We start from the raw sequence: 115,343 nt of genomic DNA, 5'->3' as shown, positions 1-115,343 counted from the left end.
CACGACGGGCTTTTTCTGCCTGGGCGGTTTTGGTCATATCGTCAGTCTGTTGATTGCTCACTTTGTCTTTTTCCGCAGCGTCACGCTTTGCTTTATCACTGGCATCGCGTTTCGCTTTTTCTGCGGCCTCACGTTCAGCTTTTAATACTGCCTCACGCTTGGCTGTTTCTTCTGCCTCACGATGGGCCTGCTCTTCCGCTTCACGCTGCGCCTGCTCTTCCGCTGCAAGGCGCTCGGCCTCTTGCGGATCACGTTTTACAAAGGTGCGTGTCTTGCGGACTTCGATTTGTACCGATTTACTTTTTCCACCGGTACCAGGAACATTTAACGTGCTACGCGTTTTGCGCTGCAGCGTCAGTTTGTCAGGCGTTGAACCGTGTTCACGGTTCAGGTGCGCTAACAAGGTTTGTTTTTCTTGCGCAGTCACTGAGTCATCAGCCGCCTTTGGGATCCCTGCATCAGCAAATTGCTGTACCAGGCGGTCCACAGGGGTTTGAATCTCAGCAGCCAGCGATTTTACAGTTACATCAGTCATGCTGTTCCTTCCTGCTACAGTTTATTACGCTTCGTCGCCGAACCAGCAAATATTACGTGCGGCCATGATGAGTTCGCCGGCTTTCTCGTCGGTTAAACCTTCGATATCAGCCAGGTCATCAACGCCTTGCTCAGCGAGATCTTCCAGCGTACAAACACCACGGGCAGCCAGCTTGAACGCAATCGCACGATCAAGACCTTCCAGATTCAGCAGGTCATCAGCCGGCTTGTTATCGCCAAGGCTTTCTTCCTGAGCCAGCGCCAGGGTGGTCAGTGCGTTTTTAGCGCGTTCACGCAGGGCTTCAACGGTTGCTTCATCCAGACCGTCAATTTCCAGCAGTTCTTTCATTGGCACATAGGCCAGTTCTTCAAGCGAAGAGAAACCTTCTTCGACCAGAACAGTGGCGAAATCTTCGTCAATGTCCAGGTACTTAGTAAAGTTATCGATCGCTGCATGGGCTTCAGCCTGATGCTTCGCCTGCAGGTCATCAACCGTCATGACGTTCAGATCCCAACCGCTCAGTTGAGAAGCCAGACGTACGTTCTGACCGTTACGACCGATAGCCTGTGCCAGATTACCCGCTTCAACGGCGATATCCATTGTGTGCTTATCTTCGTCCACGACGATAGAAGACACATCAGCCGGAGCCATCGCGTTGATCACGAACTGCGCCGGGTTATCGTCCCACAGAACGATATCGATGCGTTCGCCGCCCAGCTCAGTAGAAACGGCCTGGACACGTGCGCCACGCATACCAACGCAAGCACCAACAGGGTCGATACGCTTGTCGTTAGTTTTTACCGCGATCTTAGCGCGAGAACCCGGATCGCGGGCCGCTGCTTTGATCTCGATAACTTCTTCACCGATTTCTGGCACCTCAATGCGGAACAGTTCGATCAGCATCTCTGGCTTAGAGCGAGTGACGAACAGTTGCGCACCGCGCGCTTCTGGACGCACTGCGTACAGAACACCGCGGATACGGTCGCCAGGGCGGAAGTTTTCACGCGGCAGCATATCTTCACGCAGGATAACGGCTTCAGCATTGCTGCCCAAATCCAGCGCGATGTTGTCGCGGTTAACTTTCTTCACCACACCGGTGATGATTTCACCTTCGTGTTCGCGGAACTGATCAACCACCATCGCGCGCTCAGCTTCACGTACTTTCTGTACGATAACCTGCTTAGCGGTTTGGGTAGTGATACGGTCGAAGGTGACAGATTCGATCTGATCTTCTACATATTCGCCAACGTTGAAGCTTTCGTCTTCATAACGAGCCGCTTCAAGCGTGATTTCTTTAGTCGGTTGGGTCACTTCTTCAACAATCACCCAACGGCGGAAGGTATCGAAGTCACCACTTTTACGATCGATTTCTACGCGAACATCGATCTCTTGTTCGTATTTTTTCTTGGTTGCTGTCGCCAGTGCACTTTCCAGCGCTTCGAAAATCTTCTCACGCGGCAGTGATTTCTCATTTGAGACGGCTTCAACAACAGCCAAAATTTCTTTGTTCATCGCGGGCTTTTCACCTCAATCCAGACTGTTAAAAGTGGGGAACCAGGTTCGCCTTCTGGATATTACTCAGCGCGAACACTTCATCTTTGCCTTCGACTGTTACCGTGATCATCTCACCATCAACGGCCTTAATAATGCCCTGCCATTTACGGCGGTTTTGCACAGCCATTCGCAGGACAACAGTCACTTCTTCACCGAGATACTTCGTGTAATGCTCAGCGGTGAACATTGGACGATGGAGACCAGGCGAGGAAACTTCCAGGTTATAGGCAACAGTAATAGGATCTTCAACGTCAAGAACCGCACTGACCTGGTGGCTGACATCAGCACAATCATCAACATTGATGCCATCTTCACTATCAATATAGATGCGCAGCGTGGATGTGCGGCTGCGAATAAATTCGATGCCGACCAGTTCGTAGCCCAGTGCTTCCACCGGTGCCGTAATCATCTCTGTTAATTTTTGCTCTAATGTGGACAAGCCCACCCCCAAGACATAAAAAAAGGGCCTAAAGCCCAGTTATTCTGTAGTCAGATAACAAAAAACCCCGATAAATCGGGGCTTTAGATAACTGAACCCTATAGCCGCAACTGCGGCCTGGAGCACTTTCTGAAAGAATTTTTTCAAATCCAGCTACGAAAGCTCTGAGCCTTCACAGTATATTTGAAAAAGAACTTTATAGGAAAGTGGTTGCGGGGGCCGGATTTGAACCGACGACCTTCGGGTTATGAGCCCGACGAGCTACCAGGCTGCTCCACCCCGCGCCTGAAACGTGGCAAATTTTACTCGTTTTGGGTAAAAAATGCAAATAATGCTGGGATTTGGTACCGAGGACGGGACGTAAAATCTGCAAGCATTATATTGGTTAGTGCATTCGGCTGTCAACCCTGGTTTCCATGCGCTACGCTGAATAGCGTTAAATGTTTGTGTGTGTTTGTCGTCTCACTCCGCAACGGGCAGCAGCAAAGGAATTTTTACAAAATATGCACGAATCCCTTCCGGTCATCGACAAAAGATGATTAAATGAAAACTCACTTATTTTGCATAACCATGCAATAAGAGCGAAAGCGGTCTCTTATCAGTCAATCAAGCAGGGTTTTATTTTATGACGACGATTCTCAAGCATCTTCCGGTAGGACAACGTATTGGCATCGCTTTTTCTGGCGGCCTGGATACCAGCGCTGCACTGCTGTGGATGCGCCAAAAGGGAGCGGTTCCTTATGCATATACTGCGAACCTGGGCCAACCGGATGAGGAAGATTATGATGCGATTCCTCGCCGTGCCATGGAATATGGCGCAGAGAACGCACGTCTGATTGACTGCCGTAAGCAGCTGGTTGCTGAAGGCATCGCGGCAATTCAGTGTGGTGCTTTCCATAACACCACCGGCGGTCTGACTTATTTCAACACCACGCCACTGGGGCGCGCGGTGACCGGTACGATGCTGGTTGCGGCAATGAAAGACGATGGCGTGAACATCTGGGGCGATGGCAGCACCTATAAAGGCAATGATATCGAGCGTTTCTACCGTTACGGTCTGCTGACTAATGCCGAACTGCAGATTTACAAACCGTGGCTGGACACCGATTTTATCGACGAACTGGGTGGCCGCCATGAAATGTCCGAGTTCATGATTGCCTGCGGTTTCGACTACAAGATGTCAGTTGAAAAAGCCTACTCCACCGACTCCAACATGCTGGGTGCAACCCACGAAGCGAAAGATCTGGAGTTCCTGAACTCCAGCGTGAAGATCGTGAACCCGATCATGGGCGTGAAGTTCTGGGATGAAAACGTCAAAATCCAGGCAGAAGAAGTGACGGTACGCTTTGAGCGCGGTCACCCTGTCGCCCTGAACGGCAAAAAATTCGCTGACGATGTGGAACTGATGCTCGAAGCCAATCGCATTGGTGGCCGTCATGGCTTAGGCATGAGCGATCAGATTGAAAACCGCATCATTGAAGCGAAAAGCCGTGGCATTTATGAAGCGCCGGGAATGGCTCTGCTGCATATCGCTTATGAGCGCCTGCTGACCGGTATCCACAACGAAGATACCATCGAGCAGTATCATTCACATGGTCGTCAGTTGGGTAAACTGCTGTATCAGGGACGTTGGTTTGATCCGCAGGCATTGATGTTGCGTGATGCGCTGCAACGCTGGGTGGCGAGCGCGATCACCGGCGAAGTGACGCTGGAACTGCGCCGTGGTAACGACTATTCCATCCTCAACACCGTCTCAGACAACCTGACCTATAAAGCAGAGCGTCTGACTATGGAGAAAGGTGACTCTGTATTCTCTCCTGACGATCGTATCGGTCAGTTAACCATGCGTAATCTGGATATTACCGATACTCGTGAGAAGCTGTTCAACTACATCGAAACTGGCCTGCTCTCTGCCTCTTCCGGCAATGGCCTGCCACAGGTTGAAAACCTGGAACACAGCGATAAGAAGTAATCGTTCAGAAGAAATGCAAAAGGCGCCTGATGGCGCCTTTTTTGTTGTCTGTTGCAGTTTGCAGTCATCGTAGGCCCGGTGGCGCTGCGCTTACCGGGCCTACTAAAACACTAAAAGCAAAAGATACAGACGAAAAAAAAGACGTCTTTCGACGTCTTTCTTCTGGAATATTGGTACCGAGGATGGGACTCGAACCCACAAGCCCGTTAGGGCACTACCACCTCAAGGTAGCGTGTCTACCAATTCCACCACCTCGGTACTGAAATACTTAGTGCGGGATATCGCTGGTCGGCTTAGCCGGTTCAGCTGGCTGAGTCTGCTCAGTTTTAGACGGAGCACTCAGATTGTCCCACTCGCTTCCTTTGCTGGTCTTGTTGCTGTTGATATTACCAAGCGCCAGACTGATGATGAAGAACAGCGTAGCCAGAATCGCAGTTGTACGGGTCATGAAGTTCGCAGAACCACTTGAGCCAAACAGCGTACCGGAAGCGCCTGCTCCGAAGGAGGCTCCCATATCAGCGCCTTTACCTTGCTGCAGCATAATCAGCGCTACGAGAGCGATGGCTACAATAAGGAAAACAACTAAAAGAGCTTCGTACATAATCAACCTGTTCCTTGCGGATTTGCCGCATACCAATGCTTCGACCAATTTAGCGGGATTTGTGTTTCCCACTGAAGCGGGTGTGAATACTAACCAAAGCGAATGGCCTTCGCAAGGGCAATTTCAGCGCATTGTATCAACTGCGGAAAAAAACAGCAAAAGCGCTTTCATCGAACAAAATAGAGGCGGCAAGCGCCGCCTTTTTAAACACTTACTGCGAAAAGTTATGCAGATTTTACCGCATCAGCAATTCGGTGAGCGAACTCAGTGACCTGTGTCTCGTCTTCACCTTCGACCATCACGCGGATTAAAGGCTCAGTACCCGATTTTCGCAACAGAACACGGCCGCGATTGCCCAATGCCGCTTCCACTTCCGCCATCACCGCCTTCACGTTTTCTGTTTCCAGCGGATCGCCACTTCCTGCGGTAAAGCGCACATTGACCAGAATCTGCGGGAACATTTTCATGCCACTGCACAGGTCGTGCAGGCTCATATGGTTACGCACCATCGCAGCAACAACCTGAAGGCTGGCCACAATACCGTCACCGGTGGTGGTTTTGTCGAGCAGGATCACATGACCGGAATTTTCAGCGCCAATGCGCCAGCCTTTTTCCTGCAGTTTTTCCAGCACATAGCGGTCGCCGACTTTCGCACGGGCAAACGGAATACCCAACTGTTTCAGCGCGAGCTCCAGTCCCATATTACTCATCAGTGTGCCCACTGCACCGCCGCGAAGCTGCCCCTGGCGCAGTCCTTCACGAGCAATGATATAGAGGATCTGATCGCCATCGACCTTATTGCCTTCATGATCGACCATGATGACGCGGTCGCCATCGCCGTCATACGCAATACCCAGATCGGCTTTTTCTGCAAGCACGCGGGCCTGCAGCGCACGAACGTCGGTTGCACCGACCTCTTCATTAATGTTCAGGCCATCAGGTTCGCAGCCGATCGTAATGACTTTGGCACCCAGTTCGCGGAATACATTCGGTGCGATATGGTAGGTCGCGCCATTGGCACAATCGACCACAATTTTCAGATGGCTCAGACTCAGCTCGTTCGGGAACGTGCCTTTACAGAATTCAATATAACGGCCTGCAGCATCGACAATACGGCTGGCTTTACCTAACTCGGATGAGTCAACGCAGGTCAGCTCTTTTTCCATTTCCGCTTCGATGGCTTCTTCGACTTCGTCCGGCAGTTTGGTGCCATCGATAGAGAAGAATTTGATGCCATTATCGTAGAACGGGTTGTGGGAAGCAGAGATAACAATACCGGCTTCAGCGCGGAAAGTACGCGTAAGGTACGCGACAGCAGGCGTTGGCATTGGACCCGTAAACGAAGCAGAAAGCCCGGCGGCTGAGAGCCCCGCTTCTAACGCGGACTCCAGCATGTAGCCAGAAATACGGGTGTCTTTACCGATGATAATTTTACGTGAACCGTGACGCGCCAGCACTTTGCCTGCAGCCCAACCCAGCTTGAGCACAAATTCAGGCGTAATAGGCGCATCACCCACGCGTCCACGGATACCATCGGTGCCAAAATATTTACGATTACTCATAGCGTTTGTTTTCCTTCGCTGACAATGTGGCTTCGACCACACGCATAGCTTCTACAGTCTCTTTGACGTCATGGACGCGAATAATGTGAGCCCCTTGCATGGCCGCGATCACCGCACAGGCAAGACTGCCGCTTAGACGTTCGTTCGGGCCCACATTCAACAACTGACCGACCATCGTTTTACGCGACATCCCGACCAGCAGAGGCAGGCCAAAATGGTGGAACTCCGATAAGCGCGCAAGCAGCTCATAGTTATGGGAGAGATTTTTACCGAAACCGAATCCTGGGTCGAGCAGCAATTTCTCTTTTGCGATACCGGCACGCTCACAGCGCGCGATTTGCTCAATAAAGTAGCGATTTACGTCCGCGTAAACATCAGAATACTTTGGTGCTTCCTGCATTGTCTTTGGCTGGCCCTGCATGTGCATCAGGCAAACCGGCAAACCCGTTTCTGCGGCAGCTTCCAGCGCGCCCGGCTCAGACAGCGAACGGATATCATTGATAATGTGAGCGCCCACTCTCGCTGACTCACGAATGACTTCCGGTTTAGACGTGTCGACTGAAATCCAGACTTCAAAACGTTGAGCGATAGCCTCGACCACGGGGATTACGCGCGACAACTCTTCATCCACACTCACATCAGCCGCACCGGGGCGCGTCGATTCGCCGCCGATATCAACAATCGTTGCACCTGCATTGATCATCAGATTGGCATGCTTCACCGCTTCAATCAGTGTGTTATGCGTGCCGCCATCAGAGAAGGAGTCAGGGGTAACGTTCAGGATGCCCATCACATGAGGATGTGAGAGATCGAGAGTCGTGTCCTGGGCGAAAAGTTTCATGGCTTACTCCCTGGTATTTTGAGTTATGCAGATATGAAAAACCCCGGAGCAAGCTCCAGGGTTTCAGGTAAAGATAAACACATCTTCAGCGGTGACTTATTTGTCGCCGAGCTGTTCTGACATGGTATTGCCCGGATTTGGCGTACGCGGTTCATCGACCGGACGCGGTGCACGCGGGGTGCCATTGCTGTCAGAGTTGCTGCTGCCGCCGTTGTTGTCTTCCCAGCCAGCTGGCGGGCGAACATCACGACGAGCCATCAGATCATCAATCTGCGGTGCATCGATGGTTTCATACTTCATCAATGCATCTTTCATGGTGTGCAGAATGTCCAGGTTTTCATTCAGGAGCTGACGTGCACGAGCGTAGTTACGTTCAATCAGCAGCTTCACTTCCTGGTCGATGATACGCGCAGTTTCATCGGACATGTGTTTCGCTTTCGCCACAGAGCGGCCCAGGAACACTTCACCTTCCTCTTCCGCGTACAGCAGCGGACCGAGTTTTTCAGAGAAGCCCCATTGGGTCACCATGTTACGCGCCAGGTTTGTCGCAACTTTAATGTCGTTGGACGCACCGGTAGAAACATGTTCTGCACCGTAGATAATTTCTTCAGCCAGACGGCCGCCGTACAGCGTTGAAATCTGACTTTCCAGCTTCTGACGGCTGGCGCTAATCGCATCGCCTTCTGGCAGGAAGAACGTCACACCCAATGCGCGACCGCGTGGAATAATGGTCACTTTATGCACCGGATCGTGCTCTGGCACAAGACGACCAATAATCGCGTGGCCTGCTTCGTGGTATGCCGTGGACTCTTTTTGCGCTTCCGTCATCACCATGGAGCGACGTTCCGCACCCATCATGATTTTGTCTTTCGCTTTTTCGAATTCCACCATCGATACAACGCGTTTGTTTCCACGAGCGGCAAACAGCGCTGCTTCGTTTACCAGGTTTGCAAGGTCTGCACCGGAGAAGCCTGGAGTACCACGGGCGATGATAGCGGCATCAATGTCCGGAGACAGCGGCACGCGACGCATGTGGACTTTCAGAATCTGTTCACGACCGCGAACATCCGGCAGACCAACCACAACCTGGCGGTCGAAACGGCCTGGACGCAGCAATGCCGGGTCAAGTACGTCAGGACGGTTAGTCGCAGCAATAACGATGATACCTTCGTTACCTTCAAAGCCATCCATCTCAACCAGCATCTGGTTCAGAGTCTGTTCGCGTTCATCGTGACCACCGCCCAGACCCGCGCCACGCTGGCGGCCTACGGCATCGATTTCATCGATGAAGATAATGCACGGCGCTGCCTTCTTAGCCTGCTCGAACATGTCACGCACACGAGATGCACCAACACCCACGAACATTTCAACGAAGTCAGAACCTGAAATGGTAAAGAACGGGACTTTCGCTTCACCCGCGATGGCTTTCGCCAGCAGGGTTTTACCGGTACCCGGAGGACCAACCATCAGAACGCCTTTCGGGATCTTACCGCCCAGTTTCTGGAAACGGCTCGGCTCACGCAGGTATTCAACCAGTTCGGCCACTTCTTCTTTCGCTTCGTCACAACCTGCGACGTCGGCAAAAGTGGTTTTGATCTGATCTTCCGTCAGCATACGCGCCTTGCTCTTACCGAACGACATGGCACCTTTGCCACCGCCGCCCTGCATTTGACGCATGAAGAAGATCCAGACACCGATAAGCAGCAGCATCGGGAACCAGGAAATGAAGATTGAAGCCAGCAGGCTCGGCTCTTCAGGCGGCTCACCTACCACCTTGACGTTTTTGGTCAGAAGGTTGTCAAGCAGCTTAGGATCGTTCACCGGGATGTAAGTCGTGTAACGGTTACTATCTTTCTTGGTAACGTTGATCTCACGTCCGTTGATACGCGCTTCGCGAACCTGGTCCTGATTGACCTCTTGCAGGAAGGTAGAATAATCCACCTTGCGGCCATTCGACTCGCTGGGCCCAAAGCTCTGGAACACTGACATCAGCACAACGGCAATGACCAGCCAGAGTATTAGGTTTTTCGCCATGTCACTCAAGGGATTAACCTCATATTACAACTGTGTTAAAAACAGCGTCAGGAGACTCTCTATCCAGTGTCTTTCGAACGTTCGTCCGAAGTCAGCCGGTTATCATTTCCGCCCGGTCGCTACAATATACACTTCACGTGAACGAGCACGGGAAGAGTCCGGCTTACGAACTTTCACCTTCGCAAACAGGGAGCGAATTTCCTTAAGATACTCCTCGAAACCTTCGCCCTGGAACACCTTCACTACAAAACTACCACCAGGCGCTAGAACATCACGACACATTTCTAACGCAAGTTCAACCAGATACATGGAACGGGGAATATCCACCGCCGGTGTTCCGCACATATTTGGCGCCATATCGGACATGACAACCTGAACTTTACTATCACCTACACGTTCGAGTAATGCTTTCAGAACTAATTCATCACGAAAATCGCCCTGAAGGAAGTCAACACCGACAATCGGATCCATAGGTAAAAGATCGAGTGCGATGATTCGCCCCTGTCCGCCAATTTGCGTAACAGCATACTGGGACCATCCGCCAGGTGCAGCACCGAGGTCAACTATCGTCATTCCCGGTTTAAAGAGTTTGTCACTTTGCTGTATTTCATCAAGTTTAAACCAGGCACGGGAACGTAACCCCTTTTTCTGTGCCTGAAGAACATATTTATCGCTAAAGTGTTCCTGGAGCCAGCGGCTGGAGCTGGCAGAACGCTTTTTACCTGTCATTTAACTTTCCGTCCTGGTTCATCGTAACCTGCCTTCGACGTAAATTTCTACGCAGCTATTTGGCGATATAAGGGAGATGGCGGTAGAATGAACCGTTTTCAATCCCAACGTAAGCAAAAATATACGATGAATCTGAGTACTAAACAAAAACAGCACCTTAAAGGTCTGGCACATCCACTCAAGCCTGTAGTCATGCTTGGCAATAATGGTTTGACCGAAGGGGTGCTTGCCGAGATCGAACAAGCGCTGGAGCACCACGAGCTGATTAAGGTGAAAATTGCCTCTGAAGACAGAGACACTAAAACCCTGATCGTGGAAGCTATCGTGCGCAATACTGGTGCCTGTAACGTACAGGTTATCGGTAAAACGCTGGTGCTCTATCGTCCGTCTAAAGAGCGTAAAATCTCGCTGCCACGCTAAGAATATCCCGAATCGAACACTTTTTCAGTGTAAAACGAGGGATTTCCTTTAGCAGGTGAGCAAAATGCCATGCTCTGAGAGTTGATAAAAGGCCGCTATGCGGCCTTTTTCCTTTCTTTACAATGTATCAACAACTGCGTGCAGATGCGAATTACAGATACTCAACCTTAAGAATTTCGTATTCCACTTCGCCACCTGGCGTGCGGATAACAACCACATCATCCTGCTCTTTGCCAATCAGGCCACGTGCAATCGGTGAGTTAACGGAGATGAGGTTCTGTTTAAAGTCAGCCTCATCATCGCCCACAATACGGTATGCCTGCTCTTCGTCATTATCGAGGTTAAGCACCTTCACGGTGGAACCAAAGATCACGCGACCATTGTTCGGGATTTTAGTGATATCGATAACCTGCGCGTTAGACAGTTTCGCTTCGATATCTTTAATACGGCCTTCGCAGAAGCCTTGCTGTTCGCGCGCGGCGTGATACTCCGCATTCTCTTTCAGGTCACCGTGTTCGCGTGCATCCGCGATAGCAGCGATGATTTCAGGACGGCGAACAGATTTCAGAAAATCCAGTTCTTCGCGCAGTTTTTCAGCACCACGTAAGGTCATCGGAATAGCTTGCATTTGTTATACCTCTTAAACATTCCTGTTGGGAGCGACGTACTCACTCCGACTTCCGGCCTCGCAGGCGTCAAAGCCTGTCACAGGTCGGGAGCAAAAGAAAACTGACCCGGAAGCAAAGTTCCAGGTCAGCAGCAATTTTTCAATTTGATGCGCATTTTACCGCGAAGTTCACTATGGGTCATCGTTTACTTTACAGGGCGTTGCACCGTAGTATGACGGTTTGTTTACGGGTTGTTAGCGCGGGATTATGCGATTTTCCAGATTTATCATCGGATTGACTACCAGTGTGGCGTTCACTGTCCAGGCAGCGAATGTTGATGAGTATATTAATCAACTCCCAGCTGGCGCTAACCTTGCGCTAATGGTGCAAAAAGTGGGTGCCCAGGCGCCGGAGATTGATTATCACAGCCAGCAAATGGCGCTCCCCGCCAGTACTCAGAAAGTGATTACTGCTCTGGCCGCGTTGCTGCAGCTGGGGCCAGATTTTCGTTTCACCACAACGCTTGAGAGCAAAGGTAGCGTGGATGGCGGCGTCCTGAAAGGTGATTTGATCGCCCGTTTTGGCGGCGATCCGACGTTTAAGCGCCAGGATATCCGCAATATGGTCGCGGTATTGAAAAAGTCAGGCGTGCAAAAAATCGACGGTAACGTGCTGATCGATACCTCCATTTTTGCCAGTCACGATAAAGCGCCAGGCTGGCCGTGGAATGACATGACTCAGTGCTTTAGCGCCCCACCCGCCGCCGCTATCGTTGATCGCAACTGCTTCTCTGTCTCGCTTTATAGCGCGCCTAAAGCCAATGATTTGGCGTTTATCCGCGTGGCGTCCTACTATCCGGTCACGATGTTCAGCCAGGTTCGCACCCTGGCGAAAGGCTCGCCTGATGCACAATATTGCGAGCTGGATGTGGTTCCCGGCGATCTCAACCGCTTCACGCTGACCGGATGCCTCACACAGCGTACCGACCCGCTGCCGCTGGCCTTTGCCATCCAGGATGGTGCAAGCTACGCAGGTGCCATCCTGAAAGATGAGTTGAAACAAGCAGGTATCACCTATTCCGGCACGTTGCTGCGCCAAACGCTGGCGAATGAACCGGGAACGGTGATTGCCAGTAAACAGTCTGCGCCGCTGCACGATCTGCTTAAGATTATGCTGAAAAAGTCCGACAACATGATTGCCGACACCGTATTCCGAATGATTGGTCACGCCCGCTTCGGCGTTCCTGGAACCTGGCGCGCAGGCTCTGATGCCGTCCGCCAGATCCTGCGCCAGCAGGCTGGGATCGATCTTGGTAACACTATTGCTGTCGATGGTTCCGGCCTTTCGCGCCATAATTTGATCTCACCTGCAACAATGATGCAGGTTCTTCAGTACATTGCGCAGCATGACACTGAGCTAAACTTCATCTCAATGCTCCCGCTTGCGGGTTACGATGGCTCTCTACAATACCGCGCAGGCCTTCACGCCGCTGGCGTAGACGGCAAAGTTTCTGCCAAAACCGGTTCACTGCAGGGCGTTTACAACCTTGCCGGTTTCATCACGACGGCGAGCGGCCAACGCATGGCGTTTGTGCAATATCTTTCTGGCTATGCCGTCGAACCGAGCGACCAGCGTAATCGCCGTATCCCTCTGGTGCGTTTCGAAAGCAGGCTTTACAAGGACATTTACCAGAATAACTAGCGATGAAATTACTCATTGTCGAAGACGACCTGTTATTACAGGAAGGGCTGGCGCTAGCGCTGGCTAACGAAGGATACGCGCTAGATTGTGCTGCAACTGCGGCAGAGGCTGACTCGCTGATTCAAAGTGGCGAGTACAGTCTGGTGATCCTTGATTTAGGACTGCCCGATAAAGATGGCGCTACGTTGCTGAATCAGTGGCGTCGCCGTGGTGTTGAAAATCCAGTACTGATTCTCACCGCACGAGATGCGCTGGAAGACAGAATCAATGGCCTGGATTCCGGCGCAGACGACTATCTGGTGAAACCCTTTGCTCTGGCGGAATTACAGGCTCGCGTTCGCGCGCTGATTCGTCGCTATCAGGGCCACAGTGACAACCTGGTTACCGATGGCGATCTCACGCTGAATTTACAAACTCAGCAAGTGATCCGCGATTCTCAGCCTGTGGAAGTCACCCCGAAAGAGTTTGCCCTGCTGACTCGCCTGATAATGCGTACCGGACAAACAGTCCACCGCGAAACACTCCAGCAGGATATCTATTCCTGGCAGGACGATCCCGGCTCCAACACCCTTGAAGTGCATATCCACAATTTGCGGCGCAAACTTGGCAAAGACCGCATCAAAACCGTTCGCGGCGTCGGTTATCGTCTGGAGACTCAAAAATGAACAGTATGCGTCGGCGATTAATGGTTTTGCTGGCGGTCATTCTGTTATTTTTCCAGTTGATTAGCGTTATCTGGCTGTGGCATGAAAGTCGCGAGCAAATCGGCTTTCTGGTTAGCGAGACGTTATCCGCGAAAGCGCGTAACCAGCACGTTGAGAAAGAGATCCGCGAAGCCATCGCTTCGCTGCTGGTGCCCTCGCTTGTGATGGTCGGTTTCACCCTGCTCTTCTCTTTCTGGGCTATCACCTGGATAACGCGCCCGCTCAACAAACTTCGCGACAGCCTTGCCAATCGCTCGGCGGATAATCTCACGCCTCTGCCTGTGTATTCCGATATGGAAGAGATCGGCGCGGTCACGACCTCGCTTAACCAGCTACTGGCCCGTCTGGACCATACCATCCAGCAGGAGCGCTTATTCACCGCTGATGCGGCCCACGAGCTGCGAACGCCGCTGGCGGGTATTCGGCTTCATCTGGAATTAATGGCGCAGTCAGGTTCGTCACAGGCCACCACGTTGATTAATCGTATCGATCAGTTGATGCATACGGTCGAACAATTGCTGATGTTGGCGCGCGCGGGACAAGCGCTGGCCAGCGGTCATTATGATACCGTGACCTGGACTGAGCATATTATTGCCCCGCTGACTCTGGAGCATGAGGCGAAAGATCACCGCATTATCTGGCCCGAACAAAGCCCGTTGACGGTCCAGGGCGATGCGGTATTACTGCGTTTGATGCTGCGTAATTTACTGGAAAATGCAGCGCGCTACAGTCCTGCAGGTACCACCATCGAAGTGAAGCTCACCGAACATGATGGGGGAACCGAAGTCAGCGTAATCGATCAAGGCCCTGGCATTGACGAAGCACATCGGCATTCGATTACCGAGCCGTTCCGCCGTCTCGATCAACGTTATGGCGGCAGCGGGCTGGGGCTGAGCATCGTTCAGCGAATTGTGCAGCTGCATCGTGGCACTTTGACGCTGGATAATGCGCCTGAAGGCGGGTTAATCGCCAGCTGCTGGCTGCCCTCAACATTAAGTTAAAAAGTGAGTTAAAAAAAAGCCCCCTTTCGGGGGCTTCTTAGCGGATTAGTGCTTGTAGATGAATTCGACACCTTCTTCGTCGTCTTCGTCCCAGTCATCATCCCAGTCTTCGTCGTCTTCGACTTCAACTTCTTGTTCTTCAAGCTGCTGACGATGATAGTCATCCCACATAAACTCAACTTTCTCAGGCTGCTTGGCTTCTTCTGCCTGAGTGATTGGGTTTTCGATGATGAAGGTCATCACGTCCCAGCAAAGATCTTTCACGCCCATCTGGCTTGCTGCGGAGATCAGATAGAACTTATCTTCCCAGCCCATCGCTTCAGCAATGGCTTTCGCTTTGGCTTCAGCTTCCGCTTTATCCATCAGGTCGATCTTGTTAAAGACCAGCCAGCGTGGTTTTTCAGCCAGCTTGTCGCTGTATTTTTCCAGCTCACCGATGATGATCCGCGCATTCTCAACCGGGTCAGAACCGTCGATTGGATCGATATCGATGAGGTGCAACAGCACGCGGCAACGTTCAAGGTGTTTCAGGAAGCGAATACCCAGACCCGCACCTTCAGCAGCACCCGCGATCAGACCCGGAATGTCTGCGACCACAAAACTCTTTTCGTTATCCATACGGACAACACCCAGGCTTGGCACCAGGGTCGTGAACGGATAATCCGCCACTTTCGGTTTAGCCGCAGAAACCGCACGAATGAAGGTCGATTTACCGGCGTTTGGCATGCCCAGCATACCCACATCCGCCAGCAGCATCAGTTCAAGCTGCAGGTCGCGCTTATCACCCGGTGTACCCATCGTTTTCTGACGCGGAGTACGGTTAACGGAAGATTTGAAACGGCTGTTACCCAGACCGTGCCAACCCCCTTTCGCCACCATCAGACGCTGACCGTGTTTGGTCATGTCACCCAGGGTTTCGCCTGTACCCTGATCGATAACGCGCGTACCGACCGGTACTTTGATCGACACGTCTTTACCGCGTTTACCAGTACAGTCACGACTCTGACCATTCTGACCACGCTCGGCGCGGAAAGATTTTTCAAAACGGTAGTCGATCAGCGTGTTGAGGTTTTCATCCGCCTCTAACCACACGTCACCACCATCGCCGCCGTCGCCGCCATCAGGGCCGCCACGAGGAATGTATTTTTCACGGCGGAAGCTTACGCAACCATTACCGCCATCACCTGCAACAACCAGGATCGTTGCTTCATCAACAAACTTCATCTTACTCTCCGTAAATCATTCGCCTGAGCGGGGGACAACTACAACCGCTTCACTTTTGCGCCAACGTCCCCAAAGACGATGACCAATGGCGGAATACATCGCGCCCGCAACCACGACAAACGCACCGAGATAACCCAACAGGTTTAACATCGGTTTGACGAAGAAATCGGGCCAGGCCATTGATAACAAATCTGAAAATAACAGCGTAAACAGCGGCGTGAGCGTAATCAACGCGCTCACTTGTGCTGCCTGCCAACGCGCCATCGCTTCGGCCAGCGCGCCATAACCGACCAGCGTGTTCAGTCCACAAAAAATGAGGCACGCCAGTTGCCAGTCGCTTAGCTGGGAAATGACTCCCGGTTTCGCTAAAGGCAGTAGTGCTATCGTACACAAAGTGTACAGCAAAAAGAGGATCTGCTGTGAGGCAAGTCTGCGCAATAACACCTTTTGCGCGACGCCATAACTCACCCAGACCGTTGCTGCCCCGACACCAAAGATCACACCCCAGGTGTAATCCGTCAGTCGGGTAAATATCTCAAACAGGCTGGTGTTGAAAAACATCACCAGACCGCACAGCAACATAATTGCCCCGATGACCTGAGTGCCCCGCATCTTCTCTTTGAGGATAAAGACGCTGGCCACCATCATACCGACCGGCGAAAGCTGGCCAATCACCTGAGACGCTGTAGGGCTTAAATATTGCAGAGAAGAGCTGAACAGGATGAAGTTCCCGAACAGACCCCCTGTCGCGATAGCTAACAGCACCAGCCAGCGCGGCTTACGGAAAATCCGCAGAGGTGGCAGCCGACCTTTTATCGCCAGAATCGCGCCGAGGCCAATACTGGCCATCAGGAAGCGATAAAATACCACCGTAGGCGGCTCCATCACTTCGAGGACCTGCTTCATGGCGATTGGCAACGCTCCCCAGCACACCGCTGTAGTGAGTGCCAGAATAATGCCGATGCCAGCCTGCTGTTTCATGCCCATTTTCCCTGCAGAAAATTTTTGCAGCCTTTCAATGTAAAAAGCCCCGCAACACGTTGCGGGGCTTTAATCCGTTACCGGACCACGAAAAACTTACTCAGCAACGATGCTGATGTATTTACGGTTGTTCGGGCCTTTAACTTCAAATTTCACTTTACCGTCTGCTTTAGCAAACAGAGTGTGGTCACGACCGCAACCTACGTTGTTGCCAGCGTGGAATTTGGTACCACGTTGACGAACGATGATGCTACCCGCCAGAACAGATTCGCCACCGAAACGCTTAACGCCAAGACGTTTAGCTTCTGAGTCGCGACCGTTACGAGTTGAGCCGCCAGCCTTTTTATGTGCCATTTAAATCTCTCCTCAGGTCTTAGGCGCTGATGCCAGTAATTTTCACATCAGTGAACCACTGACGGTGGCCCTGCTGCTTACGGTAGTGTTTACGACGACGAAACTTAACGATTTTAACTTTCTCGCCACGACCATGAGCAACAACTTCAGCTTTGATAACGCCGCCATCAACGAAAGGAACGCCGATTTTGACTTCTTCACCGTTTGCGATCATCAGAACTTCAGCGAACTCAACAGCTTCGCCAGTTGCGATGTCCAGCTTTTCCAGGCGAATGGTCTGACCTTCGCTTACTCGGTGTTGTTTACCACCACTTTGGAAAACCGCGTACATATAGAACTCCGCTTCCGCGCACATCCTCGTGTGATTCAGAGTGCGCTATAAATATTCACAATAGGGCGCGAATATTACGCAAAACGCGAGCCTTTGACAAGTGCTACCATCAATACATGAAGAAAAAAAACACAACGCGTACGCTAACGTTTATCTGAGCCGTTTTTTCAGTACAATCAACAATACTATTGATAAACCGAAACCTTCGTTAGCCCAGTAGTCATGCGCTAAACAGAATAAGAAGCCCGGCTTTTGCGATGAATTTAGAAAAAATCAACGAGTTAACCGCGCAAGATATGGCGGGTGTGAATGCAGCAATCCTGGAGCAACTCAACTCTGATGTTCAACTCATCAATCAGTTGGGTTATTACATCGTCAGTGGCGGCGGTAAACGTATCCGCCCAATGATTGCCATCCTGGCCGCGAGGGCCGTTGGCTATCAAGGTAATGCTCACGTCAATATTGCGGCCCTGATTGAGTTTATCCACACCGCGACGCTGCTTCATGATGACGTGGTGGATGAATCCGACATGCGTCGCGGTAAAGCCACCGCGAATGCCGCCTTTGGCAACGCAGCCAGCGTTCTGGTGGGCGATTTTATCTATACCCGCGCTTTCCAGATGATGACTCGTCTCGGCTCGCTGAAAGTGCTGGAAGTGATGTCAGAGGCCGTCAACGTTATCGCTGAAGGTGAAGTCCTGCAGCTGATGAACGTCAATGACCCGGACATCACCGAAGAAAACTACATGCGCGTGATTTACAGCAAAACTGCGCGTCTGTTTGAAGCCGCTGCTCAGTGCTCCGGCATTCTGGCAGGCTGCTCTGAGGAGCAAGAGCGTGGACTGCAGGACTATGGTCGCTATCTGGGCACCGCGTTCCAGCTGATTGATGATTTGCTTGATTACAGTGCGGATGGCGAAACCCTCGGTAAAAACGTCGGTGATGACCTGAATGAAGGCAAACCGACTCTGCCGCTGTTGCACGCCATGCGCAACGGAACGCCGGATCAAGCGAAGCTCATCCGCGAGGCTATCGAACAAGGAAACGGCCGACACCTTCTGGAACCTGTACTGGAAACAATGGCAATCTGTGGATCGCTTGAATGGACGCGCCAGCGTGCAGAAGAAGAAGCGGATAAAGCCATCGCCGCCATCCAGGTGATACCAGACAGCCCGTGGCGTGATGCACTTATTGGGCTCGCTCACATTGCTGTTCAGCGCGATCGTTAACCCCCTCTTTGCTCCCCGTTAAATTAGCGGGGAGCTTCCAATAAGCTCCAGTAAAGCATCTATTCACGTTAAATAATCAGCTTACAGGCCGCATGAATAAAGCCCTGTCATAATCTGAATATTGATTTCTGTTATGCGAACTTTTTAGAACCGTTGTTCGAAGAAGGTATAATAGCCACCGTCAGTCCAGCCAAAATGACGTGGACGCATTTGAATCAGGGAACAGCTTATGGATAGGAAGTTTATTGACTGGCATTCTGCCGACATTATTGCCGCCCTGCGGAAAAGAGGGACCTCTCTGGCAGCAGAATCACGGCGTAGTGGGTTAAGTTCTTCAACGCTTGCGAACGCGTTAACCCGCCCGTGGCCAAAAGGAGAATTGATTATTGCCACTGCGCTTGAAACGCAGCCTTGGGTGATCTGGCCATCACGTTACCATGATCCTATTACGCACGAATTTATCGACAGAACACGCATGATGCGCAAGAAAGCAGAGGAAAAAGAGCGCCAGATCTGACGCTTTTGCACAGGCAGGAACAGCAAACCCCCGACCATGCTGGCAGGGGGTTGCAGGAACGATTACTCGCCCTTCACACGCTCGATGTTTGCACCCAGCGCACGCAGTTTATCTTCAATACGCTCATAGCCACGATCGATGTGATAGATACGATCCACAGTCGTTGTGCCTTCCGCAATACAACCCGCCAGCACCAGACTCGCCGATGCGCGCAGATCTGTTGCCATCACCTGCGCACCAGACAGTGTTTCCACGCCGTGGCAAATGACCGTGTTGCTTTCGATTTCTGCATGCGCGCCCATACGGATAAGCTCCGGTACGTGCATAAAGCGGTTTTCGAAAATAGTTTCAGTGATGAAACCAGTGCCTTCCGCCACCAGGTTCAGCAGCGTAAATTGTGCCTGCATATCCGTCGGGAAAGCCGGGTGCGGTGCAGTACGCACGTTAACCGCTTTCGGACGTTTGCCGTGCATATCAAGGCTGATCCAGTCTTCACCGACTTCGATATCAGCACCGGCATCACGCAGTTTTGCCAGAACCGCATCCAGCGTGTCCGGCTGTGCATTACGGCAAACGATTTTTCCGCCAGAAATAGCCGCTGCGACCAGGAAGGTACCCGTTTCGATACGGTCTGGCAGAACGCGGTACACGCCGCCACCTAGGCGCTCAACGCCTTCGATGGTGATACGATCGGTACCCTGACCGGTAATCTTCGCACCCAGCGCTACGAGGAAATTCGCGGTATCGACGATTTCAGGCTCGCGCGCAGCGTTTTCGATAACCGTGGTGCCTTCCGCCAGCGTTGCTGCTGACATGATGGTGACGGTCGCGCCTACGCTCACTTTGTCCATCACAATGTGCGCACCTTTCAGGCGGCCATTGACGGAGGCTTTCACGTAACCTTCTTCCAGCTTGATATCCGCGCCCAGTTTTTCCAGGCCGAAGATGTGCAGATCAACCGGACGCGCACCGATGGCGCAGCCACCAGGCAGAGAAACCTGCCCCTGACCAAAACGTGCCACCAGCGGGCCAAGCGCCCAGATGGATGCACGCATGGTTTTCACCAGATCATACGGTGCGGAGAAGTTGTTAACGTTACTGGCGTCGATCCATACTGAACCGTTACGTTCCACTTTGGTGCCCAGTTGAGTGAGCAACTTCATGGTGGTATCGATATCTTTCAGTTTCGGTACGTTCTGAATTTCTACCGGCTCTTCCGCAAGCAATGCAGCGAAGAGGATCGGCAGCGCGGCGTTTTTGGCGCCGGAAATTGTGACTTCGCCCTGGAGACGCGTCGGCCCCTGTACACGAAATTTGTCCATCAATATGCTCTCTTATGAATTCAACCGTGCTGCGGGCTCAATACCCTCAGCTCAAAAACCGTTTAACTTGCGATCGCGTTCCCACTCTTGCGGGGTATAGGCTTTGATCGACAGAGCATGGATGCGGTTATCCGCAATGTATTCCATCAGCGGCGCGTAGACAGCCTGCTGTTTCTTCACACGGCTCATGCCGTCGAATATCTCACCCACAGCAATAACCTGAAAGTGACTGCCATCGCCAGTGACGTGGACTTCCTTAAGGGAGAGTGCGTTCATCAGCACTGTCTGGATTTCATGATTTTCCATGGGTTCTAAATCATCGGGTAGTGAAACAAGCCCAACATCTTAGTGCAAAGTGGCGCAGGCTTAAACAGGCAAAAAGCCCCGACGATGAAACAGTCGAGGCTTTCAGAAGTAACGCACTGAAAATATTAGCGAGGTAAAACGTCTTCGGGCAGATTGTACAGCTGCGCAAGCGTGACAACGTTTTCGCTAGCACCAGAAAGCGAGACCGCCCTTCCGTGCTTTTTACCTTCAGCGACCAGATGGACCAGCAGCGCAACACCTGCCGTATCCACTCGCGTGACGCCACTTAAATCAATCAGCGCAACGCCCTGCATGGCTTCATGACGGGCATCCCACAGCGGAATCAGCAGGTCCTGGTCGAGCTCACCCGACAACATCAGTTTGTCGCCTTCGCGCGACCAGCTAAAGGGCTGCGTCATTACTTTTTCTCATCCAGAGAAATTTTCTGGCTGGAGATTGATTTCAACTGCGCGGTCAGGCCATCAATGCCTTTGGTACGCAGCAGATCGCTCCACTCGTTCTGCTTGGTGGTGATCATGCTCACCCCTTCAGCGATCATGTCATACGCCTGCCAGTTGCCCGTTTGGGTGTTTTTACGCCACTGGAAATCCAGGCGAACCGGCGGACGGCCATTCGGATCGATAATCGTCACACGGATTGGCACGATAGTCGCGTCGCCCAACGGCTGTTCCGGGGCAATCTGATACGTCTGACCGTGGTACATCGCCAGCGCCTGGCCGTAAGCTTGTTTCAGGTATTCACGGAATGCAGCAAAGTAAGCGTCACGCTGTGCAGGAGTTGCATCTTTGTAGTAACGGCCCAGCACCAGTGCACCGGCGTATTTCACCTGCACATACGGCAGCAGTTCCTGATCAACCACTTCACGCAGATAATCCGGGTTTGCACGGATTTTAGGCTGTTCGTTTTTCAGGCGATCGAAGGTTTTTTGCGCCGCTTCGTCCATCTGTTTGTAGGGGTTGCTCAGATCCGCTGCGGTCGCTGCGGTCAATGGGGCAATCACCAGCATGGCAACCATTAACAGTCGTTTAATCATGAATTACTTCTCCTGAGATGAATTCGTCGTGCCAGGGGTCGGCGCGACGTCAGTTGGGCCTTCAGTCTGTGCAGGGGCATCGTCGGACTTTTTGTCATCGCCTTTACCGCTGTAAAGGAACTGACCAATCATATCTTCCAGCACCATGGCCGATTTCGTATCCTGAATCACGCCGCCATCTTTAAGGATAGACGTTCCCAGCTCCGGATCTTCAAAGCCGACATTCAGCGCCAGGTACTGCTCGCCCAGCAGACCAGAAGTACGGATAGACAGAGAACTGGTATCCGGGATGTGGTTGTAGCGCTCTTCGATGTCCATTTCGACGCGCGGTAGATAGGTTTTGTCATCCAGCGTGATGTCTGAGACGCGGCCAATCACCACACCGCCAATACGCACCGGGGAACGTGCCTTCAGACCCCCGATATTATCGAAAGTCGCATAGAGACGATAAGTGGGTTCAGTCCGAATGGAGGTGATATCCGCCGCTCTGAGACAGATAAACAGCGCAGCCAGCAGTGCCAGCAACAGAAACACACCTACCCAAATTTCACTTTTTCTTGTTTGCATGAACTCAATTCCCAAACATCAGTGCGGTGAGCACAAAATCCAGGCCAAGTACGGCCAGCGACGAATGAACCACAGTGCGCGTGGTGGCGCGACTGATGCCCTCAGAAGTTGGTATCGCGTCATAACCATTGAACAACGCAATCCAGGTCACAGTCACGGCAAACGCCACGCTCTTAATCAGGCAGTTCACCAGGTCCATACGCAGATCGACAGCGTCCTGCATCGCGGACCAGAAGAAACCAGCATCAATACCTTTCCACTGGACGCCAACCAATGAACCGCCCCAAATGCCGACGGCCACAAACAGGATGGTCAGCAGCGGCAGAGAGATAACCCCGGCCCAGAAGCGCGGAGCAATCACGCGACGCAGCGGGTCGACCGCCATCATCTCCATGCTGGAGAGCTGTTCCGTTGCGCGCATCAGACCGATTTCAGCCGTTAACGCAGAACCCGCTCGACCGGCGAAAAGCAGCGCCGCTACAACCGGGCCAAGTTCGCGCAGCAGCGAAAGCGCCACCAGCATACCGAGACTGGTTTCCGCACTGTAAGTCGTCAGAACCAGATAGCCCTGCAGCCCAAGAACCATGCCGATAAACAGACCCGACACGATGATAATCAGCATCGATAACACGCCGACATTATAGAGTTGACGTATCAGCAGCGGAGAATGCTTACGGAATTCCGGCTTACCCATCAGCGCATTGAATAACATCAACCCGGCACGCCCGAACGTCCTGATGGTTTTTATGCCACGGTGTCCAAGGGCGGCCAACGCATTTAACAGCATCAGCGCTTAACTCCCTATTCCCAGTAAATCATGATGATAGTCGCCCGCCGGATAGCGGAACGGTACGGGACCATCGGCAATCCCATCAAGGAACTGACGAACGCGCGGATCGCTGTTGTTTTGCAACGCCTGAGCGCCACCGTGGGCGACGATTTTTTTATCCGCCACAATGTAAGCGTAATCCGCGATACTCAGCACCTCGGGCACATCGTGCGAAACCACGATGCATGTGACACCCAGCGCGCTGTTCAGTTCTGAAATCAGCTTCACCAGCACGCCCATAGTAATAGGGTCCTGACCAACGAAGGGCTCGTCGAACATGATTAAGTCCGGTTCCAGAGCAATTGCGCGCGCCAGCGCAGCGCGACGCGCCATCCCGCCTGAAAGCTCCGAAGGCATGAGTTTTGCTGCCCCACGCAGGCCCACCGCCTCAAGCTTCATCATCACCGTCGTTTTCAGCAGTTCAGGAGGCAAACGGGTATGTTCACGCAGCGGGTAAGCGACATTATCAAAGACATTCATGTCGGTGAATAACGCGCCCGACTGAAACAGCATGCTCATCCGCTTACGGACGGTATACAGGCGTGAGCGAGACATCGCCGGGACATTTTCACCGTCGAAGAGAATCTCGCCATGATCCGGTGGGATCTGTCCACCGATCAAACGCAGCAGCGTGGTTTTACCGATACCAGAGGGGCCCATGATCGCCGTGATCTTGCCCCGTGGCACCGTCAGCGTGATGTCTTCAAATATCAATCGATTGCCGCGCGAGAAGCTAACGTCACGGACATCGACTAAATTCGCCATCGTTTGGCTCATTTAAAGTTCCTTTCTTTCCCGTTAAGGTTAAGCATGGCGCTTAATTCAGCCTTAAACCCGACATTTTTACAGAATATTATCCGCGCAGGTTAGCGAAAGCTGGCATTTGTTTTACTTTTCCGGCGCATAAAGTCAAAATTAGGAATTCGTTACGTCTACAGACTGCATGCGGCGCCAGAGATTCATTCTCAGTGGACCGGCGAGTATACCTGAATAAAGGATTTTTGATGCTTTTAGCAACGGCACTGTTAATAATTGGTTTACTGTTGGTGGTCTACAGTGCTGACCGTTTGGTTTTTGCCGCATCCATCCTTTGCCGACTCTTTGGTATACCGCCTTTGATTATCGGGATGACGGTGGTGAGCGTGGGAACATCGCTCCCGGAAATTATCGTCTCCGCTTCCGCCTCGCTTCACGGTCAGATCGATCTCGCCATCGGAACGGCAATCGGCTCTAATATCGTTAACATTTTATTGATTCTTGGCCTCGCTGCGTTGCTGCATCCATTTCGCGTGGATTCTGATGTTCTGCGCCGCGAATTGCCGCTAATGTTAATTGTCAGCCTGCTGGCAGGGTATGTGCTTTATGATGGGCAACTCACCTTTGACGACGGCATTTTACTGCTGGCGCTGGCGATCATCTGGCTGCTGTATATCGTTAAAATCGCCCGACTGGCGGAAAAACAAGGTGATGACAGCCTGACACGTGAACAAGTCGCTGAACTTCCGCGTGAAGGCACTCTGCCCGTTGCCCTGCTGTGGCTGGGTGTTGCACTTATTATTATGCCGATGTCCACCCGCATGGTCGTCGATAACGCCACGGTGCTGGCCAACTATTTCGCAATCAGCGAACTGACCATTGGCCTGACCGTGATTGCGATCGGCACCAGCTTGCCAGAACTGGCCACAGCGATAGCGGGCGCACGCAAAGGCGAAGGTGATATTGCGATTGGCAATATCATTGGCTCGAATATCTTCAACATCGCGATCGTAATGGGTTTACCCGCGCTGATTGCGCCAGGGGCCTTTAATCCGCTGGCTTTCTCCCGCGATTACGGAGTGATGCTGTTAGTCAGCGTGATTTTCGCCCTGCTCTGCTGGCGGCGGAAACAACAGATAGGCAAAGGGGCTGGCGCCTTGTTGACGGGTGGTTTTATCGTATGGATGGCGATGCTGTACTGGCTGTCGCCTCTTCTCTCTGGGTAAACGGAAACGCATTATGTCGCAAATAGAATTGCAGCCGGGTTTTGACTTTCAGAAAGCAGGCAAAGAAGTTCTGGAGATTGAACGTGAAGGTCTGGCGCAGTTAGATCAATATATTAATCAGGACTTTACTCATGCATGCGAGAAAATATTCTCCTGTTCGGGCAAAGTCGTGGTGATGGGGATGGGCAAATCGGGTCACATTGGCCGCAAAATGGCCGCGACCTTTGCCAGTACCGGAACATCCTCTTTCTTCGTGCATCCAGGTGAAGCGGCGCACGGCGATCTCGGAATGGTTACGCCGCAGGATGTGGTTATTGCGCTGTCCAACTCCGGCGAATCCAACGAAATACTGGCGCTGATCCCCGTGCTGAAACGTCTGCACGTTCCGCTCATTTGCATGACCAGCCGCCCAGAAAGCAGCATGGCGCGCGCGGCGGATGTTCACCTGTGCGTAAAAGTGCCGAAAGAAGCCTGCCCGCTTGGCCTGGCACCGACCTCCAGTACCACCGCGGCGCTGGTGATGGGTGATGCGCTCGCCGTAGCCCTGCTCGAAGCGCGTGGATTCACCCCAGAAGATTTCGCCCTTTCCCACCCAGGCGGCGCGCTGGGACGTAAACTTCTGTTGCGGGTGAACGATATTATGCACACTGGCGCAGAGATCCCTCACGTCAGCAAAGACGCCTCGCTGCGTGATGCCTTACTGGAGATCACGCGTAAAAACCTCGGTATGACGGTCATCTGTGACGACCTGATGAAGATCGAAGGGATCTTCACCGACGGTGATTTACGTCGTGTGTTTGATATGGGCGTTGACGTGCGCACTTTAGGCATCGCCGACGTCATGACACCCGGCGGGATCCGGGTGCGTCCCGGAACGCTGGCGGTTGAAGTTCTAAACCTGATGCAGTCTCGTCATATTACCTCAACCATGGTTGCCGATGGCGACCAACTGCTGGGTGTGGTACATATGCATGATCTTCTGCGCGCAGGCGTAGTGTAATGAAGGATAAAACAATGAGTAATGCGGGTGCATCCCTTGCAACCTGTTATGGCCCAGTCAGTACGCAAATGATGGCGCAGGCAGAAAAAATCCGCCTGCTGATTCTGGATGTTGATGGCGTACTGTCCGATGGCTTAATTTTTATGGGCAATAATGGCGAAGAGCTGAAAGCCTTTAATGTACGCGACGGCTACGGAATTCGCTGTGCGATCACATCCGGTATCGAAGTTGCTATCATCACCGGGCGTAAGGCTAAACTGGTAGAAGATCGCTGCGAAACATTGGGCATCACCCATTTGTATCAAGGCCAATCCGACAAAATGGTAGCGTTCAGGGATTTACTGGCGAAGCTTGCCATCGCACCTGAGAACGTAGCCTATGTTGGGGACGATCTGATCGACTGGCCAGTCATGGCCGAAGTCGGTTTGAGTATCGCCGTTGCCGACGCCCATCCTCTTTTGATCCCGCGCGCTGACTATGTCACCCGGATCAATGGCGGTCGCGGCGCCGTTCGTGAAGTATGCGATTTATTGTTGCTGGCGCAGGGCAAGCTTGATGAGGCCAAAGGGCAATCGATATGAGTAAAACCAGACGTTGGGTTATCATTCTGCTTTCACTGGCCGTGCTGGTCCTGATTGGCGTGAATATCGCTGACCGGGACGATACGCCCGATGAAGTCGTTAATACCAACGACCCAACCTACAAAAGCGATCACAGCGATACGGTAGTTTATAGCCCGGAAGGTGCCCTGAACTACCGTCTGATTGCGCAGCATGTAGAATATTTTTCCGATGACGGTATCTCGTGGTTCACCCAACCGGTGATGACCACATTTGATACCAACAAAATTCCGACGTGGTCGATTAAATCTGACCGGGCAAAATTGACGAATGACCGTATGCTTTATCTGTATGGTCATGTTGAAGTCAATGCTCTGACGCCAGACTCTCAACTGCGCAAAATTACTACGGATAACGCCCAGATAAACCTGGTCACCCAGGATGTCACGTCGCAGGATCTGGTGACGTTATACGGCACAACATTTAATTCCAGCGGTTTAAGAATGCGCGGGAACTTACGCAGCAAAAACGCCGAGCTGATTGAAAAGGTTAGAACCTCCTATGAAATTCAAAACAAACAAACTCAGCCTTAAATTTATCATTGCCAGCGCGCTGCTGGCCGCCAGTCTCCCCGCGCTTGCTGTGACGGGCGACACTGAGCAGCCGATTCATATCGAATCTGACACGCAGTCGCTTGATATGCAGGGTAACGTCGTCACCTTCACTGGCAACGTCGTCATGACCCAAGGCACGATCAAAATCAATGCCGATAAAGTGGTTGTCACCCGTCCGGGCGGCGAGCAGGGCAAAGAGATTATTGATGGCTACGGCAATCCGGCAACGTTCTATCAAATGCAGGATAACGGCAAGCCAGTGAAAGGCCATGCGTCTCATATGCACTATGAGCTGGCGAAAGATCTCGTTATCCTGACCGGGAATGCCTATCTGGAACAGCTGGATAGCAATATCACCGGCGATAAGATCACGTATCTGGTGAAAGAGCAGAAAATGCAGGCATTCAGCGACAAAGGTAAGCGCGTCACCACCGTTCTGGTTCCGTCTCAGCTGCAAGACAAGAACAAAGACCAGGCCCCGGCACAGAAAAAGAGTAACTAATTCGTTATGGCAACTTTAACTGCAAAGAACCTCGCCAAAGCCTATAAAGGCCGCCGCGTCGTGGAAGATGTCAGTCTGACCGTGAACTCCGGCGAAATCGTTGGCCTGTTGGGTCCAAACGGTGCGGGTAAAACCACCACCTTTTATATGGTGGTCGGGATTGTCCCGCGCGATGCTGGCAACATTATCATTGATGATGAAGACATCAGTCTTCTGCCACTGCATGCGCGTGCCCGTCGCGGTATTGGCTATTTGCCGCAGGAAGCGTCGATTTTCCGCCGCCTGAGCGTATTCGACAACCTGATGGCGGTTCTGCAAATCCGTGACGATTTGACCTCCGAGCAGCGTCAGGATCGTGCAAATGAGCTGATGGAAGAGTTTCACATCGAACATTTACGCGACAGCCTGGGCCAGGCCCTTTCCGGTGGTGAACGCCGCCGCGTCGAAATAGCCCGTGCCCTGGCAGCAAATCCGAAATTTATCCTGCTGGATGAACCTTTTGCGGGCGTCGATCCAATCTCCGTTATCGACATCAAGCGTATTATCGAGCATTTGCGCGACAGCGGCCTCGGTGTGCTCATCACTGACCACAACGTACGTGAAACGCTGGCGGTTTGTGAACGTGCTTATATCGTCAGCCAGGGCCATTTAATCGCCCACGGCACTCCGTTAGAAATCCTCGAAGACGAGCATGTGAAGCGCGTGTACCTTGGGGAAGACTTCAGACTCTGATAGGGTAGAGGTTAAGTCACGCCAAAGCGGGGAAAAACGCTCTGAACATGAAGCAAGGTTTGCAATTAAGGCTCAGCCAGCAACTGGCGATGACGCCACAGCTACAACAGGCGATCCGTCTGTTGCAGTTGTCCACGTTAGAACTTCAGCAGGAACTCCAGCAAGCGCTGGATAGCAATCCTCTGCTGGAGCAAACCGATCTTCATGACGAGGTAGATACCCAGGAAAAGCAGGACACCGAATCCCTTGATACGGCAGATGCTCTCGAACAAAAAGAGATGCCGGACGAGTTACCGTTAGACGCCAGCTGGGATGAAATCTACACCGCCGGAACCCCTTCTGGCACACGTGCTGATTACCAGGATGACGAGCTTCCGGTTTATCAGGGCGAAACCACCCAGTCGTTACAGGATTACCTGATGTGGCAGGTGGAGCTCACGCCTTTCACCGAAACCGATCGCGCGATTGCCACCTCCATTGTGGATGCCGTGGATGATACGGGCTATTTGACCGTCTCTCTGGAAGACATTCTTGAGAGCGTCGGCAACGGCGATATCGATCTTGATGAGATCGAAGCGGTTCTGAAACGCATCCAGCGTTTTGACCCGGTCGGCGTGGCGGCAAAGGATCTGCGTGATTGCCTGTTGATCCAACTTTCGCAATTTGCAAAAGAAACACCGTGGATTGATGAGGCCCGACTGATCATCAGCGAACATTTAGATCTGCTGGCGAATCATGATTTCCGATCCCTGATGCGTGTCACGCGCCTCAAAGAGGACGTGTTGAAAGAGGCGGTGAATCTGATTCAGTCGCTTGACCCGCGCCCCGGACAATCTATCCAGACCAGCGAACCTGAATACGTGATTCCTGACGTTCTGGTCAGAAAGCACAACGAACGCTGGACGGTAGAACTGAACTCCGACAGCATTCCTCGCCTGCAAATTAATCAGCAGTACGCCTCCATGTGCACCAGCGTGCGCAACGACTCCGACAATCAATATATTCGTAGCAATCTTCAGGAAGCGCGATGGCTGATCAAAAGCCTTGAGAGCCGAAATGATACGTTGCTACGTGTCAGTCGCTGTATTGTGGAACAGCAGCAGGCGTTTTTTGAAAAGGGCGAAGAATTTATGAAACCGATGGTGCTGGCGGATATCGCTCAGGCCGTCGAGATGCACGAATCGACCATTTCGCGCGTGACCACGCAGAAGTATCTGCACAGCCCGCGCGGCATTTTTGAGCTTAAGTATTTCTTCTCCAGCCATGTGAGTACCGAAGGCGGCGGCGAAGCCTCGTCAACGGCTATTCGAGCACTGGTGAAGAAGTTGATCGCAGCGGAAAACCCCGCGAAGCCACTGAGTGACAGTAAGTTAACCACCATGCTGTCCGACCAGGGTATTATGGTGGCACGTCGAACTGTTGCGAAGTATCGAGAGTCTTTATCCATTCCGCCGTCTAACCAGCGTAAACAACTGGTTTGACCCAACTGATAAGGAAGACACTATGCAGCTCAACATCACAGGACACAACGTCGAGATCACTGAAGCCTTACGCGATTTTGTGAATACGAAATTCGCCAAGCTTGAACAGTATTTCGAGAGGATCAATCAGGTCTACATTGTGTTGAAAGTGGAGAAAGTGACTCATATCTCGGATGCAACCCTGCATATAAACGGGGGTGAAATCCATGCCAGTGCGGAAGGGCAAGACATGTATGCGGCTATCGACGGCTTGATTGACAAGTTGGCACGACAGCTTAATAAACATAAAGATAAACTGAAACAACACTAATTGTCCGGGCAGTTAACGGGTGCAGGGCGGCCTGTTGTGAAACACAACAGGCCATTTGTACAGTTAGCGCTTAGGTGAAATTATGATGAACAACGATTCCTCGCTTCAATTGAGTAGTGTCCTTAACCAGGAATGTACCCGCAGTGGCGTTCACTGTCAGAGCAAAAAACGGGCTCTGGAAATTATCAGTGAACTGGCTGCAAAACAGTTAAGCCTGCCGCCTCAGGTGGTGTTCGAAGCTATTCTGACCCGTGAAAAAATGGGCAGTACCGGCATCGGCAATGGCATTGCCATTCCGCATGGCAAACTGGAAGAAGACACATTGCGCGCCGTGGGCGTCTTTGTGCAGCTCGAAACGCCAATCGCCTTTGATGCGATTGATAACCAGCCGGTTGATTTGCTGTTCGCGTTACTGGTGCCCGCTGACCAGACCAAAACCCATCTGCATACGCTTTCGCTGGTGGCTAAACGTCTGGCAGATAAAACCATTTGCCGCCGTCTGCGCGCAGCCCAAAGTGATGAAGAGTTGTACCAAATTATCACCGAAGCGGAAGGCAATCAGGATGATGCGTAACCAGGCGATGGCCTTCACATCTGCAGTCGTGAGGAGAAACGGAACATGGTGCTGATGATCGTCAGCGGTCGTTCTGGCTCGGGTAAATCCGTGGCCCTGCGAGCGCTCGAAGATATGGGATTTTACTGCGTCGATAACCTCCCGGTGGTACTGCTGCCCGACCTGGCGCGAACGCTCGCGGACCGGCAGATTTCTGCCGCCGTCAGTATCGACGTGCGCAATATGCCGGAATCCCCGGAAATTTTCGAGCAGGCGATGAACAGCCTGCCGGAGAACTTCACGCCTCAGCTGCTGTTCCTGGACGCTGACCGTAACACGCTGATTCGTCGCTACAGCGACACCCGTCGTTTGCACCCGCTGTCCAGCAAGAATCTGTCGCTTGAAAGCGCCATCGACGAAGAGAGCGACCTGCTGGAACCGCTGCGTTCCCGCGCGGATCTGATTGTCGATACCTCCGAGATGTCGGTGCATGAGCTGGCGGAAATGCTGCGTACCCGCCTGTTGGGCAAACGCGAGCGTGAGCTGACGATGGTGTTCGAATCCTTCGGCTTCAAACACGGTATTCCGATCGATGCAGATTATGTGTTCGACGTACGCTTTCTGCCGAACCCGCACTGGGACCCAAAACTGCGTCCGATGACCGGTCTGGACAAGCCAGTGGCCGCGTTCCTCGACCGACACACAGAAGTTCACAATTTTATTTACCAGACGCGAAGCTACCTTGAGCTATGGTTACCTATGCTGGAAACCAACAACCGCAGCTACCTGACCGTGGCGATTGGTTGTACCGGCGGTAAACATCGTTCGGTGTATATTGCCGAGCAGCTGGCTGATTATTTCCGCTCACGCGGTAAAAACGTTCAGTCTCGCCATCGCACGCTGGAAAAACGTAAAACATGACCGTAAAACATACTGTTGAAATCACCAATAAGCTGGGCATGCACGCCCGCCCGGCGATGAAGTTGTTTGAACTGATGCAGGGATTTGACGCTGAAGTGCTGCTGCGTAACGATGAAGGCACCGAGGCCGAAGCCAATAGCGTGATTGCGCTGCTGATGCTGGATTCGGCAAAAGGACGTCAGATTGAAGTAGAAGCGACCGGCCCGCAGGAAGTGGAAGCGCTGGCAGCGGTGGTCGCGCTGTTCAACGCCGGATTTGATGAGGACTGAGTCCTCATCTAATACAATTTATTCCCCGTCATAAACGCTTCCCCGCCTAGCTGGCGCATCTGGCGCATAATCCACGCCTGACGGCTGTGGACATACCCTGACGGGGCATTCGCTTTAAAGCGAATTGGATTGGGTAGAACGGCCGCCAGAAGTGCAGCCTCGGAGATCGTCAGGCGACTGGCGGGTTTGTGGAAATAGCGCTGTGCTGCCGCCTCGACGCCAAACACGCCATCACCAAACTCGGCGATATTCAGGTACACCGTCAGGATGCGTTTTTTACTCCACACCGTTTCCATGCCCAACGTCAGGCCAGCTTCCAGCCCTTTTCGCACCCAGCTTCGTCCATCCCACAAAAACAGGTTTTTCGCCGTTTGCTGAGAGAGCGTCGACGCGCCGCGCACGCGGTTTTCGTTGCGCTCATTATGCGCCAGCGCTTTTTCAATCGAAGAGATATCAAAACCCCAGTGGTCCGGGAATTTCTGATCTTCTGCCGCAATCACCGCCAACCCCATCCACGGGGAAATCTCGTCCATACTCACCCAGTCAGAGTGCGCCACATAGCTGAAATCGCCCGTCAGCCACGCGCCGAGCTGCCGCTCTACCATTACCGCAGAAAACGGCACCGGCAGAATACTGAATAGCGCGATACCGCCGCCCCAAAAGACGGCCAGAACCAGCACTGCGCGCAGCAAAATGCGTTTCACCCAGCCGACAAGCGACCTTTTTTTACTCACCGGGAAAGCACCAGTACACGTTCAACCAGCTTCTCAATACCGATTGCCGCTTCCGCGATGTTTTGCGCCAGCATATACGCTGGAGTGGTGACGATTTTATTGTCCTCGTCGACAACGATGTCTTCCACCGGGCAAGGCACGTGCTCACCGCCCATCTCTTCGATCAACTCAGCCGTATCGATATCGGTGCCGATAGTGAGGCGCAGCGGGAAATCAAAAATTTTAGGCAACATCGCGGGGGCGATGCACATGAAACCCAGCGGCTTCCCCGCAGCGTGCATCATCTGGGCCAAATTTTTCAGCCCGTCATCGACCCGACATTCGCTGCCCTGGCTCGCAAAATTGCTCAAATTTTTTGCCGCGCCAAAACCACCAGGCACGATCAGGGCATCCAGTTCATCGGCGTTGGCCAGTGACAGAGGCTGGATATTGCCGCGAGCGATACGCGCCGCTTCAATCAGAACATTACGCGTTTCGGACATCGGCTCACCGGTGAGATGATTGATGACATCCAGCTGATTTTTATCTGGCGCAAAACAGACAGCTTCTGCGCCCTGCTTCGCCAGCGCGAGCAGCGTCAGAACTGATTCGTGAATTTCTGCGCCGTCATAAACGCCGCATCCGCTCAGTACTACACCCACCTTTTTCATTTTGCCGCCCTTCTCTTCAACTGTTTGAAGCATATTAATAATTCTGATTAAAACGCTATGCTTCACACATTTCACTGATTCCCGTAACAAATCATTTAAGATTTGCTATCTTATCTGCGTGCGGCCTAAATTTTCAGGCAGCGTCCATGCGAAAACAACACAAAAAATCCGGCGCGGCCACGATTTCCCTGGTGTTGGCGCAGTATTTCGCGCACCCCGGTCTAACCGGGGTCATTTTTTTGTACTTTCCACCCACGCTTTCAGCACATTCACGTCGTTTTGCCACTCTTGTTTCATCTCCTCAACCCACTCACCCACGTTATCCCACCATGCGGGTAAATCCGGAGACTGGATCTGCTGGCCCAACTGCTGCAAATGGCGCAATCCTATCGATCCAGCAGCACCTTTGATTTTATGACCTTCTTCGACAATGCCTTTCTGGTCGCGAGCCGTCAGATTGGATTCCAGCACGCTTAAATAACCCGGCATCATTTTCTCAAACACCGCCAGGCCATCGGTAATCAGCTTTGGACCCACCAGTTCGATGTACTGCTCAAGCATGGCGATATCCAGAAGCGATTGTGCTTTTTCACTCTCTACAGGCGTCATCATGTTTTCCTCTTCATCACAGGTGTCCCAGAATTTCTTGATCATGGCGGTCAGGGCGGGCACTGCCAGCGGCTTGCTGAGCACATCGTCCATGCCGGCATCGAGGTACTCTTTTTTGTCCTTCAGCACGTTGGCAGTCAGTGCCACCAGCGGCGGCAGCTCATCGCGAGCGTAACGACGCGTCAGTTCGCGCGAAATATCCAGCCCGGTCATATCTGGGAGCTGAATATCCAGCAGCACGAGGTCATATTCGCCAGGCGTGAACATCTCCAGCGCGGCGGTACCGGTCATCGCCACATCCACGCTGTTGCCCAGTTTTTCCAGCACGGAACGCGCGACAATCACGTTCAGCTCAATATCTTCGACCAGCAGGACGTGCAATGCAGGTAACGGCAAATCGTCATTTTCGAAGGTGTCTTCAACTTCTTCAGCAACCGCCGGAGCGTGGACCGTCAGCGTAAAGAGAGAGCCTTTGCCCTGTTGACTGGATACGGTGATATCCCCGCCCATGCTTTTCGCCAGACGGCGCGATACTGCCAGGCCGATCCCGGTTCCCGTCGCCGGTTTACCGCCATTGCTGTCTTTCACCTGGTAATACATGGCGAAGATTTTGTCCTGCTCTTCCTGCGGAATACCGATGCCGGAATCTTCGACTTCAAAGTGCAGCATATCCCCTTCGTCAAAGCGAATGCGCACCACCACTTCCCCTTTCTGAGTGAACTTGACGGCGTTGCTGATGAGATTCCACAGGATCTGACGCAGACGCGTCCCGTCCGTCACCACCTTATGCGGCAACGGCAGCGAAGGCTCCAGTACAAACCTCAGCCCTTTTTGCTGCGCCTGGAGCCCGGAAAGGTTCTCCAGATCGGCGAGGAACCCGGTAAAGTCTACAGGCTGGTTATCCAACTGGACTTTACGACGCTCCATCTTATCCATATCGATAATATCGTTGAAAATATTCCCCAGCGTCACCGCAGAAACATGGATGGTCTTGAGATACTTTTCCTGCTCGCTGGTCAGCTCAGTATCGAGAAGAATACGGCTCAGGCCAACGATGCCGTTCAGCGGTGTACGCAGCTCATGGCTGATCGTGGAGATAAAGGTGGTCTTGTCGCGGCTGGCGCGCTCAAGTGCATCCTGATAGCGCTTACGCTCGGTAATATCGCGGCCAAAGCCCATCAGCCCGTGGCGCTTGCCCACGCGATCGTAATACGGCACTTTGCGGATTTCGAAGCAGGCTTTACGCCCGTCGGGATAATCCAGCCACTGTTCGTAAGTCAGCGAGACGTTGTGACGGAACACCTTTTCGTCGGTTTCGATAACTTTGGCCGCCGCTTCCTCAGAATAGACATCCTGCGGTTTGAGGTGAACCAGCTGTTTTTCACTTTTCCCTGTTAGCAGCTCCATCGCCCGATTGCAGCCGGAAAACTCTTTATCTTCATTGCGATAGAAAACCAGATCCGGTGAAGCGTCGAGGAAAGAACGCAGGAAAGAGGATTGTTGTTCAAGCTGGATTTGCGTGACTTCACGCTCTTTCATCTCCACCTTCAGCTGTTCAAGCGTTGCCTGACGTTCAGCCTCTGCTTTTTCACGATCCGAGATTTCCTGATTCAGTTGCGCAATATTGTCTTTGAGCTGGACGTTAAGCTTCAGGTCACGCTCGCGCATCTCTTCCAGTTTTTGAACCAGCCGTGATAGACGCTGGCGCGACTCTTCCAGCTGTTCCACCACCACCGATAGGAAGTAGACCGCCCACGGGGTGATCAGCAGACCAAAGAAGATCGAGCGGATAACGTCGATACTTTCGACCTGGCCGTGCAGCACCATAGTGACAGCCATCTGCACGACAATCGCCAGTACCACCAGCGCCAGAGCTAACAGCAGTGAGAAACGTACCAGGCCGAGCTTCATCATCAGGTCGACGTAGTACTGCGCAAGCATACGAATTTGCTTCATAGGGGATCCCTTCACGACTTCATCGCTCAATAATACTCAAATTCGGGGCAAGGCGTTGAAGGTTGTGTGAAAAAGTGCGGAGTGAATCAGGAGAGAGCCTCACTCCCGGCGATGCGGGAGTGAGGAAACTGTACGATCAGGAGCGTCTGAGAAGCAGCCAGAGGCTTATCAGGAAGAACGAGGCACTCGGTAACAGCGCGCCAATCAGCGGAGGAATACCGTATACCAGGGTCAGTGGGCCGAAGATCTGGTCCAGCACGTAGAAGACAAAACCAAAGCTGATACCCGTGACCACGCGCACACCCATCGGCACGCTACGCAATGGCCCAAAGATAAACGACAGCGCCATCAGCATCATTACTGCAACTGACATCGGCTGGAAGATTTTGCTCCACATGTTGAGCTGATAACGCCCGGCATCCTGGCCGCTCGACTTCAGATACTTCACATATTGATGCAAACCGCTGATCGACAGCGCATCCGGGTCCAGCGCCACCACACCTAACTTATCTGGCGTCAGATTGGTCTTCCAGGTGCCTGAAACGGTTTGTGAACCGGTGATTTGCTTAGGGTCCTGCAGATTGGATTCATCCACCTGCGACAGACGCCACAGCTTCTTCGCCGGATCGAATTTCGCCGTCGTGGCATAACGCACTGACTGCAAACGACGCTGTTCGTTAAAGGCGTAAATGCTCACGCCGCCCAGTTCGTCATCGCCCTTCACCCGTTCGATATAAACGAAGTTGTTACCGTCTTTTGCCCACAGCCCTTGCTGCGTAGAGAGTAAAGAGCCGCCGTACATGGCTTGCGCACGATAATTACGCGCCATTTGTTCGCCCTGCGGTGCCACCCACTCGCCAATGGCCATAGTCAACAAGACCAATGGGATTGCGGTTTTCATCACCGACATCGCAACCTGCATACGGGTGAAACCAGAAGCCTGCATCACCACCAGCTCGCTGCGCTGGGCCAGCATGCCCAGCCCCAGCAATGCACCTAACAGCGCAGCCATCGGGAAGAAAATCTGCACATCTTTCGGTACGCTCAGAATGGTGTACATCCCGGCGCCCAGTGCGTCATAACTCCCCTGCCCGGCCTTTTTCAGCTGGTCGACAAACTTGATAATGCCGGAGAGCGACACCAGCATGAACAGCGTCATCATGATAGTGGTAAAAATGGTTTTACCGATATAGCGGTCTAGAACGCGAAACGCCTGCATTACACCGCTCCTTTACGCGTGAAGCTGGCACGCACGCGACGCATCGCCACGCTGTCCCACATGTTTAATGCCACTGCCAGCAACAGGTACAGGCCGTTGACCACCCACGTCCAAATCATCGGATCGAGTTTACCTTTGCCGCCATTAGACTTAATTGACGTTTGCAGCAGGAAGAACACCAGATACAGCAACATAGCCGGGAGCATTGACAGTACACGGCCCTGTCGCGGGTTGACCACGCTCAGCGGCACGACCATCAGTGCCATCATAAACACCGTGAATACTAGCGTCAGGCGCCAGTGCAGCTCTGCTCTAGCGCGGTTGGTATCGGTATTCATCAGGGTCCGCATGTCCATCTGCTCGGTATCCGTCGGATCGAGCGCCACGTTCTGATGGCCAATAATTGCCTGATAGTTCTGGAAATCGGTAATACGGAAGTCACGAAGCAGCGCAGTGCCTTCAAAGCGGGTGCCTTTGTTCAGCGTCACCACCTGAGAACCGTCTTTACGCTGCGAGAGCTGACCGGAATCCGCCACTACAACGGATGGGCGAGCATTGCCTTTGGTGCGGATTTGCGCCAGGAAAACATCGTTGAAGGTGCTACCGTTAACGCTTTCAATAAAGAGTACCGAACTGCCATCAGTGGCTTGCTGGAACTGGCCTTGCGCTAACGCCGCCATGCCAGGATTCGCTTTGGCTTCTGCCAGCACTTCATCCTGATGCCGGGATGACCACGGCCCGGCCCACATCACGTTCACCGCCGCAACGATACCCGTGAATAACGCCAACACCATCGCGGCCTTCACCAGCACGGCTTTACTCAAGCCGCAAGCGTGCATGACCGTGATTTCACTTTCAGTATAGAGTCTCCCCAGCGTCATGAGCAGGCCGAGGAAAAGGCTAAGCGGCAGAATAAGCTGCGCCATTTCAGGCACGCCTAATCCGAGCAGAGAAAGCACCAGATTTGTTGGGATTTCGCCGTCTACCGCCGCGCCAAGGATCCTGACTAACTTCTGACAGAAAAAGATCAGAAGTAAGATGAAAAGGATCGCCAGCTGGCTTTTGAGCGTCTCCCGCACCAGATATCTTATGATTATCACTTTAAATACGCCCGTAAAAACCCGTCTCTTTGCTGGAAAATTGCTTGTTTCATGGCTTAAACGTCATTTATTCTCTTGAGTCGTCGAAAACATCGCTAAGATTAAAAAACTCGGCGGTGTCGCGCTTCAGGATAATTTTTGACGTGTCGAAACCGTAGTAACGTAAGATTAACACGAAGTCACCACAACAGCGGACATGAGTTACGAAAGGTTTCAATTCTATCCGTAGCAGCCGTCGTTGTCTTTAAGATTCAGGAGCGTAGTGCATGGAGTTCAGTGTAAAAAGCGGTAGCCCGGAGAAACAGCGGAGTGCCTGTATCGTTGTGGGCGTCTTTGAACCACGCCGACTCTCCCCGATCGCCGAACAACTCGATAAAATCAGTGACGGCTATATCAGCGCCCTGCTGCGCCGTGGCGAACTGGAAGGCAAACCTGGGCAGACGCTGTTGCTGCACCATGTTCCCAACGTGCTGTCCGAGCGCATTCTGCTGATTGGTTGCGGCAAAGAGCGCGAGCTTGATGAGCGCCAGTACAAGCAGGTCATTCAGAAAACCATCAATACCCTGAATGATACAGGTTCAATGGAAGCCGTCTGCTTCCTGACCGAACTGCACGTCAAAGGTCGCAACACTTACTGGAAAGTACGTCAGGCCGTTGAGACCGCGAAAGAGAGCCTCTACAGTTTTGATCAGTTGAAGACCAACAAAAGCGAACCGCGTCGTCCGCTGCGTAAGATGGTCTTTAACGTCCCGACTCGTCGCGAGCTAACCAGCGGTGAACGCGCCATTCAGCACGGTCTGGCGATTGCCGCCGGTATCAAGGCCGCGAAAGACCTCGGCAACATGCCGCCAAACATCTGCAACGCCGGTTATCTGGCTTCGCAGGCGCGTCAGCTGGCAGATACCTATAGTAAAAACGTCGTCACCCGCGTCATCGGCGAACAGCAGATGAAAGAGCTGGGGATGCACTCATATCTCGCCGTCGGTAATGGTTCGCAAAATGAATCGCTGATGTCGGTCATTGAGTACAAAGGCAATCCGTCCGAAGACGCGCGCCCTATCGTGCTGGTCGGCAAAGGGCTGACCTTTGACTCCGGTGGTATCTCCATCAAGCCTGCCGAAGGCATGGATGAGATGAAGTACGACATGTGCGGCGCGGCAGCGGTTTACGGCGTAATGCGGATGGTCGCAGAACTTCAGTTGCCAATTAACGTTATTGGCGTGCTGGCGGGCTGCGAAAACATGCCAGGCGGTCGCGCATATCGCCCAGGTGATGTGTTGACCACGATGTCCGGCCAGACTGTTGAAGTGCTGAACACTGACGCCGAAGGCCGTCTGGTGCTGTGCGACGTACTGACTTACGTTGAGCGCTTTGACCCTGAAGCGGTGATCGACGTGGCAACGCTGACCGGTGCCTGTGTGATCGCCCTCGGCCATCACATCACCGGCCTGCTGTCGAACCACAATCCGCTGGCCCATGAGCTTATCGGCGCGTCCGAGCAAGCGGGTGACCGTGCGTGGCGTCTGCCGCTGGGCGATGAGTATCAGGAACAGCTGGAGTCCAACTTTGCGGATATGGCCAACATCGGCGGTCGTCCTGGCGGGGCGATTACCGCAGGCTGCTTCCTGGCGCGCTTTACTCGCAAGTACAACTGGGCGCACCTGGATATCGCGGGCACCGCATGGCGCTCCGGCAAAGCCAAAGGCGCAACCGGTCGTCCGGTCGCTCTGCTGTCACAGTTCCTGCTCAACCGCGCCGGTTTTAACGGCGAAGAGTGATGTTAAATGCCGGGTGGCGGCTTCGCTACCCGGCATACAATATGGCTCGTAACCGTAGGCCCGGTAAGCGCAGCGCCACCGGGCAACCCGTTTAAAGTCACCCAAAGAAGCCCCATATATGAAGAATGCAACGTTCTACCTTCTGGACAACGACAACACCATCGATGGCTTAAGCGCCGTCGAGCAGCTGGTGTGTGAAATTGCCGCAGAACGTTGGCGCAGCGGTAAACGCGTTCTGATCGCCTGCGAAGATGAAGCGCAGGCGATTCGACTCGATGAAGCCCTGTGGGCAAGGCCGCCCGAAAGTTTTGTTCCGCATAATTTGTCGGGAGAAGGTCCGCGCGGCGGCGCACCGGTGGAAATCGCCTGGCCGCAAAAGCGTAACAGCAGCGCGCGCGATATTCTGATCAGCCTGCGTATCGGCTTTGCAGATTTTGCCACCGCTTTCACAGAAGTGGTAGACTTTGTCCCTCACGAAGATTCTCTGAAACAACTGGCGCGCGAACGCTACAAAGCGTACCGCCTGGCTGGTTTTAACCTGAATACGGCAACCTGGAAATAATGGAAAAGACATACAACCCACGAGATATCGAACAGCCGCTTTACGAGCACTGGGAAGAGCAGGGCTATTTCAAGCCTAATGGCGATGAAAGCAAAGAGTCCTTCTGCATCATGATCCCGCCGCCGAACGTCACCGGCAGTTTGCATATGGGTCATGCTTTCCAGCAAACCATCATGGATACCATGATCCGTTACCAGCGCATGCAGGGCAAAAATACCCTGTGGCAGGCTGGTACTGACCACGCGGGTATTGCTACCCAGATGGTGGTGGAACGTAAGATTGCCGCTGAAGAAGGTAAAACCCGCCACGACTACGGTCGCGAGGCGTTCATCGACAAAATCTGGCAGTGGAAAGCGGAATCTGGCGGCACCATTACCCGTCAGATGCGCCGTCTCGGCAACTCCGTGGACTGGGAGCGTGAGCGCTTCACCATGGATGAAGGCCTGTCCAACGCCGTGAAAGAAGTCTTCGTCCGTCTGTACAAAGAGGACCTGATTTACCGTGGCAAACGCCTGGTGAACTGGGACCCGAAACTGCGCACCGCGATCTCTGACCTGGAAGTTGAAAACCGCGAGTCTAAAGGCTCCATGTGGCACATCCGCTATCCACTGGCCGATGGCGCAAAAACCGCAGACGGTAAAGATTACCTGGTGGTTGCAACCACCCGTCCGGAAACCCTGCTGGGCGATACCGGCGTGGCCGTAAACCCGGAAGATCCACGCTATAAAGATTTGATCGGCAAGTTCGTGGTTCTGCCACTGGTGAATCGCCGCATTCCAATTCTGGGCGACGAACACGCTGACATGGAAAAAGGCACCGGCTGCGTGAAAATCACCCCGGCGCACGATTTCAACGACTACGAAGTGGGCCGTCGTCACGCCCTGCCAATGATCAACATTCTGACCTTTGACGGTGATATCCGTGAAAGCGCGGAAGTGTACGATACCAAAGGCGAAGAGTCTGACGTTTACTCGTCTGACATCCCGGCTGAATTCCAGAAGCTGGAACGTTTTGCCGCGCGTAAAGCGGTGGTTGCTGCCATCGACGCGCTCGGCCTGCTGGAAGAGATCAAACCTCACGATCTGACCGTGCCTTACGGCGACCGTGGCGGCGTGGTAATCGAACCAATGCTGACCGATCAGTGGTACGTCCGCGCTGACGTGCTGGCGAAACCGGCGGTTGAAGCGGTTGAAAACGGTGATATCCAGTTCGTACCGAAGCAATACGAAAACATGTACTTCTCCTGGATGCGTGATATTCAGGACTGGTGTATCTCTCGTCAGCTGTGGTGGGGTCACCGTATCCCGGCGTGGTATGACAACGACGGCAACGTATTCGTTGGCCGCACCGAAGAAGAAGTCCGTCTGGAAAACAACCTGGGTGCCGACGTGGCCCTGCGCCAGGACGACGACGTTCTGGACACCTGGTTCTCCTCCGCCCTGTGGACGTTCTCCACCCTCGGCTGGCCGGAAAACACCGACGCGCTGCGCCAGTTCCACCCGACCAGCGTAATGGTCTCTGGCTTTGACATCATCTTCTTCTGGATCGCCCGCATGATCATGATGACCATGCACTTCATCAAAGATGAAGACGGTAAGCCGCAGATTCCGTTCAAGACCATCTACATGACCGGTCTGATTCGTGATGATGAAGGTCAGAAGATGTCCAAATCCAAGGGTAACGTTATCGATCCGCTGGATATGGTTGACGGGATTTCACTGGCAGACCTGCTGGAGAAACGTACCGGGAACATGATGCAGCCGCAGCTGGCAGAGAAAATCGCCAAGCGCACCGAGAAGCAATTCCCGGACGGCATCGAGCCACACGGCACCGACGCCCTGCGTTTCACCCTGGCGGCGCTGGCCTCTACCGGTCGCGACATCAACTGGGATATGAAACGTCTGGAAGGTTATCGCAACTTCTGTAACAAGCTGTGGAACGCCAGCCGCTTCGTGCTGATGAACACTGAAGATCAGGATTGCGGCTTCAACGGCGGCGAAATGACCCTGTCTCTGGCGGATCGCTGGATCCTGGCGGAATTCAACCAGACCATCAAAGCGTACCGTGAAGCGCTGGATACTTATCGCTTTGATATCGCGGCAGGTATTCTGTACGAATTCACCTGGAACCAGTTCTGCGACTGGTATCTGGAGCTGACCAAGCCGGTCATGAACGGCGGTAACGAAGCGGAACTGCGCGGCACGCGTAACACGCTGATTACCGTTCTGGAAGGTTTGCTGCGCCTCGCGCACCCAATCATCCCGTTCATCACCGAAACCATCTGGCAGCGTGTGAAGGTTATCAAAGGCATTACTGCCGATACCATTATGCTGCAGCCATTCCCGGAATTCGATGCAGCGCAGGTTGATGAAGCAGCAGCATCCGATACCGAATGGCTGAAACAGGCGATTGTGGCAATCCGTAACATTCGTGCCGAGATGAACCTCTCTCCAGGCAAACCGCTGGAACTGCTGCTGCGCGGTTGCAGCGAAGCGGCGGTGCGTCGCGTGACCGAGAACAGTAGCTTCCTGCAGAACATGGCACGTCTGGAAAGCATCACCGTGCTGCCAGCCGATGACAAAGGTCCGGTCTCCGTGACCAAAATCATCGAAGGCGCCGAGCTGCTGATCCCAATGGCAGGGCTTATCGACAAAGAAACCGAACTGGCTCGTCTGGCAAAAGAAGTCGCCAAAGTCGAACTGGAAATCGGGAAAATCGAGAGCAAACTGTCTAACGAAGGTTTCGTTGCCCGTGCTCCTGAAGCGGTTATCGCCAAAGAGCGTGAACGTCTGGTGGCCTTCGCCGATGCGAAAGCGAAGCTGATTGAGCAGCAGGCGGTTATCGCTGCGCTGTAATTAAACGATCTGACTGAAAAGCCGGGGAATTTCTCCGGCTTTTTTATCGGGTCTTATAAAATAACCCTGGGCGACCATTCGGCTTAATATACCAATAATTATCACAACCATTAAAATGAAATTCTACCCATCTACCTTTGTCAAAATTTACGGAGAGAAGAGAATTTTTCTCAAGGCAATTCTCATTTGAGTCATCCACTTTAGCAAAGCAGGCTAAATCGCCATCACCTGATTTATCACCGTCAATAAACCCGCCACCAATATCCCAAAAAGTAATATAATAAGAAGTGGAAGCAGGGATGTTATATTTTTTCTTTAGTTCATCTTTATGATCAAGATACCAGTGAATTCGACCCCATTCGGTTAGGGGCATGTGGTCAACGATAATATCGTAGTATATCTTATCACTGAAACCACGCTCGCTCCCTCTAAAGAGTCCTTGGCTAAATCGAGGATCATAATCTAAATAGCCTCCGGCTCGAATAATCTTCACAGGGCGCAGATTCCAGAGAAAATAGCCACTTATCAGAATAATTAAAATACCATAAAAGATCTTATCTTTTTTACATCTCATTGTTAAATTCCACCACCAATATTAATATGGGCACTAAAATTAGTAAGGAATGGTTTGTATGCAAATTTGTTATGTTGCTGCAGAAAAAACCAAATCCGGAAGAAACGAAAGTTTTTATAGAGAGAATCTGTAATATCTTCCACCCCAAGACCAAAATGATCTTGGGCTCTAAAATAAAGCAAACAACTCCAAGACATAGCAAAACGGTGAAAATATACTAATGATATTTCCTGCGCATATACATCATGCACACTAATCCCCAGACCATTATATTTATCTTCAAATCTAATGAATTTAGGGAGGGTCGTATGTTTAATTGTTTTCATTAGAGCTGTAAAAAATTCAAACTCCAGACATGCTTGTTGCTTAGAGATTAACTGAGTATTTATTGTTTCTATTATTGTGTTTAAAACATCATTCGTACCAATACCCTCAACAATTTCCTTATAGGCACAATCAAGTTGCTCACTATGCCACGGCGTCCCATTTCCAAAACGAAAATGTTCAATAAGTTCGCTAATAAGATTAGCATATTTTCCATGTGCAAATTGAGTTGATAACTCCTTCATCTCATTAAAAAGAATAGCAGCACATCTTTGACGACTTATAGGTCTACCTGATGATGTATTTGTCGGGAAATTCATCCCGAGAGGCCGAAAAGAAGTTAACGAGTCAAACTCTAATAACCTGAATGGATCAACTTTCGCGGAAATATCTCGCAAACCCATTCTGAAAAAATCATTATCACTCAGGTCACCATACTGCATATCACTGATGTAATAATTTTCAAATCGATGAAAGGTTGAAAAAATGACTTTCGGAAACTGCGTTGATAAAAACATATCTAAATTCATGATTCATCATCCTAATGAATAAAAACACATCAATTTATTGACACTATTAATTTCACTTTAAACATCACCACAAATTAAACCGTAACTTAGCAAACAATAATAACCAAATATACAAGCACCTCAGTTTTTGAGCAGAAAGCTCCAGATATGAATTATCCTCGCTTGCACTCCCCTTTCTGCGGTGCTATTAACTGCAGTTGTGTGTCAATTTTTGTCATGAGTAATGCTATGAGCGTGATTACCCCCGTCGCTGCGGCTATGCGCCGGATTACAGTGCAAGACAACGCCGATATCGCTGCGGTTATCCGTGAAGTGTCTGCTGAGTACGGTCTTACGGCCGATAAGGGCTATACCGTTGCCGATCCTAACCTCGACGAGTTGTTTAAACTCTACAGCCAGCCGGGCCATGCCTACTGGGTGATTGAACAAAACGGCCAGGTCGTTGGCGGAGGCGGCATTGCCCCATTGAGCTGCAGTGAGCCGGATATCTGCGAGCTGCAAAAGATGTACTTCCTGCCGACAGTGCGCGGACAAGGCCTGGCGAAAAAGCTGGCACTTCTGGCGCTCGATCATGCCCGCTCACAGGGCTTCAAACGCTGCTACCTCGAAACCACTGCCTTCCTCAAAGAAGCTATCGGCTTGTATGAACATTTGGGCTTTGAACATATCGATGCACCACTGGGCTGCACCGGACACGTCGATTGCGAAGTCAGGATGCTGAAAACTCTGTAAATCCCATTCCTGCCCTCTTCTGTTAAGCGGCTGCAAACTGAATGCTCTACACTCTCAGTTCACACCAAAACAGGGGAAAGACGATGTCGAAGATAAAAAGCTATGCCGCGCCGCAGGCAGGTGCAGAACTTGAACTGTACGAATACGATGCGGGCGAGCTGAAGGCAGAAGACGTCGAAGTGCAGGTCGATTATTGCGGGATTTGCCACTCGGATCTGTCGATGATCGACAACGAATGGGGCTTCTCCAGCTATCCACTGGTTGCCGGACACGAAGTGATCGGCCGCGTGGTCGCACTCGGTACCGCTGCTCAGGATAAAGGGCTTAAAATTGGCCAGCGCGTCGGCATTGGCTGGACCGCCCGTAGCTGCGGCCATTGCGATGCCTGTATCAGCGGTAACCAGATCAACTGTCTGGAAGGCGCAGTTCCCACCATCCTTAATAAAGGCGGTTTCGCCGACAAGCTGCGCGCCGACTGGCAGTGGGTCATTCCGCTCCCGGACAGCATTGATATTGAATCCGCAGGCCCGCTGTTGTGCGGCGGTATCACCGTCTTCAAACCACTCCTGATGCATCATGTCACCGCCACCAGCCGCGTCGGCGTGATTGGTATTGGCGGTTTAGGTCACATCGCCATTAAGCTGCTGCATGCAATGGGTTGCGAAGTCACCGCATTCAGCTCCAATCCGGCGAAAGAGAAAGAAGTGCTGGCGATGGGGGCCGATAAGGTGGTCAATAGCCGCGACCCTGAACTGCTGAAAGCCCTGGCGGGTCAATTCGATTTGATCATCAACACCGTGAACGTCGATCTCGACTGGCAACCGTATTTTGAAGCGCTGGCCTATGGCGGGAATTTCCATACCGTCGGTGCGGTGCTGAAGCCGCTTCCGGTTCCGGCATTCACCCTGATCGGCGGCGATCGCAGCGTGTCCGGCTCAGCCACAGGTACACCATATGAATTGCGCAAACTGATGAATTTCGCGGGCCGCACCAAAGTGGCACCCACCACCGAACTGTATCCGATGTCGAAAATCAACGAAGCCATCCAGCACGTACGTGACGGTAAAGCCCGTTACCGCGTGGTGTTGAAAGCGGACTTCTAAGGCTAAATTGCCGGGTGGCGGCTGCGCCTTACCCGGCCTACGGTTAGGTTTTGTAGGCCCGGAAAGCGTAGCGCCACCGGGCATTTTTTTAACTACTGCGCCATTACAGCAAACACCTCTGCCACCGCCACCGCACCTGGATCGGTGACACCCTCCAGATTTTCTTTATTCACGTACGACGAACGCCCAGCTCCGGCTTTTTGCATGCTGGCAGTTGCTTCCGCGCCCTGTTTCGCTGCCTGAGCTGCAGCCTGAATATCGCCTGTTTGTAACGCTTCCAGCGCCGGTTGCAGCGCGTCGATCAATGTACGATCGCCGAGATCTGCCCCGCCGTACTGCTTCATTTGCGCCAACCCACTCAGCAAGGCCTCCGCCAGCGGTTTGCCGTCCTGTCGCTGCTGTCCGGCGGCGGTAAAGAAGATCGACATCAACACGCCGCTCGATCCGCCCATCACCGTCGCCAGCCGCTCGCCGATTAACAGCAGCAGTTTCGGCACATCGTTGAGCGGCAGTTGCTTCTCTTGCAACAACTGCGCAATATCCCGCGCGCCTTGCGCAAAGGTCGACCCCGTATCGCCGTCACCCACTTTAGCATCCAGGGCATTCAACCGATTTTCCAGATCGACCAGTGTTTGCGTTGCGCCCGCCACTAATGCTGCCACCTGAGCATTTTCAGACGGCACATACTCCACGCGATCCTGAATAGCCGTATGCTGCACCGTACGCAGTGGTGCAAACGCCACTGGCTTTTGCCAGCCGAGGGTTTCGACAGGCTCATTCAGCGCCTGCTCGAAGGTCTCATTCAGTTTGAGCAACGACAGGGAAAAGCCCTTCATATCCAGCGCACTCACCAGCGGCGCAGGGCCAATCAAATATGCAATCTGATCCTGCAACGCGGAATGCGCCAGCTCTTTTGTCAGCAGCGCCATCTCCAGCGCCGACACGCCGCCGAGGTTGTTAACTAGCACAGCAAACCGCCCATCACCCGCCTTTTCTTTTAGCGGTGCTATCAGCGTATCGATAATGGCTTTGCTGTTTTGCGTATCGACCACCGAAGCACCCGGCTCGCCGTGAATACCCAGACCCAGCTCGACATGTCCCTGCTTAATACGCCCCTCTTCGTCGTCACTGCCCGGTAGATTACAGGTCTGCATCGCCACGCCCAGGCTCCAGAGGTTATCGCAGGCCTGCTGTGCAATATCCCGGACGTCGCTTAGCGATTTACCTTTTTCCGCCGCATAACCGGCGATTTTATGGACCAACGCCGTACCCGCAATCCCGCGTGGCTGCTTGTTATCCGGCAGGGCGATATCATCGGCAACGATCACCATCTCCACTTTCAGCCCGTAGCGTTTGGCTTTTTCCGCTGCAAGACCGAAGTTCAGACGATCGCCGGTGTAGTTTTTGACGATCAGCAGACAGCCACGATCGCCCGTCACCGCCACGATGGCGTTCAGCACCGCATCTACGCTCGGCGAGGCAAACAGATCGCCGCACACCGCAGCGGTCAACATGCCCTTACCGACAAAACCGGCATGGGCGGGTTCGTGACCGGAACCCCCGCCAGATATCACCGCCACCCGACTTTTATCCCAGTCGCTGCGTGCCACCACGCGGATGGCCGGATCGATATCGAGTTTGACCAAATTACCGTGCGGCGCGGAAATCAGTATGCCTTCAATGGCGTCATTGACCAGCTGTTTGCGGTCATTAAAAAAGAATCTGGACATAGCCTTCCAACTTTTTGTGAATCGTATGCAAAAGCATAGTCTGCGCTGGGTAATGCGCCGCAAAGTCAGGAATTTACTGAGTCAATTTGCCGTCAGGTTGCCTATACTCGACGCAGGACAAAGAGAGGACGCGCACCATGAGTACACCATTGCTGATTGCCCGGACGCTGGATAAAGAGCTGTTCTTACTGCCAGGCATGGCGAACCGCCACGGGCTGATTACCGGCGCCACCGGGACAGGTAAAACCGTCACCCTGCAAAAACTGGCGGAGTCTTTTTCAAGTCACGGCGTGCCGGTTTTTATGGCCGACGTAAAAGGTGATTTAACCGGCGTGGCCCAGGAGGGCACGGCGTCGGAAAAACTGCTTGAGCGGCTGAAAAACATAGGTGTCACTGACTGGCAACCACAGGCGAATCCTGTGGTGGTGTGGGATATTTTCGGCGAGAAAGGCCATCCGGTGCGCGCGACCGTCTCAGATCTTGGCCCGCTGCTGCTGGCGCGGTTGTTGAATCTTAACGACGTCCAGTCTGGCGTGTTAAACATCATCTTCCGCATTGCCGACGATCAGGGCCTGCTGCTGCTCGATTTCAAAGATCTGCGCGCCATTACTCAGTACATCGGAGATAACGCCAAATCCTTCCAGAATCAGTACGGCAACATCAGCCCGGCATCTGTAGGCGCTATCCAGCGCGGACTGCTAACCCTCGGACAGCAAGGCGCAGAGCATTTCTTTGGCGAGCCGATGCTGGATATCAAAGACTGGATGCGCACCGACAGTAACGGCAAAGGGATTATCAACATTCTGAGCGCCGAGAAGCTTTACCAGATGCCAAAGCTCTACGCCGCCAGCCTGTTGTGGATGCTCTCTGAACTCTATGAACAGCTGCCGGAAGCGGGCGATCTGGATAAACCAAAGATCGTGTTCTTCTTTGATGAGGCGCATTTGCTGTTCAGCGACGCGCCGCAAGTGCTGCTGGATAAAATTGAGCAGGTAATCCGCCTGATCCGCTCAAAAGGGGTTGGCGTCTATTTTGTCTCGCAGAACCCTTCCGATATTCCCGATAACGTTCTTGGGCAGTTAGGGAATCGCGTGCAGCACGCCCTGCGTGCCTTTACCCCGAAAGATCAGAAAGCCGTCAAAGCAGCGGCGCAAACCATGCGTGCCAACCCGGCATTTGATACCGAAGCGGCGATTCAGGCGCTGGGGACTGGGGAAGCGCTGATTTCGTTCCTTGATGCCAAAGGCAGCCCGTCGGTCGTTGAGCGTGCGATGGTGATTGCGCCATTCTCAAGAATGGGGCCGGTGACGGACGATGAACGTAACGCCTTAATCAACCACTCACCAGTCTACGGCAAGTACGAGGATGAAGTAGATCGAGAGTCTGCGTTCGAGAGGCTACAGAAAGGCGTTCAGGCGAGCACCGAACAGCAGCAATCCCCAGCGACTAAAGGCGAAAACGTAGCCGTGGATGACGGCATTCTCGGCGGGCTGAAAGATATTCTGTTTGGCACTACAGGACCACGCGGCGGTAAACGCGATGGCGTGGTGCAAACGATGGCGAAAAGCGCCGCGCGGCAGGTGACGAATCAGATAGTGCGCGGCATGCTGGGAAGTTTACTGGGCGGTCGCCGCCGATAGCGGAGAGATCCACGGCGTGCCGAGCGCTGAGCCTTGTGCGCCGTACTGGTTCAGATAGCGATCCAGTTCGACCATCCCCATCCAGCGGTTCTCGCACCACAGCGGCGCGAGAAGCGTTGGGCGACGAGCGCTGGCGGAAATGCGGTGGTAAATCACCTCCGGTGGCGTGTGACGAATCATTTCGCCAGCCGTCACGGTGTACTCCTCCAGCGCGATGCCGTTTAATCGCCCGGCTTCCCAGGCTCTCGCCATCGTGCTGCCCGTCACGATATGCAGCGGATGGAGTTTAATGCCATCCACGCCTGTCTCAACGACTCTTTCAAGCGTTTCCAGGCCGTGCTGCTGCCCTTCTCCCGGCAGGCCGACAATCAGGTGGGAGCATACTTTTAGCCCGCGTTCACGCGCCAGTCGGGTGGTTTTCTGATAGCAGGCAAAATCGTGACCACGATTAATACGGTGCAGAGTTTTGTCATGCGCGGTCTGTAATCCCAGCTCTAGCCAGATTTCATACCCCAGATCTTTATATTCGCTGAGTAAATCCAGCACCGCTTCCGGTACGCAGTCCGGGCGCGTACCGACACACAAACCGACGATATTCGCCTGGCTCACGGCCTGCTGATACATTGAGCGTAATACCTGCACTTCAGCAAAGGTGCTGGTGTAGGCCTGGAAATAGCCCAGATACTGTTTTGCGCGGTTGACCAGGCTCGCCTGATGAGAGAGCTGCTCCGCAATAGAATTATGCTGCTGCGCCTCGTCAGCGAAAGAAGCCACATTACAGAAAGTACAGCCACCACGCCCGATGGTGCCGTCGCGATTTGGGCAGCTGAAACCGCCGTGCAGCGTGAGCTTGTGGACCTTTTGCCCGTAACGACGTGAAAGATCCCCACCAAACATATTGACTAATTTCTGTAACTGCATAATCTGATAGACCGTCCCGGAGAAAGGGGACAAGCCTGCCACTTTTAGCCTCTGTCGGCGATGACCTGGATCAATCGCCCTGGACGGCTATTATTCATTTGAATAAAAACTCACTATTACTGCAATTTCATTCATCACCCTGGCAATTACTTTTCCTTATGTTCTGATGGATTTTTTCACTTATCGCATCACAGCTGTAAAACAGTGTGATTATGCGTCCTGATCGCCAGTGCCAGATTATTATCCTGCAAAAATTCAGCCATTCAGCACGGTAAAGGGATAATACCGCTTTCAGATAGTGAGTCAGATCACACTCCCCAGGAGCATCCCCTTGGCTTTTGTGGATGTAAAAAGTGTTAAAATTCCTTTATATTCAATCAACTAATACCCCTTTAGCACATTTTTGTATAAATAAGATTGCCATTTGACCTGTGTATCAATTCCCGATAAGTTGGAAATCCGCTGGAAGCTTTCTGGATGAGCAGCCTGCTCATCATATTTATGCAGTAATTGAGATTCCCTCTGAAGCAAGTCCTCAAACTTGTTTGACCTGTGCGAAATGGAAATGAAGAGGGCGAATGCGAGGTGCGCGTATGAAACGCAAACCCCGTCGCCGCGCTCTTTCTGTGCCTGTGCGCCACGGTCCAGATAGGAATCCCGAAGAGCCTGGGGAGGTTCACTGATATGTTGTACGATAAATCCCTTGAGAAGGATAACTGTGGTTTCGGCCTGATCGCCCACATAGAAGGCGAACCTAGCCACAAGGTAGTGCGTACCGCTATACACGCACTGGCCCGTATGCAGCACCGTGGTGCAATCCTCGCTGATGGTAAAACCGGCGATGGTTGTGGCTTGCTGCTACAAAAACCGGATCGTTTCTTCCGAATCGTTGCGGAAGAACGCGGCTGGCGTTTAGCCAAAAACTACGCTGTCGGCATGCTGTTCCTGAATCAGGATCCTGAAAAAGCTGCCGCCTCACGCCGCATCGTCGAAGAAGAACTTCAACGCGAAACCCTGTCGATTGTCGGCTGGCGCAATGTGCCAACCAATGAAGGGGTGCTCGGTGAAATCGCCCTCTCCTCGCTGCCTCGTATTGAACAGATTTTTGTGAATGCGCCTGCGGGCTGGCGTCCACGCGATATGGAACGCCGTCTGTTTATTGCCCGTCGCCGTATCGAAAAACGTTTGCAGGAAGATAAAGAGTTCTACGTCTGTAGCCTCTCGAACCTGGTGAACATCTATAAAGGTCTGTGTATGCCGGCTGACCTGCCGCGCTTCTACCTGGACCTCGCGGACCTGCGTCTGGAATCGGCCATTTGCCTGTTCCACCAGCGCTTCTCCACTAACACCGTTCCTCGCTGGCCGCTGGCTCAGCCGTTCCGCTACCTGGCGCACAACGGTGAGATCAACACCATCACTGGTAACCGCCAGTGGGCGCGTGCGCGTACCTATAAGTTCCAGACCCCGCTGATCCCGGATCTGCATGATGCCGCGCCGTTCGTTAACGAAACGGGTTCCGACTCCAGCTCGATGGATAACATGCTTGAACTGCTGCTGGCCGGCGGGATGGATATCGTGCGTGCGATGCGCCTGCTTGTTCCGCCAGCCTGGCAGAACAACCCAGATATGGACCCGGATCTGCGCGCATTTTTCGACTTTAACTCCATGCACATGGAGCCGTGGGACGGCCCGGCGGGCATCGTGATGTCCGATGGACGCTACGCAGCCTGTAACCTCGACCGTAACGGTCTGCGCCCGGCGCGCTACGTCATCACTAAAGACAAGCTGATCACCTGCGCCTCCGAAGTCGGGATTTGGGATTATCAGCCTGACGAAGTGGTCGAAAAAGGCCGCGTCGGCCCAGGCGAACTGATGGTTATCGATACTCGTGCGGGCCGTATTCTGCACTCAGCCGAAACCGATTATGATTTGAAAATCCGTCATCCTTACAAAGAGTGGATGGAGAAAAACGTCCGCCGCCTGGTGCCGTTCGAAGATCTGCCGGACGAAGATGTCGGCAGCCGTGAGATGGACGACGATACGCTCGCCAGTTTCCAGAAACAATTTAACTACAGCGCTGAAGAGCTGGATTCCGTCATCCGCGTACTGGGTGAAAATGGCCAGGAAGCGGTCGGTTCGATGGGTGACGATACGCCATTTGCCGTGCTCTCCAGCCAGCCACGCATCGTGTACGACTACTTCCGTCAGCAGTTTGCGCAGGTGACAAACCCGCCAATCGATCCGCTGCGTGAAGCCCACGTTATGTCGCTGGCCACCAGCATTGGCCGCGAGATGAACGTCTTCTGCGAAGCCGAAGGCCAGGCGCACCGCCTGAGCTTTAAGTCGCCGATTCTGCTGTACTCCGATTTCAAACAGCTCACCACCATGACCGAGGAGCACTACCGCGCCGACACGCTCGATATTACCTTTGACGTGACCGAAGCGAGCCTCGAAGAGACGGTGAAAGCTCTGTGCGATCAAGCTGAGCAGATGGTGCGTAACGGCACCGTTCTGCTGGTGCTGTCCGACCGTAATATTGCCAAAAATCGCCTGCCGGTTCCGGCACCGATGGCGGTGGGCGCTATCCAGACCCGTCTGGTGGATAAAAACCTGCGCTGCGATGCCAACATCATCGTAGAAACCGCAAGCGCCCGCGACCCGCACCACTTTGCCGTGCTGCTGGGCTTTGGCGCGACGGCTATCTATCCGTACCTGGCGTACGAAACGCTGGCGAAGCTGGTCGACGGTCGAGCGATCGAAAAAGATTACCGCACCGTGATGCTGAACTACCGTAACGGCATCAACAAAGGCCTGTACAAGATCATGTCCAAAATGGGCATCTCGACGATTGCCTCTTACCGCTGCTCGAAGCTGTTTGAAGCGGTCGGTCTGCATGATGACGTCGCTGATTTGTGCTTCCAGGGCGTGATTAGCCGTATCGGCGGTGCCGGTTTCTCAGACTTCCAGCAGGACCTGCTGAATCTGTCGAAGCGCGCCTGGCTGGCGCGTAAACCTCTGGATCAGGGCGGTCTGCTGAAATACGTGCACGGCGGCGAATATCACGCCTACAACCCGGACGTGGTACGCACCCTGCAACAGGCGGTTCAGAGCGGCGAATACAGCGATTATCAGCAGTATTCAAAACTGGTTAACGAACGCCCGGCGGCGACGCTGCGCGATCTGCTGGCGGTGAATCCGGACGGCGAAACCGTCAGCATTAATGACGTTGAACCGGCAAGCGAACTGTATAAACGTTTCGATACCGCAGCGATGTCCATCGGCGCACTCAGCCCGGAAGCGCACGAAGCGCTGGCCGAGGCGATGAACAGCATTGGCGGTAACTCCAACTCCGGCGAAGGCGGCGAAGATCCTGCGCGCTATGGCACCAACAAAGTGTCGCGCATTAAGCAGGTGGCCTCTGGTCGCTTTGGCGTCACACCAGCGTACCTGGTCAACGCCGACGTGATTCAGATTAAAGTCGCTCAGGGTGCAAAACCGGGCGAAGGCGGTCAGCTACCGGGTGACAAAGTCACGCCGTACATCGCCAAACTGCGCTATTCGGTGCCGGGCGTGACGCTGATCTCCCCGCCGCCGCACCATGATATCTACTCTATCGAGGATTTGGCGCAGCTGATTTTCGACCTGAAACAGGTCAACCCGAAAGCGATGATCTCCGTGAAGCTGGTTTCCGAACCGGGCGTCGGCACCATCGCCACCGGTGTGGCAAAAGCCTACGCAGACCTGATCACCATCGCGGGCTATGACGGCGGCACGGGCGCAAGCCCACTCTCCTCCGTGAAATACGCGGGTTGTCCGTGGGAGCTGGGCCTGGTGGAGACACAACAGGCGCTGGTGGCCAACGGCCTGCGTCACAAGATTCGCCTGCAGGTGGATGGCGGCCTGAAGACCGGTCTCGACATCATCAAAGCCGCAATTCTTGGTGCAGAGAGCTTTGGCTTCGGCACTGGGCCAATGGTGGCGCTGGGCTGTAAATACCTGCGTATTTGTCACCTGAATAACTGCGCAACGGGCGTGGCAACTCAGGACGAAAAACTGCGTAAGAACCACTACCACGGCCTGCCGTTCAAAGTGACCAATTACTTTGAATTCATCGCCCGCGAAACCCGCGAGCTAATGGCGCAACTGGGTGTGAAGCGTCTGGTCGATCTGATTGGCCGTACCGACCTGCTGAAAGAGCTTGAAGGCTTTACGGCGAAGCAGCAGAAACTGAAGCTGTCACGACTGCTGGAAACTGCCGAGCCGCATCCAGGCAAAGCCGTTTACTGCACCGAGACTAACCCACCATTCGATAACGGCGTGTTGAACGCACAGCTGTTGCAACAGGCGAAACCGTATGTTGATGACAAACAGAGCAAAACGTTCTGGTTTGATATCCGCAACACCGACCGTTCTGTGGGCGCGACGCTTTCTGGTTATATTGCGCAAACTCATGGCGATCAGGGGCTGGCAGCCGATCCGATTATCGCGCACTTCAGCGGGACTGCGGGTCAGAGCTTCGGCGTCTGGAACGCGGGTGGCGTTGAACTGTACCTGACCGGCGATGCCAACGACTACGTCGGCAAAGGCATGGCGGGCGGTTTACTGGCAGTGCGTCCTCCGATCGGTTCAGCATTCCGCAGCCATGAAGCCAGCATCATCGGCAACACCTGTTTGTACGGTGCTACCGGCGGGCGTCTGTTTGCTGCAGGCCGGGCTGGCGAGCGCTTTGCGGTGCGTAACTCCGGTGCTATTACCGTCGTAGAAGGCATCGGCGATAACGGTTGTGAATACATGACCGGCGGGATTGTCTGCGTAATGGGCAAAACCGGCGTGAACTTCGGCGCAGGTATGACGGGCGGCTTCGCCTACGTCCTGGACGAAGACGGTGAGTTCCGCAAACGCGTTAACCCGGAACTGGTCGAAGTGCTGGACGTTGACACACTGGCGATCCACGAAGAACACCTGCGCGGTCTGATTACTGAGCATGTGCAGCATACCGGTTCTTCGCGTGGGGAAGAGATCCTGGCGAACTGGCCAGCGTTCTCAGCGAAATTCGCGTTGGTTAAACCGAAGTCCAGCGATGTTAAAGCACTGTTGGGTCACCGTAGTCGTAGCGCAGCAGAGCTGCGTGTGCAGGCGCAGTAAGGGGTAACAATGAGTCAGAACGTATACCAGTTTATCGACCTGCAGCGCGTTGATCCGCCAAAGAAACCGCTGAAGATCCGCAAAATTGAATTTGTTGAAATTTACGAGCCGTTTTCAGAAGGCCAGGCCAAGGCACAGGCAGATCGCTGCCTGTCCTGCGGCAACCCGTACTGCGAATGGAAATGCCCGGTACATAACTACATCCCGAACTGGCTGAAGCTAGCCAACGAAGGACGTATTTTCGAAGCGGCTGAACTGTCGCACCAGACCAACACCTTGCCGGAAGTGTGTGGTCGCGTGTGCCCGCAGGACCGTCTGTGCGAAGGTTCCTGTACGCTGAACGACGAGTTTGGCGCAGTGACCATCGGCAACATCGAGCGCTATATCAATGATAAAGCCTTCGAGATGGGCTGGCGTCCGGACATGACTGGCGTGCGTCAGACGGACAAACGCGTGGCGATTATCGGCGCAGGTCCGGCAGGTCTGGCATGTGCCGACGTGCTGACCCGCAACGGCGTCAAAGCGGTGGTGTTTGATCGTCATCCAGAGATCGGCGGCCTGCTGACCTTCGGTATTCCGGCCTTCAAGCTGGAAAAAGAGGTGATGACTCGCCGTCGCGAAATCTTCACCGACATGGGCATTGAGTTCAAACTGAATGTCGAAGTGGGCCGTGACATTCAGATCGACGATCTGCTGAAAGATTACGATGCCGTCTTCCTTGGCGTCGGCACTTATCAGTCGATGCGCGGTGGGCTGGAAAACGAAGACGCACCGGGCGTGTTTGACGCCCTGCCGTTCCTGATTGCTAACACCAAACAGATGATGGGCTTCGGTGAAACCGCCGCTGAGCCGTACGTCACTATGGAAGGCAAACGCGTGGTGGTTCTGGGCGGTGGGGATACCGCGATGGACTGCGTACGTACCTCGATTCGTCAGGACGCGACGCACGTGATTTGTGCTTACCGTCGTGACGAAGAGAACATGCCTGGCTCTAAACGCGAAGTGAAAAACGCGCGCGAAGAGGGTGTTGAGTTCCAGTTCAACGTCCAGCCATTGGGCATTGAAGTGAATGCCAACGGCAAAGTCAGCGGCGTGAAGATGGCGCGTACCGAGATGGGCGCACCGGATGCCAAAGGCCGTCGTCGTGCTGAAATCGTGGCTGGCTCAGAGCATGTGGTTCCGGCTGATGCAGTCGTCATGGCGTTTGGTTTCCGCCCGCACAGCATGGAGTGGCTGGCGAAGCACAGCGTTGAGCTGGATTCCCAGGGCCGTGTGATTGCGCCGGAAGGCAACGAGAACGCCTTCCAGACCAGCAACCCGAAAATCTTCGCCGGTGGCGATATCGTTCGCGGTTCGGATCTGGTGGTCACTGCGATTGCTGAAGGCCGTAAAGCGGCTGACGGGATTATGAACTACCTGGAAGTGTAAAAATGAACCGGATGGCAATGCCATCCGGTTTTTTATGCGCTCATTAAACTCACGCGCACCTTAACAACCACCTTCTTTATCTCTTCCGTTTCCTTCACCACACAGCCAGGTTTGTGCGGTTCGCCGGGCATAAAGACTGCGTACATACCGGGTGTCAAATCAAGTCTCTGCATCCCTTCGATAGCACTGCAGAGCTGATAATCCTCCTCAGTATGCATCTCCTCGCACTGACGTGCAGAGCCTGCCACGCCGTACAGAATGCGCTCCTCTCCTGCCAGCAGCAGCTGGATATCAATGTATTGCTCATGCAGTTCGGCTTTTTTCTGCTCCGGCAGCTGCGTGGCAAACGTCATTACATTCATAAAGATATCGTCGCCCTGCAGTTCGTAACGCCCCGGCGCTTTGTCCTGCGGCCAGGCTGCGATGGCCTGCGTCAGTGCATTTGCTAATACGGGATGCAATCCCGACAGCGCACTGGCTTTCCCCATCATCATTGTTGTGCTCCTTGGGACAAAAGTGTCGCGCCCAGTAAACCCGCATCGTGGCGGTACCAGGCCGGACGAAGATTGACGTGATAAACCGATGGCTCTTGCGCCAGAAACTCAGCCACCTGCGACAAGTACCCCGCTGCCAGCCCGACGCTGCCGCCCACCACGACGGTCTGACAATCCGTCAGCGCTTTGACATCGGCGATGAGCCGCGCCAGCGTCTGTGCAGAATGAGCAACCAGCTCGCGGGCTGGCTGATGCCCGCGCTGTGCATGATCGAAAATGGCTTTTGCATCAAGACCGGCCAGATCGCCCTGCGCTCGGGCGGCAATAGCCCGGCCAGAGGCGATCGCTTCTACGCATCCACGGCGACCACAGCCGCACACCGGGCCGTGCGGATCGGCAAGCGTATGACCCAGATGTCCGGCAAGCCCTCCTTCGCCCGTCTGCAACTCGCCATCTAGCACGACACCCCCACCCACGCCCGTTGAGACAGTGATGAACACCATATTCTGTGCGTCTATCTCTGGCGCATGGTATTCGGCCCACGCCGCTGCCTGCGCATCATTCACCGCCATCGCAGGTAAACCGGTTATCGACTCCAATGTCTGCACCAGTGGGAAGTGCAGTAAACCGCCCAGGTTATGGGGGTTAATCGACAGCAACGTGCCCTCGCGGATAATCCCTGTCGAAGCGATCGCCACACGCCGCGCCGATGGTATTAGCGGTTCCACCAGCGCTTGCAGTGTTTCGCGCAACGCGTCGGGCGTTTTACTGGCGGGCGTCGGCATTTCGCGCCTTTCACGAATGTGCAGCGCATCATCAATCAGCGCGGCTGCGAGTTTTGTTCCGCCGATATCAATGGCTAACGTGGTCATTTCACCGCCTCGCGCTGGCTTTTGATGCTGCCAAACGGAACGGCACCACTAAACGGTTTACCATCAATCGCATCATGCGTGCGCAGCGCTTCCGGGCGGACCCAGCGTTGAACGCGCGACGGCATATCGAGACCAATCAGCAGGATAACCACAAACGTCAGACCGAATGACAGAGAACCCAGCGCCGTACCCAGCTCAAGACGCTGTGCCAGCAGTGCACCAATTATCGGGGCAATCGCACCGCCCAGTGCGCCGACGTTGTAAGTAAAGCCCAGCCCCGCCGCACGCTGATCCGTATCGAAGTAGCCGCCAATCAGCTTCGGCAAGATTCCGGAGATCCCCTGTCCCAGCATCTGCTGGAAGAACAGCAGCAGGCCAAGCACCCAGATATTGGACCCGCCGATAGCAAACACCGGAATAATCAGAAGCTGCGAGGCCAACAGGCTGCAGACATACGCTTTACGCGTACCCAGCCAGTCGCCGAGGAAACCACCCACGCAACACCCCACCGCCGCACCAAAGCCGCTGAAGAACAGAACATGCGCAACCGTCATCGGGTCATAGGCCAGATCTGTTTTCAGATAGGTTGGCAGCAATGCCTGAATCGGCCACGAATAGAGGAACGCGAAGAGCACGACGACCATCAAAGTCACGCCCGTCGGCCAGCGCTTGCCGCTGCTTTGCACCATAAAGCTGATGAATACGCAGGCGCACAACAGCCCCAGAATCACTACCAGACCGGCATTATTCAGCTCTCCAGCAAAGCAGAACCACAGCGCAGTTCCCGCGAATAGTGTCATCACAATATTGATCAGACGATGCTTGCCGCGATAAAGAATATCGACCATTGTTCGCACCGGCGCTTTGCCCTCGTGCTTCGCTTTCCAGTCTTCTGCTTCGGGAATATTTTTTCGCAGCCACAGGGCAAAGATGATCGGCAGGATGCCGATAAAGAACAGCGCGCGCCAGCCCCACACGGGGACGACCAGGCTGTAAATCTGCGCCGCGACCACCGCACCGATGGAAAAACCGGAGATTAAGAAGCCGCTGGCTTTATTACGCAGATGTTTCGGCCAGCTCTCGATGACATAGGTCGCACTGGACCCGTATTCGCCCGCCATCCCCATGCCGATCACCATACGAGCAATAAACATGGTGATGTAGCCGGGTGCGAAACCGCACGCCAGTGTGCCGCAGGAGAAGAGCACGATACTGGTGATCATCGCCAGTTTGCGCCCGTAGCGATCGCCCATTGCGCCGAGCAGTAAGCCGCCAAACCAGCGCGAGATAAAGGCGGCTGAGATCAGGCTTGCCGCCTCGACCGTCGTTAAACCAAATTCACTTTTGACTTCTGTTAACACCAACGCCATCAACACAAAATCAAAGCCATCGAGCAAATATCCCAGCCAGGCGGCGGAGAAGGCGCGCCACTGCGGGCGGGAAAGATGGCGGTACCACGGGATGCTTTGGGTAGAAATACTCATTTCACTCTCCCGACGATCTCTTGGGCGTATTGCCGGATGGCGGCTTCGCCATATCCGGCCTACGGGCAATGTTTTTTGTAGGCCGGATAAGCGAAGCGCCATCCGGCAATGGATTAGCGCTGCTCAGCCATGAGTTGCTCTGCGAGAGTTCTGAGTTCCGGCAGATATTGCTCGGCCACCGGGGCAAACGGCTTGCGGCATAGCGGGACGGAGACCACATCCATGTAATGCAGTACGGTTTTCAGGCCACGGAAAACACCGACTTTAATCAGCAAATCAATAACCTTGTTGCACTCGCTTTGCAGGCGCTGCGCAGTGGCGTTGTCCCCTTCACGGATCGCGCTGGCGATCGCCTGATAACGCGCGCCCATGATGTTGTACGTACTACCAATCCCACCATCCGCACCAGCCAGTAAACCGGAGGCAAAGATTTCGTCATAGCCGTTATAAAGCACCAGATCCGGATGCGCCCGGCGGATCTGCTCCATCTGGAAAAGATCGCCAGAGGTCTGTTTCAGTGCACCAACGCCCGGCAGCGTGACCAGCGTATTGATTTGATCGAGAGATAACTTCACTCCGCTTAGCGCCGGGATGTTGTACACCACCATCGGCAAACCATCCGACGAATCAATAATTGCACGGTAGTGGTCACAATGTTCTTCAAAGCTGAAGGGATAGTAGAACGGTGTGACCGCTGACACAGCGTCGAAACCAATACGGCTGGCCGCCGCCGCGAGCTGCTGGCTCTCCGCTGTACTGACGCACCCGACATGGGCGATAAGCGTGACCTTACCCTTCGCCTCTTCCGCCACGATCTCCAGTACCTGCTCACGCTCGATGAGGCTTTGCACAAAGGCTTCACCCGTTGAGCCACCCACGTACAGGCCATCGATTCCCTGTTGAATATTGAACTGCACCAGACGGCGCAGGCTGTCTTTATCCAGCGCCTGCTGTGCATTAAACGGAGTCAGGAGTGCGGCCATTACGCCACGTAATTGCTTTGCCATAGATACCTCAAGTGATGTTTGGTCTGTTTTAACGATATACCTTTATACCTGTTATACCAGATCAAATATGCAGCAATGCCATACAGAACGCTTATATTGCGATCTGCTTCACTAAAGGATCGTTATTTTTTCTTTTTTGATCCCTGGCCGAAGGCGTGCCAGGTGGCGGAAACGCTATTGAGGTGAGTTTGCAGCGCACGATCGGCTTCGTCCGGATCGCGGCGGCGAATGGCGTCAACAATCGCAATATGCTGCTGATAGCTGACGTCGTTATGCTGATATAGCTCGGCGTCGGAGACTTTTGGTCGGGCGGCAATCAGCCAGTCAAGCAATGCGACATGAATCGCCATGAAGATTGGGTTACCGGGGATTTCGGCCAGCACCCGATGGAAATCGACGTCAGAACGGATAAACAGCGCATTGTCGTTGAGCGACTGACTGTTAATTTCCAGCGCTTTCGACAGGCGTTCAACCTGTTCATCCGTGGCGTATTCCGCCGCGTAGCGCACCAGGCTGGACTCGAAAAACAGACGCAGCTGTTCAAAGTGAGTGATGCCACCCGGCTGGGTGAGAAAATCTTTCGCCATGCCGGAGAGTTCACTGATGATGGTATCGGCTGAGGGCATTGAGACGCGGGCGCGTTCACCGTTGTTGATTTGCACCAGTCCTTTACGCTTCAGTGCAGCCAGTGCTTCTCGCACCGAAGGGCGGCCGACGTTGAAGAATTCCATCAGTTCGCGTTCGGAAGGGAGCTGTTCACCCTGGGCAAACTCCTGGCGGCGGATCATCTGCTCAAGCTCTTCTTCCACCATGTCGGAGAGTTTTTTACGCGCCAGCGGGCGACGACGCAAACTGCGGCCAAGGGTTTCGGTAGAATTTTCCGCCTGAAGATCAAATGGTTTCATAAAGACTCGGGTCAGAAGAGTGACAATCAGTGACAACGATTCATCATAACACAGGATTTTTAGCGGGGCGAAAACCCCTGAAAGCAAAACAGGCCCATCGGGCCTGTTTAGTTATTTCACAACACGTAATGCTGGACGCCCACCGCGCGGCGGCGGATCGTCATCAGGATCGTTGTCGTTATCGTGATCCGGCTTGTCGCCATCGATAATCGACATCACCGTTTCGCTTTCGCTGGCGGTGGAGCCGTCTTCATCGTTGAGACTGGCGACGTCTTCGTCATAGGCCGCTTCCGGCTCAAACATAGTACCCGCGCCGTTTTCACGTGCATACACTGCCAGTACGGCAGCCAGCGGCACAGAAACCTGACGCGGAATACCGCCGAAACGCGCGTTGAAGCGCACTTCGTCGTTAGCCAGCTCAAGATTACCCACCGCACGTGGCGCGATGTTCAGGACTATCTGCCCATCACGCGCGTATTCCATCGGAACGCTCACGCCCGGCAACGTCACATCCACTACCAGGTGCGGCGTAAGCTGGTTGTCCAGCAGCCATTCATAGAAGGCACGCAGCAGATACGGACGGCGTGGAGACAGCTGTGACATTTCCACAATCGTTAACCTCGACCAAGACGCATTTCGCGTTCCGGTTCTGTCAGAGATGCGAGGAAAGAATCGCGCTCAAATACGCGAGTCATGTAGCCTTTCAGCTCTTTCGCGCCAGGACCACTGAACTCTACGCCCAGTGACTGAAGACGCCACAGCAGCGGAGCCAGATAGCAATCCACCAGGCTGAACTCGTCGCTCAGGAAGAATGGCTTCTGGCCAAACACCGGAGCAATAGCCAGCAGCTCTTCACGCAGTTGCTTACGGGCCGCGTCTGCTTCAGAGGATGAACCGTTAACGATAACGTTCATCAGGGTGTACCAGTCTTTCTCGATACGCTGCATGTACAGGCGGCTTTCACCACGCGCAACCGGATAAACCGGCATCAGCGGCGGATGAGGGAATCGCTCATCCAGATATTCCATAATGATGCGGGATTCCCACAGGGTCAGCTCGCGATCCACCAGCGTTGGTACGCTCTGGTTCGGGTTGAGATCGATAAGATCCTGAGGTGGGTTATCCTTCTCCACATGCTCGATCTCAAAACTGACACCCTTCTCGGCCAGCACGATACGAACCTGATGGCTATAAATGTCAGTAGGACCAGAAAACAGCGTCATTACCGAACGTTTGTTGGCAGCGACAGCCATGAAAACCTCCAGGTATATATTCAGAATATTACTGCTACCGGCCACGCGGGCCAGCCAGATGTGATTTGTTACCCATCCCAGGAACAAACGCCATCGCTCATAAATCGAACAAAAATCGTGTATTCACTGACATTTGGGCAGAAAATTGGATGATAGTTTACCAGATTTTGCAGGCTTTGTGGTGAGGGGATTCTGGAAATGCGGAAAAAGAGCTGAGAATCAAATAAATACTGTGGATAACCGTCGGATTATCCATAAAAAAACCCGCCGAAGCGGGTTTTTCGCCAATCTTTCTGCCAAAGCAGAAAAAAGATTAACGCTTGGAGAACTGAGGACGACGACGTGCTTTACGCAGGCCGACTTTCTTACGTTCAACTTCACGAGCATCACGAGTAACGAAGCCAGCTTTACGCAGTTCGCCACGCAGGGACTCGTCGTACTCCATCAGAGCGCGGGTGATACCGTGACGGATCGCACCAGCCTGACCAGAAGTACCACCACCTTTAACGGTGATGTAGAGATCGAATTTCTCAACCATGTCGACCAGTTCCAGCGGCTGACGAACTACCATGCGGGCAGTTTCACGACCGAAGTACTGTTCCAGAGAACGTTGGTTGATTACGATTTTACCACTGCCCGGTTTGATGAACACGCGAGCGGCGGAGCTTTTGCGGCGACCAGTGCCGTAGTATTGATTTTCAGCCATTGCCTATAATCCCGATTAGATGTCAAGAACTTGCGGTTGCTGTGCCGCGTGGTTGTGCTCGTTGCCTGCGTAAACTTTCAGTTTACGGTACATAGCACGACCCAGCGGGCCTTTTGGCAGCATGCCTTTAACCGCGATTTCAATCACACGCTCAGGACGGCGGGCAATCATCTCTTCAAAGGTCGCTTGTTTAATACCACCGATGTGGCCGGTGTGATGGTAGTACACCTTGTCTTCACGCTTGTTGCCGGTTACAGCAACTTTTTCTGCGTTCAGAACGATGATGTAATCACCAGTGTCTACGTGCGGGGTGTATTCCGCTTTGTGCTTACCGCGCAGGCGACGAGCCAGTTCGGAAGCCAGACGACCCAGAGTTTTACCGGTCGCGTCAACAACATACCAGTCGCGCTGTACGGTTTCTGGTTTAGCTGTAAAAGTTTTCATTAAAAGCTTACCCAAATAAATAAGTTACACGTTGGTGAACACCCAAACGTTTAAAAGTTGAGGCTCACACGACAAAGTCCGGCAAACCTACCCCTTCGAATAGCCTATGCCAGCACATAGAAAGTTTTGGGAAAAAAACCTTCTCGTAACGTGGGGTCGCAAGATTATAGAGAAGTCGAGGTCAAAGATCGACCCTTAAATGTGATTAGTCGCAAGGTTTTCGTGCATAGCCTCTGCGCGGGCTGATGGCCTCACCCCCAGCCCCTCTCCCACGGGGAGTAGATGGCATTTATGGCATGTGAGCACGTTTCAAATACTCTTCGCTTTGCATCTCCTGCAGGCGTGACAGGCAGCGCTGGAACTCAAACTTCAGTCGTTCCCCCTGATACACCTCATACAGCGGCACCGCGGCGCTCACGACGAGCTTCACATGGCGCTCATAAAACTCATCCACCAGCGCGATAAAACGGCGGGCTTCACTCTCCATCAGCGGCGTCATAGTCGGGACATCAAACAACATCACCGTATGGAACAGGCGCGAAAGCGCAATATAGTCATGCTGACTGCGGGCATCGACACACAGCGTGTCGAAAGAGACGGCAAGCGTCTGGTTTTCGACACCCAACGTTTGCAGCGGGCGATGGTTGATCTCCAGCTCAGGGGCGTTGTCGCGCTTCGCCCCGGCCAACGCCAGCCAGAGTTTGTCCATCTGATGACGCGTCTCGTCATCCAGGGGAGACAACCACAGATGCGCCTGGGTCAGCGTTCGCAGGCGATAATCCACGCCCGCATCGACATTCATAATGTCGCAGTGCTCTTTGATGGCCTCGATAGCTGGCAGGAAACGCGCGCGCTGCAAACCGTTGCGATAAAGGTCGTCCGGCGGAATGTTCGACGTCGCTACCAGCATAATTCCGCGCGCAAATAGCGCTTTCATCAGGCCGCCCAGCAGCATGGCGTCGGTGATATCGGAGACAAAAAACTCATCGAAACACAAAACGTCGGTTTCGGCTTTAAATCGCTCGGCGATGATATCCAGCGGATCGCTGTGCCCCTGCAGGGCGTTCAGCTCTTCATGGACGCGCAGCATAAAGCGGTGGAAGTGCAGACGTTGTTTACGCGTACCCGGTAGACTCTGGTAAAACATGTCCATCAGCCAGGTTTTCCCTCGACCGACACCACCCCACATATATAAGCCGCGAACCGGCGCGGAAGTTTGCGGCTCTTTTTTCCCTAACAATCGACCAAACGCGGCTTTCAGACCGCCGCTCTGCGTGGCAGCAGGTGCGGGTGTTTCGTGGATTAATTCCTGATAGATAACATTCAGGCGATTAACGGCTTCACGCTGGACGTCATCGGGCTGGTGAGTGCCCTCTTCCAGGGCTTGTTGGTAACGCGATGTGGGGGACAGGTTTTGCATAATCTTGTTGTTATTCCTTCAATTAAACCTCGCCAGACTGCGCGACTGGCGAAAAAAAGGCCGTTCTACAGTACGCGATGATACGTCAGGATTCCACTTCTGAAGAAATAGCGGTTATAGTGGCATAATCAGGCACAGGCAGGAGCCGAGCCACTACCCTACGGAACAACAAGACAACGGGAGAAGTTCATGACCTGGGAATATGCGCTAATTGGTTTAGTCGTCGGTATCGCCATCGGTGCCGTGGCCATGCGTTTTGGAAATCGCAAATTGCGTCAGCAACAGTCGCTGCAGTATGAGCTGGAAAAAAACAAAGCGGAGCTGGAAGAGTACCGTGAAGAGCTGGTCAGCCACTTTGCCCGAAGCGCTGAACTGCTGGACAACATGGCGACCGATTACCGCCAGCTGTATCAGCACATGGCCAAAAGCTCCAGCAGCCTGCTGCCGGAATTGAGTGGCGACACCAACCCGTTCCGCAACCGTCTGGCGGAGTCTGAAGCCAGTAACGATCAGGCCCCCGTACAAATGCCGCGTGATTACTCCGACGGCGCATCTGGCCTGCTGCGCGGTGGCGCAAAACGCGATTAATCGCACATCTGCAATATATTTCACGGGCGCAAACATTGCGCCCGTCCTTTCTTTCCCTTCCCAGCTATTATTTAATCAATTACCTCATTGTTCAGTGGTTTAAAATTCAATAACATCAAACTGTTTTTGGGCCATTTTTCCTTTACTCCAGGCAACGAGAGCCAGCATCAATGAAGAAAAAAAACCAGCTGTTAAGCGCGTTAGCGTTAAGTGTCGGGTTATCTTTGACGGCGTCCTGGCCTGCGGCCGCTGCGCTTCCTTCGCAGGTGCCTGGTGCGGCGGCAATTCCAAGCCTGGCGCCTATGCTTGAAAAAGTGCTGCCTGCGGTAGTGAGTGTGAAGGTGGAAGGCACAGCGGCACAAAGCCAGCGCGTGCCCGAAGAGCTTAAAAAGTATTTTGGTGAGGAAGGTCCGGATCAGCAGGCACAACCGTTTGAAGGCCTCGGCTCCGGCGTGGTGATTGACGCGGCAAAAGGCTACGTTTTAACCAACAACCATGTCATCAGCCAGGCCGATAAAATCAGCGTTCAGATGAACGATGGTCGTGAATTTGACGCCAAATTAATTGGCGGCGACGACCAGAGTGATATCGCGCTGCTGCAAATTCAAAACCCGAGCAATCTGACGCAAATTGTGATCGCAGATTCCGACAAACTGCGCGTCGGCGATTTCGCCGTGGCCGTCGGCAACCCGTTTGGTTTAGGCCAAACAGCGACCTCAGGAATTGTGTCGGCACTGGGGCGCAGCGGCCTGAATCTCGAAGGGCTGGAAAACTTTATCCAGACCGATGCCTCTATTAACCGTGGCAACTCCGGCGGTGCATTGTTGAACCTTAACGGTGAGCTGATCGGGATTAACACCGCGATCCTCGCCCCTGGCGGCGGCAGTATCGGTATCGGGTTTGCTATCCCAAGTAATATGGCCAAAACGCTGGCACAGCAGCTGATTGAATCCGGCGAAGTGAAACGCGGTTTACTGGGCATCAAAGGCCTGGAGATGAGCGCTGATATCGCTAAAGCGTTCAACCTCAACGTTCAACGCGGGGCTTTTGTCAGCGAAGTTTTGGCAAATTCCGGCTCAGCAAAAGCGGGCGTGAAATCGGGTGATGTGATTGTCAGCCTGAACGGTAAGCCGCTCAGCAGCTTTGCCGAACTGCGCTCACGCATTGCCACCACGGAACCGGGGACCAAAGTGAAACTCGGTCTGCTGCGCGATGGCAAACCGTTGGACGTCGAAGTGACGCTGGATAAAAGCACGTCATCATCGGCCAGCGCCGAGCTGATTGCCCCTGCACTTCAAGGTGCGGCACTGAGCGACGGACAGCTGAAAGACGGCACTAAAGGTATCACCATTGAGAGCGTCGAAAAGAGCAGCCCGGCCGCGCAGGCAGGTTTGCATCAGGACGACGTGATTATCGGCGTGAACCGCAACCGCGTGCAATCGATCGCAGAAATGCGCAAAGTGCTTGAAAGCAAACCGACGGTCATCGCTTTGCAAATCGTCCGTGGCAGCGACACGCTCTACATCTTGTTACGCTAGCATTGACCTCCGGACATCACCGCTGCATGTGATGTCCGGATAAGTCATGTTATGCTGCAACCGTTCCTAAATTAACGACGCCCGCATCATGTTTCTTAAGCTATTTCGTTCGATCGCCATCGGTTTAGTCGTTGGCGGATTGTTACTGGCTGCAATGCCCTCTTTACGACAGTTCAATAAGCTGGCGGCGCCGCAGTTCGACAGTACCGATGAGACGCCGGTGAGTTACAACCAGGCCGTTCGCCGTGCTGCGCCTGCCGTAGTGAACGTTTATAACCGTGGCCTCAACAGCTCGGCGAATAATCAGCTGGAGATCCGCACGCTCGGATCCGGCGTGATAATGGACGAGCGCGGCTACATCATTACCAACAAGCATGTGATCAACGACGCCGATCAGATAATTGTTGCCCTGCAGGATGGACGTGTCTTTGAAGCGCTTCTGGTCGGTTCCGATAGCCTGACCGATCTGGCAGTGCTCAAAATCACGGCCACCGGCGGCCTGCCGGTGATTCCTATTAACCGTAAACGCACGCCGCATATCGGCGATGTGGTGATGGCCATCGGTAACCCGTATAACCTGGGGCAAACCATCACTCAGGGGATCATCAGCGCCACCGGTCGTATCGGCCTGAATCCATCAGGGCGACAGAACTTCCTGCAAACGGATGCTTCCATTAACCACGGGAACTCCGGCGGTGCGCTGGTGAATTCGCTGGGCGAACTGATGGGTATCAACACCCTGTCGTTTGATAAAAGTAACGACGGCGAAACGCCGGAAGGTATCGGCTTTGCGATACCCTTCCAGTTGGCCAACAAAATTATGGACAAGCTGATCCGCGACGGTCGCGTGATCCGTGGTTATATCGGGATTGGTGGGCGTGAAATTGCGCCACTGCATACGCAGGGTGGCGGAATCGATCAGATTCAGGGCATCGTCGTCAATGAAGTTACGCCAGGCGGTCCGGCAGCGGCGGCGGGCCTTCAGGTGAATGATGTGATCGTTTCGGTGAATAGCACACCAGCGGTGTCCGCCCTGGAAACGATGGATCAGGTCGCGGAAATTCGTCCTGGGTCGATCATACCGGTGGAAGTCATGCGTAATGATAAGAAGCTGACGATTCAGGTCACTATTCAGGAATACCCGGCGACCAACTAAACCGCATAAAAAAACCGGAGTCATTATGGCTCCGGTTTTTTATCGCCTGGCATTCGCTTACTTGTTAACGAACTCTTCGCCCAGGGTGATATCTTTCTTCAGCGTATCGAGCATGCCTTCCATCGCTTGTTGTTCAAACGCGCTCAGCTTGCCGATTGACTGACGTTCTTCAACGCCGTTTTTGCCCAGCAGCAGCGGCTGTGAGAAGAAGCGGGCGTGTTCGCCGTCACCTTCCACATACGCACATTCTACTACGCCTTTCTCGCCTTGCAGCGCACGAACCAGAGACAGACCGAAACGTGCCGCAGCCTGACCCATAGACAGAGTCGCAGAACCGCCACCCGCCTTCGCTTCCACCACTTCGGTGCCCGCGTTCTGGATGCGTTTAGTCAGATCAGCTACTTCCTGCTCGGAGAAGCTCACGCCAGGGATCTGCGACAGCAGCGGCAGAATAGTCACACCAGAGTGACCACCAATAACCGGCACTTCGATGTCAGATGGCAGTTTGCCTTTCAGTTCAGCAACAAAGGTGTTGGAACGGATGATGTCCAGCGTGGTCACGCCAAACAGTTTGTTCTTATCATACACGCCCGCTTTCTTCAGCACTTCTGCAGCGATAGCCACAGTGGTGTTGACCGGGTTAGTGATGATACCGATACAGGCTTTCGGGCAGGTTTCTGCGATCTGCTGCACCAGGTTCTTCACGATACCGGCGTTGACGTTGAACAGATCGGAACGGTCCATGCCAGGCTTACGGGCAACGCCCGCGGAGATCAGCACCACATCTGCGCCTTCAAGCGCTGGACGAGCGTTTTCACCGGAGAAGCCTTTGATTTTCACAGCTGTTGGGATGTGGCTCAGGTCAACCGCGACACCAGGGGTGACCGGAGCAATATCATACAGGGAGAGTTCTGAGCCTGAAGGCAGTTGGGTTTTCAGTAGTAGGGCAAGCGCCTGGCCGATACCACCAGCAGCGCCGAGGACTGCAACTTTCATCCTAAACTCCTTATTATGGTTAACTTTAATATCTGTTACTCCGTTGCGGCGACAGTAATTCAGCAGGTAAATAATTACAATTTTCGTAGCTAAAGAATTTGAGGTCACGCGCCTTTCGCCTCTACCACTATGCTTCCAGTAAATAGCGGCAACGAAGTAGCCAATCAAGACGGTGGTTACAATACACCCTCACTCGCCAGCAAAACAACATCATTTTGATAACATTTAATTTACTTTTAAGGTTATTTACGCGCCGTGACCCAGGCATGTTTTCTGATAACGAAATTTGATAAAATCACTCCCTTTCATAACATTAATTCAGCCTAACTCCGGGCAGATAATTTGCATAAAAATTCATTTACATGCATAATAATGGTGTTTCTTTCGTCATATTCCGGGTGACTTATGCGTAGCTCGTCAAAACAAGAAGAATTAGTGAAGGCGTTTAAAGCGCTGCTCAAAGAAGAGAAATTCAGTTCTCAGGGAGAGATTGTCCTGGCCTTACAGGAACAAGGTTTCGAGAACATTAATCAGTCGAAAGTCTCCCGTATGTTAACCAAATTTGGTGCGGTACGTACCCGCAATGCCAAAATGGAAATGGTCTACTGCCTGCCAGCCGAACTGGGCGTACCGACCACCTCCAGCCCTCTGAAGAATCTGGTGCTGGATATTGATTTCAACGACGCAGTGGTCGTTATCCATACCAGCCCTGGCGCCGCGCAGCTAATTGCCCGCCTGCTGGACTCTCTGGGTAAAGCGGAAGGTATCCTCGGTACCATTGCAGGTGATGACACCATCTTTACGACCCCGGCGAATGGTTTCTCCGTTAAAGATCTCTACGAAGCTATCCTGACGCTGTTCGAGCAAGAGCTGTAAACACCTACCCACCCTGCCGCTGAGGCGGCGGGGAATCGTCTCCCTCCGCTTCGCTCACTTCCCTAATCTGTTGCCGTTACTTTTGCAAATAGTGCTTTTCTCTGCCTCTTTTCATTCATCCAGTGAATCATAAATCAACAAATCGCACAAAAAATCAAAGTTTCATATCCATATGATTTTTTTAGATATACCGGCATTATGTGACGAAAAAACGACCGATTTTATGCAATTTGGTTATAAAAACGTGACTGGTTAACACGTAATTACCCATGAAACAATTAGCGTGGTATTAATTTTTGGCGTGACTAGTGTATACTTGATTTTGTGATGAGGGTCACGAAACGAAAGACCCCAATAAAATCGACGAGGTAAAGAATCATGAAAATCAAAACTACTGTTGCAGCCCTGAGCGTCCTGTCAGTCCTGTCATTCGGAGCATTTGCTGCCGATTCTATTAACGCTGACCAGGCACAATCCCGTCAGGCAATCGGCACCATTTCTGTCGGTGCAATCGGTACATCTCCGATGGACATGCACGAGATGCTGAACAAAAAAGCTGAAGAACAAGGTGCGTCTTCTTATCGCATCGTCGAAGCGCGTTCTGGCGACCATTGGCACGCAACGGCTGAGCTGTACAAATAAGTTATATCGAGTGTAGTAACGACATTATCCATTCAACGGCACCAGGCATAAAAATAGCGGTATAACCCTTCTCGCCGTTGAGGAAACACATTTTAGGAGTACGACTATGAACACTAAATTAATCATCGCAACCCTTGGCTTAGCTTCCGTTCTCTCTTTCGGTGCCAGCGCAGCTGTTCATCAGGTGAATTCAGAGCAAGCGCAAAATCTGCAATCAATGGGTAGCATCTCCGTTTCTTCAGTAGCAGGCTCTCCGATGGATATCCGTCAGGAATTAGCCGCTAAAGCTGAAAAAGCAGGCGCCAGCAGCTATCGTGTCACCGAGTTGAACGAAGGTGACCACTGGCATGCAACGGCTGAACTGTACAAATAAACCCTCGTCGTATCTCATCATACGACTTGCCCCTGACACCTTGTCAGGGGCTTTTTTATTTTGCCTGTCAGTGACGAGCATTAAAACGTAATTGCCCTTCCAGCTCTTCTTCCGCCTCATCAAACAGCAGAATCAGCGCGCCAAAACGTCGGCGCAGCTTATCCGGTAAATGGATAAACTCTATTTCAAGCGGCATGGGCAAAACGTCGCCAATGACCACATCCCAAAGGGAATCCAGGTCCGTGACCCTTCCCCGTTCTAAGCCGAAAGCACGACAAAATTCGCGATAAAAGTCTTCCTGACTGTCGATTTCATCAAAATCAAAAGTAGTGATATTCATTGCCCGCCACCCCGTCCAGACAGGCGGCTTACGCCGCCCTGACGATGATTATAATCCCCCGATATGCAGGGTTTTCACTTCCAGAAATTCCTCCAGTCCTAACACCGAGCCTTCTCGACCCAGGCCCGACTCTTTCACCCCGCCGAACGGGCCGAGTTCAGTCGATACCGCACATTCGTTAATCCCGATCATTCCGCTCTCAATGGCCTGCGAAACGCGGAAAACGCGCGACAGATTTTGCGTATAGAAATAGGCGGCCAGGCCATACGGCGTGTTGTTGGCTCGCTGGATGACCTCCTCTTCAGACGTAAAGCGGAAGCAAGCAGCAACCGGGCCAAAGGTCTCTTCCTCGGCCAGCTTCATCCCTTCGTGGCAATCCCCCAGCACGGTCGGCAGCCAGAAGTTGCCGCCAAGCGAATGCGGTTTACCGCCCGCCAGTACCGTAGCACCTTTCGCCACCGCATCTTCCACGTGCTCTCGCACTTTATCGACGGCGGCACGTTCAATCAGCGGGCCAACGACCACGCCCTCATCCTGACCGTTGCCCACTTTCAGCGCGTTCACCGCCTCGGCAAGTTTTGCCACAAAGGTGTCATAGACGGATTCCTGAATGAAGAAGCGGTTCACGCTGACGCACACCTGTCCGGCATTGCGAAATTTATTGGCGATGGCCCCTTTCACGGCAGCATCTATATCGGCATCTTCAAAGACGATATAAGGTGCATTACCCCCGAGCTCCATTGACACTTTTTTCATGGTTTCTGCGGCGTTACGCACCAGCGTTTTGCCGACGGCGGTAGAGCCGGTAAACGAAATTTTGCGCACCTCGTGGCTGGCCATGATCGCATCGCTGATCTCATGAGTATTCCCGGCGACGGCATTGAGAACCCCGTCTGGAACGCCTGCTTTTTTTGCCAGCGTTAGCAGAGCAAAGGCACTGAGCGGCGTGTTGTTGGCGGGTTTGATCACGCCAGTACAACCTGCGGCCAGCGCCGGGCCAAGTTTTCGCGTCAGCATCGCCATCGGGAAATTCCACGGTGTGATAGCCGCGACAACACCGATAGGTTCACGTGTCGCCAGGATGCGCGAGCCAGGTTTGATCGGGGGAATGATTTCGCCGTTAGCGCGTTTCGCCTGCTCAGCAAACCATTGAATGAAGCTGGCGGCGTACTCGACTTCCCCTTCTGCCTCTTTCAGCGGTTTGCCTTGTTCGGTGGTCATCAGCCGTCCAAGCCAGCTTTTATTCTCAATAATCAGTTCGTACCAGCGATAAAGGATCGTTGAACGCTCTTTTGCTGTTTTCGCTCGCCATGCGGGGAAGGCGCGGCTCGCTGCGGCGATAGCCTCTTCCGTCTCTTTTTTACCTGCTTTTGCGACTTTGGCGACGACATCGCCCGTTGCCGGGTTGAGCACATCAAAGGTGGTATCCAGCGTTTTCCATATGCCGTCTACCAGATATCCGGTTTGAAAAAGCGCATTGTCCTGGAGTGCCTGGGTGGTCATGTGTCCTCCTGATCTGGGTTTAAGAGCCTGCCAGATTAAGTATAGCCACAAAAAAACCGACGCTTTTGGCGTCGGTTTGTGCGGGAGTTTGCCGGGTGGCGCTGCGCTTACCCGGTCTACAGGTTCTGCTCCACCTTTAGCTGTCGGTGAGCGCGTTCTGATACCGATGGAGCACATCTGTCAGACGCCGTACCGGCTCCGTCACCTGCGGCGGTGCTTCCCATACCTGCAGTTTCTCCTGATAGATGTTCAGCTCTTCCAGCAGTTGGGCGAAATAGCGGCGACGCTTATCGTCGCTCGACGCAGAAATCACATGATCCGCCGTGCGACGAAGCTGACGGTGAAACGCCGACAGATCGTCGTTGATCGGTACAGGCGCATTACGCAGACGCTGGTGCGCGATGATCATCGTCAGCGCCAGGCGGAACTTGCCGATATCGTCAGGGAATTTGGTCAGCAGTAAAAACAGCTGCTGATACAGCGCGGGCAGATGATTCTCTTTCCGACGCGCGGTGTTGGTCGTCATCGCGGAAACAGCTGCCGAGACAAATTGATTCAGCAGCACACGTCCGGTTCGCGCCTGCGAATTGTCGCGCACCAGCAGAATCACCATCATCGCCAGGAAACAGCCCACCAGCTGGCCTAACGCGCTGTCGAGAAACTGACTGAAGTGGAAAGTCATCGGGTTATCCAGCACCAGAATATTAATGGTACTGGCCAGCGCACCCAGCGATCCCAGACGGCGTTTCTGCACTTCGATACCAATAAAGAACGCCAGTACCGCCAGGCTGATACACAACAGCAGCATGCTTTGCTGTGTTGATGGGATCACCACCAGAAAATAGAACGCGCCGAGGGGCAACGCGGCAAGGGTGCCGTAAAGGAAATCGATGGCCACCATGCGCGGATTGGGCAAGCGCATCGCCAGCGAGGTCACTACCGCAATCATGACCATCGCGCCACTGCCTGAGGTCCAGCCCGTCCACAGCCAGAACAGCGTGCCGAGCATACAGGCCAGCGTAGTGCGCCAGAAGTTAACCATTGCATGATGACGCTCTGCTGACTCGGCCTTGATAACCACTTCGCTACGCAGGACTTCTTCTTCGGTTGCGCTGATTTTGGTATTGCTGATCACCCCACGTTTAAGCAACAAGTAGCGCGTCGCCGCTCCGACCCAGCTATAAAGGGTGACGGGCGTTTCGCGCTCACCCGTCCAGGCAATCACCCGGCGCATTCTCTTCAGCTGTTTATGGACATCCTGCACCGTTTCAACCGGTTCCTCGAACAGCTCACGAAACGTCTCAGTTATCGCTTCCGGGCGTGTGTTCTGAATAAGATAGGTTTCGCACGCCTGGGTAATCAGCGTTAACGATACCGTATTGAGCGCTTTTAAACGCCGGTTAGCGCGCGCCCAACGGGAGGATTCCATATTCAGGTTACTGCGCATTCCTTCCAGCGCAGTGCTGCGGCGAACCAAAGCGCCCCAGGCTTTATCCACCTCGTCACTGTCGCCGTGTTTAATGCATAGCTGCATCAGTTGATACTGGGCAACAATCAGTGCATCCAGCTCTCGATCGACCTCTTGCTTGATGGATCGCGGCGAGAAAAGTAGATCGGCGACAATCGCACACACGATCCCGATGACAATTTCGCTACACCGCTCCAGCGCGAACTGCGGGGCAAGCAAAGGTTCAGTCTGGATGGTGATGACAATGATCAGCGCGGTATACCCGGACAACCCCCAGGCGTAGGAGTTTTCCACTTTGACAAGGGAAGAGATCCAGGTACAAAAACCCGCCCAGATACAGCACACCATCAGCATCATCAGCGGGGAGCGAATCATGGTGATGATGATCGTCAGCGCCGCGATACAGCCGATAAAGGTCCCGACAATACGCAGCATACCGCGATAGCGGATAGCACCAGAATAAGGTTCGCCGCCTGCCGCGAAAGCGGGGCCCGCCGCAACAATCGCTGCCGTCAGTACCGCCCAACGCGGTGTTTCCAGCTGGAAGTGGAAACCGACAAACAGTGCCAGCACGATGGCGCACGCCAGCTTAACGGCGAAGCGTACATGCTGGCTGGCGATGGTAAAAATACCCATCACAATCAACCAATCTCACGCAGACGATGCGCGATTTTGCGGAACAGAGAATCGTTGTTGGCATCGCGGTCTTTTTCACCCGTGATCACCACCGTCGCGGTCGTACCGGCCGGCCACAGATTACCCTGCTCTTCATCCAGACGAATGCGCACCGGCACGCGTTGCGCCAGACGAACCCACTCAAGATTAGAATCGACCGTTGCCATCCCTTTGCTATCACGCGTCGCGCTGGAGTTGGTGACGCCAGCGGCGACACTATCCACCGTGCCTTTGAGCACGCGGTTGCTGCCGAGCGGCGTGATTTCAGCGCGGTAGCCTGGACGCACGCCTTCGAGTTTGGTCTCTTCCATATAGGCAAGAATGTAGAAAGAGTGCTGTTTCACCAGCGCCACGGCGGTCGAGCCGCGGGTGATAAATTCCCCGGTGTAGACGTTGAGGTTAGTCACCCAGCCGTCAGAGGGCGCACGGATCACTGTGCGTTCCAGATCCAGTTTCGCCAGATCACGCGTGGCTTCTGCTTTTGACTGCTGATGGAGCACGGTTTGCAGCACGTTATTGGACTGGTCAATCTCTTCACGCGACATAGCCTGAACGCCAAGCTGATTGCGTCGTCCAGCTTCACGGCGTTTTTCCGTGGCAAGTGCGCGGTAATAAGCGACGTCTGCTTCAGCTTCTTCGAGGGCTTTTTGGTAGCGCGGCTGATCAATGGTGAAAAGCACCTGATCTTTCTTCACCAGCTGGTTATCACGCACATTAACCGCAGTGATAAGCCCGGCGACATCCGGTGCGATCGCCACGACGTCAGCGCTGAAACGCGCATCGCGCGTCCACGGCGACTCGGTATAAAACACCCAGGCGCGGAAAATAGCGATGAACGCCAGGACTACCAACGCCACGGTAATGGCGGTACGGGAGATATTTCTTGTTAGTGTTTTCACATCTACCTCAGACAAACATGCGCGATATTAAGTAAAACAGGCAGCAATACAGCGCGGTATTAAACAGTGCAGGGTGCCAGACAAAGTCGTAGATACCGGTCGGGACCAGCACCTTGCGCACCAGCCAGAAAATCGCCAGTGATAAAATTAGTTCGAAGAAAATCGGTGGGAACGACAGACCGAACACCACGATAACGGGAAACAGACTCATGTTGACCTTGATTTGAGAGCGAGCAGGCGACAGTTTTTTGTTTAGCTCACACCATCGCTGAAGGGCAAGAAAAGCCGGGCGGGAATGGTGAAGCTGTTATGTCAGTAATAATATATTAACGTAACTGTTATGCTGTTATCTATAATATGTGATCTAAATCACTTTTAAGCCAGAGTGAACAATGGAACGTTTAAAGCGCATGTCTGTGTTTGCCAAAGTCGTCGAATTTGGCTCCTTTACCGCCGCTGCCCGCCAGCTGCAAATGAGTGTTTCCTCCATCAGCCAGACGGTGTCAAAACTGGAAGATGAGCTGCAGGTCAAACTGCTGAACCGCAGCACCCGCAGCATTGGGCTGACGGAGGCAGGCAAAATTTATTACCAGGGCTGTCGTCGGATGCTGCACGAAGTCCAGGACGTGCATGAACAACTCTACGCATTCAATAACACGCCTATCGGCACGCTGCGGATCGGGTGTTCTTCAACTATGGCACAAAATGTCCTCGCCAGTATGACGGCAGAAATGCTCAAAGAGTATCCAGGACTGGCGGTCAATTTAGTCACCGGCATCCCCGCACCGGACCTGATCGCCGACGGACTGGATGTGGTGATCCGCGTCGGCGCGTTACAGGACTCCAGCCTGTTTTCGCGCCGTCTGGGCAGTATGCCGATGGTGGTCTGCGCCTCAAAAAATTATCTGGCGCAGTTTGGCGTGCCGGAAAAACCCGCCGATCTGAGCAATCATTCATGGCTGGAATACAGCGTGCGCCCGGACAACGAGTTTGAGCTGATCGCCCCGGAAGGGCTTTCCACAAAATTGCTGCCGCAAGGGCGATTTGTGACTAACGATCCGATGACCATTTCCCGCTGGCTGGTTGCTGGTGCGGGCATTGCCTACGTACCGCTGATGTGGGTGATCAATGAGATCAACAGCGGCGAGCTGGAGATCCTGTTCCCACGCTATCAGTCCGACCCGCGCCCGGTGTATGCCCTGTATACTGAAAAGGACAAACTGCCGCTCAAGGTTCAGGTGTGCATTAATTATCTGACAGATTATTTTGTCGAAGTGGCGGAGTTGTATCAGGGAATGCGAGGCAGAAGGAAAGAATAATTAAGATATTTCACTCAATTCTATTAATAATGGCGAATTGACACCTTCGCCATTTGCCATTTATCGTATTTGGGTATCAGGAGTTATTTATTTGTTAAAAATATACTTTATAAAAATAATGTTACTCAGGAATTATTTAAACAAGGAATAAAAATGAATCTGTTTGAACAAACACCGCCTTCACGCAGGCGCTATGGGCTTGCCGCGTTCATTGGGCTGATCGCCGGAATCGTCTCGGCCTTTGTCAAATGGGGCGCAGAGGTCCCACTTCCTCCACGCAGTCCAACCGATTTATTCAGCGCTGCATGTGGACCAGAACAATTAATCAGAGCAGCCAGCCAAATTGATTGCTCGCGTAATTTCCTCAATCCTCCCTATGTATTCCTGCGTGACTGGCTGGGCGTCGTCGATCCAAATGCAGCGGTTTATTCATTTGCTGGGCATGTATTTAACTGGGTTGGCGTAACACATATTATTTTCTCCATCGTGTTCGCTGTAGGCTATTGCGTTGTGGCAGAAGTCTTCCCGAAAATAAAACTCTGGCAGGGGTTATTCGCTGGGGCATTAGCGCAGATTTTTGTCCATATGATTTCATTCCCGCTGATGGGGCTGACACCGCCGCTGTTTACTCTGCCCTGGTACGAACACGTTTCCGAGATTGTGGGACACCTGGTCTGGTTCTGGTCGATCGAAATTATTCGTCGTGATTTACGCAACCGCATCACGCGTGAGCCCGATCCTGAGATACCGCTGAACAGCGTCCGATAAGCGTCACATAAAAAAATGGCGCGCCTTATTGAGGCGCGCCATTTTTTTCAGGATTGTTCAGGTCAGGCCGTACCGCCGACGGTCAGATTGTCCACTTTCAGCGTCGGCTGACCGACGCCAACCGGCAGACTCTGGCCCTCTTTACCGCAGACGCCCACGCCTTTATCCAGCTTCAGATCGTTGCCGACCATCGAAATCTGCTGCATCGCTTCGATACCGGAACCAATCAGCGTGGCACCTTTCACCGCTTTGGTGACTTTGCCTTTCTCAATCAGATAGGCCTCTGACGTTGAGAAGACAAACTTGCCGGAGGTGATATCCACCTGACCGCCGCCGAAGTTTGGCGCGAAGATACCGTAATCCACCGATTCGATAATCTCCTGCGGCGTGGACTTACCCGCCAGCATATAGGTGTTGGTCATGCGCGGCATCGGCAGATGCGCGTAGGATTCACGACGGCCGTTACCGGTTGGCGCGACGCCCATCAGACGCGCGTTGAGTTTGTCCTGCATGTAACCTTTCAGGATGCCGTTTTCGATCAGCACGTTGTACTGTCCTGGCGTCCCTTCATCGTCGATGGAGATTGAACCTCGACGATCGGTCATGGTGCCATCATCCACAACGGTACACAGCTCAGAGGCCACCAGTTCGCCCATCTGACCACTGAATACAGAGGTGCCGCGACGGTTAAAATCGCCTTCCAGACCGTGACCGACCGCTTCGTGCAGCAGCACGCCAGGCCAGCCCGCGCCAAGGACGACCGGCAGCGTACCGGCGGGTGCTGCTACCGCATTGAGATTGACCATCGCCATACGCACAGCTTCTTTCGCCCAGGCATCCGCACGCACTTCACCGTCTTCGTCGGCCAGGAACCAGTCATAGCCGAAACGACCGCCGCCACCGCTGGAGCCGCGCTCGCGTTTACCGTCGTCTTCCACCTGCACGCTCACAGACAGACGAACCAGCGGGCGCACATCCGCCGCCAGAGTACCGTCAGTAGCGGCAACCAGAATGAGTTCATACACACCGCTGAGGCTGGCAGAAACTTCCTGCACGCGTTTATCCGCAGCACGCGCCACTTTGTCTACGCGGCGCAAGATATCCAGCTTCTCTTCGCGGCTCATGCTTTGCAGCGGATCGATGCTGGTATACAGCGCCGTGTGCTGCACTTCGCCCAGCGTTTTCACGCGGCCATCGCCCGTTTCACGTACGATGGTGCGTGCCGCCTGGGCGCTTTGCTCAAGCGCGGTCAGGCTAATTTGATCGGCATAGGCAAAACCGGTTTTCTCACCGCTCACGGCGCGAACGCCAACGCCCTGATCGATGTTATAGGAGCCATCTTTAATGATGCTGTCTTCTAAAACCCAGGATTCGTGGTAGCTCGACTGGAAGTAGAGATCGCCGTAATCGAGGCGGCGCTCGGTCAGTTGGGCGAGAATGGAAAACAGGTCCTGATGACTCAGGCCGTTCGCTGCGAGCAAATGTTCACTTACCAGGTTCAGACTCATCGTTTTTGCTACTCGTTCGTTGCCGCCAGCTGGCGGTAAATAAATTCATTATTTATGAGAGTGGGGCAATTACTTGCCCGCGTCAAATCATTGCTGTGCTTCTTTGCGCGCCTGACGGAGCACCTCATTAATCTGCGGCTTATCAACCGGACCTGTGATGCGATAACGCAGGATTGATACTTTGCTCCATAACGGCCCCAGCACCTTGCTGGCGGCAAATACCGCCGCGCCGACAATCGGGTTCACCACGAACGCTGCGGCAACACCCACGGTCGCTGAGATTTCCGGCGCAACCACAGCCTCAAGGTCCAGCTCTCGGCGCACCAGATTGACGGAGCCTTTCATGGCGATGTCGGCCTCAAGGCCATCCACCAGCGTATCGTCCGTGTGGAGTACGCCGTCTTTGATCCACGCCGTGCTGCGAATGGAATCGTAATAGAACCCTTCGCTGAAGGTGTCGCTAAAGTCAAAGCGCAGTTTGCGCAGCAGCGCATCGAAACTCAGCAAGCGTAACAACTGCCCGGCATGGCCGGTACTGACGTCGGCGATCTCGCCTTTGCCCAGATTGGTTTTCAGGATGCCGTTGAGAGACGCTTCGTCCGGCTTCCACGGCTCAGCGCGCCAGTGCAGATCGTAATTCACATCAAAAGAAGAACCGCGTAGCGGGGTGCTGACGCCAAAGAAATTAGCCGCAGCATCCAGCTTATTGCCTTTTACTTTTCCTTTCAGCGAGGTGCGCTGGTCGCCTGCACCGTTCACCCATTCACCGTCTGCCGTCAGTCGGCCAAAACCGGTATCAATCAGGCCCCCTGCCAGGCTAAGGGAATTGCCCTGAATACTAAAGTCACCGTCGATGCGGCCGTATTTCTGCCCCCAGAGCCAGCATTCTGCGCAGCGCAGCTGTAAATCAGGCCAGCCGCTGAAATCCACTTTTGAAACTTCGGCTAATGGCGAATCCGTTCCCGTTTGCCCTTTCGCTGCCGTCGTCGGGTTGTAGTAAAGATAACGAATCGCCGCCTGCCACGGGGCGTTGTCACGCATCGTCAGCGTGCCGTTAATTTCACGCCCCTGCGCTTCTACAGTCGATCCATTAAGTGTCGGTTCAGAGACAATGCTGAGATTATTCCACTGCTGCCCGCCCAGGGTCAGAGCCGGAGTACGGACAGTGATGCGCTGCGGGAACTGCGCCGCCTGGTCGACGTTTTGCCCGACGCCCTTATTAAACATCGCCAGCCATTCTGCGCCATCCATTGGCGGCAGATTCAGTTCAACGCCCGGCTGCTCAGGTAACGGGGGAATAGTGCGGCTATCCGTGGTCCAGATGGCTCTGTCGAGCGTTAACTTGCGATTGAGTAACCAGCGGCTATTGAAATGATTTTTACCGCTGGCATTGCCGGTCAGCTCGAAACTGTTCAGGTCGCCTTGTACGTTTATTTGCATCGGCAATGGCTGCCCGGTTTTCTTATCCAGCGGCGCAGGTAAGTGACTGCTTACATTCTTCAGATCGCCAGTCACATCGACCTTATAGTGCGCACTTCCGCGATACGGTAGGTCAATAGCCACTTTGCCGTTCCAGGCCACCGTCCCGTCGATAGATTCAGCCACCGGTTTTGGCAGGACGTCCATGCGCGCAGGCTGCCAGTTCGCGTCCATGTTCACCGCAACCTGATAGGCTTTTTCACCCTCGGTGGTGCTGAAATCAACATTGAGCGGCTGATTAAACCAGGTCGCTTTCAGCGGCTCGCTCTTCAGGTTGCCATTCACAAAGCTGAACTTACCGCTCAGATTCTTCAGCGTGCTGTCGAGCGGTTTGATAAACAGGCTGTTGTTGTTCAGAACCACGTCGCCTTCTGCGGTGGTCATTTCGCCATCCAGCGGGATATCCAGATGCAAACGGGCATTCACATCGCCGTCAATTTGCAGCTGTTGTAGCGCCGCAGCCAGCGAGTCGTCGAGCGGTGTGTCTTCGAAATAAGGGCCAACGGCTTTACCCGGACCATTGATGTCCGCATCGATCAGCAACTTTTCTTTTGAATAATCAGGAATTACCGCCGTCAGATTGCTGGCAGTGACGCCGCCGAGTGCGACGCTGTCCGTCTTCATCCACAGGCCATCGTTGAGGAAGTTCAGCTCAATATCGAGGTTTTTCAGCGCGGGCCAGTCCGGCTGGAAGGCGAAGGTAGCATTGCGCAGCGGAACCAGAATCTGGAACTGACCTTCGTTGTGTTTATAGGGGAACAGATGCGGATTACCGCCGTACACCAGCGTGGCGTTATCGGCCTGACCGCCCTGAATCGCTCCGCTCAGGTAGTCCACCAGCGCTTTGCCCATCAAGTTTTCCGGGAAGTAGCGCCAGGCCTGACCACCATCATCGGTGCTGATACCTGCCAGAATGCCCAGCCAGGGTTCATCTCCAGCGGGCTGCAAATAGCGGAAATTACCGCTCGCGTGAACGCCGGTCGCTTTGACGTCGATATCACGGCCATCCAGCTGGAAACCTTTATCGTTCTTCAGCCAGTTGAGCGTCGCCGCGCCTTTTTCGATTTCCAGCGGCGCGCGGAAAACCGTTTCGTACGGCATTTTGGCATCGGTCATTAGCGCCGTCAGTCTGCCGTCTTCAACGCTGCCTTCAAGCTTGCCATCAAAATGTTCGGCTCCAGGGAGCAGTTTCCATTGCTTCCAGGCCAGCGCTTTCCAGGAAGCCTGAAAGCGCGTCTTTTCAGTGGCCTGCAATGGGATATCCAGCGCCAGCGTGTCAATCTGACCGCTCGGCTGCGTAGCTTGCCAGACTTCCCCCAGCGCGGAAGACATTCGGTTCGCAATCGGGCGCAAACCGTCGAGACTTTCCAGATCGAGATGACTGGCGCGAATGCGCAGCTCGTCGCTGCGTTTGTTATTCACGCCGCCAACTTCCTGCTCAGGCACCCACGCCATCGTTAACGCACCGCGCGGCCAGGCTTTTCCGTCCATTGTGATGCGCGTATCCGGGATCGTGAATTGCCAGTTGGCCCCCTGGCGCGTCACATGGGCAGTCAGGTTATCGACGGACATTTCGTGGGTTTGGTTTTCACCTTTCCACGCCGCACCGCCCTGCTTCAACCAGACATCACCGGCGGCAATATCACCATCGGCCAGCGTCAGCCAGCCTTCAAGGCTAAATCTCGCCCGCTGCAGCGCCACGTTGTCCTGCATCCATTTACCGAGCCACGGTTTTACATCAACATCATCGGCCTGCAGCCAGACTTTACCCTTGTTCAGCAACCCGTTGTCGTCGCGCAGATCCATGCGCACCTGCATGATGCCGTGCTGCCCGTTCAGGCTGGAGAGATTGACCTGCCCTTCGGCGCGATGACGATCTTTACCGTTGAGCCAGGTGAGCTGTGGGATCGCCAGTTCAGCCCTTTGCCCGGAGAGCGTGATGAAGCTGATTTCGCTGTCGCGCAGATCGAAATGATCGAACTGACGCAGGAAAAGATCGCTGATGCGGTTGGTCTCAATACCTTTGCTGTCTTCGCTATTGCTCAGTGGGGTATTGGTTAAAAACTGCAGCTGGTAGAAGGTGAGATCGCGGAACTGCCAGCGCATGTGCAGCAGACTTTGCCAGACATCCAGCGCCAGGGTTACGCGTTTAATTTTGAGGTAGCCGCCATCTTTCAGGGTGGCATTGATATCGCGCACATCCAGCGTCGGGCCGAAGTTTTGCCAGTTTGCGCTCAGCTGGCTGACATCAACGGGAACGCCGGTTGCGCTTTCTATTTTTGCCAGCACCTGCGGGCGCCAGTTGTCGAGATGCGGTAAAACGAGGCGCAGCCCGCTCACGAGCAACGCGACAATGACGACAAGCGTTGCCCCTGTAAGCAGTAAAATTCCTGGCAATCGCCTCACGCATCTCTCCTTGTCAGCCGTTCTCTTGCAGCTATGCTGCGTCTTACATCATCACCACATCAAACTGCTGCTGGCTGTAGAGTGGTTCGATTTGTACTTTTACCTGTTTGCCGACAAAGATTTCCACTTCCGCCAGCGCGTGCGACTCTTCGCCTTTCAGCGCCTCAGCCACTGCAGGGGAAGCATAGACCAGAAAACGATCGGAGTCGTAAGCATGATGCACGCGGACAATTTCACGCATGATTTCGTAGCACACCGTCTCCACGGACTTTACCGTGCCGCGTCCGTGGCAGGTCGGGCATTCGTTGCACAGCACGTGTTCGACGCTTTCGCGCGTGCGCTTGCGGGTCATCTCTACCAGGCCCAGCTGTGAGAAGCCGTTGATACTGGTTTTGACCCGATCTTTGCTCAGTGCTTGCTCCAGGGAATGCAGGACGCGGCGGCGGTGATCTTCGTTATTCATATCGATAAAGTCGATGATGATAATCCCGCCGAGATTGCGCAGACGAAGCTGGCGCGCAATGGCCTGCGTCGCTTCGATGTTGGTGTTGAAAATGGTATCGTCGAGATTGCGATGGCCGACAAATGCGCCGGTGTTGATGTCCACGGTGGTCATGGCTTCGGTTTGATCGATGATCAAATATCCGCCGGATTTGAGTTCAACTTTACGCTCCAGCGCGCGCTGGATTTCGTTCTCAACGTCGTAAAGATCGAAGATCGGCTGACGGCCAGAGTAGTGCTCCAGCAGGCCAGGCATCTCGGGGATGTATTCGGCGGTAAATTCCAGCAATGCGTCATAGGTCAGGCGCGAATCCACGCGGATTCGGTCGAGCTGTGCATCAGCGAAATCACGTAATACGCGCTGGGCCAGCGCCAGTTCGCCATACAGTTGGTAGCGCGTCTGGTTGCGTTTTTTACGCTCCATGACTTTGGTCCAGACGCGTTTCAGATAGGCTGCGTCGGACGCCAGATCGTCTTCGCTGATCCCTTCTGCCGCCGTACGAATGATGAATCCGCCCTGCTCGTCGCAGTAAGCGCCCACCACCTTTTTCAGGCGTTCGCGCTCGCTTTCACTTTCAATGCGCTGAGAAACACCGACGTGCGACGCACCAGGCATAAAGACCAGATAGCGGGAGGGTAAAGTGATATCTGTTGTCAGGCGGGCACCTTTGGTGCCGAGGGGATCTTTCACCACCTGGACCATGAGATCCTGCCCCTGACGGACCAGTTCGGAGATGTCGCGAACGGTAAACTGCTTTTGCTCTTCGCCCGCCACACATTCGGTATGAGGCATGATGTCCGAGGCATGCAGAAACGCCGCTTTATCAAGGCCAATATCTACAAATGCCGCCTGCATACCCGGTAGTACACGACTGACACGACCTTTGTAGATATTGCCTACTATTCCGCGTCGCGCTTCGCGCTCAATATGAATTTCCTGAAGAATGCCGCCATCAATATAGGCCACTCGGGTTTCCGATGGCGTTACGTTTACCAACAATTCAGCCGTCATAATTATCCCTTCCCTCACGCAGTGAGTTAAAATTGCTCAGCAACTCATACGTTTCCACCAGCGGTAAGCCGACTACGGCGTGATAGCTGCCATTAATCTTCCTGACAAAACAGCCACCCAACCCTTGAATACCGTATGCACCTGCTTTATCCATAGGTTCACCGCTGGCGATATAGCCGGCGATTTCCTCATCGGTAAGCACTCTGAACGTGACATCTGTGACCACCAGACAATCCAGCACCTGCTGGCTGTCCGCCAGGGCCACCGCCGTCATCACCTGATGCGTTCGTCCGGATAATTGGCGCAGCATACGCGCCGCATGTTCAGCGTCACGCGGTTTCTCCAGTACTTCACCGTTGAGAATCACGATGGTATCTGCCCCCAGCACCGGCAAATCACGCGGCGTTTGTGCCACGCCCGCCTGGGCTTTTTCCCGTGCCAGACGCGACACATACTGCTGTGCGCTTTCGCCATCGTCCCGTTTTTCTTCAATACCAGGGACGATACGTTCAAAAGTGATACCCAGTTGAGTGAGTAACTCCTGACGGCGCGGGGAACCAGAGGCAAGATATAAAGCAGTCATAGAAACCTTTTATTGCACGGCAAACTGCTGGCGAACTTTACGCATCAGCAGGAACAGCCACGGCCAGAGCACACCGTTTACTACACTACTCCAGAACACTTCCGGTCGGAAAGAGACGTTGATCACTAAAAACTCAGCCCAGAAAACAATGATATCTGCGGCGAGGGACAACAACATCACCACCAACGCCTGTTGCCAGAGCGCGAGGTTACGGAAAAGCTGGAATTTGAGTGCGACGAGGTACGCAATAATACTCATCGACAAGGCGCGCACGCCAAGCGTAGAGCCACTAATGAGATCCAGTATGGCACCCATCACAAAACCCGTTCCCACATTTACGCGGTGCGGCAGGGCCAGGGTCCAGTAGAGTAAAATGAGCAGCACCCAGTTTGGCCGGAAAACGAGAATGTCGTCCGGCCAGGGCATGACTTGCAGCAATAACGCGATAAAAAACGAGAGCCAGATAACCCAGCGCCCCTGGCTACGATAGCTTGCCACTACTGCCCTCCCTGGGAGATTTGTGGCGGCAGCGGCGCATCCGGAGGTGGCTGCGTTAATCCGGTAGCAGGTGCCGGAACCGGCGCAGGTGGCCCCATTGAATCAGGCGCTGGCAGAACCTGCGGCATCATCTGCATTAAGCGTTCATTGGCGACGCGGTGCACATCTTCCGGCGTCATCGGGTTAATGCCGTTACGATCGGCGCCCCACAACAGCAGCAAATAACGCAGACGCTGTAAGCCCGCGGTCGGACGAGCCTGAATCACGGTATAAGCGCGTTGCGTATCCAGCTTCACGGAAGAGACAACCGCTACCGGATACCCTTCAGGGAAACGACCACCGAGACCGGAAGTCACCAGAACATCCCCAACACGAATATCGGTATTAGCGGGCAAATGCTCGAGCTGCAGATCGTCCGTACAACCATTACCGGCTGCAATAATACGGATGTCGTTACGCAGTACCTGAATGGGCAACGCATGAGTGGCATCACAAATCAGCAGGACGCGGCTGGTGAGCTTGGCGACAGCAACCACCTGGCCCACAACGCCTTTGTCACTAATGACCGGCTGGCCTTCGTAAACACCGTTCACGCTACCTTTGTCGATAACCACCTGATCGCTGTACGGATCGTTGACGGTGGAGATCACCTGAGTCACCATTTTTTGCTCGTCCTGACGCAGCGGTGAGCCCAGCAGTTCACGCAGACGGGCGTTTTCCTGGCGATATTGACCCAGCATCAACAGTTCGCTGTTTTTCAGCAGCAGTTCCTGACGCAATGCACGGTTTTCAAGCTCGAGTTGATCGCGTGACGACAAGGTTTGAGAAACGCTGTCGAGTAATTCACGGGGACCGTTTGATACAAAATAGAAAGGACTGACGGCGGTATCCATGTATGTTCTGATCTGGCTGAACATACCAAGGCGGCTATCGGCGATGATGACTCCAAGCGCTACCAGCACCCCCAGGATCAGGCGAAACTGCAGCGACGGGCCACGGCTAAAAATTGGCTTCATAGGCTATGCGTATTCTCGTGTCAGAGAGAAAGGGTAGCCTTCGCTACCCTCTCATACCGACTACTCTTCGCTGAACAAGTCGCCGCCGTGCATGTCGATCATTTCCAGCGCCTTGCCGCCACCACGGGCTACGCAAGTCAGTGGATCTTCTGCAACTACGACAGGAATACCTGTCTCTTCCATTAACAGGCGGTCGAGGTTACGCAGCAGCGCACCACCACCAGTCAGAACCATCCCACGCTCTGAAATGTCGGAAGCCAGTTCCGGCGGGCACTGTTCCAGCGCAACCATCACCGCGCTCACGATACCGGTCAGCGGCTCTTGCAGCGCTTCGAGGATTTCGTTGGAGTTCAGAGTAAAGCCGCGCGGAACGCCTTCAGCCAGGTTACGACCGCGCACTTCGATTTCGCGGACTTCGTCGCCAGGGTAAGCAGAACCGATTTCGTGCTTAATACGCTCTGCGGTGGCTTCACCGATCAGAGAGCCGTAATTACGGCGCACATAATTAATGATGGCTTCGTCGAAACGGTCACCACCAATACGCACGGAAGAGGAGTAAACCACACCGTTCAGGGAGATGACGGCGACTTCAGTGGTACCACCACCGATATCCACCACCATAGAGCCGGTTGCTTCAGAAACCGGCAGTCCTGCACCGATTGCTGCAGCCATTGGCTCTTCAATCAGGAAGACTTCACGCGCACCAGCACCCTGAGCGGACTCACGGATTGCACGACGCTCAACCTGAGTCGCACCGACCGGTACACAGACCAGCACGCGCGGACTTGGGCGCATGAAGCTATTGCTGTGAACCTGTTTGATAAAGTGCTGGAGCATTTTTTCGGTGACGAAGAAGTCAGCGATAACGCCGTCTTTCATCGGGCGGATCGCGGCGATGTTGCCTGGGGTACGACCCAGCATCTGCTTCGCATCATGTCCTACGGCTGCCACACTTTTCGGTGAGCCGGCACGATCCTGACGAATGGCCACAACGGAAGGCTCATTCAATACGATGCCTTGTCCTTTTACATAAATCAGGGTATTCGCAGTACCCAGGTCAATGGACAGGTCATTGGAAAACATGCCACGAAATTTTTTCAACATACTAAGGGATAATCCTGAAAGCTGGGGCGGAAAAATGAAATCCGCTTACTTTACCAACCACACGCAGCAGCGACAAGGCGCAAAAATCATCTGCTACGGTGAAAATTTATGCTCGCCATACTCAGAGCTACAGGCGCGATATTCTACGTGAAAACAAATCAAACGGCAGGTCAAACAGAGTATCTTTGCAAATATTTTTTCACATTGCTGTCAAGCGGCTGAGAGGAAGCAATAAAATCCCCCTGACCACCTGCCACACCGCGCTCCGTCAACATCTGCCATTCGCTACGTGAACGTATGCCCGTGGCGAAAACTTGCGTTTGCGTTCCCTTGCATGCTTCAACCAGACTCTGAACTAAAAGCTGGTTTTCCGTGCGTTTTTCAATATTCCTGACCAGCCCCGGATGCAGTTTTAACAGCTCAACATCCAGCTCCTTGATCCAACTGGTACTCACTAGCGTTAAACCCGCCTGTGTCACAGCAACACGAGCGCCGAGTGCGTTCATCAGACGAACGACCGGTTGTAAGCGGCTGATGTGTTGACAGACATCTGCCTCTGCAAGTTCAAAAATAATGCGTTTTCGCTGCGATTTTTCACATTGCATCAGCACATCACGCAGCCAACGCTGAAAACGCGGGCGAATCAGCGACTCTACGGTTATCTGTAATGCCAGATTTTCCTCCGGCCAGAAAGATAAAAATGGAATAAGGCGCGTAATTTGCTGGCGGTCGTACTCTTCTGAAAGACCAAACTGCAGCACCATCGGCAAATATTCAGCGGAGACCACCTCTTCCGTACCGTCAAAAATGCGACACAGTAATTCACGATGGTGAACCTGCCCGTTTCGCATCACTGCGGGTTTCTGATAAATGCGCGGCCCACCACGGCTGAGCATTTGCTCAATAAGCGTACGCCAGCGCACATTACCCCGTCCTTTTTCCGGCAGGGAATCGTCATACACCGCCCAGCCGTTTGCACCTTGCAGCACCGCATTACGCGTGGCGGCTTCGGCATGTTCCATCACCTGAAGAGTGTGTTGCCCACCGCGCCAGGCGCAAATGCCGATATGAACCATATCATCACGATCGAGCATTTTGGTTGGCGGTAGGGCATCGACCGCTTTAAGCAACTGGCTGGCAATACTTTCGGCCTCTTTCAACGTGCGGTGCGGGAGTAGCACAGCAAAATCGCTACGATGATAGCGTGCCAGTAGCGCTCCGGGATAACGCATAATAAAGGTCGATAAAAGATTAATGAGCGTAAAGAGATGGTCTTCAGCCACCGTTCGGCCCCAGGTATCGCGCAATAAATCAAAATCAGGTAGACGAATGATCATCACGACGCCATGCGCACCCACTTTCTCAGTGTCGTCCAACAGCGTCGCCAGTTGATTATCAAAGAAAAGACGATTGTTCAGGCCGGTTTTGTTGTCCTGAGCGGCGTATGACCGAATGAGCGTATCCATCCGACTGCGCTGATCGCTGGCAAACTGAATTTCCGAGAGTAGAACATCCAGCGCACTGCTGGTTCGAGAAGGCCATTCGTAGACCGAACCACGCACCTTCGCGCCCCGTTCGCCGTTTAAGATGCGCACCGACCGCGATTCCAGCAGTTCTTGCCCGGAGAGTTGACGCCGCAGCCAGCGCACCGCCAAAAAAATCAGCACCACAATAAAGCCCACGGCGACGGTCAGCGGTGCGGTCGTCATCAGAGAGCGGAAATAGTTCGCCATCGGATCCTGATAGACCAGCCTAATAGTCATCCCAGGGCTTTTTAATGAATGGACCGTCATTTCGCGATACTGCGCCAGAGTCCCCGCCGGACGATAACTGCCTTGACGCGCATGGCTCAGAACAACTTTGCTACCCTGAAGGATGTCGATGTGCACAATATCCACCGGCACCATCAGTTCATCCAGTTGCTGTGAGAGCGCAGGTAAAGTCGAGGTCACAAGACGCGAATCAATGACTGATGCTACGGACTGTAAACGGTTGCCCAGCTTGTCCTGAATCGCAATATAAAAGCTCAGCGAGCACCCCATCAGGGTGACGAAGATAGTCAGCCCCGTCAGCAGCGTAATAAAAGCTGAAAATTTCGTCGTTAATCGCATCCTTGAGATCACTCCGTTGGTTGATGGGGGAAGCAGTTAAAGAGCAAGTAAGCGCTAACTTGCATTTGGTCGGGGCATACTACCAAACCTGGTGTATCTGGCAATTTATTGCGTTAAATCGGCATAGCGTTTCAATGAGCGAGTATAGTCTCCAGAAATTATTTTCCAATCACCATGCTTAGTGAGGACATCTGTATGCAGGCTTTGATCTTAGAACAGCAAGACGGCAAAACTCTGGCGTCGGTTCAATCCCTTGAGGAAAACCGTCTCCCGGAGGGGAACGTGACTGTGGATATCGACTGGTCCAGCCTGAATTACAAGGATGCCCTCGCGATCACTGGCACCGGTAAAATCATCCGCAATTTTCCGATGATTCCGGGAATTGACTTTGCCGGTCGTGTGCATTCGAGCGAAGACCCTCGTTTTCACGCCGGGCAGCAGGTGTTGTTGACCGGCTGGGGTGTCGGTGAAAACCACTGGGGTGGCCTCGCTTCACAGGCGCGCGTTAACGGCGACTGGCTGGTCCCGATGCCGAAAGGCCTGGACGGCCGTAAAGCAATGATTATCGGTACCGCGGGTTTTACCGCCATGCTGTGCGTGATGGCGCTGGAGGATGCAGGCGTTCTCCCCGACTCCGGTGAAATCGTCGTGACCGGCGCCAGCGGCGGCGTGGGCAGTACGGCTGTTACGCTGTTGCACAAATTAGGCTATCAGGTCGCAGCGGTTACCGGGCGCGAAAGTACCCACGATTATCTGCGCTCCTTAGGTGCTAATCGTATTCTGGGACGCGATGAGTTTGCTGAAACCCGTCCGCTCGAAAAACAGGTTTGGGCAGGCGCAGTAGATACCGTGGGCGATAAAGTACTGGCAAAACTGCTGGCGCAAATGAACTATGGCGGTTGTGTCGCGGCATGTGGTCTGGCGGGAGGTTTTGCCCTGCCGACCACCGTGATGCCATTTATTCTGCGCAATGTCCGTCTACAGGGCGTGGATTCTGTGATGACGCCAGCCGCGCGTCGTGCGCAGGCATGGGAGCGTCTGGTACGTGATTTGCCGGAGTCGTTCTTCAGCCAAAGCGCCACCGAAATTACGCTTGAACAGGCTCCAGAATACGCCAGCAAAATCATGAGCAACCAGTTCCACGGTCGCGCACTGGTGAAGATTGCGTAATCTTCAAATTTTCGTGACATATTCGCGCTAACTCAACTCCTCCGTCATGCTTAGAAAAATGCATGACGGAGGATGCCATGAAAACCAGAAAACTGACGGAAGCCGATGTTACGGCCGAATCTGTCTTTATGTTACAGCGCCGCCAGATCCTGAAGATGCTTGGCATTAGCGCCACCGCCCTTTCACTTTCTCCAACTGCCCATGCCGACCTGCTCGACTGGTTTAAAGGCAACGATCGTCCGAAAGCGCCCTCAGGCCAGCCGCTAACCTTTACCAAACCCGCTCAATGGCAAAATAAACTGCCGCTGACGCCGGAAGATAAAGTCACGGGCTATAACAATTTCTATGAGTTTGGTCTTGATAAAGCCGATCCCGCCGCGAACGCGGGCAGCATGAAAACCGATCCCTGGACCTTAAAAATTGAGGGTGAAGTCGCCAAACCGCTCACCTTTGATCATCACGATCTCACTACCCGTTTCCCGCTTGAAGAGCGTATTTACCGGATGCGCTGCGTCGAGGCGTGGTCGATGGTAGTACCGTGGATCGGTTTTCCACTGCACAAGCTGTTGGCAATGGCCGAACCCACCAGCGATGCTAAATATGTCTCCTTCCAGACGCTTTACTCACCGGAGCAAATGCCAGGGCAGAAAGACCGGTTTATCGGCGGCGGGCTGGAATATCCTTATGTCGAAGGATTGCGGCTCGACGAGGCGATGCATCCGCTGACGCTGCTGACCGTTGGCGTTTACGGAAAAGCCTTACCACCGCAAAACGGTGCGCCCATCCGCTTAACTGTGCCGTGGAAATATGGTTTTAAAGGCATCAAATCGATCGTCAGCATTAAGCTGACCAAAGAGCGCCCGCCGACCACCTGGAATCTCGCCGCGCCGAATGAATATGGCTTTTTTGCGAATGTGAACCCGCATGTGGATCATCCGCGCTGGTCCCAGGCCACCGAGCGTTTTATCGGTTCTGGCGGTGCGCTGGACGTGAAACGTCAGCCGACGCTGCTGTTTAATGGCTACGCCGATGAAGTCGCCTCGCTCTATCGCGGGCTCAATTTGCGGGAGAATTTTTAGTGCGCTTAACTGCTAAACAGGTAACCTGGCTCAAAGTGCTATTGCACCTGGCCGGGTTGCTTCCTTTTATATGGCTATTCTGGGCTGCCAGTCAGGGCTATTTCAGCGCCGATCCGGCCAAAGATATTCAACACTTTACCGGTAGGATGGCTCTGAAATTTTTACTGGCCACCTTGCTGATTTCTCCCCTCGCACGCTACGCTAAACAGCCATTATTGATACGCACCCGCCGCCTTTTAGGTTTATGGTGCTTTGCCTGGGCGACGATACATCTCACCAGCTATACATTGCTGGAGCTGGGGATTAACAATCTGGCGCTACTTGGCAGCGAACTGGTATCGCGTCCGTATCTGACGCTAGGGATTATCAGTTGGGTGATTTTACTGGCGCTGACGCTGACATCGACGCAGTTTGCCCAGCGAAAATTGGGCCGCCGCTGGCAACTTTTGCATAACTTCGTCTATCTTGTGGCGATCCTGGCGCCGATACATTATCTGTGGTCAGTGAAGATTTTATCCCCTCAGCCCATCATCTACGCTGTGCTTGCTTTAGGGCTTTTGGCATGGCGTTACAAGAAGTTCCGCCAGTGGTGGCGATAGTTCGCGAAACTGTGCGTATTCCCGCAGATTACTTATCAACCGCGAATCTTTTTCCAATTGCGGTTGATAATCTTCCCTGATAAGACCAGTATTTAGCTGCTAAATGCTACGAAATCGTTATAATGTGCGACCTTGGTTTTCCTGAAGGGGATTTTCACTCCCTGAAAAGGTGACAATTGCGCATCGAAGGTATATTTTGTTTTTTACCCGAGAATCGCAGGAGATAGCTGCACAATGACTGGAAAGTTGCACATCTTAGTTTTGAACGGACCGAACCTGAATATGCTCGGAACCCGCGAACCCGAGAAGTACGGCACGCTGACCTTAAGCGAAATTGTTAACCGTCTTAGTACGGAAGCAGCGGCGCTTGACGTGAGTCTTGACCATTTTCAGTCAAATGCGGAGTACGCACTCATCGACCGTATTCATCAGGCTAAAGACACTGTGGACTATATCCTGATTAATCCGGCCGCGTTTACGCACACCAGTGTTGCTATCCGCGACGCACTGCTTGCGGTGAGCATCCCGTTTATCGAGATCCACCTGAGCAATGTGCATGCACGAGAGCCGTTCCGCCACCATTCGTATCTGTCGGATATCGCCGCCGGCGTTATCTGCGGACTGGGTGCTGACGGTTATTCATACGCTTTACAGACAGCGGTAAAACGCCTGTCACAATCACACTAAACAAGAGTACGGAACCCACTCATGGATATTCGTAAGATTAAAAAACTGATCGAGCTGGTTGAAGAATCAGGCATCTCCGAACTGGAAATTTCTGAAGGCGAAGAGTCTGTACGCATCAGCCGTGCAGCGCCAGCCGCTAGCTTCCCGGTCATGCAGCAGGCTTATGCTGCACCTGTGATGCAGCAGCAGCCTGCTCTGTCTAACGCAGTCGCTCCGGCCGCAGAAGCGCCGGCTGCAGCAGCCGCAGAAATCAGTGGTCACATCGTACGTTCCCCGATGGTTGGTACTTTCTACCGCACGCCAAGCCCGGACGCTAAAGCGTTCTGCGAAGTGGGTCAGAAAGTCAATGCAGGCGATACCCTGTGTATCGTTGAAGCCATGAAAATGATGAACCAGATCGAAGCTGACAAGTCAGGCATTGTTAAAGCGATTCTGGTCGAAAGTGGTCAGCCGGTAGAATTTGACGAGCCGCTGGTCGTCATCGAGTAACGAGGCGAACATGCTGGATAAAATTGTCATCGCCAACCGTGGCGAGATCGCACTGCGAATCCTTCGTGCCTGTAAAGAACTGGGCATTAAGACTGTCGCTGTGCACTCAAGCGCGGATCGCGATTTAAAACACGTATTACTGGCGGATGAGACGGTCTGTATTGGCCCGGCTCCGTCCGTAAAAAGTTATCTGAATATCCCGGCTATCATCAGCGCCGCTGAAATCACCGGCGCGGTGGCAATCCATCCGGGTTATGGCTTCCTCTCTGAGAACGCCAATTTTGCTGAGCAGGTTGAGCGCTCTGGCTTTATCTTCATCGGCCCGAAAGCTGACACTATCCGCCTGATGGGCGATAAAGTGTCCGCAATCACCGCGATGAAAAAAGCAGGCGTTCCGACCGTACCAGGTTCTGACGGCCCTCTGGGCGACGATATGGATGCAAACCGCGCTCATGCTAAACGCATTGGCTACCCGGTTATCATCAAAGCGTCCGGCGGCGGCGGCGGTCGTGGTATGCGCGTTGTACGTAGCGATGCAGACCTGGCGCAATCCATCTCCATGACCAAAGCTGAAGCGAAAGCCGCTTTCAGCAATGACATGGTATACATGGAAAAATACCTGGAAAACCCACGCCACATCGAAATTCAGGTGCTGGCTGACGGTCAGGGTAACGCTATCTATCTGGCTGAACGTGACTGCTCCATGCAGCGTCGTCACCAGAAAGTGGTCGAAGAAGCACCAGCACCGGGCATTACCCCGGAACTGCGTCGCTACATCGGCGAGCGTTGCTCCAAAGCGTGCGTCGATATCGGCTATCGCGGTGCAGGTACGTTCGAATTCCTGTTCGAAAACGGCGAGTTCTACTTCATTGAGATGAACACCCGTATTCAGGTTGAACACCCGGTTACTGAAATGATTACCGGCGTTGACTTGATCAAAGAACAGCTGCGTATCGCGGCGGGTCAACCGCTGTCCATCAAGCAGGAAGAAGTTGTGGTGAAAGGCCATGCGGTCGAGTGCCGTATTAACGCCGAAGACCCGAACACCTTCCTGCCGAGCCCGGGTAAAATCACGCGTTTCCACGCGCCGGGTGGCTTTGGTGTGCGTTGGGAATCTCATATCTACGCTGGCTATACTGTGCCACCGTACTATGACTCAATGATCGGTAAGCTTATCTGCTACGGCGAGAACCGTGATGTGGCGATTGCCCGCATGAAGAACGCCCTGCAGGAGCTGATCATCGATGGTATTAAAACCAACGTGGATCTGCAGGTTCGTATCATGAACGATGAGAACTTCCAGAATGGTGGGACTAACATCCACTATCTTGAGAAGAAACTCGGCCTTCACGAAAAGTAAGACCGCATTAGCGTTAAAAGGCCGGAGATTCCGGCCTTTTTTATTTATTCATCCACAAGGGACTTAAAATGGACAAGCGTTTTGTTCAAGCCCATAAAGAAGCGCGCTGGGCGCTGTGGCTGACCCTTCTCTATCTCGCCGCATGGTTAGTAACCGCTTACTTACCTGATTCGGCCCCCGGATTCACCGGCCTGCCGCACTGGTTTGAAATGGCCTGTCTGCTGATGCCTTTGGTCTTTACGCTGCTGTGCTGGCTGATGGTGCGTTTTATCTTCCGCGATATCTCTCTGGAGGATAGCGATGCAAACTGAAATCATCGCCGTTCTGATTATCTATCTCTTTGTTGTCTTTGGCCTCTCGGCTTACGCCATGCGCAAGCGCAGCACCGGCTCGTTTCTCAGTGAATATTTCCTAGGAAGTCGTTCGATGGGCGGATTTGTACTGGCGATGACGCTGACCGCCACCTATGTCAGCGCCAGCTCTTTTATTGGCGGGCCAGGTGCGGCGTATAAATACGGGCTCGGCTGGGTGCTGCTGGCGATGATTCAGGTCCCGACGATCTGGCTGTCGCTCGGTATTTTGGGCAAGAAATTCGCCATTCTCGCCAGACGCTATAACGCGATTACCCTGAATGACATGTTGCAGGCCCGCTATCAGAACCGCGCGGTGGTGTGGATTGCCAGCGTCAGCCTGCTGGTTGCCTTCGTCGGCGCGATTGCCGTGCAGTTTATCGGCGGCGCGCGTTTGCTGGAAACGGCGGCGGGTATCAAATACGAAAATGGGCTGTTGATCTTCGGTATTACCATCGCGCTATACACCGCATTCGGCGGTTTCCGTGCCAGTGTTCTCAACGACACGATGCAGGGCATGGTGATGCTGATTGGCACTCTGGTGCTGCTGGTCGGCGTAATTTACGCGGCGGGCGGCCTGCATAACGCGGTGGAAACCCTCGAGCAGATTGACCCGAAACTGGTGAGTCCGCACGGTGCCGACGATATTCTCACCCCAGCTTTTATGACCTCATTCTGGGTTCTGGTTTGTTTTGGTGTCATCGGCCTGCCCCATACGGCGGTGCGCTGTATCTCCTATAAAGACAGCAAAGCCGTTCACCGTGGGATAATCATCGGTACGATCGTAGTGTCTCTGTTGATGCTGGGAATGCATCTCGCGGGCGCACTGGGTCGCGCCATTTTGCCGCATCTGACCGTGCCTGATCAGGTGATCCCGACGTTAATGGTGCAGGTGCTACCACCGTGGGCTGCTGGCCTATTCCTGGCCGCGCCGATGGCGGCGATCATGTCCAACGTCAATGCGCACTTGTTGCAGGCATCGGCCACCATCATTAAAGATCTGTGGCTCAGCGCGACTCCGGCTAAAATACACAATGAGCACCGCCTGAAGCGCATTTCGACCTGGACAACGCTGGTGCTTGGCATTCTGATGATGCTGGCCGCGTGGCGCCCACCGGAGATGATCATCTGGCTCAACCTGCTGGCGTTCGGCGGGCTGGAAGCGGTGTTCCTGTGGCCGCTGGTGCTGGGCCTGTACTGGGAACGCGCTAATGCTGCGGGTGCGCTCAGCGGAATGATTGTCGGTGGCGTACTGTATGCAGTGCTCGCCACGTTTAAAATTCAGTATCTGGGCTTCCATCCGATTGTGCCTTCGTTACTGCTAAGTTTGCTGGCGTTTGTGGTGGGGAACCGTTTCGGTCAACCCGTCCCACAGGCAGCCGTGATTTCTACTGATAAATAAAGAGTTTTGCCATGCCGTGGATCCAATTAAAACTGAACACAACCGGTGCAAATGCCGAAGAACTGAGTGACGCGTTAATGGAAGCGGGATCAGTTTCCATTACTTTCCAGGATACGCATGACACACCGGTGTTTGAGCCGCTGCCAGGCGAAACCCGTCTGTGGGGTGATACTGATGTCATAGGCCTGTTCGATGCCGAAACCGACATGAAAGAAGTGGTGGCGATCCTTGAGAATCATCCGCTGCTGGGCGTTGGCTTTGTGCATAAGATTGAGCAACTGGAAGATAAAGACTGGGAACGCGAGTGGATGGATAACTTCCATCCAATGCAATTCGGTAAACGTCTGTGGATCTGCCCAAGCTGGCGCGATGTGCCGGACGCTAACGCCGTGAACGTGATGCTGGATCCGGGCCTGGCGTTCGGTACAGGTACCCACCCGACAACCTCTCTGTGCCTGCAATGGCTTGATGGGCTGGATCTGGAAGGTAAAACCGTGATCGACTTCGGCTGCGGTTCCGGGATCCTGGCGATTGCGGCCCTGAAACTGGGTGCTGCGAAAGCCATCGGGATCGATATCGATCCGCAGGCGATCCAGGCCAGTCGCGATAATGCGCAGCGCAACGGCGTTTCCGATCGCCTTGAGCTGTATTTACCGGATGGCCAGCCAGAGGTCATGAAAGCCGATGTGGTGGTTGCTAACATTCTTGCTGGCCCGTTACGCGAACTGGCACCATTAATCAGCGTGCTGCCCGTTGAGGGCGGTCTACTAGGCTTGTCGGGGATTCTTGCCAGCCAGGCTGAGAGCGTGTGCGAAGCGTACGCCGATCTCTTCGCTCTCGATCCGGTCATCGAGAAAGAAGAGTGGTGCCGCATTACCGGTCGTAAAAAGTAAGTTGGTGTTTATGGCGTGGTCTTTCGATGACCACGCCTGCTTCGTTTCCCTAAAATTGCTCAGAATACGTCCATCTTATTCATCATGATCATGTTCTAAAATGAGACGCCGATCGCAAAGAAGGCCGACAATCTGCTGCTTAAAACAGCAGATTATCCCGAATAAGTGATTCATTTATGCAGAAATGATGAGAAGTTACGGGAATTTGTAAGCGGTGATAAAATAGTCACAATCATTTAAGGCAATGATTTAAATAGTTAATAATTTTCCCAGTAGGTGCTGAACAGCAATTCATTGATCTGTAATAGCGGATTGTTCAAAGTTTGGCCTTTCATCTCGTGCAAAAAATGCGTAATATACGCCGCCTTGCAGTCACAGTATGGTCATTTCTTAACTCATGCGCATCGGACACTACCAGCTCAGAAATCGACTGATCGCAGCACCTATGGCAGGTATTACCGACCGGCCGTTCAGGACGCTGTGCTACGAGATGGGAGCAGGATTAACCGTTTCCGAGATGATGTCGTCTAACCCGCAGGTTTGGGAAAGCGACAAGTCCCGTCTTCGGATGGTGCATATTGATGAGCCAGGTATTCGCACCGTGCAAATTGCCGGAAGTGATCCTGAAGAAATGGCGGAAGCCGCGCGTATTAACGTTGAAAGTGGCGCCCAAATTATTGATATCAATATGGGTTGCCCGGCAAAAAAGGTGAATCGCAAGCTTGCAGGTTCAGCCCTGTTGCAATACCCCGATCAGGTGAAGTCGATTTTGTCGGTGGTGGTTAACGCAGTGGACGTTCCCGTTACGTTAAAGATTCGCACTGGTTGGGCGCCGGAACACCGTAACTGTGTAGAAATTGCCCAACTGGCCGAAGACTGTGGTATCCAGGCCCTGACCATTCATGGACGCACTCGCGCTTGTTTGTTCAACGGCAATGCGGAATACGACAGCATTCGGGCAGTTAAGCAGAAAGTTTCCATTCCGATTATCGCGAATGGCGACATAACTGACCCGCTAAAAGCCAGGGCTGTGCTCGACTATACAGGGGCAGATGCTCTGATGATAGGACGTGCGGCTCAGGGAAGACCCTGGATCTTTCGGGAAATCCAGCATTATCTGGACACTGGAGAGTTGCTTGCTCCCCTGCCTCTGGCAGAGGTTAAGCGCTTGCTTTGTTCGCATATTCGGGAACTGCATGACTTTTATGGTCAGGCAAAAGGGTACCGAATTGCGCGTAAACACGTTTCCTGGTATCTCCAGGAGCACGCTCCAAATGACCAGTTTCGGCGCACATTCAACGCCATAGAGGATGCCAGCGTACAGCTGGAGGCGTTGGAGGCATACTTCGAAAATTTTGCGTAAACAGAAATAAAGAGCTGACAGAACTATGTTCGAACAACGCGTAAATTCTGACGTACTGACCGTTTCTACCGTTAACTCTCAGGATCAGGTAACTCAAAAACCCCTCCGTGACTCGGTAAAACAGGCACTGAAGAACTATTTTGCTCAACTGAATGGTCAAGATGTTAGTGATCTGTATGAGCTGGTATTGGCTGAAGTTGAACAGCCACTGTTGGACATGGTGATGCAATACACCCGCGGTAACCAAACCCGCGCTGCCCTGATGATGGGTATCAACCGTGGTACTCTTCGTAAGAAGCTGAAAAAATACGGCATGAACTAATTTCGATTAGCTAACTGCTTGTTTAAAAAGGCGCTACTCGGCATGGGGACGCGCCTTTTTTATTGCCTGAAATCTGAACGTCAAGAGTTTGTAAACCCTATCTTCTCCCGCTTTTAAACGCCTGCTTTTCATGTATATTTCCACCACCTCACTGGACCTCTTTCTGACCGGAACGACACAATGATTCGTAAATACTGGTGGCTGGTTGTATTTGCTGTCACGGTTTTCATCTTTGATGCACTGCTGATCCAGTGGATTGAGTTACTGAGCACCGAAACCGATCAGTGTCGCAATATGAATTCGGTGAACCCGCTCAAACTGGTGAATTGTTCAGACCTCGATTAAGCAGCGAACATCAGCAATAAAGAGCTTATCACCCATTAAAAACGGGGATTTAAAAGCCTTTTCGCCATTCCGATACGATGATAATGTCACTGCCCTTTTCAGGCGCTATTGCATAACGTCTCACTGAGAATGAGTTAAGCCCACCATGCTGGTTAGCCAATACAACCCAATCCTCGTTGCTGTCTCCTTTGTTGTTGCCATCCTCGCAGCCTATACCGCACTCAATATGGCCGCGCGCGTCGCGGGAAGTCAGGGCGTCGCTGCACGCGTCTGGCTAGCGGGTGGCGGCGTGGCGATGGGGATCGGCGTGTGGGCAATGCATTTCATCGGCATGCTGGCGATGGAGCTCTCCATGAGCATGAGCTATAGCCCAGTGATGACGGTGCTCTCGATGTTCATCGCGATCGGTTCTTCGATGTTTGCGCTTTGGCTGGTCAGCGGGGAACAACTGCGATTACGACGCTTGCTGCCCGGCGCATTAGTTATGGGGGCAGGCATTGTCGCCATGCATTACACCGGCATGGCTGCACTGGAAGTGACGCCAGGCATTATCTGGGACAAGCTCTGGGTCGCTATCTCTGTTGTCATTGCGCTGGCCGCTTCACTTGCGGCGTTGTGGCTCACGTTTCGTTTGCGTCACGAAGCGGCACAAGTTGCGGTGATGCGACTAGGCGCGGCCGTGACGATGGGTATCGCAATTGCGGGTATGCATTATGCAGGCATGAAAGCGGCGCAATTCCCGCCATCTACATTAATACACCATCACGGTATTAACGGCAGCTGGCTGGCGGTGCTGGTGAGCGTAGTGGCCCTCTCTATTCTCGGCATCACTTTACTGGTTTCCATGCTGGATGCCAGGCTCCAGGCCCGAACCGCTCTGCTGGCCTCATCCCTTGCTGAAGCTAACCGAGAACTTGCCCAGCTGGCGCTTCACGATACTCTAACGCGCTTACCCAATCGCGTCCTTCTGGAAGATCGGCTCGATCAGGCAATCAGCAAGGCTGATCGTGAAGGCACACACTTCGCGCTGATGTTTATGGATCTCGATGGATTCAAAGCGGTGAACGATGCGTATGGCCATGATACTGGCGATAAACTTTTGATCGCTGTCACCGAGCGGCTTCTGCTGCCGCTGAAAGGCCAGTATACCCTCGCCCGCATCGGCGGTGATGAATTCGTCCTGCTGGCGGAAGTTGGCGGACCGGATGATGCAGCCTCGCTTGCCAGCGCGCTGGTCCGTACCATCGACAGCCCTTTCAACGTCGAGCCTTACGAGCTGGTCGTCACTATCAGTATCGGTATTGCCCTTTATCCGCACGACGGTAAAACCGATCGCGAAATGATGTTTAACGCCGACGCGGCGATGTATCACACCAAGCACATGGGCCGTAACGGCTACCACTTTTTCCAGCCGTCGATGAACACGCTGGCGCAAACCCATTTACAACTGATGAACGATCTGTGGCTGGCCATCGATCGCGATGAACTGCGCCTGCACTATCAGCCGAAATTCCATGCACCTGCTGGCCCAATTTTGGGCTTTGAGGCTTTGCTGCGCTGGGAACATCCGAAACAAGGGCTGCTGTCACCTGATGTATTCCTGCAACTGGCAGAGAAAACCGGGCTGATTATCCCGATGGGTAACTGGGTGATTAACGAAGCCTGCCGCCAGCTCCGCGAGTGGCATCTTCAGGGTCACAAAGATTGGTCGATGGCGGTGAATTTGTCCACGCTCCAGTTTGAGCAACCCACGCTGGTCAATACTGTCCTTGACTGTCTGGCGCTTCATCGCGTTCCGCCTGAATCTTTGATTCTGGAAGTGACAGAAACCACCGCGATGCACAACCCAGAGGAAAGTGTCAGGATCTTAACGGCGCTAACGAATGCCGGTGTGAAAGCCTCAATTGACGATTTTGGTACAGGCTATTCCAGCCTGCTGTATCTGAAGCAGTTGCCTGCCTGCGAACTGAAAATCGATCGTGCGTTTGTGAAAGATCTGAGCGGGAAAAGTGATGATGCCACTATCGTCTCGGCGATTGTAGCCCTGGCGAAAACGCTGAACCTGAAAGTGGTCGCAGAAGGCGTAGAAACGGAAGCTCAGCAGCAATTCCTCACTGAACTTGGCTGTAATACGCTTCAGGGGTATTTGTTAGGCAAGCCTGTAACAGCACAAACCGTCGAAGAGCTGTGCAATAATGTTGATGAGATAAAATACCACCTACCATCATGAGGCAACAGGATAAGTCACTGGCGGTACGCGTGTAATATTTAACGTCGCCAGGATATTATCCACCAGCGCGGGGGCTTGCTGATAGAGGTTATAATTCTCACTGTTCATTAACCAGTTTTTGATTAATCCACTAAAGAAGCCGTGGAAAACAATCAACGTAAGATCAATATTCATTTGTGGAGAAATGATTCCCCACGCCAGCCCTTTTTCCAGCAGCATTCGGACATTGTCATAATTAAAACCAATTCTTCGTCTAATTTCGCACTCTGATGTCATTTCGTTATTAAATTCACATTTGTGATACAGAATTTGTAAGAGTGCTCGCTGCCGGGGAGTTCGAGAAATATATTGCAACGCCGCGATAAACCGTTCTCGAAGAACACACAGCGGATCATCATTATTCGTCAGTGAAAGCTGGTCAAAAATTAAGTCGCATAACGGCAGTTGCTGATCCCAGATAGCATTAAAGATTTCCGACTTGCTGGAAAAGTGCCAGTAAATCGCCCCGCGCGTAACACCGGCTGCCTCAGCGATATCCGTCAGCGTAGTGCTTGCCACGCCGCGCGTCGAGAACTCGACAATGGCGGCTTCTATCAGCTGCTGTCGTGTTTTTTGTGCATCTTCTTTTGTTTTACGCGCCATAGATTCTCACCCGTCACCAGAACGATTCTCTACGTGAATGAAAACACGCAGTCGTGGGAGTATTCCCTAAAAGGAAAGGTTATTCTGAACAAAAAAAGTCAATTAACCGAATCAATAATTACCACGAATAAATCAGACTAATTTAATTCACGAAACATATAAGTAACCTTGGATAATATTTAAATCAGTGCGTTTTTCCTCATCACTATATCGTTGATTCGTCATGCCGGGCTCTGGTTTTTATCTTAATTAAACGTGCGCCGCACTTATAAATTAAACAACCGCAACACACCTCATTATGATGTGCGCTGGATTTCTGACTCTTTGCCCCGCGACATTCATTCACGACTTCACGGCAAATATCAGTTTATTGTTTTTTAAAGGAACAGTAATGACGAAACACTTCAGGCTTTTACCCTTATCCGGTTTTATTGTCTGCTCCGCACTGCTTGCTGGCTGTGATGGTTCTGATAACTCGCAACACAGCACACAGGCACCTCAGGTAACTGTTTATGTCGTGAAAAGTGCTCCGCTGGCGGTGACAACAGAGCTTCCGGGGCGCACGGATGCTTTTCGCGTGGCTGAAGTTCGCCCGCAGGTAAATGGCATTGTTTTACGTCGTAACTTTATCGAAGGCAGTGACGTTAAAGCTGGCGATTCGCTTTACCAGATCGATCCTGCGACCTATCAGGCCGCCTATGACAGCGCGAAAGGCGACCTGGGGAAAGCCGAAGCAGCGGCGAACATCGCTCATTTAACCGTGAAACGCTATGTCCCATTGGTTGGCACACAATATGTCAGCCGACAAGAATACGACCAGGCAGTGGCTGACGCCAGGCAGGCTGATGCGAGCGTCATTGCCGCTCAGGCTGGCGTCGAGACCGCACGTATCAATCTCGCCTATACCAAAGTGTCATCACCGATCAATGGGCGAATCGGTAAATCCAGCGTCACAGAAGGAGCGCTGGTGACCAACGGTCAATCCTCGGCATTGGCAACCGTGCAGCAACTTGATCCGATCTATGTGGATGTAACGCAGTCGAGCAATGACTTTATGCAGCTGAAACAGTCCAGCCTGCAAAAAGGCGATGGCACCAGTAGCGTTCAACTGCTGATGGAAAATGGTCAGCCCTACCCGCAAAAAGGGACGTTGCAATTCTCTGATGTCACCGTTGATGAGAGCACAGGTTCCATTACCCTTCGCGCCGTCTTCCCAAACCCGCAGCATATGCTGTTGCCGGGGATGTTTGTACGTGCTCGCATTGATGAAGGTGTGCAGCCAAATGCCATTCTGGTTCCACAGCAGGGCGTGACCCGTACACCACGCGGGGATGCCACTGTTCTGGTGGTGAATGCAAAAGAGCAGGTTGAAATGCGTAGCGTTGTAGCACCTCAGGCCATTGGCGATCGCTGGCTGATCACTGACGGTTTAAAAGAAGGTGATCGCGTTATCGTCAGCGGTCTGCAAAAGGCACATCCCGGCGCCACTGTGGTCGCCACGCCTGATTCCGCCGCCGCTAAAGCCAGTTAAGGGATTAATCAATGGCTAACTTTTTTATTCAAAGGCCGATTTTCGCCTGGGTGCTTGCCATCATTCTGATGATTGCGGGCGGACTGGCAATTCTCAAGCTGCCGGTGGCGCAGTATCCCACCATCGCTCCGCCTGCTGTTGCCGTCACGGCCGTTTACCCAGGCGCGGATGCGCAAACGGTGCAAGATACCGTTACACAGGTTATCGAACAGAACATGAACGGCATCGATAATCTGATGTACATGTCCTCCACCAGCGATTCTGCCGGTAACGTGACCATCACTCTGACCTTCCAGTCGGGTACCGATCCTGATATCGCGCAGGTACAGGTTCAGAATAAACTCCAGCTGGCGATGCCATTGCTGCCACAGGAAGTTCAGCAGCAAGGGATCGGTGTGGAGAAATCCAGCAGCAGCTTCCTTCTGGTTGCGGGTTTTGTTTCAGATAACAAAAGTCTGACGCAGGATGATATCTCCGATTATGTCGCATCCAACGTGAAAGACGCGATCAGTCGTACCTCTGGCGTGGGCGATGTGCAGCTGTTTGGCGCACAGTATGCGATGCGCATCTGGCTCGACAGCAACGCCCTGAATAAATATCAGCTGACGCCGCTGGATGTCATCAATCAGCTTAAAACCCAAAACAACCAGATTGCTGCCGGGCAACTGGGTGGTACGCCTTCGGTACCAGGTCAGCAGTTGAACGCCTCGATTATCGCGCAAACACGCCTGAAAACACCGGAAGAGTTCAGCAAGATCACACTGAAGGTGAATCAGGACGGTTCGATGGTGCATCTGAAAGATGTGGCCCGTATTGAGTTGGGCGGTGAAAACTACAATATGGTCACGAAGATCAACGGCCAGGCAGCCACCGGTCTGGGCATCAAGCTGGCGACGGGTGCAAACGCGCTGGACACCGCCGCTGCGATTAAATCAAAACTGGCAGAATTACAGGCCTTCTTCCCACAAGGACTGAAAGTCGTTTATCCGTACGACACCACGCCATTCGTGAAGATATCCATTCATGAAGTGGTCAAAACGTTGTTTGAGGCGATCATTCTGGTCTTCCTCGTCATGTATCTGTTCCTGCAAAATCTGCGCGCCACGCTGATCCCCACGATCGCTGTACCCGTCGTGTTATTAGGGACTTTTGCCGTTCTTGGAGCATTCGGGTTTTCAATCAACACGCTGACGATGTTTGGGATGGTGCTGGCGATAGGCTTGCTGGTTGACGATGCTATTGTGGTCGTTGAGAACGTCGAGCGCGTCATGGTGGAAGACAAACTACCGCCAAAAGAGGCGACACAGAAATCCATGGAGCAAATCCAGGGGGCGCTGGTCGGTATCGCAATGGTGCTTTCTGCGGTGTTTGTTCCGATGGCCTTTTTTGGCGGCTCGACCGGTGCAATCTACCGCCAATTCTCGCTGACTATCGTCTCGGCAATGGCGCTTTCTGTTTTGGTCGCACTGATTCTGACACCCGCACTCTGCGCCACACTGCTCAAACCGCCGTCAGAAGAACATCATGCAAAAGGCGGTTTCTTTGGTTGGTTCAACAACCTCTTTGATAAGAGCGTGGAGCATTACAGCAATAGCGTGAGTGGGATTTTACGCAAAACCGGACGTTATCTGGTGGTGTATGTACTGATTGTGGGTGGAATGGCTGTATTGTTTTTACGCCTTCCGACCTCCTTCCTTCCGGATGAGGATCAGGGCGTATTTATGACCATGGTCCAGTTGCCCGCTGGCGCCACGCAAACGCGTACACAGCAGATACTGGATCAGGTACAACAGTATTATCAAACCAAGGAAGCGGCCAACGTAGAATCAGTCTTTACGGTTAACGGGTTTAGCTTTAGCGGTCAGGGGCAAAACTCCGGTATCGCCTTTGTAAGCCTCAAACCGTGGGATGAGCGTCCTGGAGCTGAAAACGGCGTGGGAGCCATTGTTAGCCGCGCAACCAAAGCTTTTAGCCAGATTAAAGATGGGATGATTTTCCCCTTCAACTTGCCCGCGATTATCGAACTGGGTACGGCGACAGGGTTTGACTTTGAGCTTATCGACCAGGCTAACCTGGGTCATACTGAACTGACAAAAGCACGTAACCAACTGCTGGGTATGGTTAAAGAACACCCGGAACTATTGGAACGTGTGCGTCCAAACGGACTGGAGGATACGCCGCAGTTCAAACTGGATGTTGATCAGGAGAAAGCCCAGGCTCTGGGTGTCAGCGTGTCGGATATCAACCAGACCGTCTCTACCGCACTCGGCGGTACATACGTAAATGACTTTATCGATCATGGTCGTGTGAAAAAAGTGTACGCACAGGCCGACGCACAGTTCCGTATGTTGCCAGGTGATATCAATAACCTCTACGTACGCAGTGCAAACGGTGAAATGGTGCCTTTCTCTGCGTTTAGTACCTCGCGCTGGATTTCAGGCTCGCCGCGACTTGAGCGTTACAACGGGATGCCATCCATGGAAATCCTCGGCGAAGCTGCACCGGGCAAGAGTACTGGCGAAGCGATGGTCTTAATGGAGTCACTCGCCCAGAAACTGCCTTCCGGGATTGGCTTCGACTGGACGGGAATGTCCTATCAGGAACGCCTCTCTGGCAACCAGGCCCCGGCGCTGTACGCTATTTCACTGATCGTCGTGTTCTTGTGCCTGGCAGCGCTTTACGAGAGTTGGTCCATTCCATTCTCCGTTATGCTGGTTGTGCCTTTGGGCGTTATTGGTGCCCTACTCGGCGCATCGCTGCGTGGGCTGAATAATGATGTCTATTTCCAGGTAGGGCTTCTCACCACCATCGGCCTCTCCGCGAAGAACGCCATTCTGATTGTGGAGTTTGCGAAAGACCTGATGGAAAAAGAAGGGAAAGGAGTCATTGAGGCTACGCTTGAAGCCTCACGTATGCGCCTTCGCCCGATTCTGATGACATCACTGGCGTTTATCCTCGGTGTACTGCCATTGGTTATCAGCCAGGGTGCAGGGAGCGGTGCGCAAAATGCCGTAGGGACAGGCGTTATGGGGGGGATGCTGTCTGCGACCCTTCTCGCAATCTTCTTCGTCCCTGTATTTTTCGTGGTCGTAAGAAGACGATTTAATCGCAATCCTAAGTAAATCAATTCAAAAGGCGTCATTCGGCGCCTTTTCTTCTTTCTTTAATTCAAAAATTAGCACGCGAATTATCATTGTATTTTTACTGCTAAGTTATTTCCTCCACGATTTTTACAAACCACATATTTTGAGATTATTCATCCTGTCAGTGCAGATGGGTGTAGTGGTAAAATAAACACCAGCTCGATAAATCCACTTTCGATTTTATTGCGAGCCAGTTTTTATTCTGAGGTAACATCATGAAAAGATTCATTTGCGTTGCAACCCTCGCTGCGCTTCTCGCCGGATGTGCGCACGACTCTCCGTGTGTGCCGGTATATGACGATCAGGGTCGTCTGGTTCATACCAATACCTGTATGAAAGGCACCACCCAGGATAACTGGGAGACTGCAGGGGCAATCGCCGGTGGTGCTGCGGCTATCGCAGGCTTGACGTTAGGTATCGTCGCGTTAACTAAATAATGTTTTCCTGCAAAAGCGCGGCAAATCCGCGCTTTTGCTTCAAACCAGTGCAGTATTTTTTCAAAACGTTAAAAAAACTCCCCATACCCCTCTGCGTTAATTTATTAATGTCTGATTCTTCTCACATCTTTTTTGCGATGATTTGTTTATTTCATTTTCAGGCGTGATACTTTTCACAATTCAATGACATTGAATATCCTGCCAATATTCACGTCAGAAACTACCTCTCTTAATTAGCTTCCGGGTTATCAACTTTTGCTCTGATTTGTGGCGTAGGTTGTGATTTCGCACCATTTCGGGGCGCTCGATTTATTTATCCCTGTCTACACTCTGCATTATGCGTTCAATTCTCCCTTTTTCTTCCGAGCGCAAAATTGGCATTACGTTTGCTTTATAAACGTCGGCCAACGCCACAGACAGGTCAAAGCGTTTTAAAACGACTTTCTATAACGATAAATTTCGCCACACAGGATGCATTATGAAAAAGACGATGATAGCCAGCCTGGCCGCCGCCGGCATGTTGTTTGCTGTAGCGGGACAGGTTCATGCCGGTACAACACTTGATGCCGTTAAAAAGAAAGGTTTTGTCCAATGCGGTATTAGTGATGGGTTACCGGGCTTCTCTTATGCCGATGCGAACGGAAAGTTCACTGGCATTGATGTCGATGTTTGCCGTGGCGTTGCAGCAGCCCTTTTCGGGGATGACACAAAAGTAAAATATACCCCACTGACGGCGAAAGAGCGTTTTACCGCACTGCAATCGGGCGAAGTGGACATGCTTTCTCGTAATACAACCTGGACTTCGTCACGTGATGCGGGGATGGGGATGTCCTTTACCGGTGTGACTTACTACGATGGCATCGGCTTCCTGACCCACAACAAAGCGGGGCTGAAAAGCGCGAAAGAACTCGACGGAGCAACCGTTTGTATTCAGGCGGGAACCGATACCGAACTGAACGTCGCCGACTATTTCAAAGCCAACAACATGAAATACACGCCGGTGACTTTCGACCGTTCTGATGAATCAGCAAAAGCCCTGGAGTCAGGCCGTTGCGATACGCTGGCCTCCGATCAGTCCCAGCTCTATGCCCTGCGAATTAAACTGAGCAACCCGGCGGAATGGATTGTTCTGCCTGAAGTCATCTCCAAAGAGCCTCTCGGCCCGGTCGTTCGCCGTGGTGATGAAGACTGGTTCTCCATTGTTCGCTGGACGCTGTTCGCCATGCTGAATGCCGAAGAGATGGGTATCAATTCTAAAAACGTCGACGAGAAAGCCGCAAACCCTACGACACCGGATATGGCGCATCTTCTGGGTAAAGAAGGTGATTTCGGCAAGGATCTGAAGCTCGATAATAAATGGGCTTATAACATCATCAAACATGTCGGTAACTATGCAGAGATCTTTGAGCGCAACGTTGGATCGGAAAGCCCGCTGAAGATCAAACGTGGCCAGAACAACCTCTGGAATAACGGTGGTATTCAGTACGCTCCGCCGGTGCGTTAAGCATTTAGCTGTAACGGGCACTGCATTTGCGGTGCCCCGTCCAGAGTCATGGTTACCGAGGTTTCTTTATGTCCCATCGCCGCTTAGCCGTAAAAGGAAAACTTTCCTTTTCTCATCCCTCGGTTCGCGCATGGCTATTCCAGATAATAGCTATCGTCGCCGTTGTTGTTGTTGCGGTTTATTTGATTCATAACACTGTTACCAATCTGAGCAATCGCGGTATTACTTCTGGCTTTGCGTTTTTGGATCGTAGTGCCGGATTCGGAATTGTGCAGCATTTGATTGATTATCAAGAAGGCGATACATACGGCAGGGTGTTTCTTGTCGGTTTACTGAATACTCTGCTGGTCTCTGCTCTCTGCATTGTATTTGCCTCCTTGCTGGGCTTTTTTCTCGGGCTTGCGCGTCTTTCTGAGAACTGGCTATTACGTAAACTCTCGACAATTTATATCGAGACGTTTCGCAATATCCCCCCGCTACTGCAGATCTTCTTCTGGTATTTCGCCGTATTACGCAATCTGCCCGGACCACGACAGGCCGTTGATGCTTTAGATCTCTTTTACCTGAGCAACCGGGGTTTATATATTCCCTCGCCGTTGGCTGGCGAAGGTCTGTATGCGTTTATCGCTGCATTTGTTATCGCGGTAGCAATTACGATTGGGCTGTTTCGTTATAACCGCTCACTTCAGATTAAAACCGGGCAACTTCGCAGAACCTGGCCAATCGGGGCATTACTGATCGTTGGTTTGCCTCTACTGGCCCACTGGGTATTCGGTGCCGCTTTGCACTGGGACATTCCGCAGTTGCGAGGTTTTAACTTCCAGGGAGGGATGGTCCTTATTCCTGAACTGGCTGCTCTGACGCTTGCGCTGTCCATTTATACCTCTGCCTTTATTGCTGAAATTATTCGCTCAGGAATCCAGGCGGTTCCTTATGGTCAGCACGAAGCCGCACGTTCACTCGGATTACCCAACCCAGTAACGCTGCGCCAGGTGATCATTCCTCAGGCCTTACGTGTGATCATCCCGCCGTTGACCAGCCAGTATCTGAATATTGTCAAAAACTCCTCGCTGGCTGCCGCGATTGGTTATCCCGACATGGTTTCTTTGTTCGCCGGAACCGTACTTAACCAGACCGGACAAGCGATTGAGACTATTGCCATCACCATGTCCGTCTACCTGATTATCAGCCTGACAATTTCATTGCTGATGAATATCTATAACCGTCGCATCGCCCTGGTTGAGCGCTAAGGAACCATGATGACAAAAGCCGTATTGTCACACCCCTCGCGTCCGTCCAGCACCGGAAGCTGGCGTTTCATCGCCTGGGCACGCAAAAATCTGTTCTCCTCCTGGAGTAACAGTCTGCTGACAATTGTCAGCTTGTGGTTGATGTGGGAGCTGATTCCTCCGCTGCTGAACTGGGCTTTCTTGCAGGCAAACTGGGTAGGCTCAACGCGGGCGGACTGTACCAAAGCGGGTGCCTGTTGGGTGTTTATCCATGAGCGGTTTGGCCAGTTTATGTATGGTCTGTATCCACATGATCAACGCTGGCGTATCAATCTGGCACTGATTGCGGGTTTGCTGTCGATCGCCCCGATGTTCTTCAAAACCCTGCCACGTCGTGGACGCTATATTGCTTGTTGGGCAGTGATTTATCCGCTGATTGTGTGGTTGTTGCTATATGGCGGAATACTGGGACTTGAGCGGGTCGAAACTCGCCAATGGGGGGGATTAACTCTCACGCTGATCATTGCCTCCGTGGGGATCGCGGGGGCGCTACCTTTGGGTATCTTGCTGGCACTGGGACGTCGATCAGCCATGCCAGTAGTACGGACTCTTTCAGTTATTTTTATTGAATTCTGGCGTGGTGTACCGCTGATTACCGTGCTGTTCATGTCCTCGGTCATGCTGCCGCTGTTTATGGCAGAAGGCACAACAATCGACAAATTGATTCGCGCACTGGTGGGCGTCGTTTTATTCCAGTCAGCTTACGTTGCAGAGGTGGTTAGAGGTGGCCTACAGGCTCTGCCAAAAGGTCAGTACGAAGCGGCCGAATCACTGGCGCTCGGTTACTGGAAAATGCAGGGGCTGGTGATCTTACCCCAAGCCTTGAAGCTGGTTATTCCAGGGCTTGTGAACACCATCATCGCACTCTTTAAAGACACGAGCTTGGTGATCATTATCGGATTGTTTGATCTTTTCAGCAGTGTACAACAGGCCACAGTCGATCCCGTCTGGCTCGGCATGTCGACTGAAGGTTATGTTTTTGCAGCACTTGTTTACTGGATTTTCTGTTTCAGCATGTCGCGCTACAGCCAACACCTGGAGAAGCGCTTTAACACCGGGCGTACACCGCAATGAGGAACTTATGAGCAAAATAACTATGGCCCCGGCCGACGCGATGATTACGCTGGAAAATGTGAATAAATGGTATGGTCAGTTTCATGTCCTGAAAGACATCAACCTGAAAGTCAAACAGGGCGAGCGTATTGTTTTATGCGGCCCCTCAGGTTCAGGAAAATCTACCACCATTCGCTGTATTAACCATCTTGAGGAGCATCAGCAAGGACGTATCGTCGTTGATGGGATAGAGCTGGATGATGACATTCGAAACATCGAACGTGTCCGTCAGGAAGTCGGTATGGTGTTCCAGCATTTCAATTTATTCCCGCATTTGACGGTGTTACAGAACCTTACGCTGGCCCCTATTTGGGTCAGGAAGATGCCTAAAAAGGAAGCTGAAGCGCTGGCAATGCATTACCTGGAACGTGTCCGTATTGCTGAGCACGCAAACAAATTTCCGGGACAAATTTCGGGCGGGCAGCAACAGCGTGTGGCAATTGCCCGCTCACTGTGTATGCAACCTAAAATTATGCTGTTTGATGAACCGACTTCAGCGCTCGACCCTGAAATGGTTAAAGAAGTACTCGACACTATGATTGGTTTAGCTCAATCGGGAATGACTATGCTCTGTGTTACGCATGAAATGGGCTTTGCCAGAACAGTTGCAGATAGAGTGATCTTTATGGATCGCGGAGAAATTGTTGAACAAGCACCACCTGATGAGTTCTTTGCTAATCCGAAATCTGAGCGTACACGCGCATTCTTATCGCAGGTGATTCATTAATCGTCTTCATTGCTCAGTGGTGTACTGCTACTGGGCAAATTTTCAGAGGAACAAATGCAAAAAGGCCATCCTTTCGGATGGCCTTTTCACTTAATTGATGTCTGGCAGTTCCCTACTCTCACATGGGGAGACCCCACACTACCATCGGCGCTACGGCGTTTCACTTCTGAGTTCGGCATGGGGTCAGGTGGGACCACCGCGCTAAAGCCGCCAGACAAATTCTTTTACTATTGCCGAACTTCAACCACGTATTAAGTGGTGCTGATACCCAGAGTCGAACTGGGGACCTCACCCTTACCAAGGGTGCGCTCTACCAACTGAGCCATATCAGCACGCTAAATTTGATGCCTGGCAGTTCCCTACTCTCACATGGGGAGACCCCACACTACCATCGGCGCTACGGCGTTTCACTTCTGAGTTCGGCATGGGGTCAGGTGGGACCACCGCGCTAAAGCCGCCAGGCAAATTCTGTTATCAACCCGCATCTCTGCAGGTCAATTAATCTGTTATCAAGCTGAAAATGATGTCTCTCTTCGCCAAAACATCTTCGGCGTTGTAAGGTTAAGCCTCACGGTTCATTAGTACTGGTTAGCTCAATGCATCGCTGCACTTACACACCCAGCCTATCAACGTCGTAGTCTTCAACGTTCCTTCAGGACTCTCAAGGAGTCAGGGAGAACTCATCTCGGGGCAAGTTTCGTGCTTAGATGCTTTCAGCACTTATCTTTTCCGCATTTAGCTACCGGGCAATGCCATTGGCATGACAACCCGAACACCAGTGATGCGTCCACTCCG

At 53.0% G+C, this 115,343-nt stretch carries 108 protein-coding genes, 3 tRNA genes and 3 rRNA genes (1 of these 114 running past the window's edge); 54 read left to right on the top strand and 60 right to left on the bottom strand.

Translation table 11 applies throughout. The features are described from left to right. From infB to C3708_RS03345, 4 genes are all read right to left on the bottom strand, one after another. Nucleotides 1–535, bottom strand: the beginning of a protein-coding gene (gene infB, locus C3708_RS03360; RefSeq protein WP_095283554.1) for a translation initiation factor IF-2. It extends 2,159 nt beyond the left edge of the window; the window shows 535 of its 2,694 coding nt (coding positions 1–535); it begins with the start codon at nt 533–535; its stop codon lies beyond the left edge, outside the window. 24 nt (nt 536–559) lie between these two features. Beyond that, nucleotides 560–2,047, bottom strand: a complete 1,488-nt coding sequence (nusA, locus tag C3708_RS03355) for a transcription termination factor NusA (protein ID WP_095283555.1) — start codon at nt 2,045–2,047, stop codon at nt 560–562. Between the two features lie 28 nt (nt 2,048–2,075). Next, nucleotides 2,076–2,528, bottom strand: coding sequence for a ribosome maturation factor RimP (gene rimP / locus C3708_RS03350; protein WP_146052591.1), 453 nt, complete (start codon nt 2,526–2,528; stop codon nt 2,076–2,078). A 207-nt stretch (nt 2,529–2,735) separates the two neighbouring features. Beyond that, nucleotides 2,736–2,812: transfer RNA gene (locus tag C3708_RS03345), tRNA-Met, on the bottom strand. A gap of 341 nt (nt 2,813–3,153) precedes the next feature. On the opposite strand from C3708_RS03345, the gene argG reads away from it, so the two are divergent. Further along, on the top strand, nt 3,154–4,500 hold the full coding sequence (gene argG, locus C3708_RS03340) for an argininosuccinate synthase (protein WP_095283557.1): 1,347 nt from the start codon (nt 3,154–3,156) through the stop codon (nt 4,498–4,500). A gap of 171 nt (nt 4,501–4,671) precedes the next feature. On the opposite strand, the gene C3708_RS03335 is transcribed toward argG, so the two are convergent. From C3708_RS03335 to rlmE, 6 genes are all read right to left on the bottom strand, one after another. Next, a tRNA-Leu gene (locus tag C3708_RS03335) sits at nt 4,672–4,758 on the bottom strand. A 10-nt stretch (nt 4,759–4,768) separates the two neighbouring features. Beyond that, complete coding sequence (gene secG, locus C3708_RS03330) at nt 4,769–5,101, bottom strand: preprotein translocase subunit SecG (protein ID WP_095283558.1); 333 nt, start codon at nt 5,099–5,101, stop codon at nt 4,769–4,771. A gap of 224 nt (nt 5,102–5,325) precedes the next feature. After that, entirely contained in the window at nt 5,326–6,663 is a 1,338-nt protein-coding gene (gene glmM / locus C3708_RS03320; RefSeq protein ID WP_103947045.1) for a phosphoglucosamine mutase, read from the bottom strand. Further along, nucleotides 6,656–7,504: a dihydropteroate synthase gene (gene folP, locus C3708_RS03315; RefSeq protein ID WP_103948842.1), complete on the bottom strand. Its 849-nt coding sequence runs from the start codon at nt 7,502–7,504 to the stop codon at nt 6,656–6,658. Before folP ends, glmM begins: the two co-directional genes overlap by 8 nt. 96 nt (nt 7,505–7,600) lie before the next feature. Beyond that, nucleotides 7,601–9,538: an ATP-dependent zinc metalloprotease FtsH gene (gene ftsH, locus C3708_RS03310; RefSeq protein ID WP_095283561.1), complete on the bottom strand. Its 1,938-nt coding sequence runs from the start codon at nt 9,536–9,538 to the stop codon at nt 7,601–7,603. A gap of 102 nt (nt 9,539–9,640) precedes the next feature. Beyond that, nucleotides 9,641–10,267: a 23S rRNA (uridine(2552)-2'-O)-methyltransferase RlmE gene (gene rlmE / locus C3708_RS03305; RefSeq protein ID WP_095283562.1), complete on the bottom strand. Its 627-nt coding sequence runs from the start codon at nt 10,265–10,267 to the stop codon at nt 9,641–9,643. Nucleotides 10,268–10,393: 126 nt separating this feature from the next. On the opposite strand from rlmE, the gene yhbY reads away from it, so the two are divergent. After that, nucleotides 10,394–10,687 carry a ribosome assembly RNA-binding protein YhbY gene (gene yhbY / locus C3708_RS03295; RefSeq protein WP_095283563.1) on the top strand — a complete coding sequence of 98 codons (294 nt, stop codon included), beginning with the start codon at nt 10,394–10,396 and terminating at the stop codon, nt 10,685–10,687. Between the two features lie 151 nt (nt 10,688–10,838). On the opposite strand, the gene greA is transcribed toward yhbY, so the two are convergent. Then, nucleotides 10,839–11,315 carry a transcription elongation factor GreA gene (greA, locus tag C3708_RS03290; protein WP_095283564.1) on the bottom strand — a complete coding sequence of 159 codons (477 nt, stop codon included), beginning with the start codon at nt 11,313–11,315 and terminating at the stop codon, nt 10,839–10,841. 247 nt (nt 11,316–11,562) lie between these two features. Between greA and dacB the strand changes: the two genes are divergently transcribed. The 3 genes from dacB to pmrB are packed head-to-tail and all read left to right on the top strand — an operon-like array spanning nt 11,563 to nt 14,701. Beyond that, entirely contained in the window at nt 11,563–12,996 is a 1,434-nt protein-coding gene (gene dacB / locus C3708_RS03285) for a serine-type D-Ala-D-Ala carboxypeptidase (protein WP_095283565.1), read from the top strand. 2 nt (nt 12,997–12,998) lie between these two features. Then, nucleotides 12,999–13,661, top strand: a complete 663-nt coding sequence (pmrA, locus tag C3708_RS03280; RefSeq protein WP_095283566.1) for a two-component system response regulator PmrA — start codon at nt 12,999–13,001, stop codon at nt 13,659–13,661. Further along, complete coding sequence (gene pmrB / locus C3708_RS03275; RefSeq protein WP_095283567.1) at nt 13,658–14,701, top strand: two-component system sensor histidine kinase PmrB; 1,044 nt, start codon at nt 13,658–13,660, stop codon at nt 14,699–14,701. The genes pmrA and pmrB overlap by 4 nt, the downstream gene beginning before the upstream one ends. A gap of 45 nt (nt 14,702–14,746) precedes the next feature. Here pmrB and cgtA read toward each other — a convergent pair whose 3' ends face one another. From cgtA to rplU, 4 genes are all read right to left on the bottom strand, one after another. Continuing rightward, nucleotides 14,747–15,925 (bottom strand): Obg family GTPase CgtA, encoded by a 1,179-nt coding sequence (gene cgtA / locus C3708_RS03270; protein ID WP_095283568.1) that lies wholly within the window; start codon nt 15,923–15,925, stop codon nt 14,747–14,749. 15 nt (nt 15,926–15,940) lie between these two features. Beyond that, nucleotides 15,941–16,906: a DMT family transporter gene (locus C3708_RS03265; protein ID WP_095283569.1), complete on the bottom strand. Its 966-nt coding sequence runs from the start codon at nt 16,904–16,906 to the stop codon at nt 15,941–15,943. Nucleotides 16,907–17,002: 96 nt separating this feature from the next. Then, nucleotides 17,003–17,260 carry a 50S ribosomal protein L27 gene (rpmA, locus tag C3708_RS03260; RefSeq protein ID WP_004385076.1) on the bottom strand — a complete coding sequence of 86 codons (258 nt, stop codon included), beginning with the start codon at nt 17,258–17,260 and terminating at the stop codon, nt 17,003–17,005. A gap of 19 nt (nt 17,261–17,279) precedes the next feature. Then, nucleotides 17,280–17,591: a 50S ribosomal protein L21 gene (gene rplU / locus C3708_RS03255; RefSeq protein ID WP_095284390.1), complete on the bottom strand. Its 312-nt coding sequence runs from the start codon at nt 17,589–17,591 to the stop codon at nt 17,280–17,282. 257 nt (nt 17,592–17,848) lie between these two features. Between rplU and ispB the strand changes: the two genes are divergently transcribed. Further along, on the top strand, nt 17,849–18,820 hold the full coding sequence (gene ispB, locus C3708_RS03250; protein WP_095283570.1) for an octaprenyl diphosphate synthase: 972 nt from the start codon (nt 17,849–17,851) through the stop codon (nt 18,818–18,820). 229 nt (nt 18,821–19,049) lie between these two features. Beyond that, nucleotides 19,050–19,337 carry a DNA-binding transcriptional regulator SfsB gene (gene sfsB / locus C3708_RS03245; protein ID WP_095283571.1) on the top strand — a complete coding sequence of 96 codons (288 nt, stop codon included), beginning with the start codon at nt 19,050–19,052 and terminating at the stop codon, nt 19,335–19,337. A gap of 62 nt (nt 19,338–19,399) precedes the next feature. Here sfsB and murA read toward each other — a convergent pair whose 3' ends face one another. The 7 genes from murA to mlaF all read right to left on the bottom strand — a co-directional run bounded on the left by murA (nt 19,400) and on the right by mlaF (nt 24,192). Continuing rightward, nucleotides 19,400–20,659, bottom strand: a complete 1,260-nt coding sequence (gene murA / locus C3708_RS03240) for a UDP-N-acetylglucosamine 1-carboxyvinyltransferase (RefSeq protein WP_095283572.1) — start codon at nt 20,657–20,659, stop codon at nt 19,400–19,402. 51 nt (nt 20,660–20,710) lie between these two features. Then, nucleotides 20,711–20,965, bottom strand: a complete 255-nt coding sequence (gene ibaG / locus C3708_RS03235; protein ID WP_095283573.1) for a BolA family iron metabolism protein IbaG — start codon at nt 20,963–20,965, stop codon at nt 20,711–20,713. A 125-nt stretch (nt 20,966–21,090) separates the two neighbouring features. Next, a complete protein-coding gene (mlaB, locus tag C3708_RS03230; protein ID WP_103947048.1) occupies nt 21,091–21,384 on the bottom strand; it encodes a lipid asymmetry maintenance protein MlaB in 294 nt (97 codons plus the stop codon). Further along, entirely contained in the window at nt 21,384–22,019 is a 636-nt protein-coding gene (gene mlaC, locus C3708_RS03225) for a phospholipid-binding protein MlaC (protein WP_095283575.1), read from the bottom strand. Before mlaC ends, mlaB begins: the two co-directional genes overlap by 1 nt. Nucleotides 22,020–22,022: 3 nt before the next feature. Further along, a complete protein-coding gene (gene mlaD, locus C3708_RS03220) occupies nt 22,023–22,586 on the bottom strand; it encodes an outer membrane lipid asymmetry maintenance protein MlaD (RefSeq protein WP_095284392.1) in 564 nt (187 codons plus the stop codon). Nucleotides 22,587–22,590: 4 nt separating this feature from the next. Then, complete coding sequence (gene mlaE / locus C3708_RS03215; RefSeq protein WP_095283576.1) at nt 22,591–23,373, bottom strand: lipid asymmetry maintenance ABC transporter permease subunit MlaE; 783 nt, start codon at nt 23,371–23,373, stop codon at nt 22,591–22,593. A gap of 6 nt (nt 23,374–23,379) precedes the next feature. Continuing rightward, entirely contained in the window at nt 23,380–24,192 is an 813-nt protein-coding gene (mlaF, locus tag C3708_RS03210) for a phospholipid ABC transporter ATP-binding protein MlaF (RefSeq protein ID WP_095283577.1), read from the bottom strand. 227 nt (nt 24,193–24,419) lie between these two features. Here mlaF and C3708_RS03205 point away from each other — a divergent pair, with 227 nt between their 5' ends. From C3708_RS03205 to npr, 11 genes are all read left to right on the top strand, one after another. Then, complete coding sequence (locus tag C3708_RS03205; RefSeq protein ID WP_095283578.1) at nt 24,420–25,397, top strand: calcium/sodium antiporter; 978 nt, start codon at nt 24,420–24,422, stop codon at nt 25,395–25,397. A gap of 13 nt (nt 25,398–25,410) precedes the next feature. After that, complete coding sequence (gene kdsD, locus C3708_RS03200) at nt 25,411–26,397, top strand: arabinose-5-phosphate isomerase KdsD (protein WP_095283579.1); 987 nt, start codon at nt 25,411–25,413, stop codon at nt 26,395–26,397. A 14-nt stretch (nt 26,398–26,411) separates the two neighbouring features. Next, nucleotides 26,412–26,978 carry a 3-deoxy-manno-octulosonate-8-phosphatase KdsC gene (gene kdsC / locus C3708_RS03195; RefSeq protein WP_095283580.1) on the top strand — a complete coding sequence of 189 codons (567 nt, stop codon included), beginning with the start codon at nt 26,412–26,414 and terminating at the stop codon, nt 26,976–26,978. After that, the gene (gene lptC, locus C3708_RS03190; RefSeq protein WP_095283581.1) at nt 26,975–27,550 is read left to right on the top strand and encodes an LPS export ABC transporter periplasmic protein LptC; all 576 of its coding nucleotides are present in this window, start codon (nt 26,975–26,977) and stop codon (nt 27,548–27,550) included. The genes kdsC and lptC overlap by 4 nt, the downstream gene beginning before the upstream one ends. Continuing rightward, the gene (lptA, locus tag C3708_RS03185; RefSeq protein ID WP_095283582.1) at nt 27,519–28,073 is read left to right on the top strand and encodes a lipopolysaccharide ABC transporter substrate-binding protein LptA; all 555 of its coding nucleotides are present in this window, start codon (nt 27,519–27,521) and stop codon (nt 28,071–28,073) included. The genes lptC and lptA overlap by 32 nt, the downstream gene beginning before the upstream one ends. A gap of 6 nt (nt 28,074–28,079) precedes the next feature. Continuing rightward, nucleotides 28,080–28,805, top strand: coding sequence for an LPS export ABC transporter ATP-binding protein (lptB, locus tag C3708_RS03180; protein WP_059177326.1), 726 nt, complete (start codon nt 28,080–28,082; stop codon nt 28,803–28,805). Between the two features lie 47 nt (nt 28,806–28,852). After that, nucleotides 28,853–30,286, top strand: a complete 1,434-nt coding sequence (gene rpoN, locus C3708_RS03175; protein WP_103948841.1) for an RNA polymerase factor sigma-54 — start codon at nt 28,853–28,855, stop codon at nt 30,284–30,286. Between the two features lie 22 nt (nt 30,287–30,308). After that, entirely contained in the window at nt 30,309–30,596 is a 288-nt protein-coding gene (gene hpf / locus C3708_RS03170) for a ribosome hibernation promoting factor (RefSeq protein ID WP_095283584.1), read from the top strand. Between the two features lie 82 nt (nt 30,597–30,678). After that, the gene (gene ptsN, locus C3708_RS03165) at nt 30,679–31,170 is read left to right on the top strand and encodes a PTS IIA-like nitrogen regulatory protein PtsN (RefSeq protein ID WP_095283585.1); all 492 of its coding nucleotides are present in this window, start codon (nt 30,679–30,681) and stop codon (nt 31,168–31,170) included. 45 nt (nt 31,171–31,215) lie between these two features. After that, nucleotides 31,216–32,070, top strand: coding sequence for an RNase adapter RapZ (rapZ, locus tag C3708_RS03160; protein ID WP_095283586.1), 855 nt, complete (start codon nt 31,216–31,218; stop codon nt 32,068–32,070). Next, nucleotides 32,067–32,339: a PTS phosphocarrier protein NPr gene (npr, locus tag C3708_RS03155; RefSeq protein WP_095283587.1), complete on the top strand. Its 273-nt coding sequence runs from the start codon at nt 32,067–32,069 to the stop codon at nt 32,337–32,339. The genes rapZ and npr overlap by 4 nt, the downstream gene beginning before the upstream one ends. Nucleotides 32,340–32,347: 8 nt before the next feature. Here the strand turns inward: npr and mtgA are convergent, their stop codons facing one another. From mtgA to lptF, 5 genes are all read right to left on the bottom strand, one after another. Further along, the gene (gene mtgA, locus C3708_RS03150) at nt 32,348–33,073 is read right to left on the bottom strand and encodes a monofunctional biosynthetic peptidoglycan transglycosylase (RefSeq protein ID WP_103948840.1); all 726 of its coding nucleotides are present in this window, start codon (nt 33,071–33,073) and stop codon (nt 32,348–32,350) included. Then, entirely contained in the window at nt 33,070–33,723 is a 654-nt protein-coding gene (gene elbB / locus C3708_RS03145) for an isoprenoid biosynthesis glyoxalase ElbB (RefSeq protein ID WP_103948928.1), read from the bottom strand. The genes mtgA and elbB overlap by 4 nt, the downstream gene beginning before the upstream one ends. Before the next feature lie 231 nt (nt 33,724–33,954). Then, nucleotides 33,955–36,288, bottom strand: coding sequence for an aerobic respiration two-component sensor histidine kinase ArcB (gene arcB / locus C3708_RS03140; RefSeq protein WP_103948839.1), 2,334 nt, complete (start codon nt 36,286–36,288; stop codon nt 33,955–33,957). 136 nt (nt 36,289–36,424) lie between these two features. Continuing rightward, on the bottom strand, nt 36,425–37,507 hold the full coding sequence (gene lptG / locus C3708_RS03135; RefSeq protein ID WP_095283590.1) for an LPS export ABC transporter permease LptG: 1,083 nt from the start codon (nt 37,505–37,507) through the stop codon (nt 36,425–36,427). Further along, nucleotides 37,507–38,607: an LPS export ABC transporter permease LptF gene (gene lptF, locus C3708_RS03130; protein WP_095283591.1), complete on the bottom strand. Its 1,101-nt coding sequence runs from the start codon at nt 38,605–38,607 to the stop codon at nt 37,507–37,509. The genes lptG and lptF overlap by 1 nt, the downstream gene beginning before the upstream one ends. Before the next feature lie 266 nt (nt 38,608–38,873). Between lptF and pepA the strand changes: the two genes are divergently transcribed. The 3 genes from pepA (at nt 38,874) to C3708_RS03110 (ending at nt 43,802) form a co-directional block, all read left to right on the top strand. Next, nucleotides 38,874–40,385, top strand: a complete 1,512-nt coding sequence (pepA, locus tag C3708_RS03120; RefSeq protein ID WP_095283593.1) for a leucyl aminopeptidase — start codon at nt 38,874–38,876, stop codon at nt 40,383–40,385. Nucleotides 40,386–40,503: 118 nt separating this feature from the next. Beyond that, entirely contained in the window at nt 40,504–40,947 is a 444-nt protein-coding gene (gene holC / locus C3708_RS03115) for a DNA polymerase III subunit chi (protein ID WP_095283594.1), read from the top strand. Next, nucleotides 40,947–43,802 carry a valine--tRNA ligase gene (locus C3708_RS03110; protein ID WP_103948838.1) on the top strand — a complete coding sequence of 952 codons (2,856 nt, stop codon included), beginning with the start codon at nt 40,947–40,949 and terminating at the stop codon, nt 43,800–43,802. Before holC ends, C3708_RS03110 begins: the two co-directional genes overlap by 1 nt. 43 nt (nt 43,803–43,845) lie before the next feature. Here C3708_RS03110 and C3708_RS03105 read toward each other — a convergent pair whose 3' ends face one another. Together C3708_RS03105 and C3708_RS03100 are read right to left on the bottom strand one after the other, a co-directional pair. Next, on the bottom strand, nt 43,846–44,376 hold the full coding sequence (locus C3708_RS03105; protein ID WP_103948837.1) for a DUF943 family protein: 531 nt from the start codon (nt 44,374–44,376) through the stop codon (nt 43,846–43,848). A gap of 2 nt (nt 44,377–44,378) precedes the next feature. Beyond that, entirely contained in the window at nt 44,379–45,230 is an 852-nt protein-coding gene (locus C3708_RS03100) for a DUF3289 family protein (protein ID WP_103948836.1), read from the bottom strand. Nucleotides 45,231–45,458: 228 nt separating this feature from the next. Here C3708_RS03100 and C3708_RS03095 point away from each other — a divergent pair, with 228 nt between their 5' ends. Next, on the top strand, nt 45,459–45,962 hold the full coding sequence (locus C3708_RS03095; RefSeq protein WP_095283596.1) for a GNAT family N-acetyltransferase: 504 nt from the start codon (nt 45,459–45,461) through the stop codon (nt 45,960–45,962). 83 nt (nt 45,963–46,045) lie between these two features. Beyond that, a complete protein-coding gene (locus tag C3708_RS03090; RefSeq protein ID WP_103948835.1) occupies nt 46,046–47,065 on the top strand; it encodes an NAD(P)-dependent alcohol dehydrogenase in 1,020 nt (339 codons plus the stop codon). A 92-nt stretch (nt 47,066–47,157) separates the two neighbouring features. Here C3708_RS03090 and C3708_RS03085 read toward each other — a convergent pair whose 3' ends face one another. Further along, entirely contained in the window at nt 47,158–48,795 is a 1,638-nt protein-coding gene (locus C3708_RS03085; protein WP_103948834.1) for a dihydroxyacetone kinase subunit DhaK, read from the bottom strand. 137 nt (nt 48,796–48,932) lie between these two features. On the opposite strand from C3708_RS03085, the gene C3708_RS03080 reads away from it, so the two are divergent. Then, nucleotides 48,933–50,435: a helicase HerA-like C-terminal domain-containing protein gene (locus C3708_RS03080; protein WP_103948833.1), complete on the top strand. Its 1,503-nt coding sequence runs from the start codon at nt 48,933–48,935 to the stop codon at nt 50,433–50,435. Here the strand turns inward: C3708_RS03080 and C3708_RS03075 are convergent. Then, nucleotides 50,412–51,356, bottom strand: coding sequence for a TIGR01212 family radical SAM protein (locus C3708_RS03075; protein WP_103948832.1), 945 nt, complete (start codon nt 51,354–51,356; stop codon nt 50,412–50,414). The genes C3708_RS03080 and C3708_RS03075 overlap by 24 nt on opposite strands. A gap of 684 nt (nt 51,357–52,040) precedes the next feature. On the opposite strand from C3708_RS03075, the gene gltB reads away from it, so the two are divergent. Both gltB and C3708_RS03060 read left to right on the top strand, forming a co-directional pair. Beyond that, nucleotides 52,041–56,501, top strand: coding sequence for a glutamate synthase large subunit (gene gltB / locus C3708_RS03065; RefSeq protein ID WP_103948831.1), 4,461 nt, complete (start codon nt 52,041–52,043; stop codon nt 56,499–56,501). A gap of 9 nt (nt 56,502–56,510) precedes the next feature. After that, entirely contained in the window at nt 56,511–57,929 is a 1,419-nt protein-coding gene (locus C3708_RS03060) for a glutamate synthase small subunit (protein WP_095283602.1), read from the top strand. A 32-nt stretch (nt 57,930–57,961) separates the two neighbouring features. Here C3708_RS03060 and nanQ read toward each other — a convergent pair whose 3' ends face one another. The 10 genes from nanQ to zapE all read right to left on the bottom strand — a co-directional run bounded on the left by nanQ (nt 57,962) and on the right by zapE (nt 66,514). Then, the gene (gene nanQ, locus C3708_RS03055; RefSeq protein WP_103947055.1) at nt 57,962–58,423 is read right to left on the bottom strand and encodes an N-acetylneuraminate anomerase; all 462 of its coding nucleotides are present in this window, start codon (nt 58,421–58,423) and stop codon (nt 57,962–57,964) included. Beyond that, a complete protein-coding gene (locus C3708_RS03050; RefSeq protein ID WP_095283604.1) occupies nt 58,420–59,295 on the bottom strand; it encodes an N-acetylmannosamine kinase in 876 nt (291 codons plus the stop codon). Before C3708_RS03050 ends, nanQ begins: the two co-directional genes overlap by 4 nt. After that, nucleotides 59,292–60,779 carry an MFS transporter gene (locus tag C3708_RS03045; protein WP_103947057.1) on the bottom strand — a complete coding sequence of 496 codons (1,488 nt, stop codon included), beginning with the start codon at nt 60,777–60,779 and terminating at the stop codon, nt 59,292–59,294. The genes C3708_RS03050 and C3708_RS03045 overlap by 4 nt, the downstream gene beginning before the upstream one ends. Before the next feature lie 113 nt (nt 60,780–60,892). Next, nucleotides 60,893–61,786, bottom strand: coding sequence for an N-acetylneuraminate lyase (nanA, locus tag C3708_RS03040; protein WP_103948830.1), 894 nt, complete (start codon nt 61,784–61,786; stop codon nt 60,893–60,895). 122 nt (nt 61,787–61,908) lie between these two features. Further along, a complete protein-coding gene (nanR, locus tag C3708_RS03035) occupies nt 61,909–62,691 on the bottom strand; it encodes a transcriptional regulator NanR (RefSeq protein ID WP_095283607.1) in 783 nt (260 codons plus the stop codon). 111 nt (nt 62,692–62,802) lie between these two features. Then, on the bottom strand, nt 62,803–63,300 hold the full coding sequence (gene sspB / locus C3708_RS03030) for a ClpXP protease specificity-enhancing factor (protein WP_095283608.1): 498 nt from the start codon (nt 63,298–63,300) through the stop codon (nt 62,803–62,805). Between the two features lie 5 nt (nt 63,301–63,305). Continuing rightward, nucleotides 63,306–63,944 (bottom strand): stringent starvation protein SspA, encoded by a 639-nt coding sequence (gene sspA, locus C3708_RS03025; RefSeq protein WP_015960645.1) that lies wholly within the window; start codon nt 63,942–63,944, stop codon nt 63,306–63,308. 313 nt (nt 63,945–64,257) lie between these two features. Beyond that, the gene (rpsI, locus tag C3708_RS03020; protein WP_064543072.1) at nt 64,258–64,650 is read right to left on the bottom strand and encodes a 30S ribosomal protein S9; all 393 of its coding nucleotides are present in this window, start codon (nt 64,648–64,650) and stop codon (nt 64,258–64,260) included. A gap of 15 nt (nt 64,651–64,665) precedes the next feature. Then, on the bottom strand, nt 64,666–65,094 hold the full coding sequence (gene rplM / locus C3708_RS03015) for a 50S ribosomal protein L13 (RefSeq protein ID WP_095283609.1): 429 nt from the start codon (nt 65,092–65,094) through the stop codon (nt 64,666–64,668). A 289-nt stretch (nt 65,095–65,383) separates the two neighbouring features. After that, the gene (zapE, locus tag C3708_RS03010) at nt 65,384–66,514 is read right to left on the bottom strand and encodes a cell division protein ZapE (protein WP_103948829.1); all 1,131 of its coding nucleotides are present in this window, start codon (nt 66,512–66,514) and stop codon (nt 65,384–65,386) included. 189 nt (nt 66,515–66,703) lie between these two features. Here zapE and zapG point away from each other — a divergent pair, with 189 nt between their 5' ends. From zapG to degS, 3 genes are all read left to right on the top strand, one after another. After that, a complete protein-coding gene (gene zapG / locus C3708_RS03005; protein WP_095283611.1) occupies nt 66,704–67,102 on the top strand; it encodes a Z-ring associated protein ZapG in 399 nt (132 codons plus the stop codon). A gap of 170 nt (nt 67,103–67,272) precedes the next feature. Beyond that, nucleotides 67,273–68,640 (top strand): serine endoprotease DegQ, encoded by a 1,368-nt coding sequence (gene degQ / locus C3708_RS03000; protein ID WP_095283612.1) that lies wholly within the window; start codon nt 67,273–67,275, stop codon nt 68,638–68,640. An 88-nt stretch (nt 68,641–68,728) separates the two neighbouring features. After that, nucleotides 68,729–69,796 carry an outer membrane-stress sensor serine endopeptidase DegS gene (gene degS / locus C3708_RS02995; protein WP_103948828.1) on the top strand — a complete coding sequence of 356 codons (1,068 nt, stop codon included), beginning with the start codon at nt 68,729–68,731 and terminating at the stop codon, nt 69,794–69,796. 57 nt (nt 69,797–69,853) lie between these two features. On the opposite strand, the gene mdh is transcribed toward degS, so the two are convergent. Further along, nucleotides 69,854–70,792 carry a malate dehydrogenase gene (mdh, locus tag C3708_RS02990; protein ID WP_095283614.1) on the bottom strand — a complete coding sequence of 313 codons (939 nt, stop codon included), beginning with the start codon at nt 70,790–70,792 and terminating at the stop codon, nt 69,854–69,856. 405 nt (nt 70,793–71,197) lie between these two features. On the opposite strand from mdh, the gene argR reads away from it, so the two are divergent. The 3 genes from argR to yhcN-B all read left to right on the top strand — a co-directional run bounded on the left by argR (nt 71,198) and on the right by yhcN-B (nt 72,683). Continuing rightward, nucleotides 71,198–71,668: a transcriptional regulator ArgR gene (argR, locus tag C3708_RS02985; RefSeq protein ID WP_095283615.1), complete on the top strand. Its 471-nt coding sequence runs from the start codon at nt 71,198–71,200 to the stop codon at nt 71,666–71,668. 378 nt (nt 71,669–72,046) lie between these two features. Next, nucleotides 72,047–72,310: a peroxide/acid stress response protein YhcN gene (yhcN, locus tag C3708_RS02980; RefSeq protein ID WP_095283616.1), complete on the top strand. Its 264-nt coding sequence runs from the start codon at nt 72,047–72,049 to the stop codon at nt 72,308–72,310. Between the two features lie 106 nt (nt 72,311–72,416). Further along, nucleotides 72,417–72,683 carry a DUF1471 family stress response protein YhcN-B gene (gene yhcN-B / locus C3708_RS02975; protein WP_095283617.1) on the top strand — a complete coding sequence of 89 codons (267 nt, stop codon included), beginning with the start codon at nt 72,417–72,419 and terminating at the stop codon, nt 72,681–72,683. Nucleotides 72,684–72,750: 67 nt separating this feature from the next. Here yhcN-B and C3708_RS02970 read toward each other — a convergent pair whose 3' ends face one another. The 5 genes from C3708_RS02970 to aaeX form a co-directional block, all read right to left on the bottom strand. Further along, complete coding sequence (locus tag C3708_RS02970; protein ID WP_095283618.1) at nt 72,751–73,023, bottom strand: barstar family protein; 273 nt, start codon at nt 73,021–73,023, stop codon at nt 72,751–72,753. A gap of 48 nt (nt 73,024–73,071) precedes the next feature. After that, nucleotides 73,072–74,526, bottom strand: a complete 1,455-nt coding sequence (locus tag C3708_RS02965; protein ID WP_095283619.1) for an NAD-dependent succinate-semialdehyde dehydrogenase — start codon at nt 74,524–74,526, stop codon at nt 73,072–73,074. A gap of 136 nt (nt 74,527–74,662) precedes the next feature. Continuing rightward, a complete protein-coding gene (gene aaeB / locus C3708_RS02960) occupies nt 74,663–76,630 on the bottom strand; it encodes a p-hydroxybenzoic acid efflux pump subunit AaeB (protein ID WP_095284396.1) in 1,968 nt (655 codons plus the stop codon). 5 nt (nt 76,631–76,635) lie between these two features. Then, entirely contained in the window at nt 76,636–77,568 is a 933-nt protein-coding gene (aaeA, locus tag C3708_RS02955) for a p-hydroxybenzoic acid efflux pump subunit AaeA (RefSeq protein WP_095283620.1), read from the bottom strand. Between the two features lie 7 nt (nt 77,569–77,575). Next, complete coding sequence (aaeX, locus tag C3708_RS02950; protein WP_095283621.1) at nt 77,576–77,779, bottom strand: p-hydroxybenzoic acid efflux pump operon protein AaeX; 204 nt, start codon at nt 77,777–77,779, stop codon at nt 77,576–77,578. A gap of 181 nt (nt 77,780–77,960) precedes the next feature. Here aaeX and aaeR point away from each other — a divergent pair, with 181 nt between their 5' ends. Together aaeR and C3708_RS02940 are read left to right on the top strand one after the other, a co-directional pair. Then, nucleotides 77,961–78,887 (top strand): HTH-type transcriptional activator AaeR, encoded by a 927-nt coding sequence (gene aaeR / locus C3708_RS02945; RefSeq protein WP_095283622.1) that lies wholly within the window; start codon nt 77,961–77,963, stop codon nt 78,885–78,887. Between the two features lie 153 nt (nt 78,888–79,040). Next, complete coding sequence (locus tag C3708_RS02940; RefSeq protein WP_103947061.1) at nt 79,041–79,655, top strand: YagU family protein; 615 nt, start codon at nt 79,041–79,043, stop codon at nt 79,653–79,655. 62 nt (nt 79,656–79,717) lie between these two features. Here C3708_RS02940 and tldD read toward each other — a convergent pair whose 3' ends face one another. From tldD to csrD, 8 genes are all read right to left on the bottom strand, one after another. Further along, complete coding sequence (tldD, locus tag C3708_RS02935) at nt 79,718–81,163, bottom strand: metalloprotease TldD (protein WP_095283624.1); 1,446 nt, start codon at nt 81,161–81,163, stop codon at nt 79,718–79,720. 87 nt (nt 81,164–81,250) lie between these two features. Beyond that, nucleotides 81,251–85,048 carry an AsmA2 domain-containing protein YhdP gene (yhdP, locus tag C3708_RS02930; RefSeq protein ID WP_103948827.1) on the bottom strand — a complete coding sequence of 1,266 codons (3,798 nt, stop codon included), beginning with the start codon at nt 85,046–85,048 and terminating at the stop codon, nt 81,251–81,253. Nucleotides 85,049–85,091: 43 nt separating this feature from the next. Continuing rightward, nucleotides 85,092–86,561 (bottom strand): ribonuclease G, encoded by a 1,470-nt coding sequence (gene rng, locus C3708_RS02925; RefSeq protein ID WP_095283626.1) that lies wholly within the window; start codon nt 86,559–86,561, stop codon nt 85,092–85,094. Continuing rightward, the gene (locus C3708_RS02920) at nt 86,551–87,144 is read right to left on the bottom strand and encodes a nucleoside triphosphate pyrophosphatase (RefSeq protein ID WP_103948826.1); all 594 of its coding nucleotides are present in this window, start codon (nt 87,142–87,144) and stop codon (nt 86,551–86,553) included. The genes rng and C3708_RS02920 overlap by 11 nt, the downstream gene beginning before the upstream one ends. Before the next feature lie 9 nt (nt 87,145–87,153). After that, nucleotides 87,154–87,642, bottom strand: coding sequence for a rod shape-determining protein MreD (gene mreD / locus C3708_RS02915; RefSeq protein ID WP_095283628.1), 489 nt, complete (start codon nt 87,640–87,642; stop codon nt 87,154–87,156). Continuing rightward, the gene (mreC, locus tag C3708_RS02910; RefSeq protein ID WP_095283629.1) at nt 87,642–88,658 is read right to left on the bottom strand and encodes a rod shape-determining protein MreC; all 1,017 of its coding nucleotides are present in this window, start codon (nt 88,656–88,658) and stop codon (nt 87,642–87,644) included. Before mreC ends, mreD begins: the two co-directional genes overlap by 1 nt. A 60-nt stretch (nt 88,659–88,718) precedes the next feature. Beyond that, complete coding sequence (mreB, locus tag C3708_RS02905; protein ID WP_000913396.1) at nt 88,719–89,762, bottom strand: rod shape-determining protein MreB; 1,044 nt, start codon at nt 89,760–89,762, stop codon at nt 88,719–88,721. 170 nt (nt 89,763–89,932) lie between these two features. Continuing rightward, a complete protein-coding gene (csrD, locus tag C3708_RS02900; protein ID WP_103947064.1) occupies nt 89,933–91,873 on the bottom strand; it encodes an RNase E specificity factor CsrD in 1,941 nt (646 codons plus the stop codon). Nucleotides 91,874–92,068: 195 nt separating this feature from the next. Here csrD and C3708_RS02895 point away from each other — a divergent pair, with 195 nt between their 5' ends. The 13 genes from C3708_RS02895 (at nt 92,069) to C3708_RS02830 (ending at nt 104,162) form a co-directional block, all read left to right on the top strand. Further along, nucleotides 92,069–93,043, top strand: a complete 975-nt coding sequence (locus tag C3708_RS02895; RefSeq protein WP_095283631.1) for an MDR family oxidoreductase — start codon at nt 92,069–92,071, stop codon at nt 93,041–93,043. Nucleotides 93,044–93,120: 77 nt separating this feature from the next. Continuing rightward, nucleotides 93,121–94,122, top strand: a complete 1,002-nt coding sequence (gene msrP, locus C3708_RS02890) for a protein-methionine-sulfoxide reductase catalytic subunit MsrP (protein WP_103947065.1) — start codon at nt 93,121–93,123, stop codon at nt 94,120–94,122. Continuing rightward, the gene (gene msrQ, locus C3708_RS02885) at nt 94,122–94,721 is read left to right on the top strand and encodes a protein-methionine-sulfoxide reductase heme-binding subunit MsrQ (protein WP_103948825.1); all 600 of its coding nucleotides are present in this window, start codon (nt 94,122–94,124) and stop codon (nt 94,719–94,721) included. The genes msrP and msrQ overlap by 1 nt, the downstream gene beginning before the upstream one ends. A gap of 234 nt (nt 94,722–94,955) precedes the next feature. Next, nucleotides 94,956–95,408, top strand: a complete 453-nt coding sequence (gene aroQ / locus C3708_RS02880; RefSeq protein ID WP_095283634.1) for a type II 3-dehydroquinate dehydratase — start codon at nt 94,956–94,958, stop codon at nt 95,406–95,408. Between the two features lie 21 nt (nt 95,409–95,429). Continuing rightward, on the top strand, nt 95,430–95,897 hold the full coding sequence (gene accB, locus C3708_RS02870) for an acetyl-CoA carboxylase biotin carboxyl carrier protein (protein WP_095283635.1): 468 nt from the start codon (nt 95,430–95,432) through the stop codon (nt 95,895–95,897). Between the two features lie 10 nt (nt 95,898–95,907). After that, nucleotides 95,908–97,257 (top strand): acetyl-CoA carboxylase biotin carboxylase subunit, encoded by a 1,350-nt coding sequence (accC, locus tag C3708_RS02865; RefSeq protein WP_095283636.1) that lies wholly within the window; start codon nt 95,908–95,910, stop codon nt 97,255–97,257. Nucleotides 97,258–97,325: 68 nt separating this feature from the next. Then, a complete protein-coding gene (locus C3708_RS02860) occupies nt 97,326–97,568 on the top strand; it encodes a YhdT family protein (RefSeq protein WP_103948824.1) in 243 nt (80 codons plus the stop codon). Continuing rightward, on the top strand, nt 97,558–99,009 hold the full coding sequence (panF, locus tag C3708_RS02855; RefSeq protein WP_095283638.1) for a sodium/pantothenate symporter: 1,452 nt from the start codon (nt 97,558–97,560) through the stop codon (nt 99,007–99,009). The genes C3708_RS02860 and panF overlap by 11 nt, the downstream gene beginning before the upstream one ends. An 11-nt stretch (nt 99,010–99,020) precedes the next feature. Next, nucleotides 99,021–99,902, top strand: a complete 882-nt coding sequence (gene prmA / locus C3708_RS02850; protein ID WP_095283639.1) for a 50S ribosomal protein L11 methyltransferase — start codon at nt 99,021–99,023, stop codon at nt 99,900–99,902. Between the two features lie 397 nt (nt 99,903–100,299). Next, entirely contained in the window at nt 100,300–101,265 is a 966-nt protein-coding gene (dusB, locus tag C3708_RS02845) for a tRNA dihydrouridine synthase DusB (protein ID WP_095283640.1), read from the top strand. 25 nt (nt 101,266–101,290) lie between these two features. Then, nucleotides 101,291–101,587, top strand: coding sequence for a DNA-binding transcriptional regulator Fis (fis, locus tag C3708_RS02840; protein WP_003855228.1), 297 nt, complete (start codon nt 101,291–101,293; stop codon nt 101,585–101,587). Between the two features lie 180 nt (nt 101,588–101,767). Beyond that, entirely contained in the window at nt 101,768–101,932 is a 165-nt protein-coding gene (locus tag C3708_RS02835) for a DUF2556 family protein (protein WP_103947069.1), read from the top strand. 145 nt (nt 101,933–102,077) lie between these two features. Next, nucleotides 102,078–104,162 carry a bifunctional diguanylate cyclase/phosphodiesterase gene (locus C3708_RS02830; RefSeq protein WP_095283642.1) on the top strand — a complete coding sequence of 695 codons (2,085 nt, stop codon included), beginning with the start codon at nt 102,078–102,080 and terminating at the stop codon, nt 104,160–104,162. Here C3708_RS02830 and envR read toward each other — a convergent pair. Next, nucleotides 104,157–104,804 carry an acrEF/envCD operon transcriptional regulator gene (gene envR, locus C3708_RS02825; RefSeq protein WP_103947071.1) on the bottom strand — a complete coding sequence of 216 codons (648 nt, stop codon included), beginning with the start codon at nt 104,802–104,804 and terminating at the stop codon, nt 104,157–104,159. The two genes, C3708_RS02830 and envR, sit on opposite strands and share 6 nt — an antisense overlap. Nucleotides 104,805–105,195: 391 nt before the next feature. Between envR and C3708_RS02820 the strand changes: the two genes are divergently transcribed. The 7 genes from C3708_RS02820 to C3708_RS02790 all read left to right on the top strand — a co-directional run bounded on the left by C3708_RS02820 (nt 105,196) and on the right by C3708_RS02790 (nt 114,548). Further along, entirely contained in the window at nt 105,196–106,335 is a 1,140-nt protein-coding gene (locus tag C3708_RS02820; RefSeq protein WP_095283644.1) for an efflux RND transporter periplasmic adaptor subunit, read from the top strand. A gap of 11 nt (nt 106,336–106,346) precedes the next feature. Next, nucleotides 106,347–109,457 carry an efflux RND transporter permease subunit gene (locus C3708_RS02815; protein WP_103948823.1) on the top strand — a complete coding sequence of 1,037 codons (3,111 nt, stop codon included), beginning with the start codon at nt 106,347–106,349 and terminating at the stop codon, nt 109,455–109,457. Between the two features lie 236 nt (nt 109,458–109,693). After that, nucleotides 109,694–109,915, top strand: a complete 222-nt coding sequence (locus tag C3708_RS02810) for a lipoprotein (RefSeq protein WP_059177272.1) — start codon at nt 109,694–109,696, stop codon at nt 109,913–109,915. A gap of 478 nt (nt 109,916–110,393) precedes the next feature. After that, a complete protein-coding gene (locus C3708_RS02805; protein WP_095283646.1) occupies nt 110,394–111,419 on the top strand; it encodes an amino acid ABC transporter substrate-binding protein in 1,026 nt (341 codons plus the stop codon). A 68-nt stretch (nt 111,420–111,487) separates the two neighbouring features. Further along, nucleotides 111,488–112,669: an amino acid ABC transporter permease gene (locus tag C3708_RS02800; RefSeq protein WP_103948822.1), complete on the top strand. Its 1,182-nt coding sequence runs from the start codon at nt 111,488–111,490 to the stop codon at nt 112,667–112,669. A 9-nt stretch (nt 112,670–112,678) separates the two neighbouring features. Continuing rightward, nucleotides 112,679–113,782 carry an amino acid ABC transporter permease gene (locus tag C3708_RS02795; RefSeq protein WP_103947075.1) on the top strand — a complete coding sequence of 368 codons (1,104 nt, stop codon included), beginning with the start codon at nt 112,679–112,681 and terminating at the stop codon, nt 113,780–113,782. Nucleotides 113,783–113,789: 7 nt separating this feature from the next. Next, nucleotides 113,790–114,548: an amino acid ABC transporter ATP-binding protein gene (locus tag C3708_RS02790; RefSeq protein WP_103948821.1), complete on the top strand. Its 759-nt coding sequence runs from the start codon at nt 113,790–113,792 to the stop codon at nt 114,546–114,548. 99 nt (nt 114,549–114,647) lie between these two features. Here C3708_RS02790 and rrf (C3708_RS02785) read toward each other — a convergent pair. The 4 genes from rrf (C3708_RS02785) to C3708_RS02770 all read right to left on the bottom strand — a co-directional run. Beyond that, nucleotides 114,648–114,763, bottom strand: a 5S ribosomal RNA gene (rrf, locus tag C3708_RS02785). A gap of 41 nt (nt 114,764–114,804) precedes the next feature. After that, a tRNA-Thr gene (locus tag C3708_RS02780) sits at nt 114,805–114,880 on the bottom strand. Nucleotides 114,881–114,894: 14 nt separating this feature from the next. After that, nucleotides 114,895–115,010: ribosomal RNA gene (gene rrf / locus C3708_RS02775) — 5S ribosomal RNA — on the bottom strand. A 95-nt stretch (nt 115,011–115,105) separates the two neighbouring features. Next, a 23S ribosomal RNA gene (locus C3708_RS02770) occupies nt 115,106–115,343 on the bottom strand; the annotation flags it as partial.

The sequence above is a fragment of the Lelliottia sp. 7254-16 genome (assembly GCF_002922995.1).
Classification (GTDB): domain Bacteria; phylum Pseudomonadota; class Gammaproteobacteria; order Enterobacterales; family Enterobacteriaceae; genus Enterobacter; species Enterobacter jeotgali.
The sequence above is the reverse complement of the archived record's forward strand: the minus strand, read 5'-3'. Positions and strand labels throughout refer to the sequence as shown.

Bases quoted from the DNA above. Each gene is read 5' to 3' on its own strand.
- rpmA (WP_004385076.1), bottom strand. From the start codon at position 17,260: ATGGCACATAAAAAGGCTGGCGGCTCAACTCGTAACGGTCGCGACTCA.
- hpf (WP_095283584.1), top strand. From the start codon at position 30,309: ATGCAGCTCAACATCACAGGACACAACGTCGAGATCACTGAAGCCTTA.
- yhcN-B (WP_095283617.1), top strand. From the start codon at position 72,417: ATGAACACTAAATTAATCATCGCAACCCTTGGCTTAGCTTCCGTTCTC.
- C3708_RS03085 (WP_103948834.1), bottom strand. From the start codon at position 48,795: ATGTCCAGATTCTTTTTTAATGACCGCAAACAGCTGGTCAATGACGCC.
- sfsB (WP_095283571.1), top strand. From the start codon at position 19,050: ATGGATAGGAAGTTTATTGACTGGCATTCTGCCGACATTATTGCCGCC.
- C3708_RS02790 (WP_103948821.1), top strand. From the start codon at position 113,790: ATGAGCAAAATAACTATGGCCCCGGCCGACGCGATGATTACGCTGGAA.
- C3708_RS02835 (WP_103947069.1), top strand. From the start codon at position 101,768: ATGATTCGTAAATACTGGTGGCTGGTTGTATTTGCTGTCACGGTTTTC.
- lptB (WP_059177326.1), top strand. From the start codon at position 28,080: ATGGCAACTTTAACTGCAAAGAACCTCGCCAAAGCCTATAAAGGCCGC.
- C3708_RS02920 (WP_103948826.1), bottom strand. From the start codon at position 87,144: ATGACTGCTTTATATCTTGCCTCTGGTTCCCCGCGCCGTCAGGAGTTA.
- C3708_RS03110 (WP_103948838.1), top strand. From the start codon at position 40,947: ATGGAAAAGACATACAACCCACGAGATATCGAACAGCCGCTTTACGAG.
- C3708_RS02940 (WP_103947061.1), top strand. From the start codon at position 79,041: ATGAATCTGTTTGAACAAACACCGCCTTCACGCAGGCGCTATGGGCTT.
- tldD (WP_095283624.1), bottom strand. From the start codon at position 81,163: ATGAGTCTGAACCTGGTAAGTGAACATTTGCTCGCAGCGAACGGCCTG.
- elbB (WP_103948928.1), bottom strand. From the start codon at position 33,723: ATGAAAAAGGTGGGTGTAGTACTGAGCGGATGCGGCGTTTATGACGGC.
- C3708_RS03045 (WP_103947057.1), bottom strand. From the start codon at position 60,779: ATGAGTATTTCTACCCAAAGCATCCCGTGGTACCGCCATCTTTCCCGC.
- rpoN (WP_103948841.1), top strand. From the start codon at position 28,853: ATGAAGCAAGGTTTGCAATTAAGGCTCAGCCAGCAACTGGCGATGACG.
- C3708_RS02895 (WP_095283631.1), top strand. From the start codon at position 92,069: ATGCAGGCTTTGATCTTAGAACAGCAAGACGGCAAAACTCTGGCGTCG.
- degQ (WP_095283612.1), top strand. From the start codon at position 67,273: ATGAAGAAAAAAAACCAGCTGTTAAGCGCGTTAGCGTTAAGTGTCGGG.
- C3708_RS03080 (WP_103948833.1), top strand. From the start codon at position 48,933: ATGAGTACACCATTGCTGATTGCCCGGACGCTGGATAAAGAGCTGTTC.
- arcB (WP_103948839.1), bottom strand. From the start codon at position 36,288: ATGAAGCAAATTCGTATGCTTGCGCAGTACTACGTCGACCTGATGATG.
- panF (WP_095283638.1), top strand. From the start codon at position 97,558: ATGCAAACTGAAATCATCGCCGTTCTGATTATCTATCTCTTTGTTGTC.
- aaeR (WP_095283622.1), top strand. From the start codon at position 77,961: ATGGAACGTTTAAAGCGCATGTCTGTGTTTGCCAAAGTCGTCGAATTT.
- C3708_RS03090 (WP_103948835.1), top strand. From the start codon at position 46,046: ATGTCGAAGATAAAAAGCTATGCCGCGCCGCAGGCAGGTGCAGAACTT.
- C3708_RS03060 (WP_095283602.1), top strand. From the start codon at position 56,511: ATGAGTCAGAACGTATACCAGTTTATCGACCTGCAGCGCGTTGATCCG.
- mdh (WP_095283614.1), bottom strand. From the start codon at position 70,792: ATGAAAGTTGCAGTCCTCGGCGCTGCTGGTGGTATCGGCCAGGCGCTT.
- rpsI (WP_064543072.1), bottom strand. From the start codon at position 64,650: ATGGCTGAAAATCAATACTACGGCACTGGTCGCCGCAAAAGCTCCGCC.
- csrD (WP_103947064.1), bottom strand. From the start codon at position 91,873: ATGCGATTAACGACGAAATTTTCAGCTTTTATTACGCTGCTGACGGGG.
- mlaB (WP_103947048.1), bottom strand. From the start codon at position 21,384: ATGACGCAGCCCTTTAGCTGGTCGCGCGAAGGCGACAAACTGATGTTG.
- yhbY (WP_095283563.1), top strand. From the start codon at position 10,394: ATGAATCTGAGTACTAAACAAAAACAGCACCTTAAAGGTCTGGCACAT.
- pmrA (WP_095283566.1), top strand. From the start codon at position 12,999: ATGAAATTACTCATTGTCGAAGACGACCTGTTATTACAGGAAGGGCTG.
- C3708_RS02795 (WP_103947075.1), top strand. From the start codon at position 112,679: ATGACAAAAGCCGTATTGTCACACCCCTCGCGTCCGTCCAGCACCGGA.
- mlaF (WP_095283577.1), bottom strand. From the start codon at position 24,192: ATGAGCCAAACGATGGCGAATTTAGTCGATGTCCGTGACGTTAGCTTC.
- rplM (WP_095283609.1), bottom strand. From the start codon at position 65,094: ATGAAAACTTTTACAGCTAAACCAGAAACCGTACAGCGCGACTGGTAT.
- accC (WP_095283636.1), top strand. From the start codon at position 95,908: ATGCTGGATAAAATTGTCATCGCCAACCGTGGCGAGATCGCACTGCGA.
- argR (WP_095283615.1), top strand. From the start codon at position 71,198: ATGCGTAGCTCGTCAAAACAAGAAGAATTAGTGAAGGCGTTTAAAGCG.
- mreB (WP_000913396.1), bottom strand. From the start codon at position 89,762: ATGTTGAAAAAATTTCGTGGCATGTTTTCCAATGACCTGTCCATTGAC.
- aaeX (WP_095283621.1), bottom strand. From the start codon at position 77,779: ATGAGTCTGTTTCCCGTTATCGTGGTGTTCGGTCTGTCGTTCCCACCG.
- ibaG (WP_095283573.1), bottom strand. From the start codon at position 20,965: ATGGAAAATCATGAAATCCAGACAGTGCTGATGAACGCACTCTCCCTT.
- lptA (WP_095283582.1), top strand. From the start codon at position 27,519: ATGAAATTCAAAACAAACAAACTCAGCCTTAAATTTATCATTGCCAGC.
- mreC (WP_095283629.1), bottom strand. From the start codon at position 88,658: ATGAAGCCAATTTTTAGCCGTGGCCCGTCGCTGCAGTTTCGCCTGATC.
- nanQ (WP_103947055.1), bottom strand. From the start codon at position 58,423: ATGATGATGGGGAAAGCCAGTGCGCTGTCGGGATTGCATCCCGTATTA.
- pmrB (WP_095283567.1), top strand. From the start codon at position 13,658: ATGAACAGTATGCGTCGGCGATTAATGGTTTTGCTGGCGGTCATTCTG.
- mlaE (WP_095283576.1), bottom strand. From the start codon at position 23,373: ATGCTGTTAAATGCGTTGGCCGCCCTTGGACACCGTGGCATAAAAACC.
- pepA (WP_095283593.1), top strand. From the start codon at position 38,874: ATGGAGTTCAGTGTAAAAAGCGGTAGCCCGGAGAAACAGCGGAGTGCC.
- C3708_RS03095 (WP_095283596.1), top strand. From the start codon at position 45,459: ATGAGCGTGATTACCCCCGTCGCTGCGGCTATGCGCCGGATTACAGTG.
- C3708_RS03205 (WP_095283578.1), top strand. From the start codon at position 24,420: ATGCTTTTAGCAACGGCACTGTTAATAATTGGTTTACTGTTGGTGGTC.
- rng (WP_095283626.1), bottom strand. From the start codon at position 86,561: ATGACGGCTGAATTGTTGGTAAACGTAACGCCATCGGAAACCCGAGTG.
- ispB (WP_095283570.1), top strand. From the start codon at position 17,849: ATGAATTTAGAAAAAATCAACGAGTTAACCGCGCAAGATATGGCGGGT.
- zapE (WP_103948829.1), bottom strand. From the start codon at position 66,514: ATGCAAAACCTGTCCCCCACATCGCGTTACCAACAAGCCCTGGAAGAG.
- dusB (WP_095283640.1), top strand. From the start codon at position 100,300: ATGCGCATCGGACACTACCAGCTCAGAAATCGACTGATCGCAGCACCT.
- rlmE (WP_095283562.1), bottom strand. From the start codon at position 10,267: ATGACAGGTAAAAAGCGTTCTGCCAGCTCCAGCCGCTGGCTCCAGGAA.
- aaeB (WP_095284396.1), bottom strand. From the start codon at position 76,630: ATGGGTATTTTTACCATCGCCAGCCAGCATGTACGCTTCGCCGTTAAG.
- C3708_RS02810 (WP_059177272.1), top strand. From the start codon at position 109,694: ATGAAAAGATTCATTTGCGTTGCAACCCTCGCTGCGCTTCTCGCCGGA.
- rplU (WP_095284390.1), bottom strand. From the start codon at position 17,591: ATGTACGCGGTTTTCCAAAGTGGTGGTAAACAACACCGAGTAAGCGAA.
- kdsD (WP_095283579.1), top strand. From the start codon at position 25,411: ATGTCGCAAATAGAATTGCAGCCGGGTTTTGACTTTCAGAAAGCAGGC.
- ptsN (WP_095283585.1), top strand. From the start codon at position 30,679: ATGATGAACAACGATTCCTCGCTTCAATTGAGTAGTGTCCTTAACCAG.
- murA (WP_095283572.1), bottom strand. From the start codon at position 20,659: ATGGACAAATTTCGTGTACAGGGGCCGACGCGTCTCCAGGGCGAAGTC.
- rapZ (WP_095283586.1), top strand. From the start codon at position 31,216: ATGGTGCTGATGATCGTCAGCGGTCGTTCTGGCTCGGGTAAATCCGTG.
- nanR (WP_095283607.1), bottom strand. From the start codon at position 62,691: ATGAAACCATTTGATCTTCAGGCGGAAAATTCTACCGAAACCCTTGGC.
- nanA (WP_103948830.1), bottom strand. From the start codon at position 61,786: ATGGCAAAGCAATTACGTGGCGTAATGGCCGCACTCCTGACTCCGTTT.
- holC (WP_095283594.1), top strand. From the start codon at position 40,504: ATGAAGAATGCAACGTTCTACCTTCTGGACAACGACAACACCATCGAT.
- nusA (WP_095283555.1), bottom strand. From the start codon at position 2,047: ATGAACAAAGAAATTTTGGCTGTTGTTGAAGCCGTCTCAAATGAGAAA.
- zapG (WP_095283611.1), top strand. From the start codon at position 66,704: ATGACCTGGGAATATGCGCTAATTGGTTTAGTCGTCGGTATCGCCATC.
- yhcN (WP_095283616.1), top strand. From the start codon at position 72,047: ATGAAAATCAAAACTACTGTTGCAGCCCTGAGCGTCCTGTCAGTCCTG.
- C3708_RS03100 (WP_103948836.1), bottom strand. From the start codon at position 45,230: ATGAATTTAGATATGTTTTTATCAACGCAGTTTCCGAAAGTCATTTTT.
- accB (WP_095283635.1), top strand. From the start codon at position 95,430: ATGGATATTCGTAAGATTAAAAAACTGATCGAGCTGGTTGAAGAATCA.
- folP (WP_103948842.1), bottom strand. From the start codon at position 7,504: ATGAAACTTTTCGCCCAGGACACGACTCTCGATCTCTCACATCCTCAT.
- aroQ (WP_095283634.1), top strand. From the start codon at position 94,956: ATGACTGGAAAGTTGCACATCTTAGTTTTGAACGGACCGAACCTGAAT.
- ftsH (WP_095283561.1), bottom strand. From the start codon at position 9,538: ATGGCGAAAAACCTAATACTCTGGCTGGTCATTGCCGTTGTGCTGATG.
- glmM (WP_103947045.1), bottom strand. From the start codon at position 6,663: ATGAGTAATCGTAAATATTTTGGCACCGATGGTATCCGTGGACGCGTG.
- envR (WP_103947071.1), bottom strand. From the start codon at position 104,804: ATGGCGCGTAAAACAAAAGAAGATGCACAAAAAACACGACAGCAGCTG.
- dacB (WP_095283565.1), top strand. From the start codon at position 11,563: ATGCGATTTTCCAGATTTATCATCGGATTGACTACCAGTGTGGCGTTC.
- degS (WP_103948828.1), top strand. From the start codon at position 68,729: ATGTTTCTTAAGCTATTTCGTTCGATCGCCATCGGTTTAGTCGTTGGC.
- npr (WP_095283587.1), top strand. From the start codon at position 32,067: ATGACCGTAAAACATACTGTTGAAATCACCAATAAGCTGGGCATGCAC.
- sspA (WP_015960645.1), bottom strand. From the start codon at position 63,944: ATGGCTGTCGCTGCCAACAAACGTTCGGTAATGACGCTGTTTTCTGGT.
- C3708_RS02800 (WP_103948822.1), top strand. From the start codon at position 111,488: ATGTCCCATCGCCGCTTAGCCGTAAAAGGAAAACTTTCCTTTTCTCAT.
- secG (WP_095283558.1), bottom strand. From the start codon at position 5,101: ATGTACGAAGCTCTTTTAGTTGTTTTCCTTATTGTAGCCATCGCTCTC.
- C3708_RS03105 (WP_103948837.1), bottom strand. From the start codon at position 44,376: ATGAGATGTAAAAAAGATAAGATCTTTTATGGTATTTTAATTATTCTG.
- fis (WP_003855228.1), top strand. From the start codon at position 101,291: ATGTTCGAACAACGCGTAAATTCTGACGTACTGACCGTTTCTACCGTT.
- C3708_RS03265 (WP_095283569.1), bottom strand. From the start codon at position 16,906: ATGAAACAGCAGGCTGGCATCGGCATTATTCTGGCACTCACTACAGCG.
- argG (WP_095283557.1), top strand. From the start codon at position 3,154: ATGACGACGATTCTCAAGCATCTTCCGGTAGGACAACGTATTGGCATC.
- mlaD (WP_095284392.1), bottom strand. From the start codon at position 22,586: ATGCAAACAAGAAAAAGTGAAATTTGGGTAGGTGTGTTTCTGTTGCTG.
- kdsC (WP_095283580.1), top strand. From the start codon at position 26,412: ATGAGTAATGCGGGTGCATCCCTTGCAACCTGTTATGGCCCAGTCAGT.
- C3708_RS03050 (WP_095283604.1), bottom strand. From the start codon at position 59,295: ATGACCACGTTAGCCATTGATATCGGCGGAACAAAACTCGCAGCCGCG.
- prmA (WP_095283639.1), top strand. From the start codon at position 99,021: ATGCCGTGGATCCAATTAAAACTGAACACAACCGGTGCAAATGCCGAA.
- C3708_RS02830 (WP_095283642.1), top strand. From the start codon at position 102,078: ATGCTGGTTAGCCAATACAACCCAATCCTCGTTGCTGTCTCCTTTGTT.
- gltB (WP_103948831.1), top strand. From the start codon at position 52,041: ATGTTGTACGATAAATCCCTTGAGAAGGATAACTGTGGTTTCGGCCTG.
- cgtA (WP_095283568.1), bottom strand. From the start codon at position 15,925: ATGAAGTTTGTTGATGAAGCAACGATCCTGGTTGTTGCAGGTGATGGC.
- C3708_RS03075 (WP_103948832.1), bottom strand. From the start codon at position 51,356: ATGCAGTTACAGAAATTAGTCAATATGTTTGGTGGGGATCTTTCACGT.
- greA (WP_095283564.1), bottom strand. From the start codon at position 11,315: ATGCAAGCTATTCCGATGACCTTACGTGGTGCTGAAAAACTGCGCGAA.
- C3708_RS02970 (WP_095283618.1), bottom strand. From the start codon at position 73,023: ATGAATATCACTACTTTTGATTTTGATGAAATCGACAGTCAGGAAGAC.
- C3708_RS02820 (WP_095283644.1), top strand. From the start codon at position 105,196: ATGACGAAACACTTCAGGCTTTTACCCTTATCCGGTTTTATTGTCTGC.
- C3708_RS02965 (WP_095283619.1), bottom strand. From the start codon at position 74,526: ATGACCACCCAGGCACTCCAGGACAATGCGCTTTTTCAAACCGGATAT.
- C3708_RS02815 (WP_103948823.1), top strand. From the start codon at position 106,347: ATGGCTAACTTTTTTATTCAAAGGCCGATTTTCGCCTGGGTGCTTGCC.
- C3708_RS02805 (WP_095283646.1), top strand. From the start codon at position 110,394: ATGAAAAAGACGATGATAGCCAGCCTGGCCGCCGCCGGCATGTTGTTT.
- msrP (WP_103947065.1), top strand. From the start codon at position 93,121: ATGAAAACCAGAAAACTGACGGAAGCCGATGTTACGGCCGAATCTGTC.
- C3708_RS02860 (WP_103948824.1), top strand. From the start codon at position 97,326: ATGGACAAGCGTTTTGTTCAAGCCCATAAAGAAGCGCGCTGGGCGCTG.
- mlaC (WP_095283575.1), bottom strand. From the start codon at position 22,019: ATGATTAAACGACTGTTAATGGTTGCCATGCTGGTGATTGCCCCATTG.
- lptG (WP_095283590.1), bottom strand. From the start codon at position 37,507: ATGCAGGCGTTTCGCGTTCTAGACCGCTATATCGGTAAAACCATTTTT.
- lptC (WP_095283581.1), top strand. From the start codon at position 26,975: ATGAGTAAAACCAGACGTTGGGTTATCATTCTGCTTTCACTGGCCGTG.